Origin of the sequence: Streptococcus suis (assembly GCF_002964575.1) — a bacterium.
In the GTDB taxonomy this organism is placed as follows: Bacteria; Bacillota; Bacilli; order Lactobacillales; family Streptococcaceae; genus Streptococcus; species Streptococcus suis_R.
Window position 1 is genome coordinate 57,672 of the sequence record NZ_POQQ01000060.1, and the last position, 87,652, is coordinate 145,323.

94 protein-coding genes, 2 tRNA genes, 1 other RNA gene and 2 pseudogenes (1 of these 99 running past the window's edge) are annotated in these 87,652 nt (G+C 43.3%); 11 read left to right on the plus strand and 88 right to left on the minus strand.

Annotated elements, in window-relative coordinates; translation table 11 throughout:
* Positions 1–895 carry the 5' portion of a DUF4767 domain-containing protein gene (locus C1E58_RS08900; protein WP_105210097.1) on the minus strand. Its footprint begins 98 nt before the window's first position, so the window shows 895 of its 993 coding nt (coding positions 1–895); the start codon lies at positions 893–895; its stop codon lies beyond the left edge, outside the window.
* A gap of 19 nt (positions 896–914) precedes the next feature.
* On the minus strand, positions 915–2,036 hold the full coding sequence (locus tag C1E58_RS08905) for a DUF6287 domain-containing protein (protein ID WP_153055831.1): 1,122 nt from the start codon (positions 2,034–2,036) through the stop codon (positions 915–917).
* 179 nt (positions 2,037–2,215) lie between these two features.
* Between C1E58_RS08905 and C1E58_RS08910 the strand changes: the two genes are divergently transcribed.
* Positions 2,216–2,286 (plus strand) — tRNA-Cys (locus tag C1E58_RS08910).
* A 181-nt stretch (positions 2,287–2,467) separates the two neighbouring features.
* Here C1E58_RS08910 and nusG read toward each other — a convergent pair.
* From nusG to pbp2a, 4 genes are all read right to left on the minus strand, one after another.
* Positions 2,468–3,007, minus strand: coding sequence for a transcription termination/antitermination protein NusG (gene nusG, locus C1E58_RS08915; protein WP_002940254.1), 540 nt, complete (start codon positions 3,005–3,007; stop codon positions 2,468–2,470).
* Positions 3,008–3,117: 110 nt separating this feature from the next.
* Complete coding sequence (gene secE / locus C1E58_RS08920) at positions 3,118–3,294, minus strand: preprotein translocase subunit SecE (protein WP_105124308.1); 177 nt, start codon at positions 3,292–3,294, stop codon at positions 3,118–3,120.
* A gap of 9 nt (positions 3,295–3,303) precedes the next feature.
* Entirely contained in the window at positions 3,304–3,456 is a 153-nt protein-coding gene (gene rpmG / locus C1E58_RS08925) for a 50S ribosomal protein L33 (RefSeq protein WP_002940258.1), read from the minus strand.
* Between the two features lie 33 nt (positions 3,457–3,489).
* Entirely contained in the window at positions 3,490–5,703 is a 2,214-nt protein-coding gene (gene pbp2a, locus C1E58_RS08930) for a penicillin-binding protein PBP2A (protein ID WP_105210099.1), read from the minus strand.
* A 155-nt stretch (positions 5,704–5,858) separates the two neighbouring features.
* Here pbp2a and C1E58_RS08935 point away from each other — a divergent pair, with 155 nt between their 5' ends.
* Both C1E58_RS08935 and C1E58_RS08940 read left to right on the plus strand, forming a co-directional pair.
* Entirely contained in the window at positions 5,859–6,827 is a 969-nt protein-coding gene (locus tag C1E58_RS08935; protein ID WP_024403791.1) for an NAD(P)/FAD-dependent oxidoreductase, read from the plus strand.
* A gap of 1 nt (position 6,828) precedes the next feature.
* Positions 6,829–7,698, plus strand: a complete 870-nt coding sequence (locus C1E58_RS08940; RefSeq protein ID WP_105210100.1) for an RluA family pseudouridine synthase — start codon at positions 6,829–6,831, stop codon at positions 7,696–7,698.
* 213 nt (positions 7,699–7,911) lie between these two features.
* Here the strand turns inward: C1E58_RS08940 and C1E58_RS08945 are convergent, their stop codons facing one another.
* From C1E58_RS08945 to rsgA, 17 genes are all read right to left on the minus strand, one after another.
* Complete coding sequence (locus C1E58_RS08945) at positions 7,912–8,697, minus strand: hypothetical protein (protein WP_105210101.1); 786 nt, start codon at positions 8,695–8,697, stop codon at positions 7,912–7,914.
* 339 nt (positions 8,698–9,036) lie between these two features.
* Positions 9,037–9,828, minus strand: a complete 792-nt coding sequence (locus tag C1E58_RS12225; RefSeq protein ID WP_105210102.1) for a hypothetical protein — start codon at positions 9,826–9,828, stop codon at positions 9,037–9,039.
* Positions 9,829–9,830: 2 nt separating this feature from the next.
* On the minus strand, positions 9,831–10,139 hold the full coding sequence (locus C1E58_RS08955; protein WP_419579960.1) for a DUF4176 domain-containing protein: 309 nt from the start codon (positions 10,137–10,139) through the stop codon (positions 9,831–9,833).
* Positions 10,130–10,960 carry a hypothetical protein gene (locus C1E58_RS08960; protein ID WP_105210103.1) on the minus strand — a complete coding sequence of 277 codons (831 nt, stop codon included), beginning with the start codon at positions 10,958–10,960 and terminating at the stop codon, positions 10,130–10,132. Before C1E58_RS08960 ends, C1E58_RS08955 begins: the two co-directional genes overlap by 10 nt.
* Before the next feature lie 88 nt (positions 10,961–11,048).
* On the minus strand, positions 11,049–11,531 hold the full coding sequence (locus tag C1E58_RS12410) for a hypothetical protein (RefSeq protein WP_238142262.1): 483 nt from the start codon (positions 11,529–11,531) through the stop codon (positions 11,049–11,051).
* 553 nt (positions 11,532–12,084) lie between these two features.
* The gene (gene purR / locus C1E58_RS08970) at positions 12,085–12,897 is read right to left on the minus strand and encodes a pur operon repressor (protein ID WP_044674726.1); all 813 of its coding nucleotides are present in this window, start codon (positions 12,895–12,897) and stop codon (positions 12,085–12,087) included.
* 216 nt (positions 12,898–13,113) lie between these two features.
* Positions 13,114–13,650: a hypothetical protein gene (locus C1E58_RS08975; RefSeq protein ID WP_105117271.1), complete on the minus strand. Its 537-nt coding sequence runs from the start codon at positions 13,648–13,650 to the stop codon at positions 13,114–13,116.
* Positions 13,651–13,653: 3 nt separating this feature from the next.
* Positions 13,654–14,190, minus strand: coding sequence for a hypothetical protein (locus tag C1E58_RS08980; protein ID WP_105210104.1), 537 nt, complete (start codon positions 14,188–14,190; stop codon positions 13,654–13,656).
* Between the two features lie 3 nt (positions 14,191–14,193).
* Positions 14,194–14,745, minus strand: a complete 552-nt coding sequence (locus tag C1E58_RS08985) for a hypothetical protein (protein WP_105114324.1) — start codon at positions 14,743–14,745, stop codon at positions 14,194–14,196.
* A gap of 81 nt (positions 14,746–14,826) precedes the next feature.
* Entirely contained in the window at positions 14,827–15,351 is a 525-nt protein-coding gene (locus C1E58_RS08990) for a thiol-disulfide isomerase (RefSeq protein ID WP_105114323.1), read from the minus strand.
* The gene (locus C1E58_RS08995) at positions 15,338–15,607 is read right to left on the minus strand and encodes a hypothetical protein (protein WP_105114322.1); all 270 of its coding nucleotides are present in this window, start codon (positions 15,605–15,607) and stop codon (positions 15,338–15,340) included. Before C1E58_RS08995 ends, C1E58_RS08990 begins: the two co-directional genes overlap by 14 nt.
* Positions 15,608–15,729: 122 nt before the next feature.
* A complete protein-coding gene (locus C1E58_RS09000) occupies positions 15,730–16,596 on the minus strand; it encodes an aminoglycoside phosphotransferase family protein (protein WP_105114321.1) in 867 nt (288 codons plus the stop codon).
* Positions 16,596–17,537, minus strand: coding sequence for a 3'-5' exoribonuclease YhaM family protein (locus C1E58_RS09005; RefSeq protein WP_105114320.1), 942 nt, complete (start codon positions 17,535–17,537; stop codon positions 16,596–16,598). Before C1E58_RS09005 ends, C1E58_RS09000 begins: the two co-directional genes overlap by 1 nt.
* Positions 17,527–18,765: a DNA recombination protein RmuC gene (locus C1E58_RS09010; protein ID WP_105114319.1), complete on the minus strand. Its 1,239-nt coding sequence runs from the start codon at positions 18,763–18,765 to the stop codon at positions 17,527–17,529. The genes C1E58_RS09005 and C1E58_RS09010 overlap by 11 nt, the downstream gene beginning before the upstream one ends.
* Positions 18,766–19,398 (minus strand): thiamine diphosphokinase, encoded by a 633-nt coding sequence (locus C1E58_RS09015; RefSeq protein WP_105210105.1) that lies wholly within the window; start codon positions 19,396–19,398, stop codon positions 18,766–18,768.
* Positions 19,391–20,050, minus strand: coding sequence for a ribulose-phosphate 3-epimerase (gene rpe, locus C1E58_RS09020; RefSeq protein WP_105210106.1), 660 nt, complete (start codon positions 20,048–20,050; stop codon positions 19,391–19,393). The genes C1E58_RS09015 and rpe overlap by 8 nt, the downstream gene beginning before the upstream one ends.
* Positions 20,051–20,064: 14 nt before the next feature.
* On the minus strand, positions 20,065–20,940 hold the full coding sequence (gene rsgA, locus C1E58_RS09025) for a ribosome small subunit-dependent GTPase A (protein WP_044770919.1): 876 nt from the start codon (positions 20,938–20,940) through the stop codon (positions 20,065–20,067).
* Between the two features lie 123 nt (positions 20,941–21,063).
* Between rsgA and C1E58_RS09030 the strand changes: the two genes are divergently transcribed.
* Positions 21,064–21,145: transfer RNA gene (locus C1E58_RS09030), tRNA-Leu, on the plus strand.
* A 131-nt stretch (positions 21,146–21,276) separates the two neighbouring features.
* Here C1E58_RS09030 and C1E58_RS09040 read toward each other — a convergent pair.
* The 17 genes from C1E58_RS09040 to rnpA all read right to left on the minus strand — a co-directional run bounded on the left by C1E58_RS09040 (position 21,277) and on the right by rnpA (position 36,255).
* A complete protein-coding gene (locus C1E58_RS09040) occupies positions 21,277–22,893 on the minus strand; it encodes an ATP-binding cassette domain-containing protein (protein WP_105210107.1) in 1,617 nt (538 codons plus the stop codon).
* 140 nt (positions 22,894–23,033) lie between these two features.
* On the minus strand, positions 23,034–25,478 hold the full coding sequence (locus C1E58_RS09045; RefSeq protein ID WP_105210108.1) for an LTA synthase family protein: 2,445 nt from the start codon (positions 25,476–25,478) through the stop codon (positions 23,034–23,036).
* A gap of 12 nt (positions 25,479–25,490) precedes the next feature.
* Positions 25,491–27,221, minus strand: coding sequence for a hypothetical protein (locus C1E58_RS09050; protein WP_161951294.1), 1,731 nt, complete (start codon positions 27,219–27,221; stop codon positions 25,491–25,493).
* Positions 27,222–27,372: 151 nt separating this feature from the next.
* On the minus strand, positions 27,373–28,158 hold the full coding sequence (locus C1E58_RS09055; RefSeq protein ID WP_105210110.1) for an ElyC/SanA/YdcF family protein: 786 nt from the start codon (positions 28,156–28,158) through the stop codon (positions 27,373–27,375).
* Entirely contained in the window at positions 28,155–29,030 is an 876-nt protein-coding gene (gene rsmA / locus C1E58_RS09060) for a 16S rRNA (adenine(1518)-N(6)/adenine(1519)-N(6))-dimethyltransferase RsmA (RefSeq protein ID WP_105210111.1), read from the minus strand. The genes C1E58_RS09055 and rsmA overlap by 4 nt, the downstream gene beginning before the upstream one ends.
* On the minus strand, positions 29,027–29,362 hold the full coding sequence (locus C1E58_RS09065) for a hypothetical protein (RefSeq protein ID WP_105210112.1): 336 nt from the start codon (positions 29,360–29,362) through the stop codon (positions 29,027–29,029). The genes rsmA and C1E58_RS09065 overlap by 4 nt, the downstream gene beginning before the upstream one ends.
* A gap of 1 nt (position 29,363) precedes the next feature.
* On the minus strand, positions 29,364–30,758 hold the full coding sequence (locus C1E58_RS09070; protein ID WP_105210113.1) for a hypothetical protein: 1,395 nt from the start codon (positions 30,756–30,758) through the stop codon (positions 29,364–29,366).
* A gap of 88 nt (positions 30,759–30,846) precedes the next feature.
* Positions 30,847–31,302: an 8-oxo-dGTP diphosphatase gene (locus tag C1E58_RS09075; protein ID WP_105210114.1), complete on the minus strand. Its 456-nt coding sequence runs from the start codon at positions 31,300–31,302 to the stop codon at positions 30,847–30,849.
* Positions 31,303–31,308: 6 nt separating this feature from the next.
* Positions 31,309–31,638, minus strand: a complete 330-nt coding sequence (locus C1E58_RS09080; protein ID WP_105210115.1) for a type II toxin-antitoxin system RelE/ParE family toxin — start codon at positions 31,636–31,638, stop codon at positions 31,309–31,311.
* Entirely contained in the window at positions 31,628–31,915 is a 288-nt protein-coding gene (locus C1E58_RS09085) for a toxin-antitoxin system antitoxin subunit (protein WP_105210116.1), read from the minus strand. Before C1E58_RS09085 ends, C1E58_RS09080 begins: the two co-directional genes overlap by 11 nt.
* 97 nt (positions 31,916–32,012) lie before the next feature.
* Entirely contained in the window at positions 32,013–32,381 is a 369-nt protein-coding gene (locus C1E58_RS09090; protein WP_105210117.1) for a hypothetical protein, read from the minus strand.
* Entirely contained in the window at positions 32,374–32,943 is a 570-nt protein-coding gene (gene rnmV, locus C1E58_RS09095; RefSeq protein ID WP_105210158.1) for a ribonuclease M5, read from the minus strand. Before rnmV ends, C1E58_RS09090 begins: the two co-directional genes overlap by 8 nt.
* Positions 32,927–33,709, minus strand: a complete 783-nt coding sequence (locus C1E58_RS09100) for a TatD family hydrolase (RefSeq protein ID WP_105210118.1) — start codon at positions 33,707–33,709, stop codon at positions 32,927–32,929. Before C1E58_RS09100 ends, rnmV begins: the two co-directional genes overlap by 17 nt.
* Before the next feature lie 84 nt (positions 33,710–33,793).
* Positions 33,794–33,931 (minus strand): 50S ribosomal protein L34, encoded by a 138-nt coding sequence (gene rpmH / locus C1E58_RS09105; protein WP_002939016.1) that lies wholly within the window; start codon positions 33,929–33,931, stop codon positions 33,794–33,796.
* Between the two features lie 157 nt (positions 33,932–34,088).
* Positions 34,089–35,075, minus strand: a complete 987-nt coding sequence (gene jag / locus C1E58_RS09110; protein ID WP_105210119.1) for an RNA-binding cell elongation regulator Jag/EloR — start codon at positions 35,073–35,075, stop codon at positions 34,089–34,091.
* A gap of 24 nt (positions 35,076–35,099) precedes the next feature.
* A complete protein-coding gene (locus tag C1E58_RS09115; protein WP_105210120.1) occupies positions 35,100–35,912 on the minus strand; it encodes a membrane protein insertase YidC in 813 nt (270 codons plus the stop codon).
* The gene (gene rnpA, locus C1E58_RS09120; protein ID WP_105210121.1) at positions 35,896–36,255 is read right to left on the minus strand and encodes a ribonuclease P protein component; all 360 of its coding nucleotides are present in this window, start codon (positions 36,253–36,255) and stop codon (positions 35,896–35,898) included. Before rnpA ends, C1E58_RS09115 begins: the two co-directional genes overlap by 17 nt.
* A gap of 191 nt (positions 36,256–36,446) precedes the next feature.
* On the opposite strand from rnpA, the gene C1E58_RS09125 reads away from it, so the two are divergent.
* The gene (locus tag C1E58_RS09125; protein ID WP_105210122.1) at positions 36,447–36,950 is read left to right on the plus strand and encodes an NUDIX hydrolase; all 504 of its coding nucleotides are present in this window, start codon (positions 36,447–36,449) and stop codon (positions 36,948–36,950) included.
* On the opposite strand, the gene C1E58_RS09130 is transcribed toward C1E58_RS09125, so the two are convergent.
* Positions 36,936–37,226: a hypothetical protein gene (locus tag C1E58_RS09130; protein WP_105210123.1), complete on the minus strand. Its 291-nt coding sequence runs from the start codon at positions 37,224–37,226 to the stop codon at positions 36,936–36,938. The genes C1E58_RS09125 and C1E58_RS09130 overlap by 15 nt on opposite strands.
* A gap of 60 nt (positions 37,227–37,286) precedes the next feature.
* Between C1E58_RS09130 and C1E58_RS09135 the strand changes: the two genes are divergently transcribed.
* Positions 37,287–37,649, plus strand: a complete 363-nt coding sequence (locus tag C1E58_RS09135) for a MerR family transcriptional regulator (protein WP_105210124.1) — start codon at positions 37,287–37,289, stop codon at positions 37,647–37,649.
* A 36-nt stretch (positions 37,650–37,685) separates the two neighbouring features.
* Here the strand turns inward: C1E58_RS09135 and mmuM are convergent, their stop codons facing one another.
* The 17 genes and pseudogenes from mmuM to C1E58_RS09215 all read right to left on the minus strand — a co-directional run bounded on the left by mmuM (position 37,686) and on the right by C1E58_RS09215 (position 53,065).
* Positions 37,686–38,633: a homocysteine S-methyltransferase gene (gene mmuM / locus C1E58_RS09140; protein ID WP_105210125.1), complete on the minus strand. Its 948-nt coding sequence runs from the start codon at positions 38,631–38,633 to the stop codon at positions 37,686–37,688.
* An 11-nt stretch (positions 38,634–38,644) separates the two neighbouring features.
* Positions 38,645–39,976 carry an amino acid permease gene (locus tag C1E58_RS09145; protein ID WP_105210126.1) on the minus strand — a complete coding sequence of 444 codons (1,332 nt, stop codon included), beginning with the start codon at positions 39,974–39,976 and terminating at the stop codon, positions 38,645–38,647.
* Between the two features lie 183 nt (positions 39,977–40,159).
* The gene (gltX, locus tag C1E58_RS09150) at positions 40,160–41,614 is read right to left on the minus strand and encodes a glutamate--tRNA ligase (RefSeq protein ID WP_105210127.1); all 1,455 of its coding nucleotides are present in this window, start codon (positions 41,612–41,614) and stop codon (positions 40,160–40,162) included.
* Positions 41,615–41,685: 71 nt separating this feature from the next.
* Positions 41,686–42,966 (minus strand): MFS transporter, encoded by a 1,281-nt coding sequence (locus C1E58_RS09155; protein WP_105210128.1) that lies wholly within the window; start codon positions 42,964–42,966, stop codon positions 41,686–41,688.
* A gap of 85 nt (positions 42,967–43,051) precedes the next feature.
* A complete protein-coding gene (locus C1E58_RS09160) occupies positions 43,052–43,717 on the minus strand; it encodes a hypothetical protein (RefSeq protein ID WP_105210129.1) in 666 nt (221 codons plus the stop codon).
* Positions 43,718–43,721: 4 nt separating this feature from the next.
* Positions 43,722–44,168 (minus strand): LytTR family DNA-binding domain-containing protein, encoded by a 447-nt coding sequence (locus C1E58_RS09165; protein WP_105210130.1) that lies wholly within the window; start codon positions 44,166–44,168, stop codon positions 43,722–43,724.
* 135 nt (positions 44,169–44,303) lie between these two features.
* Positions 44,304–45,062, minus strand: a complete 759-nt coding sequence (locus C1E58_RS09170; RefSeq protein WP_105113414.1) for a TIGR00266 family protein — start codon at positions 45,060–45,062, stop codon at positions 44,304–44,306.
* Between the two features lie 201 nt (positions 45,063–45,263).
* Complete coding sequence (locus C1E58_RS09175) at positions 45,264–45,758, minus strand: beta-class carbonic anhydrase (RefSeq protein ID WP_105210131.1); 495 nt, start codon at positions 45,756–45,758, stop codon at positions 45,264–45,266.
* Between the two features lie 123 nt (positions 45,759–45,881).
* Positions 45,882–47,249, minus strand: coding sequence for a DNA repair protein RadA (gene radA / locus C1E58_RS09180; RefSeq protein ID WP_105210132.1), 1,368 nt, complete (start codon positions 47,247–47,249; stop codon positions 45,882–45,884).
* Positions 47,250–47,255: 6 nt separating this feature from the next.
* Positions 47,256–47,699 carry a dUTP diphosphatase gene (locus tag C1E58_RS09185; protein WP_105210133.1) on the minus strand — a complete coding sequence of 148 codons (444 nt, stop codon included), beginning with the start codon at positions 47,697–47,699 and terminating at the stop codon, positions 47,256–47,258.
* Positions 47,700–47,796: 97 nt separating this feature from the next.
* A pseudogene (locus tag C1E58_RS09190) lies at positions 47,797–48,932 on the minus strand (tyrosine-type recombinase/integrase).
* 320 nt (positions 48,933–49,252) lie between these two features.
* The gene (locus tag C1E58_RS09195; RefSeq protein WP_105210134.1) at positions 49,253–50,260 is read right to left on the minus strand and encodes a DUF3644 domain-containing protein; all 1,008 of its coding nucleotides are present in this window, start codon (positions 50,258–50,260) and stop codon (positions 49,253–49,255) included.
* A 25-nt stretch (positions 50,261–50,285) separates the two neighbouring features.
* On the minus strand, positions 50,286–50,561 hold the full coding sequence (locus C1E58_RS09200) for a helix-turn-helix transcriptional regulator (protein WP_024386188.1): 276 nt from the start codon (positions 50,559–50,561) through the stop codon (positions 50,286–50,288).
* A 64-nt stretch (positions 50,562–50,625) separates the two neighbouring features.
* Positions 50,626–51,150: a hypothetical protein gene (locus C1E58_RS12230; RefSeq protein WP_153055832.1), complete on the minus strand. Its 525-nt coding sequence runs from the start codon at positions 51,148–51,150 to the stop codon at positions 50,626–50,628.
* Positions 51,151–51,199: 49 nt separating this feature from the next.
* Positions 51,200–51,931 (minus strand): S41 family peptidase, encoded by a 732-nt coding sequence (locus C1E58_RS12415; RefSeq protein WP_238142264.1) that lies wholly within the window; start codon positions 51,929–51,931, stop codon positions 51,200–51,202.
* Positions 51,932–51,973: 42 nt separating this feature from the next.
* Entirely contained in the window at positions 51,974–52,462 is a 489-nt protein-coding gene (locus tag C1E58_RS12420; RefSeq protein WP_238142265.1) for a hypothetical protein, read from the minus strand.
* A gap of 243 nt (positions 52,463–52,705) precedes the next feature.
* Positions 52,706–53,065: a YbaN family protein gene (locus C1E58_RS09215; RefSeq protein ID WP_105096537.1), complete on the minus strand. Its 360-nt coding sequence runs from the start codon at positions 53,063–53,065 to the stop codon at positions 52,706–52,708.
* Between the two features lie 126 nt (positions 53,066–53,191).
* Between C1E58_RS09215 and C1E58_RS09220 the strand changes: the two genes are divergently transcribed.
* From C1E58_RS09220 to C1E58_RS09230, 3 genes are all read left to right on the plus strand, one after another.
* Complete coding sequence (locus C1E58_RS09220) at positions 53,192–53,794, plus strand: NADPH-dependent FMN reductase (protein ID WP_105113405.1); 603 nt, start codon at positions 53,192–53,194, stop codon at positions 53,792–53,794.
* Positions 53,795–53,823: 29 nt separating this feature from the next.
* Positions 53,824–55,044, plus strand: a complete 1,221-nt coding sequence (locus C1E58_RS09225; RefSeq protein WP_269088933.1) for an NAD(P)H-dependent oxidoreductase — start codon at positions 53,824–53,826, stop codon at positions 55,042–55,044.
* Between the two features lie 80 nt (positions 55,045–55,124).
* Positions 55,125–55,919, plus strand: a complete 795-nt coding sequence (locus C1E58_RS09230) for a formate/nitrite transporter family protein (RefSeq protein WP_105159328.1) — start codon at positions 55,125–55,127, stop codon at positions 55,917–55,919.
* An 88-nt stretch (positions 55,920–56,007) separates the two neighbouring features.
* Here the strand turns inward: C1E58_RS09230 and C1E58_RS09235 are convergent, their stop codons facing one another.
* Genes C1E58_RS09235 through C1E58_RS09245 form a run of 3 tightly spaced genes read right to left on the minus strand, consistent with a single transcriptional unit; the run spans position 56,008 to position 59,929 of the window.
* On the minus strand, positions 56,008–57,792 hold the full coding sequence (locus tag C1E58_RS09235; protein WP_105210136.1) for an ABC transporter ATP-binding protein: 1,785 nt from the start codon (positions 57,790–57,792) through the stop codon (positions 56,008–56,010).
* The gene (locus tag C1E58_RS09240; RefSeq protein WP_105210137.1) at positions 57,793–59,499 is read right to left on the minus strand and encodes an ABC transporter ATP-binding protein; all 1,707 of its coding nucleotides are present in this window, start codon (positions 59,497–59,499) and stop codon (positions 57,793–57,795) included.
* Positions 59,492–59,929, minus strand: coding sequence for a MarR family winged helix-turn-helix transcriptional regulator (locus C1E58_RS09245; RefSeq protein ID WP_105210138.1), 438 nt, complete (start codon positions 59,927–59,929; stop codon positions 59,492–59,494). Before C1E58_RS09245 ends, C1E58_RS09240 begins: the two co-directional genes overlap by 8 nt.
* Before the next feature lie 223 nt (positions 59,930–60,152).
* Here C1E58_RS09245 and C1E58_RS09250 point away from each other — a divergent pair, with 223 nt between their 5' ends.
* Complete coding sequence (locus tag C1E58_RS09250) at positions 60,153–61,169, plus strand: NAD(P)H-dependent glycerol-3-phosphate dehydrogenase (protein WP_105210139.1); 1,017 nt, start codon at positions 60,153–60,155, stop codon at positions 61,167–61,169.
* Between the two features lie 37 nt (positions 61,170–61,206).
* The gene (galU, locus tag C1E58_RS09255) at positions 61,207–62,112 is read left to right on the plus strand and encodes a UTP--glucose-1-phosphate uridylyltransferase GalU (RefSeq protein ID WP_105210140.1); all 906 of its coding nucleotides are present in this window, start codon (positions 61,207–61,209) and stop codon (positions 62,110–62,112) included.
* Between the two features lie 38 nt (positions 62,113–62,150).
* On the opposite strand, the gene C1E58_RS09260 is transcribed toward galU, so the two are convergent.
* The 27 genes and pseudogenes from C1E58_RS09260 to C1E58_RS09390 all read right to left on the minus strand — a co-directional run.
* Positions 62,151–63,395, minus strand: a complete 1,245-nt coding sequence (locus tag C1E58_RS09260; protein WP_105210141.1) for an ISL3 family transposase — start codon at positions 63,393–63,395, stop codon at positions 62,151–62,153.
* A 154-nt stretch (positions 63,396–63,549) separates the two neighbouring features.
* Positions 63,550–64,227: a rhomboid family intramembrane serine protease gene (locus tag C1E58_RS09265; RefSeq protein WP_105210142.1), complete on the minus strand. Its 678-nt coding sequence runs from the start codon at positions 64,225–64,227 to the stop codon at positions 63,550–63,552.
* Positions 64,211–64,753 (minus strand): 5-formyltetrahydrofolate cyclo-ligase, encoded by a 543-nt coding sequence (locus tag C1E58_RS09270; RefSeq protein ID WP_105210143.1) that lies wholly within the window; start codon positions 64,751–64,753, stop codon positions 64,211–64,213. Before C1E58_RS09270 ends, C1E58_RS09265 begins: the two co-directional genes overlap by 17 nt.
* A 41-nt stretch (positions 64,754–64,794) precedes the next feature.
* Positions 64,795–65,922, minus strand: coding sequence for an N-acetyldiaminopimelate deacetylase (locus tag C1E58_RS09275; protein WP_105210144.1), 1,128 nt, complete (start codon positions 65,920–65,922; stop codon positions 64,795–64,797).
* A gap of 9 nt (positions 65,923–65,931) precedes the next feature.
* Positions 65,932–66,630 (minus strand): 2,3,4,5-tetrahydropyridine-2,6-dicarboxylate N-acetyltransferase, encoded by a 699-nt coding sequence (gene dapD, locus C1E58_RS09280; protein ID WP_024376132.1) that lies wholly within the window; start codon positions 66,628–66,630, stop codon positions 65,932–65,934.
* A 113-nt stretch (positions 66,631–66,743) separates the two neighbouring features.
* Positions 66,744–67,484, minus strand: a complete 741-nt coding sequence (locus tag C1E58_RS09285; protein WP_105210145.1) for a metallophosphoesterase — start codon at positions 67,482–67,484, stop codon at positions 66,744–66,746.
* 74 nt (positions 67,485–67,558) lie between these two features.
* Positions 67,559–67,924, minus strand: coding sequence for a PTS glucitol/sorbitol transporter subunit IIA (locus C1E58_RS09290; protein ID WP_105210146.1), 366 nt, complete (start codon positions 67,922–67,924; stop codon positions 67,559–67,561).
* Between the two features lie 35 nt (positions 67,925–67,959).
* Entirely contained in the window at positions 67,960–68,949 is a 990-nt protein-coding gene (locus tag C1E58_RS09295) for a PTS glucitol/sorbitol transporter subunit IIB (RefSeq protein WP_105210147.1), read from the minus strand.
* A gap of 18 nt (positions 68,950–68,967) precedes the next feature.
* Positions 68,968–69,507, minus strand: a complete 540-nt coding sequence (locus C1E58_RS09300; protein ID WP_105210148.1) for a PTS glucitol/sorbitol transporter subunit IIC — start codon at positions 69,505–69,507, stop codon at positions 68,968–68,970.
* Between the two features lie 18 nt (positions 69,508–69,525).
* Entirely contained in the window at positions 69,526–70,002 is a 477-nt protein-coding gene (locus C1E58_RS09305; RefSeq protein ID WP_044775974.1) for a transcriptional regulator GutM, read from the minus strand.
* 21 nt (positions 70,003–70,023) lie between these two features.
* Positions 70,024–71,853, minus strand: coding sequence for a BglG family transcription antiterminator (locus tag C1E58_RS09310; protein ID WP_105210149.1), 1,830 nt, complete (start codon positions 71,851–71,853; stop codon positions 70,024–70,026).
* 9 nt (positions 71,854–71,862) lie between these two features.
* Positions 71,863–72,663 carry an SDR family oxidoreductase gene (locus tag C1E58_RS09315; protein WP_105210159.1) on the minus strand — a complete coding sequence of 267 codons (801 nt, stop codon included), beginning with the start codon at positions 72,661–72,663 and terminating at the stop codon, positions 71,863–71,865.
* 209 nt (positions 72,664–72,872) lie between these two features.
* Positions 72,873–74,222 carry a glucose-6-phosphate isomerase gene (locus C1E58_RS09320; protein ID WP_105210150.1) on the minus strand — a complete coding sequence of 450 codons (1,350 nt, stop codon included), beginning with the start codon at positions 74,220–74,222 and terminating at the stop codon, positions 72,873–72,875.
* Positions 74,223–74,303: 81 nt separating this feature from the next.
* Positions 74,304–74,846: a hypothetical protein gene (locus C1E58_RS09325; protein WP_105210151.1), complete on the minus strand. Its 543-nt coding sequence runs from the start codon at positions 74,844–74,846 to the stop codon at positions 74,304–74,306.
* A 213-nt stretch (positions 74,847–75,059) separates the two neighbouring features.
* Positions 75,060–75,155, minus strand: an RNA gene (ffs, locus tag C1E58_RS09330) — signal recognition particle sRNA small type.
* Positions 75,156–75,196: 41 nt separating this feature from the next.
* Positions 75,197–75,718, minus strand: coding sequence for a tRNA adenosine(34) deaminase TadA (gene tadA / locus C1E58_RS09335; RefSeq protein ID WP_105210152.1), 522 nt, complete (start codon positions 75,716–75,718; stop codon positions 75,197–75,199).
* Between the two features lie 350 nt (positions 75,719–76,068).
* Positions 76,069–78,039, minus strand: coding sequence for a transketolase (tkt, locus tag C1E58_RS09340; protein ID WP_105113487.1), 1,971 nt, complete (start codon positions 78,037–78,039; stop codon positions 76,069–76,071).
* 102 nt (positions 78,040–78,141) lie between these two features.
* Positions 78,142–79,233, minus strand: a complete 1,092-nt coding sequence (ulaG, locus tag C1E58_RS09345) for an L-ascorbate 6-phosphate lactonase (protein ID WP_024376139.1) — start codon at positions 79,231–79,233, stop codon at positions 78,142–78,144.
* Positions 79,234–79,363: 130 nt separating this feature from the next.
* Positions 79,364–81,052 carry a BglG family transcription antiterminator gene (locus C1E58_RS09350; RefSeq protein ID WP_105118619.1) on the minus strand — a complete coding sequence of 563 codons (1,689 nt, stop codon included), beginning with the start codon at positions 81,050–81,052 and terminating at the stop codon, positions 79,364–79,366.
* Positions 81,053–81,170: 118 nt separating this feature from the next.
* Positions 81,171–81,788 (minus strand): hypothetical protein, encoded by a 618-nt coding sequence (locus C1E58_RS09355; RefSeq protein ID WP_105210153.1) that lies wholly within the window; start codon positions 81,786–81,788, stop codon positions 81,171–81,173.
* A 336-nt stretch (positions 81,789–82,124) separates the two neighbouring features.
* Positions 82,125–82,841: an L-ribulose-5-phosphate 4-epimerase gene (locus C1E58_RS09360; protein ID WP_024386066.1), complete on the minus strand. Its 717-nt coding sequence runs from the start codon at positions 82,839–82,841 to the stop codon at positions 82,125–82,127.
* A complete protein-coding gene (locus tag C1E58_RS09365; RefSeq protein WP_105210154.1) occupies positions 82,841–83,704 on the minus strand; it encodes an L-ribulose-5-phosphate 3-epimerase in 864 nt (287 codons plus the stop codon). The genes C1E58_RS09360 and C1E58_RS09365 overlap by 1 nt, the downstream gene beginning before the upstream one ends.
* Positions 83,705–83,709: 5 nt before the next feature.
* Positions 83,710–84,375 (minus strand): 3-keto-L-gulonate-6-phosphate decarboxylase UlaD, encoded by a 666-nt coding sequence (locus tag C1E58_RS09370; protein ID WP_105153091.1) that lies wholly within the window; start codon positions 84,373–84,375, stop codon positions 83,710–83,712.
* A gap of 118 nt (positions 84,376–84,493) precedes the next feature.
* Positions 84,494–84,979: a PTS sugar transporter subunit IIA gene (locus C1E58_RS09375; RefSeq protein ID WP_044773537.1), complete on the minus strand. Its 486-nt coding sequence runs from the start codon at positions 84,977–84,979 to the stop codon at positions 84,494–84,496.
* Positions 84,980–85,035: 56 nt separating this feature from the next.
* On the minus strand, positions 85,036–85,314 hold the full coding sequence (locus C1E58_RS09380) for a PTS sugar transporter subunit IIB (protein ID WP_029179495.1): 279 nt from the start codon (positions 85,312–85,314) through the stop codon (positions 85,036–85,038).
* Between the two features lie 224 nt (positions 85,315–85,538).
* On the minus strand, positions 85,539–86,987 hold the full coding sequence (locus C1E58_RS09385; RefSeq protein ID WP_105210155.1) for a PTS ascorbate transporter subunit IIC: 1,449 nt from the start codon (positions 86,985–86,987) through the stop codon (positions 85,539–85,541).
* 295 nt (positions 86,988–87,282) lie between these two features.
* Positions 87,283–87,652, minus strand: a pseudogene (locus C1E58_RS09390) (transposase); the annotation flags it as partial.

Below are 87,652 nucleotides of genomic sequence, written 5' to 3' on the forward strand. Positions count from 1 at the left end.
ATGGAGCAACATTGGGATCTGTCCCTTTCATATTTGGACTGCTGTGGTCTTCTCTTACCTCAATATAGACCAAGCCATCAGATGACTGAACATTTGTAACCACCTGTGCTAGAAAATCATCTTTAGTAAATGGTGTGCCATATCTTGTCGCAGCATGTGCCTTGGCCCAATTAGCTGCCTGCTCGACGGTCAAATTCTTGGTGTCTACAGACGTATTAGGAACAGTTGCCGAGCTAGTTTCAGTTGCCACTGCTGAACTTTCACCGAGAACCAAGTTTTCAAAGAAGGCTTGTAATTCCTGGTTTTTAGTCGGTCGGAAATACAAACGCTTCTCTGGATTACCCTGATTTTGCTCGGTAATCCAAGCAATCACCTGACCATCCTTAATGGTAAAGAGATAGAGGTGGGCACTTGGGAATTTTGTATTTTCAATATCCGAATAAATCCCAACTACTGCTGTTTTTCCTGCTGCCACTTGTCCAGTTTCACTCCAAACTAGATCAGGAGTTTCTCCTAGAAAATCTGGCGTCATTTGTTGCTCCGGGCCACTGAGAATACCTGAGGGCAAGGTCACACCAAAAAAGTTACCTTGACGACTTGGCCCATAAGATACATAGTATTGGGGAGGCGAGAATGATGGCCCCCATTGGTCAATCACAAAACTTCTCAATGCCTCTGCCTTACCAGCATCCCAGGGACTGACCTGACTACTTGAACTACTTGATGTAGAGGTAGAGGTAGTTGTGGTTGATGTAGTGGAACTAGTGCTTGACGAGCTAGAGGATGACGTCGATACAGATGTCGAGGTTGTTTCTTGCTTCTGACTGCCACAGGCCGCCAGCAAGCAGACGCTGGCTCCCAAAAGTAAGCATGAAATAAGTCTATTCTTTTTCATTTTATCTCTCCCATTTTAACTAATCATCTACTCGATAAAAGACACCTTGGCTAAAACTTTCTGTCGTTGCGACACTCTGGGTAGTAAAAATCCTATCCTTGCTGGTGTCCGTCTGGTCACTATGCCCTTCTAAAAATCCATAAGTATTCTGTACCCCTTTTGGAATCAGCAAAGTTGGTATGGTAGGTGAAGCCATAGCATTTGGATTGGTAATTCCTGCTAAAAGAACTTCACCTTCAAACTTGGCATTTTGTACATCAACAAAGACGGTATTGCCCTCGCCATTTACAGCCACATTTCCTTGACTATCAATCTCAATCCGATTACCACGTGCATTGACCCATTCTCCTTCCAAACTAGAAAAGTTCCCAGCTAGGATTTGTTCCAAATTCATGGACTGGACACTATCTGTTTGATCTGAACTGCTGGTTTCCGTTTCAACCATGTCAAACTCAAAATCTTCCCAGTCAAACTGACGTGGGTCCAAAAGCGCCTCTTCTTTTTTCCCAAAAACCGTAGCGAGCTTGTCCTGGATATGAAACTCTTTTTCAGATACTTGCGTGACTTGCCCATTTGCATCCAAAACCTTCAGCATACCGATAGCATCGCCTGTTCCCGAGCTCCAGCTGTAGCTAATAAATTCCCCATCATTGAACAAAGCCACTGCGCTCCTTGCACCACCATGTCCAGCCACAAAACCTTCCGCCAACAAAGAAACCTGGCCATCAATGATACCATAAAATCCCGTCACAAATACTGACCCATCTGTATTTTCAGATCCGATAAATAGTTCATTTTGACCATCCTTGTTGAGATCATAAAAGGCATAAGCAAGACTAGTCGGAGAATAGATTGCACTCTCCATGACCCAAGAATTCATCGGAAGCTGTAAACCTTGTAGGACAGCCATCATTTTTTCTACATTTTCTTTGTCCGCACTATTCGCAAAGTCAATGATTGTCTGGTAATCCGAAAAGACGGACTGATACAGTTCCTTATCATCCTTCTTGACTTGGCTCGAACTAGTTGAACTTTGCTGAGTGGATGACGAGGTTGAGGATTGTTTCGTCTGGACATTTGACTTGCTACAAGCTGCTAATGTCGCTACACAAACCAGTGCTAGAGCTAGATATTTTTTCATAATTACCTCCAAATAAAAAATAGATTGGGAACGAAAGGTATGGCTATTCTTGAACATACCGACAGTTGCTCCGACCAGCATTTCCAATTTCCACTGCCCTTTACCAGACACATTATCTGTAAATGTTTATTTTTCCACTTGACCAATTTCACTATTTAAGGTACAATATTCTTTGTTATGGCGGTATAGCCAAGTGGTAAGGCACGGCTCTGCAAAAGCTTGATCGTCGGTTCAAATCCGTCTACCGCCTTTATTATAGGATTTTATCCGAATTTATACAAGTCAAAAGCCCGATTTTTCGGGCTTTTTTGATTTTTAATTCGGTTAAATTCGGTTAAGTTTGAAAATAATTTGGGGCGAATTTTGGGCAAGAACTTTTCAAACTATCAAAAAACTCCCCACAGCTTTTCGCTATGAGGAGCATGGATATATTACAACTCAGCAATCTGGCTCAAGTTAACTTCAGCAATGGTATCATTACCAAACATAGAGATGACCATTTTGACCTTGTTGTTGTCGATTTCTGTGATTTTACCAGTGTAGTCGGTGAAGGCACCGTCGATGATACGCACAGTGTCGCCAACTTTGACATCAATATCAAATTCTTGCACAGTTTGACCCATAGATACCAAGATTTGACGGATTTCTTCTTCCAAGAGCGGTGTTGGTTTTGAGCGGTTACCGTGTGAACCCACGAAACCTGTAACGTTTGGCGTGTTACGCACTACAAACCAAGCTTCATCGGTCATAACCATTTCCACCAATACATAACCAGGGAAACGGTTTTCTTCTACTTCCTTAACCTCACCATTTTTCTCAACTTGAACGGTCTGAGTAGGAATTTCTACACGAAGAATGTTTTCCAACATGTTATAGGTGTGGGCGCGTTGGAGCAAGTTCTCCTTAACCTTGTTCTCATATCCTGAATAGGTTTGCAAAACAAACCAGCCCTTATCAAAACTATCGTACATTTGTATCTTCCTTTCTATGGAACCACTGCATTTTTAGACGCTAAAAAAAGCCCGAAGGCTTTCGCTTTTCTTTATTATATCACTTCCATTTTACAAATGGCAAGTGTTTTCTAGAAAAGATTGATTAAACTCATAATACCACGTGACAAAATCAAGTCAAAGAGATAAACAATTGCCACGAAAAATGCTGTGTATTGTACAACAGAGGCAAAGTCCTTCCAGCTCTGCTTACGAGTTGGCCAGGCGGTCTTTTTTAAAATCTGGAAAATATCTTTCAAAAATTTCACGCGCTACTCCTATCTGGTTTCCTTGTGAACGGTGTATTGTCCACAATGTTTACAAAATTTATTTACTTCTAACCGTGTTGGCTTGGGATTACTCGACAGACTAATCGAATAGTTGCGAGAACCACAAACAGTACAGGCTAGGCTTGCTTTTTTTAGTGCCATAAAGCCCTCCATCTCTCTCATTTTATCATGTTTCTAAGGATTTGACAACTCCTCAAACCAAGTTGTAACCGTATCCCAAAGCGATTTAGCCTTCTCTGGCAACTGGGCATCAATCAGATTTTGCTTGGTTTGCTCAATCAGATTACGAGCTTGATCAGAAATCTCCTGTACCTGCTCCTGGCTAATGCCAACCTCAGGCTGTGCTGCTGGTTCTTCTGCCACCTCGACAATCCCATTTTGCACATAGGCATTCTCAACATCAAACTTTGTACCCGCAGTATTGGGAAGTATGGAATTGGCCACCGTTTGAAAAACTGCCGGGGCCATCCAATAACTGCCGCTGTCAATATAGTGGTTTTCATCCGTCTGCTCAAAACCAACCCACTGACTAATAACCAAATCTGGCGTGTAGGCAATGTGCCACTGGTCATTGACCAAATCCACATTAAAGCTGGTTTCCGTCGTTCCCGTCTTACCAGCCAAGTAGTAATTTGCCGCATCAGCTGTTACACCTGTACCGTTTGTAAATGTTCCCAGCATCATTGAAGTCATCTTATCAGCCACCGACCGATCAAGAACCTTGGTACTGGTTTCACGGTGCTCTGCCAGAACCTTACCACTGGCCGTTTCGATTCGAGTAATCAAGTGAGCGTCTTTCATGACACCCTTATTGGCAAAGACAGCATAGGCCTGGGCCATTTGTAAAGGATTAGTTTCCACACCCGAACCGATTGATACACCCAAGACCTTTTCAACTTCATCCATGTTCAGACCGAACTTCTTGCCATATTCAAAGGCCTTGTCAATGCCCAAGGTGTTGACTATGTAGGCTACTGGCAAATTGTAGGAAAGAGCCAAAGCTTGATACATTGGAATAGTGTCCGAGGTAGAACGATCGTAGTTATGTAAAGTGTAATCGCCATAGGTTTCCGTATGGTTATCCAAAGCCATATCTGTGGACCAGCCCGCAGCCACCGCAGGTGCATAGGCTACAAGAGGCTTAATGGTTGACCCAGGACTTCTCTGCCCCTGGGTCGCAAAGTTAAAGGTTCTAAAGTCTGCATCCTCTGCACTGTTAACACGACCAACCAAGGCGCGTACGCCACCCGTCTTAGGATCAAGAGCCACGCTGGCAGCCTGGGCATAGGTCCCATCGTAGCTGGAGGATGGGAACATGGATTCATCATCAAAAATGACCTGCATGCTAGCCTGAGAATTCTGGTCCATCTCCGTATAGATCCGATAGCCGTTGTTGATGATGTCCGACTCTTTCAAACCATATCTATCAATGGCCTCCGCAATGACCGCATCAAAATAAGATGGGTAGGAATAGTTACTCTGTTTTCCTGAATAAGTGTCAGCCAATTGACTGGCCAAATCAACCTGAAAGCCCGCATCCGCCATTGCCTGATCAATGACTCCAGCATCTACCATGGCTTGCAAAATAGTATCCCGACGATTGGTCGCATTCTCAATAGAGTAATAGGGATTGTAAAGCTCAGGACCTTTCAACATGCCTGCTAATAAAGCGGATTGCTCAATCGACAAATCACTAGCTGAAATCCCAAAATATTTTTGACTGGCGTCTTCCACACCCCAGACCCCATTGCCAAAATAAGCATTGTTGAGGTACATGGTTAGGATTTCCTGCTTGCTATATTTTTTATTGATTTCAAGGGCAAGGAAATATTCTCTGGCCTTACGGCTGATGGTCTGGTCCTGGGTCAAAAAGGCATTCTTGGCCAACTGCTGAGTAATGGTTGAACCACCACCTGAACGCCCCAAGGTCAAGACTGCTAGAATAGTCCGCTGATAGTTAATTCCTGAGTTTTTATAAAAACTCCTATCTTCCGTCGCGATGACGGCATTTTCCATATGATCCGAAATCGCATCCAGCTCCACATAGGTGCCTTTTTGGCCAGACAAGGTGCCTGCTTCCGCTCCATCCTTATCGTAGATAATGGTGGTAGCCTTGAGTGCTTCCTGCAAATCCCCAACATTCGCAGTCTTTGCAAGAAAGAATAGGTAACCACCTACCGTAAGAACCATTATCCCTATCAAGATCAAAACTATTTTTGTCAGTTGATAGCGCCGCCAAAATTTACGAACCGGCTCTGGAATGCGAGACTTTTTCTTTGGTTTGTCTGAATGACCACGATTTCCCCTGCGACTACGGCTAGGTCTGTCATCATTGTCAGATTGAAAATCATCTGGAACTTCAATCGGCTGATGTTGCAAATCGTCCATAGAACACCTCTTTCTAGTGTTTTTGTACCATTATACAATATTTTCTTTCAGCTAGCTGAGAAAAACACTACTGCAAACCTGTTACAGCCGAACAGCGGAATTTTTTGGCAAAATATGATAAAATAGGGAGATTCTGAATCAGAAAAGGATTTCCAATGACACAAGTATATGATATTACCATTATTGGTGGCGGACCCGTTGGTCTATTTGCCGCCTTCTATGCCCATCTCCGCCAAGCTAAAGTCAAAATCATTGACTCTTTACCACAGCTTGGGGGCCAACCGGCTATTCTCTATCCAGAAAAAACAATTTTGGATATTCCAGCCTTCCCTAGCTTAACAGGACAAGAATTAACCGATAACCTCCTTGCCCAACTCTCAACTTTTGAGACAACCATTTGCCTCAATGAAACTCTGACTGCCATTGAACCAGGAGAAGTTATTTCCCTGACAACCACCAAAGGCATCCACCAGACAAAAACTCTCCTTATCGCCATGGGAGGTGGCGCCTTTAAGCCACGTCCACTGGAAATTGAGGGAGCAGACAGCTTTGAAAATGTTCACTATCATGTGTCCAATATCCAACAATATGCTGACAAAGATGTTGTCATCTTAGGTGGAGGAGACTCTGCGGTTGATTGGTCATTAGCTTTTGAGAAAATCGCTAAGACTACTCACATTGTCCACCGCCGCGACAACTTCCGCGCCCTTGAACACAGCGTAGATGAACTCAAGCAGTCCAGCGTCACCATCCATACACCATTTGTCCCTAAAGGGCTTTCTGGGGAAAATGGCAGAGCTTCTGCCATTCATTTCGACAAGGTTAAGAGCGAGGACAAGCTCACCCTGCCTTTCGACCACCTCTTTGTCAACTACGGTTTTAAATCATCCGTCGGAACGCTGAAAGAATGGGGTTTGGAGCTCAATCGCCACCGCATCGTCGTCAACAGCAAACAAGAAACTTCTGTTCCAGGTATTTATGCCATCGGTGACTGTTGTTTCTATGAAGGCAAGATTGACCTGATTGCGACTGGTCTTGGCGAAGCCCCAACCGCAGTCAACAATGCTATGAACTACCTCAATCCAAATGAAAAAGTGCAACCTAAGCACTCAACCAGTCTGTAAGATGAAAATTGACATTCGCATTCCCCAAGCCTTTCCACAACTCACTGTTAAGGAAGTCTTGGAAGATTATTTTCTTATTCCTAGAAAAATCCGCCATTTCCTCCGCACCAAGAAACACATCCGTGTCAACGGTGAGTTGATAAACTGGCAGAGCCCGATTACCGCAGGCGACTTGTTAGAATTGACTTTTGACGAGGAAGATTACCCTGAAAAAAGTATTCCTCTGGGACAGGCGGACATGGTGGAGGAACTCTATCAAGATGAGCACTTGATTATCGTCAACAAGCCTGAGGGCATGAAAACCCACGGCAATGAACCGACGGAAATTGCCCTACTCAACCATGTCTCTGCCTATGTCGGCCTGACCTGCTATGTAGTCCACAGGCTGGATATGGAAACCAGCGGAGCCATTCTCTTCGCCAAAAATCCCTTTATCCTGCCCATTCTCAATCGGCTTTTGGAGGACAAGGTCATCTACCGTGACTATCTCGCCCTCTGCCAAGGACAGTTAAAAAAGACCGACTGGACCATTACCGATAAGATTGGACGGGACCGGCATGACCGCAGAAAGCGGGTGGTCGATAATCGCAAGGGACAGGTAGCACTGACCCAGGTCCGCCGCTTGAAGACTCTTGGCAAAAATAGTTTGGTCGCCTGTCGCCTCCAGACAGGTCGAACCCACCAGATTCGGGTTCATCTAGCCCACCATGGTCATGCCCTAATCGGCGACCCTCTTTACAGTAGGGTCACTGCCCCACGTCTCATGCTCCACGCCCAAAAACTCAGCCTGACCCACCCGCTGACACTCGAAGAAATTAGTGTAGAAGCAAGGTCGGAGAGTTTTGAGAAAGTCTTGAAGAACATGAAATAAATAGCTGTACCATTAGAGTTCTATATACCTATTTCACTGGACTAATCCAGTGAATTTTTTTATGCTTCCACTAACCAAAAAATCCAGACAAGGAAATCTTGTCTGGGTTTACAAGTTAATAACTTAAGCATCAAAAAAATTATGAAACTTGGGATTTTGAAATCCATTGTTTAGCCATAAACCAAAAGTAAATTAAGACGACCTAAACAAAACCTACTTTCCCAAACTTTCCTTATATTGCTTGGACTTTTTACCATACCAGTCTTCAATAGAGTAACCAAACTCCTTCCGATAATGTTCTTGGTTTTTATTGATATTATACAAGACTCTCATTGTTGAAGCCATCGCTCTATACATGGTGGTAAAGAGCATCAGGACTATTAGCGGAATAATAGGTAGAATAGCTAGCAGTACCTTAGCAAAGAAGGAAGAAAAACCATTGGTGAATAGTCGAATAAATATATTTAAAAGCCATAATAATAAAATGATGTTCTTAAAATGCTTGGTTGACTCACTAGAAATTGGGAAACATTTAGACTGATTTTTCAAAAATAAGCTCTTTACTAAATAACCAAGTGAACCAACAAACAAAGACCAATAAGTGATCCGTATAAATAGTGATGATACAAAGAATAGCGTTCCATAAAAAACAGAGTAATAAGAAGGAAGTATCATAGCCATTATTAAAATATTATTGTAGAAGCAAGCCTGTATCTTATTTCTTTTAGCACGATAATATACAAAAATGAAAAACAGCCATGATATCAGAAAAATCCAGCCCCAACTAGCTGTCGGAAAAGCTAGCAAAGACTCCAACTCTGTCAAATTTGTAGCAAAAGTTTCTCCTCCTTTACTTGCGAGCTGACCTAAAGAGACTACATAATAACCTACAAAAATAACCATTCCAATAAATAGGGGAAACATCAAAATAAGAGTCAAGATATTCCATTTTTCTCCCATTATCAATGCATCTTCAATAACTTGTTTTGTATTTTTCAAACTCAACCTCCAAACCATGACAATGAATTATCTAGCGCTCCTTGGAAAAATTCTGATACATTGTTTCCTACAGATTTGAACTCCTCCCAACCAGCTTGAATCGCTTTTCCTGTATTTTCAGCTAATTCTTCTCCTCTATCGACAAGCCAGTAAGCCCCATCTTTAATAGCTCCTTAAACAGCCTGTAAATCCAGCTAATCGCAAAAACAACCCAAAGCAGAGCTTTACAGCTAGAATAGACAGGCAGAAGAACCTTCCATGAAGAATCATTTCTACCACTCCATTATACCAAAAAGACCCAGCTAAAACTAGCTGGGCAATTCAATCATCTACAACCTATTAAACATTTTCTTTCAAGGATTCCTTATACTTCTTTGACTTCTTGCCATACCAAGCTTCGATGGAGTAGTCAAACTCTTGACGATAGTATTCTTGGTTTTTCTGGATTTCAGTAACAATTCTATACTGATGTAATGTCGTTCGAAACCAGTTCGTAAAAAATATAATAATGAAAATTGGAGCCAACATAATGGCTGACATGAAAAATTTGGCAACTAATCCATCGATATCTGCTCCAATAAATGTTAACCCCAAATTCACTAGATATACAAAAGGTATATACTTAATCAATTTATTAACTTGGATTGCATTTATCAAGTTGTTTGCGTCGTTTTTGCTTGAAACTATTAAAAATAGTATATAAACCAAAGAGCCAACGAATATTCCCCAATATACTATCCTTAGAAAAACTATTGTTACAAAATACTGCAATCCGAATATGAATGAATAATAAACGATACCGGACAAAATAGACAATACAAGCAAATTTTCCAAGTAAGCTTTTGGTCTATCATTTCTTGAAATAAAATAGATTCTAAAATAATTAATCCAACCCACCAGAAAAATCAAAACTAACACCTGAGTAGGAATTTGCAATAAAGTTTCAAACTTGCTAAGTGGAGCTGCAAAGGATGTGTTCGAATAAGCAAACATTTTACCAAATGTCGGCAAATAATACGAAGCAAAAATAAACATTGCTATCATAATTGGAAATAGGAAAATAATTGTGAAAATGTTCCACTTTTTTGTAGTATCTATTATATCTGATACTATTTGCTTTTTTTGCTCCATGCTTACCCTCCAAACCAGGACGCAAGCATTTTCGAATTTGAGTTGAAATAATCAGATACATTCTGACCAACCGATTTCAGATCATTCCAAGCCGACTCTATTGCTTTTCCTGTATTTTCTACTAATTGCTCACCTATATCGACTAATTTATAAAGACAGGCGGAATAATCAAAATAGCCAATTTCATTCTCTCTTCTAAAAAGTGGGAACCGATTAATAATCATAATTTTCCTATCCCCATTCTTGAGCTGAACCACTGAGCCAATTGGTAAATATTTCTTCATCAATAATTTCTCCATTTCTAATACCATTCTTCCTTTGTTTTCCCTTCCCACTCACGATATTCTTCAGGATATTTCCATTTATAATAGCCCTGAAGAAAGAACGGAAGAAAAAGATAGATTTGCAAGGTCAAAATTCCTATATTGGTAATAAACCATATAGACAGGGTTCCTAAAACACCTAATCCATCCATGCCCTTCCAACCTTCTAGTATCCATTTTAAAACGGTTAAAATAATCACTACAATCCAAAAATACCGTGCCAGAAAACTGAAAGCTCTGTCTAATCGTGATGGCAAAAATTGACCATATAGCAACTGACTAAGACTTTTAATTTTATGATTGAACAGATTGCCAATAATAACAGCTTGAGAAAAATAAATCGCGCCAACCCCTAATATACCGAGGGTTCCATAAAATACATTCAATAAAAGTAAATTAAATTCAATCAATAACCAAATAAAATAGGTTACAAAAATATGAAACTGAGTACGATAAGTTAGAATAAACTTGAATTTGAATCTTTTTCCAAAAATAACGATCAGTAACCATAGAAATGCCAAGAGATAAAAGATCCAATACGGAAAAAAATTGATTGGAGAACCGGTAATGGATGTTTTTTCACTTGGGAGATGATAGATCATATTAGATATGACAGCAAATAAATAATTGACACCAAAAATAAGAAGAAGACTCCACCAGAAAGTATTCCAATTTCCTTTAAAGGTTCCTCTATATTTCTCAGTCTCTTGCGCTGATTCAAAATTTGGTTTCCCAAATTTTTTATAAGATGGATCATCATATAGATTTAAGCTCTCTTCAAAGCTTGCATCTAAAAGTGTTTTTTTCATGTTTTCTCCTTAACCAATAGCAAATAGTCTTAGCTCTTAGTTAAATACACTTTTTGCTACTAATTTTAATATTTCCAGTTTATATTTATCACTTCCCCAAACTTTCCTTATATCGCTTGGACTTTTTACCATACCAGTCTTCAATGCTATATCCTGAGAGAATACGATAATCTTCCATATATTTACTGATATAATAGCCTTTTATCTGACTTGCACCAAGTGCAATAACAAAATATAAACCAACCAATCCAATAATAGGAAACGAAAGGATGCTAACCGTTCTTATTAAATCATTTCTATACAAATTTTCTCCGCCGGAAAAAAATATCCTATACAGAAAAACTGGAGTAAGAACGAGCCAACCAAATTTTCTAGAATGAGCAACAAAAAGCTCCACATATCTTTCTAGTGGGTTACTGAAATCTACATTACCATACAAACTATTGTACGAAGTCTTACTAAACCATTGATATCTCTCAAGAAGGGCAATCATGAAAACCACCGAATAGATGAATATTGACAAGAACTCACCAAGTATCATTGTAGAAAAAATAACTAGTAATATTTCCATTTAGCAATAGAATAGAAATGTAAGCAAAAACATATACTTATTAAAATAATAGTAAGACAAGACTCGTTTTTGATGGATTTTTTTCAAGGAAATGAAATACAAAAGTGTAACAAGTACCCCTAGAAAGAAGGGAATACTTACTAATACCTCCGTACTTTTAAATAGAGTTAATATGATTTGTGAATCAACATATCTACCTATAAATGTTATTAAATACATGAAGAGATTAACAGTCAAAAATCCCAAGATTTTCTTTCCATAACCGTTTTTCTCTATGTCCTCCATTGAAGTCTGAATGTACTGATCCGTTACCAACCCCATGCTCTCTTCTAAAGAGGCATTCCATACTGTTTTTTTTTCATTTTTTCTCATCCTTATCAAATCATCCTGCTCTACTATTATACCAAAATTCTAGATAAGATGGCATATTTAAAAAATGTTACCCAGATATGAGTTTGAAGCCACCAAAAAAAGCCGAACACTCAGCTTTTTTATGCACGCATAATCTAAATAGGGGGCAGCTTACATCTCTTGAAGTGCTGACCAGTAAAAGTTACTCAAAAATATTACCCAACTCAACGTCCACGCGATTTTCTTTGACATTGATGTCGGTCACGGCTAGAAGGGATTTGTAGTTGGCAACGTTGCGGTCACCTTTTTGGTTTTCCGCAAAGACGGCTACACCTACTAAAGTTGAGTCAAACTCAGACAAGAGGCTAATCATACCATTGATGGTACCACCATTTTTCAAGAAGTCATCGACGATCAAGACACGACTTCCTGCCTTCAAGCTACGCTTGGATAGGAACATCTTTTCAATGCGGTCGCTAGATCCAGAAACATAGTTGACAGAAACGGTTGAACCCTCTGTAATCTTAAGGTCCCGACGAACAATAACAAATGGAACATTGAGTACATTGGCAACGGCATTGGCCAAAGGAACACCTTTTGTTGCAACTGTCATGACAGCATCAATCTTTTCTTCCTTAAAAGCATTGGCAATAATACGACCAACGTTTTTCAAGACATGAGGTGTTGAAAGAAGGTCTGATGAGTAAATATAACCACCTGGCAAAATCCGGTTACTTTCAGCCATCTGGTCACGAAGAGTTTGGGCAATCTCGATGGACTCTTCCTTAGAAATAGAAGGCGTAAATACAACACCTCCACTGGCACCTGTAATGGTTTCAATCTGCCCAATCGAACTTTCTTCAAAGGCTTTTTTAATAATTGCAATATCTTCTGAAATCGAAGACTTGGCAGACTCATACTTTTCCGCAAAGGTATTCAAGCTTGTTAATTCGTAAGGGTGATTGATGAGGTAGTTAGAGATAACAACCATTCGTTCACTTCTTCTTAATTTCATATCGTTCTCCTTTTTGGCTTTTTCCTATTATAGCACAATCCATGCAAAAAGCGAACTTTTTTATTTTAAAAAGTCCGCTTTTTTCGTATTTTGTTCATTTTTCACAAATACCATGATGGTCGAAGCCTGCTATAGCCTTGATACCAAGTCCAAACAGCATCAGCCTGTTCTTTCATCAAGGGGATTTGAAGGGGAGCTACGCGCTCTGCCTATTGCTTACTTCCCCTCAGGATACATGGAGTCATAGATATCTTTTAACATGGCTTTGAGTTCATTCTCAGCGACTTCCCTTAGTTGCTCTTGTTCTTCCTCACTCAATTGGATGCTTTCTATATCATTTCCATTTTCATCAATCAGATCATAAACACCATCTCCTTTTCGTCTCATATTTTTATCAAGTTGTTGGAAGACACTAATCCGTCTGCCATTCAATTCATAGTTAAATCTAACACGGATATGTGACTTTTCTGGAACAAATTCTATCCCTAACTTTTTAGATGTTAATGCGGGAATTCGGTCCATCATCATCAGATTGTAATCATCTAGGTTATAGCCTGCTTTCTTTACATCGTCCACATATTGTTTGCCAAAAAGTCTTCCCAGCCCTGTCAGAGAATAGAATTGTTCATAGGTAGGAGCTCCATTCTCATAGGTTCGCTTAAAATCACCGTAACAATACAGTCGGTAACTAAAAAACGATAGCACCAACGTCAATACTATGAGGATAGTCACCCGGGTTTTCTTACTTAACATTGCTTACTTCTCCTCAGGGTACATGGAGTGGTAGACATCTGCCAGTAGTGCTTCTAGCTCAGCAATAGCGATTTCTGTCAACTCTTGCTCCTCAGCTTCTGTCAGCTCTATTCTCTCTATATCATTTCCATTTTCATCTATCAGATCATAACCACCAGCTCCATTTCGTCTCATATTTTTATCAAGTTGTTGGAAGACACTAATACGTTTCCCATTTAATTCATAGTCAAAGCTAACAGTAATATGTATCTCTTCTGGAATAAATTTTATCCCTAACTTTTTAGATATTAATGCAGGAATTCGGTCCATCATCTTCAAATTGTAATCATCTAGGTCGTAGCCCGCTTTCTTTACATCGTCCACATATTGTTTCCCAAAAAATCTGTCATATCTTGTCAGAGAATAAAATTGTTCATAGGTAGAAGCTCCGCTCTCATAGGTTCGCTTAAAATCACCGTAACAATACTGACGGTAACCGAAAAACGATAGCACCAAAGTCAATACTATGAGGACAGTCACTCGGCTTTTCTTACTCAACATTACTTACTTCTCCTCAGGATACATGGAGTGGTAGACATCTGCCAGTAGATCTTCCAGCTCCGCAATAGCGATTTCTGTCAACTCTTGCTCCTCAGCTTCTGTCAACTCTACACTCTCAATCAGATTACCGTTTTCATCCTGTAAATAGTAGCTGCCTTTACCATCCCGATTCATATCCTTGTTAAGTTGCTGGAATACATTAATCTGTCTGCCATTCAATTCATAGTTAAAACTGACAGTGATATGTATCTCTTCTGGAATAAATTTTATCCCTAACTTTTTAGAAGTTATTGCAGGAATTCGATCCATCATCTTCAAATTGTAATCATCTAGGTCGTAGCCCGCTTTCTTTACATCGTCCACATATTGTTTCCCAAAAAATCTGTCATATCTTGTCAGAGAATAAAATTGTTCATAGGTAGAAGCTCCGCTCTCATAGGTTCGCTTAAAATCACCGTAACAATACAGTCGGTAACCAAAAAAGGAAATGACTACGGTGAACATTACAAGAATAGGGACCATGATTTTTTTATGTTTTCGCAGATTATTTAACATTGATTTCTTCTCCTCATGAGATTACCATTTATTCGGAAATATCACACAGCATATCTTTATGGACATCTCAACAAGCATAACTCACTGATTATACAAAGTCTCCTCCATCGTGTCCAAAAAAACATTGATTTCTTTTTGGACAATACTCAAAAGACGCTTTTCTTCTGATTCGTGAAGTGTTAAGTTTTTCCTCTCATTTTGTTCCATTATCTGATAATAGCTACGGAGCAAATTCAGTTGCCTATCCATGACAAAAAACGCTTCAATAGTAGCATCGTTCTTTTCCACTAAAAATGAAATACTAAGTTCCTCATCGGCTTCACCTGGTGGATGAATTTTTAAATGCAAATCCCCCTCGATTTCCAAGGGGTCAATAGCTCCATCAAATCGAATAGCGCTATCCGGTGGAATCGTAAAACCAGCTTGGCGGATAACTTTCGCATATCTCTCCGAAGCCATTAGGTGATAGAAAACTTGAATCTTATCGTCATTTTTAAATGCCGTTTTTAGCTCTTGTGCACTTTGATAGCGACTATAGCTGATAAACCCCATCACTATGAGTATGATTGTAAAAAGACCGATCATTATTTTTTTAAGTACCGACATTTTGCTTCTCTCCTCTATTTAGGTAATCATAAAAATCTTTTAAAGCTTTATCATCAGCATCACTTTCTTTTCCGAAAATAATATCTAGACCAACCCCATATTTGATAAAATTACCTCCGATTGTAGGGTTCTCCATGAGATATTTTACGTTCTCTTTTCCATTTTCTCTATTTCCATTTCCCATCACTGTATAAAACTCTTCAACACGATTGATTTGATTGTCCCACTCATAGAGAATCTTCTTCCAAAACGTCATGCTCTCTAATTATACCACAATATATGACGACTCCCTTGTTCAGTATACATTCCATCTATAAACTATAAAAAGCGAACTTTTTTATTTTAAAAAGTCCGCTTTTTTCGTATTTTGTTCATTTTTCACAAATACCATGATGGTCGAAGCCTGCTATAGCCTTGATACCAAGTCCAAACAGCATCAGCCTGTTCTTTCATCAAGGGGATTTGGAGGGGATCCACCTGCTCCGCCCAAGAAAGAGCCCCCAGACTGTTCACGGTCAGATAAAGGGCTAAAAGCCTCCAAAATTCCTCTGGAATAGCTCCTGCAAAATAGGCATCCACCTGACCACGCGCAAAGGCTGGCGACAAGTCTGCCGTGAAAATCAGACGGTTGAACTCCTCCCAAGGATCTCCTATATCGTAGCGATCAAAGTCTAAAATTTTCAGTCTTCCATCCTGGCTCCGTAGAAAGTTTCCTGTATGAAAATCACCATGATGGTAGGCAATTGGTCTTCCTGCCAGCAAGTGACGATTGGCCTGGACAAAGTCTATCATGGCTTGACCATTTGGATAGGAATGACTAGCTGCTTGGTAGGCAACTAATTTATTGTCAATCTTAGCCTGATAGTAGTTGTTCCAGTCCCGTTGGCTTTGGTCAATAGGCAGGGCATGTAAGGTTCGCAAGAACTGACCTGACTGACAGCCCAGTTCATATAAGGTTTGTTCTGACATACTGGTAGCCAAATCATTCATATCCTGACCTTCTATCCATTCATAGAGGCTATGGACCGACTTCTCATCCGTCCAAAAGGCGATTGGCTCTGCCACAGGCAAACCTAGACCAAACAGGTTTTCAACTAACTGAAACTCTAATCGCTTAACCTCATAGACTGGTCGCTCTGCTATTCTCAAAAGACCAAGGCGACCATCTTCTAGCTGGACCTTATACTTTCGGTCTGTGGACCAGCCTTTGGTGAGGGGCTGACGAGATACAATCGCAACTGCCATCAGTCTAAATTAGGCTTGTAGAAGGCACGGTTGTCCATGGCAAAGATACGGTTAGTCATCTCACCTGGGCCGACCTTGTCCAAGGCCGATAGCATCATCATCATTTCCGCATCAATGTTGTCAATCATGTGGAGGATTTCCGCCTCCATAATCTGCGGACGGACAGGGCTTCCATACTCCAGCAAACCATGGTGACTGAGGATAACATGGCGCAGAACAGTCACTTCTTCCTTGCTATCGTCGATACCCAATTCCATCAAGACCTTGGTAATCTCTTCATCAATCAAGGAAATGTGCCCAATCAGATTGCCACGCACCGTATAGCCAGTGTTATCAGGTCCTGTCAGTTCGATAACCTTGGCTAGGTCATGAAGCATAATCCCTGCGAAAAGCAGGCTCTTGTTGAGCTGAGGATAAATATCACCAATTTTATCAGCCAAGCGGACCATGGTCGCTGTATGGAAGGACAAGCCTGAGTAGAAGGCATGGTGATTGGTCTTGGCCGCTGGATAGGAATAAAATTCCTTGTCGTACTTGCTGTAGAGAGCACGGACAATCCGCTGCCAAGTGGCATTTTCAATGCGGAAAATCATCTGGCTCAGATAGTCCTTGGTGTCCTTAACATCCACAGGTGGTTTTTCCTTGAAATCAGCAGGGTCATTGGGCTCGCCTGCCTTTGGCAAACGAAGAACAAGCTGGTTGACCTGAGGTGTGTTGTTGTAAACCTCACGACGACCCTGCATGTGAACAACTGTCCCCGCAGTAAAGTCCTTGATTTTCCCTGGTTGGGCATCCCAGACCTTGCCTTCAATCTCGCCCGTATCATCTTGGAAGGTCAGAGCTAGGTAGTCTTTGCCAGCTCGTGTTTGACGAACTTCAGCAGTCTTGATCAGATAGAATCCTTCGAAGAATTCATCTTTTTTCATTTGGTTAATTTTCATTATCTTCCTCATCTAATGGGGACAGGCCAAGCAGTCCCTTGGTTTGGTCATCTTCGTACAGGTCAATGGTGCGAAGACTACGCTCAATGGCGTTGGTGCGAGTGGTTAGGAGTTTGTCAATATTGCTGCTGGCTTGATTGAGCTGTTTCTGAGCCTTGACCAAGAGGTCAGAAAACTTGCCAAATTCCAGCTTGACATTGCCCAAGACCTTGGAAATATCATCAGCCGACCGTTGAATGTTGAGGGTCTTAAAGCCGACGGAGAGAGAGTTGAGCAAGGCAGAAAGTGTGGTCGGTCCTGCTACTACGATATTTTCCTGACGGCGAAGCTCATCAAAGAAAATGGGATTGCGGACCACTTCTGAATACAGCCCTTCGGTTGGCAAGAACAAGACACCAAAGTTGGTGGTTTCAGGCGGATTGAGGTACTTGCTCTGAATGTCCTTGGCAAAACGTTTGATAGCTGCCAGGAGATTTTTGCGATGGAGGTCAATCTGCTCCTTATCCCCACTTTCGTAGGCATCTTCCAAGCGATAGTAATCCGCCAGCGGAAACTTGGAATCGATTGGCAAGTAGATATAGTCGCCTTCCGTCCGTCCCGGTAGCTTGACCGCATACTCCACGCGCTCATTCGAGCCTGAAACCGTGGCAAACTCTCGCTCATATTGGCTAGGTGTCAAGATATCCTCGATAATCTGTCCCAGCTGCAATTCGCCCATGATGCCACGGGTTTTGGTGCCAGACAGAACCTTGTTAAGACTACCCACATCACGCGCCACCGTCTGCATTTCACCCAGACCACGATTGACCGATTCCAACTGCTTGGACACTGTTTCAAAGGAGGCTTGTAGGCGGGTTTGCAGGGTTTTCTCCAGCTTTTCCTCGACCGTCTGCCGCATTTCTTCCAGGCGTTTTTCATTGGACTCCTGAATGGCCTGCAAACGACGGTCGGTGGCATCTCGCGTTTCCAAGTGGCTCTTATTCAGCTCTTGACGGATGTCGGTTAGCTGTTGGTAAAGCTCCGTGCGAAGTCTTTCCACTTCCTGATGAATGGCCTGCTGCTGTTTGAGGGTTGCATTTTCTAGTTGATAGCTGAGCTGATCAGACAAGTTGTCTGCAGTGTCTTCGGCTTGATCTTGCAAAAGCAGGGCCAAGCTCTGCCATTTTCCATAAAGAAAAACCAAGGCGAGCAAGACCAGTATCAGCAAAATAAGTAAAACAATATCCATCTAATCCCTGTCCTTACTGTAGATCAGGACCACGTAGCCCTGATCCAGTTGAATGTCTATGTCCCTATCTATAAATTCGTTAGAAGCATAGCATTTTTTGAAAAAATAATTACTGGCATCCAGCGGGTACTTGGCATGACGAATGGTCAGGCGACTCTGGTCCGACGGCATAAAGGAAATGTACTTCATACCAGCAATCGGTGACAAACGGTGCTGACCTGCAGGTCGAAATCGGACGACGTTCTGACTGTCCACCAATTCAATATGCTCCATGTAGGGTGCCAAGTCGGGTTCTGCAACCAGAAAGAGATTGGCCATCATATGATCCATGCGACCACCCAAGGCTCCGTATATGCGAACCTGGGCCTGCGGATAGGCCTTGAAGATTTCCTTTAAAGCCAGCTCCAAGTCTGTATCATCTTTTTCAGCAGGAGCTTGCAAAAAACGCTCTGTTTGATCCTTTATCCGCCCTAATTCTTCAGGTGTCACCGAGTCAAAATCACCGATAGCCCAGTCAAGAGGCAGAAAATGGTCCAGAAGACGAAGAGAGCCTGCATCTACCCCCACATAGAGGTCGGCAGGCTCAGGAAGACAGTCAAAGGAACCGCCTGCAATGACAGCAACCTTAGTCATGGAGGGCAGCTCTCAATTTGGCAACGTTAGCATCCAAATCTCCTTTGAAGAGATAGGAACCTGCCACAAAGACATTGGCACCCGCATTTTTGGCTGAATGAATGGTCTTGTCGTCAATCCCGCCGTCCACTTCGATGTCAAAGGTCAAGCCTTTGGCTTCACGGAGTTTGACCAAGGCCTCAATCTTCTCAGCCACTTCTGGAATGTAGGCTTGTCCACCAAAACCTGGGTTGACCGTCATAAGTAGAACCTGATCTACCAAGTTGAGCACAGGCTCAATGGTCACAAGGGGCGTACCTGGATTGATGACCACCCCCACCTTCATACCAGCAGCACGAATTTTTTGCAGGGTCCCATGCAGGTGAACCGTTGCCTCTGCATGAATGGTTAAAATATCTGCACCTGCGCGGGCGAAACTTTCAATATGGTTTTCAGGATTGGACACCATGAGATGGCAATCGAAAACCAGCTTGCTATGAGGACGCATAGCCGCAACCACATCCGCCCCAAAGCTAATATTTGGCACAAAATGACCGTCCATGACATCAATGTGCACATACTCCACACCTGTCTTTTCTAGACGCTTGAGCTCTTTTTCAAAATTTACATAATCTGCCGCTAAAATAGACGGTGCAATCTTATAATGTGACATAGAGTACCAACTTTCTATTTGAATTTCTTACTAACCTTGGTATAGGTTTCACGCTGATTTTGGATTTCGCTGAGGAATTGGAGATAATTGTCAAAGCGACTTTGGGAAATGGCAGAGCTGGCAACAGCTTCCTTGACCGCACAATCCGGCTCATGGGTGTGGGTACAGGTCCTAAATTTGCAGTCCTGGCTGCTTTCCGCAATCTCTGGGAAACAATCTGTCAGAGCCTCCGCCTCCTTGACTTCATAGTCTAGGGATGAAAAACCCGGCGTATCCGCAATTTTCCCGCCGAAGACATTGTAGAAACTGACCGCACGAGTGGTATGACGACCACGCCCCAGACTATCTGAAATTGCCCCTGTTTCCAAGGCTAATTCTGGCGCAATGCGATTGAGAAGAGTCGATTTGCCAACCCCTGTCTGCCCCATAAAGACCGTCACCTTATCCTGCAATAATGGCGTCAATTCCTCCAAATGATAGACAAATGGATAGCCAATTTTTTCATAGATAGCCTTGAAGGCATCCATCTCCGTCCGATCCTCTACCAAGTCCATCTTAGAGATATAAATAATGGGATCCATGTCCTTCTGTTCAAGGAGAACTAGGAAACGATCGAGTAGATTGGCATTAAAATCAGGCTCTTTTGCAGACATAATAACCACCGCCTGATCGATATTGACGATAGGAGGTCGAACCAAACTATTCTTTCTCTCGTGGATTTTTAAAATATAGCCTTCTGAATTTTCCTCCGCAGAAAAATCCACAAAATCACCCACATAGGGCGTTTGTCCCTTCTTACGAAAATTTCCTCTGGCTCTGGTTTGATAAATCTGTCCATCTGCCTCAACATAGTAAAAACCAGCCAAGGCCTTGATAATTCTTCCTTGCAATGAAGACTCCTTTGTGTGTACTTGCTACCATTATACCAAATTTCCTACAAAAAAACCGCAAGCGGTTTCGATTTTACACTTTCCTCTAGTCATTTCAATGTAAAAATAGTATAATAAAAACAAGCGGAGGTGGTGGAACGGCAGACACGCATGCTTCAGGCGCATGTGCCCATCGGGTGTGAGGGTTCAAATCCCTTCCTCCGCATTATTTATAAAGGATAACCCCAAGTCAAAGTTGATGGCTTGGGGTTGTTTTTATATTTTCTCACTCATACTCAATGAAAATCAAAAACAGACTAGGCGACGCAGATGCAGATAGAACTGAAGTTCATCAAATCAAGTCAACAACGTCTGATTTTGATTTTCGAAGAGTATCAGTTTCCCATCCCGCATTTCCAAAACGTGGTCAAACACGTCTAGGATGGCTGGGTCTGATTCATGCAAGATGGTGATGATAAGTTTGTCCTCCAGCTGCAAGAGGTTGGTCAAAACCTGCTTAGTCAGGACAGGGTCTAAATGGGCGGTCGGTTCATCCAAGAGCATGACATCCTTGCCACTCATCAGGGCACGGAGCAGGCACAGGACATTTTTCTCACCTCCACTCAAGAGACTGGGGTCTGTTGTTGTACGCAAGGTGTCCTGTAAACTCATTGGCAAGCTCCTTAACAAGCCAAGCATGACATCTCTTCCCTTCTCATAGGTTCCAAAAACAGATACATTGTTTTCAAAATCGGTATGGTAAAGATGCTCAAACTGGCTGAGATAGAAGGCGGTAGCTGCTTCCATTTCATGCAAAACATCGTTTTCCAGATAGGAAACACTTCCCTTGTCCAGAGCCAGTTCCCCTGCCAACACTCGTAAAAAAGTGGATTTTCCGCTGGCTGACAGACCAATGATGGCATACTTTTTCCCCCTATCAAACCGATAGGAAAAATCTGCTACCGCTAATTCTCCCACATGATAGGCCACATCCCTGATTTCTAAAGCTGTCACATTGGGATAGCTTGGTACTTGCTCAGACAAGACCTGACCAGCAAGATAACCTTCTAGGTTGGCGACCGTTTCCTTGGTTGAATGGATAGAATTGACATCCAAGAGGATATATTTCATGGGATAGATGAAATTTTCAACATAGCTGAAGGTTGCAATGGCAGCACCGATGGTCAACTCTTTTTGCAGCAAGAGATAGCCGACCAAGCCAAAAGCCGTTAGTTGCACCAAAAACATAGAAAATCCATTGACAACATTGGCCAGGGTCTTGAATTGCCCAAAGCGAAAACGGGCCTGTTCACTTTCTTCTACTGACCTATGGTGGACACGGCTGATGTAACCGAAGGTTTCACTATTAACGCGGTTTTTAGCAGAAAAGAGGTCAGTCACCACCTGAAAATAGCGTTCCAAACTCTGTAAAAATGCCCGCTGACGCTGAGAAAGAGGACCAGAAATCCACTTGGGAATGAAGACTGCCAGAGCAGAAGATAGAATAATGCCTACCGCAACCAGCGGATGAACAAAGAGAAAGAGGGAAACCGCATAGATGAGCATACTCAAGCTAGAGCGGATAATGTCCATGAGGGGACTCAGGTAACTCTCCTCAATGGTTTCCAAATCGTTGTCAAAAATGGATAGATAGGCAGAAACATTCTTCTCTGAAAATTTGGCTAAAGGCTGTGATAACAAGTTGTTTGCCAGACCTTTTTTAGCATTGACATAGAAGCCCTGGGACACCTTCCACTCATAAACCTGGGAAATGTACTGAAAGACTGAATTGGCAATGATGGTCAAAGCGTAGGCCAACAAGAGCCAGACAAGTCCTGTCCAGCCCATCTGAAAAATATGATCAAAAAGATACTTATTTAACTCAGGCAAAACGACATTGGTCAAACTATATAAGATATGGAAAATCAACTGAATGGCAATAACTGGTTTCAATTGATAGATGATTTTTTTCATGTTCTTTTACCCCTACATTCAATTTAGGACAACAGGGTTCTGATTGTTTAAGATCTTGTTATTATTATATCATGTCTTTATCTTTTGTGTCCTTTTTCTCATAAAACAAACCAAGCCAGCATGCTGACTTGGTCGTGTTTTTATTCTGTTGTTTCTGTCGCCACATTGAAAAAGTCTTTGTATTTCAAAAGGTAACCTTTTCCTGTGGATAGGTCATATTGGACCAGTTTGAGTTCTTCTGCTACTGTTGCATCGCGCTCAGCCTGCCCTACACGGTCCTTGTGGAGCACTTCTGTCAAGAGAGCGTAGTAAGGACTGACCTTATTATTGGTCGTCTCCAGCATCAGTGCATTGAGATCGCTAGAATTGACCAAATCATAATGGTAGTCTTCCGTTTCAAAATTACTCCAAACGAAATAGTCGGTCTTATATTGCAGACTTGGGTCCGTCACAAAGGCAGACTCTGGATAGAGACCTGGCAGGTGGTCACCGTAAAAGACGACTGTCACTTTTTTATCCAAGGCCTTGAGCTGGTCCAGAAAATCCCTGGTCGCCTGGTCCGTAAAGGATAGGAGACGAACATAGCTATTAAGGTTTTCATTCTCCTCAGCTGTGAAGCCCTCACCCGAAGCCGTAATACTAGCTGGCTCTAAGGAATTCCACTGCACATGGTTCTGCATGGTAATGGCAGACACAAATTTATTGTCTGTAGAACGAACCTGCTCCAAAATCAAGTCATAGGTCTTTTTATCACTGATAAAATTCCCTTGATAATCTTCAGCTGTTACTGTCAGAGGATAAGCGGCACTATTGAGAGTGTAGAATTGCTCAATCCCTAATTGCTTATAGATCGAATTTCGATTATAACTGGTATCGTAGTAGGGGTGGATGGCGACACGATTATTTGCTGGATAGAGGTCACTGATACTTGGCAACTTCTTCATATTCGGCGCCACATCCAGATAGACGGACGAAATGGACGAGTTGTAATTGTAGAAGGGCAGACCACTGTAAACCTGAAACTCGATATTAGCCGTACCACCGCCATAGTGGTCACTCTTCATCAAGCCACTGGTAGTCTGGCTCATGATGTACTCGATATTTGGAAGGACATTTTGACTAAGGCTCACACCAGGAATCCGACGTGGATCAGCCAAACTCTCACTAAGAATGTAGATAACCGTCTGGTCAGTCACTTGACCTGTCCGTTCCGCATTGATCTCCTCGGCCAGGGCGGTGTATTTCTTCACAATGGCCTTCATAGTTTTTTCAGAGTAATTTTCAGGCTTTTCCATACTGGTCTTGCTGAGCTGTTGCAACCAGAGGAAGGATAGGGTGCGATAGCGCGCCACAAAGGCATAACCCTTCCAGTCTACGTTACGCCAGTTATTGACCTGAGAAAGAATAGGAATCCAACCAACAATCTTATGGTCTTTCTCATTGCGAATCGCCCAACCCATTCCCAAAATCAAGGAAACAATGACTGAAATTCCTGCCAACCGTTTCCAGATGGATTTGACAATCTGCCCTTGGAAGTACTTCTTATGAATCCGCCTGTAAACAAAGAATAGGATGACCAAGAAGACAAGCGATACCAAGACAACCCGCAGACTGATAAAGCTGAGAATCATCCCCATGTTTCCAATCCATTTGAAATCGTTGGGGGTCATTGGCTCCGAACGGTAGCGGAATTTAAGGAAATTGGCCGCAATCAAGGTCACATTTAAACCAGCAATAACGGCAACAGATAAGATTTGACGGTTGATAACCAAGCTAATGATGACATTGAGGAAAAATAGGCAGGCAATCTGGAAGACAATAGCTCCTGGAAAGAGGTGGCGTGTGAAATAAGAGCCCGTTCCCCCAGCCATAGAAGCCTGATAACCAATATGCGATAGCGTAGCCAGTGCCAAGCTGATAAAGAGCATACTGTGGACATTGGTCCGATTGGCCTTAAATTCCCCAAAAGCCTTGTAGAGATAGCGAAGAAAAATGTAGGTTCCTATAAAATGAATGAGGGCAAAAATTGGTGTTTGGATAAAGAAATCCACATAGGAGCCATTTTCAACCAAACTCTCATAATGGCTATCTTTCCAGTAAGAAATAGCCAACGGACTGAGAGAAAGTAAGCTGGTCAAGAGCAAGTAGCTATCTGGCACCAGATGACTGGCCGACCACTTACTTAATTTTTCTCTGATTCCTGCATTCTTCCGCCACAAAAATGCCAACAATACTGGAAGAAGCAACATCAATAGAAGTTCAAACTGAAAGAGATTATTACGGAAAATATTCCAGGGTTGATACTTCTTGGCATTGAGCCTATAGACCAGATTGACAAGATATAGAAAACCTAGAAAATAGCCGACATACTTGGCAAAGGTTTTGGTCTTTACAAACTTCTCATATGTATCAAGCAAGACCAATACATAAAAGGTAAAAATAAGATAGGCAAGCAAGGTAAGGGGGACAAACCAGAGCGGAAAAGATACCCCGCTTAGCAAGAGGGCCCGTCCCATCGCCAGCAAAACAGTCATGACCATGACCAGAATAAATTGCTTGCATGCCTGGGGATTGATTTGTTTCATAACATTTCTCTCTTAGGAAAGATTTGATTTTCGGTAGGCAAAAACATAGTAAATCAACCAGAGTAGCCATCCAGTCAAACTGATAATGATAACTGGCCATAACCACCACTGTTGCTTGTAGGATAGGACAAGGGTATTCTGTCCTTTTTGGCTAGTAACCGTTGGCACTCCGATAGTGGAAAGTTCCAATTCTTCTCTATCCAAGACCTGTTCATTCAAAACCAGCTGACTATCTTGGTAGACAATGATTGGCACAGCAGTTTCTTCTGCTTCCGACGCCGTCCAAGTCACCACCAGCTGATTGCCATCAACTGCTTTGGTAAAGTCTTGATTTGGCAAAATCACTTGGTCACGATAGGTAAAATAGGTATTGTCCGACTCTTCATTGGTAATGTGACCTGTGCTATCTGACAAGTCTGGTACATAGTCTGGCGTTGATTTCTGAGCAATGTGGATAAAGTCACCCAAGTCTTTGGAATGGAAGGAATCCCGTAACTCCTCCGTCGTGCCGTACAAGGTCGTATGAATGCGTTTTTGCAGGAAAGTATCGCTGTAGTAATGCCCATTGATTTCCTTAAAACTTTCATTCCAGAGGAAACCGACCGAAACAAGCAAGGAGGCAAGAGCCACACCTGAAAAGATTTTCTGCAGTTTGTCGGACAAGCCAGACACCTGAACTCCTACGACTGCCAGTAAAAGAGCATTGGCGTAGAGGAAAAAGCGGAAGGGAAATTGAATCAATTCGACGAGTGTCATTCCTTTCCCTGCAAACAACTGCCAAGGGAAAAGGTTGGTTGACAAGATTAAAAATACTGCGTAGGTCAAAGCAAGTCCACCCAGAACCAGCGATTGTTTCTTCCAATTTTTCACCAAGAAATAGAGATAGATTCCAAAGAAAATTGGCAAGGGATAGGGATAGTATAGAAAGGCTGTTTTGAGCCAGGTTACAGTATTGAGGACAAATTTCTTATTAACAAACGGTGGCACCAAGGTGTTGGTCGCGTTGATAGAAATAAGTGGCAACCAGATGTTGATGGTCAGAAGCAAGAAAATGCACACTGATAGAGCCACTTGTCCAATAATCTTCATTTTTTGGTCTGATTTCCACCAACCAATAAGAAAGAGAACACCATAGGCAATGACCAAGAACAAGGTTGATAGCATATGAACCTGCAACATGAGCCCTACCGCTCCTGCCATAAGGAATATCGGTACTTTTTTAGTCTGTAGGAAACGAACCGCAGGAATCAAACAAAGCGGAAAGAGGGCCACTCCCCAGCTGGTAAATCCTTGAGTTGCCCACCAATACTGAATGGAGTAAGTCGTTACAAAGAAGAGGGACAGGAGGATGGAATGAGCATATTTGACCTTGACCTCACGCATGAGGAGATAGAGGGAGGTCGCACTCAGAGTGCCCAAAAGAAGGTTGGACAAAACCTGATAGCGGAACCAGGTCCCACTTAAAAGAACTAGCGCTCCTTGTAGATAGGCAAAATAAGGTCCGTAGAGAGCATTGACAATCCGTCCTGACTGCTGATAGCCATACAAACTGATAATATAGGAGAAATTCCCCTCCTTCATCTGCATAGCCGCATCATAGAAACGATTGTAGTGGAAAATCAAGTCCGCACCTGTCACCATGCCTTTAGTTAGCAAGTGGGGAACCAATAACAATAAAGAAAAGCCCACAAATAGACCAATGGCAACTAAATGGGGATGCTTTTTTAACATGTTTTTGAACATAAGGATACCTTCATAAAAAAAGAGGGAAACCCTCTCTTGTTTTTGTAAATATTCTGCCAATTTGCAGACAATATTTTTCAAAAGTTAGTCATATTTCAGTATAGCAAGCTTTCTCCCCACTGTCAACGAACAAGGCAAGGTCTTTCCGATTTCACTCTGGACTGGCAAATTTAGGATTGGCTCTGCGACTGGCTAGACCTGTCTTTTCCTGGACCAGCTGGTAGCTGGCTTGGACTTCTTCTGGAATGTCGATATGGGCCAAATAGTTGGCTCCTCTTGGTCCGTAGCCCTCTTCGTCATCTCGCAGGCGGGGAATTTCGCCTAAAAGCAGGCTGAGGTAGCGGTCTATGTCCCACATACCCAAGGGAGCATCTTCATACTGGAGCTGGCCCTCTTCCTCCCTGACAGTCACTTGGTAGCTAGCGTAGTTGAGCAAGAGTTTACCCGCTGCGTACTTCTTCATCGTTGCCCACATCCGACGCTGCATGGTGGCATCTTGCATGAGCAGAATGGACTGAAAATCAATGCCCTTATCAGCTAGCAAGTCCAGTAGGTAGGTGACATTATTACCGCAGTTGGTGGACTGGGTTTCTAGAAAATCAGCTGACAAACCATACTTCTGCTCCAGGTAGGCTTGAAAAATCTCTGCCTCGGTCAAACCTGTCGGATCCAGCTGGGGAAAATGGTCCCGCACCTGTTGGCGAAGTCCGTTGGTCGTGTGACCTGCTCCACCTACGATGATGTAGGTCTTGGCGAGCTTATTTTGAATAGCCTCTGCCAGTTGGTCACCGCCTGCTAGAATGGAGCCGCCAAAAAAGGCTAGAACATCTACTTGTCCTAGTCCTTGCTCTGCTGGAAGAGCTTGTCTTGTCAAGGAGGATAGATCCCGCGGTCCACAAAACTGGGCTAATTGATTAACTGCCTGTGCTAGTATCATGATAAGCCAACTTCCTGGAGGCTGTCAGACAAACGCGCGAAGTCAGCCATGGAAAGTGCTTCTCCACGGACACTGGCTTCCAGCTCTGCCATGTCAAGTGCCTGTGTCAGCTTGTCCTTGACTTCTTCGGACTTGCCAAAATGGTTGGTCAGATTGTTCCACAGGGTCTTGCGGCGATGCACAAAGCTGGCCTTGGACACCCGGAAGAAGAAATCTTCGTCTTTGACGCTGACCATGGGTTGCTCGCGGCGAACCATTTTGAGAATGGCGGAGTCCACGTTTGGTGCGGGCACAAAGACGGTGCGAGGCACGATGAAGGCCACCTTGGCAGTCATGTAGTACTGGACTGCAATGGACAGGCTGCCGTAGGCCTTGGTGTTTGGCTCGGCAGAAATGCGGTCGGCCACCTCCCGCTGCATCATGACCACGAACTCGCTGAAGGGAATCTTGCTCTCAATCAGGTGCATGAGGATAGGGGTGGTGATGTAGTAGGGCAGGTTGGCCACGACCTTGATAGGCAGGTCAGGATTTTTGAAATTCTGAATCTGGGTCTGCAGGTCGGTTTTCAAGATGTCTTGGTTGACCACTGTCACATTGTCAAAGCGACCCAAGGTGTCCGCCAAAATCGGAATCAGGCGGTCGTCAATCTCAAAGGCCATGACCTCGGCAGCATTTTCCGCCAAAAACTCGGTCAAGGCCCCAATTCCAGGACCAATCTCGATGACATTGACATTCTGGTCAATCTCTGCCGTGTCCACAATCTTCTGTAAAATATTGGTATCGGTCAAAAAGTTCTGACCGAAGGATTTCTTAAAGGTAAACCCGTGGCGTTCAAGGACGGCCCGAGTAACGTTTTTGTCTGCGATTCTCATGTGTGTTTCTCTTTTCTTGCCAAATAACTCTCTGGACTTGTATGGTATTTAAAAAATAAAAAATTATTACCGGATTTGTCAATCATACTTTTTATAGAAAGGTTAGCATTTGTAATCAGGTGATTTTTTGTAAAGTAAGTAGCTACTTCGCTACCATTGTTTAGAATTTGCCATACAACATTATTTCCTCTGATGCTCGGTAAATAGGTCCTAGCTTCTAAAAATTTGATTAAACCAGTTACAGTCATATCACCTGGAATGTCAATTTCGCCAGAATGTGGCAAAACATCGTCACCCATACAGACGGAAGTCCTATCTACTTGTATTTTCATTTTATTTTCCAGCTTCTACACGGTAATCATTATACTTCTCACTCACTTTTTTCATGGTCTCAAAAGATTCTTGACTAACATAACAACCCGCTTCATGATACTGAGTTCCATTGATAATGTAGTCGTATAGTGAGATCATACCTCCAGCAGGTTCAATCATGCCACTCCACTTCTCATCAAAGACCATTCTCAAACGCTTCCAATCTGTAAAGATTGAGATAGCATCTCGTTCCTCTTTTCCCTTCCTTGTTGGAAGATTAAAGCTAGCTCCCCCTTGCAAGACCGTTTCTGCTGCCCCATCATTTTTTACAGGGAAATTCTTATCAGGCTGCATGGGAATAAGGAAGGTAGCCTTTGGTATTTCTCTGGACAAAAATCCATAATAAAGTCCGTAGACCAATTCTTCATCTTTCGTCTCAGGTTTCCCCATCTGCCCCATTAGGAGCAACCAACGGACTACGTCTGGGTTTGTGATAGGGATTTGTATCTCAGGCACATCAGAAAAATCCGGTGCCTCTACCAAGTTTTGAGCCTTGATACAGGTGTGTTCTGAATTCAGAATAACCCCCATGGCTCCATTTAGATAAAAGCTAGAACCTAAGAAGTTTTTAATACCTTCTCTATTTTCGCCATTTTCAATCAATCTCACCTCTGTATTTGGTTGCTGATCAATGGCTTCTTTATAATGCGTATACCAACGACGAGTCAATACTTGGATTTGAGGATCTGTACAAAGATATCCTGCCTCTCCTCGATCTACTGTTGTTGAGAACATATAGGGTTCCCCCGTCCGCTGTGAAAATACCACAAAGATTGATTCCACATCCAAAAGCTTATCTTTTATTACTCCTTCAAGATGAGCAATCTTACGAAGGTTACTCTGGTAGTCTTCTTCGCTTTCCTCTTCCTGATGGTGACGACACTCCCACAAAAACAAGCGTAATATTTCAATGCTATCATCCAGACTTGCACACAGATAATCCTCATTGCTCATATCGCCAGCTTGTCCCTTGACAAAAACCCTATACAAAGCATCAGTATAACTGGATAGGCGCTGCCTTTCATCTATATCCTTGGTATGTAGGACACTACCTTTTTTAAGATGTGCTAACGCATCAGAAGCATTGATAAAAAGATGAACGATAGGCTCATCAATCAAAAATTGAGCCTCTTGATAACCATTACTCAACTTTTCAACAATTACTTCTCCTAGGGAATCAAGGCCTTCATCTACATTGCACAGTTGCAAGACTGCACCGACCTCCATCCTGCCCTTCAAGTGACCAATAATCAGGAATTGGTTGGATTTTTTGAGAGGAAAAAAATCCATTACTCCGAAACAAGCACTGGTCACTTCTTTCTTCTCTTCTTTCCTCCAAAAATCAAATAACCCCATCTTCTATCCTCCAGATTTAACTTCTCACTCAATTCTGAAATAATTCTCAGCTCCATCGCGGTAGCTGCCATTTCCAGCTATTCTTTCGTTACCGATTCTCCCCCTTCCACTCGCCGTCTTCAAACCAATAATAATTCTCTGTCAATTGTGGTTGTTCAAAGATTTCCAGCATGGATTCAAAACCGTCTGCCAACGGAACATTCTTCAAATCCTCACGGTCAAGCCAGAAGACCTTGCCCTCATCTGAAGATTGAATAGAACCTGAAAAATGGCTGGTTTTGTAGCAAAATACCAGATAGCGATAGTGGTCAGTTGGATCCGTCCAGTTTTGAATGCCACAAAGCTCGAGATTGGACACCGTCAAACCTGTTTCTTCCTTGATTTCACGAACGACGGAGGAAACAATACTCTCGCCACGTTCAACATGGCCACCAGGAAATGTAATTCCAGGCCACTTTTCAGACTTCCTATCCTGGACTAATACCTGCTGACCGTCTGTAATCATGCACATATTGGTTAGGATGACTTGTTCTATCCTATTCATACTCCCTCACTTCAACAACTTGACATAATCACTCTTGGTTGCAAAAAGATGACCCACTCGAACTTCATTTTCTACCACGCGATAGAGGGCGATGTAGTCTTTTCCAATGACATAACCTCTAGTCAGATGAGGCGGGTCTATCTGCTTACCAAAACGATTATCGGCGTTAAAACCACGTTCAGGAAAAATTTGCAAACTCTCCAATGCTTCGACAATCATACCAATTCGTCTTTTAGCAATTTCTTCTGAGAACTGTTCCGAAAAATAGGCGTAAATATCTGCCAATTCCTTATCCACTGCTGGAGCAAGTATCACTGAATAAGACTCAAATTCCATACTTCTCTTTGACACTTTCTAGGCTGATCCCTTGACCTGCCTCAATCGCCTGTTGGTTTTCCTGAATTTCCTTTTGAAGTTGTAAAAACAACTCTTCTCTTTCCAACTCTTCTTCTGTCAGAATGGGCAACTCATTTTTTACAGCAATGTTTTGCAAGAAGAGATTGAAACCAGAGGTCAAATCCAGCTGGTTCATAGCAAATACTTCCTTGGCTTTCTCTAAAAGTCTAGAGTCGGTTTTAAAATTTACTTGGGCATCTTTGTTTATAGTTATCAATCTAGTCCACCTCCTAGTTTTCTATATTGTAACACGAATAGATCTCAGTAGCAATCTTCAAAAAAGCAGAAATAGTAACATTTCCGCTCTAGATTGTTTATCTCCCCAAATCATCAAAATAATAGAGATTCAAAAATTCCTCCTCAGTAACTGGACGTTCAAAATTATAAAACCAGCGATAGACTTCCACGGCTGGCACATCAAACTCCACCCTATCGTCCATTTCTTGCACACCGACAATATGAAACAAACGGCTCTGCTTCCAAATACCATCCGCATTGACATAGCCATCTTCAACTAGACCACGCAAATAGGCTGCTAGTTTATTCTTATCAACCTGCTCATCCTCCCAAACAAGAACATTAGCAGGCAGCAAGTAGGTCACTTCTTCATAAGATGAGTAATTCTCATAAGTAGGCTCAAACTCGTTTTTTACCAAGCACTTAACAGCGTAGACCCTATCCATGATAGCTCTCCATTGCCTCCTCAACTTCCGCCAGACCAATCCCAAACAGCTCCAAGCGTTTGAGCAGTTGCTTGCCGTTGCAGTAGCCGATGCGGAGCTTTTCTCCCAGATACTCCCTCCGCTTGCGACTGTCTCCGCCCATAAGCAAGCCTAGGCGCATCAGATCTGACTTGGTGATGTCAAAGTTATTTTCATCATCGTAGTAACCACGCACGCCTGCGAGGGCTTTTTCCAAGTCCTCAAAGCTGGCGTGCTCAATGCCCAAGGACCGCCCTTTTGTTTTGGACTGGGGCCTGGCCTCGTCCCGCTGTAAAAAGGCGTGTTTGACCGTGGGAATAGCCTGCATAATCATTTTCCGAATCCGCTCTCCATTGTAGTCTGGGTCAGTAAAGACAATAATGCCCCGCAGGTCATGGAGTTTCTCGATGCGTTCCAAGTCATCGTCTGATATGGCAGAACCTCTGGTTTCGTAGGTATCCACCTCATAAAATCGTTTTAGGTTTGCTGTATCGTCTTTTCCCTCAACAACGAGGACTTCCTGTATCTTAATTTTCTGAGTCAATTCTGAACAAGCTCCTTGCATTCTCGTAGGTCGCCCTCGCCACTTCTTCGACCGACTGGTTGCGAAGCTGGGCCAGCATTTCCACCACATATCGAGTGTAGCCGGTGCGATTTTCCCGACCACGCTTGGGAACAGGCGCCAGGTAGGGTGCATCCGTTTCGACTAGGATTTTTTCTAGGGGTAATGCTTGCGCCGCTTCCTGAAGTTCGACAGCTTTCTTAAAGGTCACCACTCCCGAGAAGGAGATGTGCATGCCCAGGTCCATGAAGGCCTGAGCCTCCTCCAGAGTGCCAGAGAAGGAGTGCATGATGCCTCCACGCGGACCGACGCCGACTTCCTTGATGATCTGGTAGGTATCTTCCAGAGCGTCGCGGGTATGAACCACAAAGGGTAAGTCCAACTGCTTGGCCAGCTCCATCTGTCGCTTGAAAACACGAGCCTGGGTTTCCTTATCTGCCGTCATCCAGTAGTAGTCCAGCCCAATCTCCCCCAGGGCAATGACCTTGGGATGCTTAAGAGCCTTGAGTAGATAACGTTCAACTTCTTCATCATAAGTGCCAGCCTCTGTCGGATGCCAGCCCAATGTCAGATAAATTTCAGGATGCTGGTCAGCCAGTTCCATAGCCTTGTCAATGGTTGCTCGGTCAAAACCGACCACATTGTGGAGGGTGACCCCCATTTCCTTGGCAAAGTCTAATTCCTCTTGGACCCGACCGTCAAACTGCTCAACGTTGAGGTGGGTGTGGGTATCAAATATCTGTATCATGATTCTATTGTACCATATTTCAAGCCATTCTTTTCCTACGAAAAAACCAGCAGACTCGAGTTTCTGCTGGTTTTAGTTGTATTCTTATGCTACTGTAAGAACTTTACGTCCCTTACGGCGACGAGCTGCTAACACGCGACGGCCGTTTTTAGTTGCCATACGGCTACGGAAACCGTGTTTGCGTGCGCGACGGATTTTACTTGGTTGAAAAGTACGTTTCACGATGAATACCTCCTCTTAGATTCTTGTATTCGTTTAGCCGGCTAGTTTTGATCAGTTACTAAACATACCAAACTATTTTATATAAATTCTGGGGGTTTGTCAAGCTATTCTTTCCTATTTTCAAGCAGATTGAGAAAAAAAGAGGCTCAGCCTCTTTTTAATCATGATTTCCTTCAATATCCACTACAACATAGCGGTTTGGTTCACTACCTTCTGAATAGCTTGTCAAACCGTCCATTTTTGAAATGATGCGGTGGATGATTTTACGCTCACTGCTAGACATTGGATCCGTATGGTAGGCTTCTTGCTCAGCCAAGACACGCTCCGCCAACTTTTGCGCATAGCCTTGAAGCACTTCTGCACGGTGTTCTACATAGTCATTCACGTTAATCGTAATGTAGAAATTGCGCTCATAACGGTTGTAAAGGAAGTTCTGAGCCAAGAGTTGCAAGGCTTTCAAGACCTTGCCATGGTAGCCGATGACACGTCCAGGTTCATTGGTATCCACTTGGATGTTGATGGTGCGACGGCTGTGACTGGTTTCAATACTTGCTTCCACATCCATATCATCCAAAATTTCTTGGATGTAGGTAGAAACTTCTGCAACAACCTGTTCAATGTCATACTGCGGCTCAATTTTAATATTTAAATCAGCAAATTCATCCTTGGCAACTGGCTCTGGACTAGCAACTTCTTCTTGAGTGGTTGTCTGGCTAACGCCTGCTAATAATTCGTCAGAAAGAATTTCAATACGACCAGTTTCTTCAAGAATGGTTGTCGCTTCTTTTTCATTTTTCAAAATTTGGGCCTTGATCTCATCATCGAGCGTTTGGCCTGATTTTTCAAACTCTTTCACAGCCGCAACAACTTTCCCAAGGTCAATCGTAGCTTCTGAAACACTCTTGACTGGCTCATTGAGTTCATTGATTTCACTTGGAACGCCACGAACTGCTTTTTGATTGGCTTTGACAACCGTTGTTTCGTTGATAACATCAATATCTACGACAGCTGGTTTTTTACCAAAACCAAAGAAACCTTTTTTCTCACGCGCTACAACGGTGATGTGGGCTTTCTTACGGGGAATATTTAGCTCTTCTAAACCATTTTGAATGGCTTCTTCAACATTTGCACCTGTAAATTTCATTTTCTCTCTCCTATTCGTTTCATCCTACTTCTGCTTGCGGGCTTTTTTCTGAGCCCGTCTGATTTTAGCTTGACGCTCTTTTTCAGCATCAATCTTAGCTTGACGCTCTGCTATGATTTTAAAAGGATTATTAAACACCAAGGTTTGAACCACTTGATAGGCGTTGGAAACAGTCCAGTACAAGGCCACACCACTAGCTGCTGTAACTGCAAAGAAGAAAATCAAGACTGGCATGGCATACATCATGGCAGTAACCGCTCCGTTTTTCTCGATAGCTGCTTTATTGGCCAACCATGTACTAAAGAAAGTGAAGGCTGCCGCTAATATGGGCAAAATAAAATAAGGGTCAGGTTCACCAAGATTTACCCAGAGGAACTGTCCAACCTTGAGAGCTTCCTCAGTTGTCAGAGCTTGATAGAGGGCTATCAAAATCGGCATCTGAATCAAGAGCGGCCACATGGACGAGGTCATATTTACACCGTTCTCTCTATAGAGTTTGCGTGTCTCCTCATACAGTTTCTGGCGGGTATCCATATCGTTTCCAGCATACTCTTCTTGCAATTTCTTCAACTGAGGTTGAAGTTCCTGCATTTTACGCGAAGAATTCATTTGAATCTGGAACAAGGGCAATAAGAGCGTCCGAATGATAATCGTGAAGAGAATAATCCCGATACCAATCTGACCGTTGATGGACAAGAATTGAATAATGCTGGCAAACCATTTAATCAATCCGTTCCAAGCGTCCGAAGACTGACTAGAGGCCGTTCCTGTTCCACAAGCGGTTAGCACGAGTAGAGTTGTGGCAAGCAGGCCAGCCCACTTAAGATTCTTTTTCAATCGCAACACCTTCCTGGTATAATTTGGCTAGTTTCAAAACATGGATGAGGTTTTTCTTGATTTCCTGATAGGACAGCTCTTCAACACCCTTCCGAGCGATGATAACAAAGTCATCCGTCACCAACTCTTGCTGGCATTCTATCAAGACATGGCGCAGTCTACGCTTAATACGATTTCTCATGACAGCGTTTCCCAATTTCTTGCTGACAGATAGTCCTACTCGGAAATGAGCCTGTTCCTTTGGCAAGCAGTAGACTACAAACTTCCGATTGGCTACATTCTTTCCTTTTGTAAAAATGTCATTAAAATCTCGTTCACGCTTGACACGATAGCTTTTCTTCAAACCGTCACTCCATCTTTCAAAATTATCTCTATTATACCATAAAATTCAAAAAAGCCAATAAACTGCCTGTATAATAGGCTTTTTGGCATTTTTTGTACGTTTTTTTATCCGCTTTCATCAACACCGAAACCAGTTGTCCACCAAGTCCTTTTGTGCTATACTAAATAACCAATCTAAAAAAGGAGCAAAACATGGAAATCTGGAACGCCTACACAGCCGACGGTCACTTGACCGACCACACCCTCACACGTGGAGAAGCCATTCCCGACGGCCTCTACCATCTAGTCGTCGAGTGCATCATCCGTCACCTCGACGGCAGCACCCTCTTCATGAAACGCGACAGCACCAAGCCCTCCTACCCTGACTATTACGAAGCGACAGCAGGAGGATCAGCCTTGTTTGGGGAAATAGCAGAGCAGGCCATTTTACGCGAAGTCCGCGAAGAAACTGGCATTGAACTGACAGCTAACCAACTCCGCCACCATACACACTTTGTCGCCCATGACGACCAGTGCCTCTTCCACTGCTACTGGGCTGAAACCGACTGGGACAAATCTGCCATCCAACTCCAATCTAAAGAAACCAGCCACTACATCTGGATCCCACAAGAAAAGTTGAAAGACTTCCTAGAAACAGAACTGATTATCCCAAGGCAGAAGGACTATGTGGAGAGCTTGTTTTTAGAACAAGAATAGGGCAAGAGCGAGACTGAAACTCAGTACAACATGAGATAAAAAGTGACTGAGATGGTTTCTCCCAAAAAGAATGCGACCACCTAAGACACGCACACCGCAAGCCAAAAATAAACCGAGAATAAATCCCCAAACTGTCTGCCAGCCCAACAAACTGAGCAAGACTGGGCAAGCATATAAAACCAGTAACCAGCTGGGAAGTTGCTTGCGATATACCCAAGCAGATAGCGGCAACGGCCCCAAATAAAGCACAATCAAGCATTTAACAACAATGACCATATATAACTCCTTTCCCCATCAATGTATCATGAGGGGGTAAGGCACTGTCAAGAGGAGATTATGAAAACAGGACAAGTTATGAAACAATTTGGTATCAAACGCGACACGCTTCGCTTCTACACCGAACAAGGATTGCTACAGCCTCAACTGATTAACGGTAATTACTACTGGAACGAGGACGAAATCAACAACCTAGAAAATATACTAGGACTTCGCCAGCTAGGACTATCTGTGAAAGCTATTATCCGTATCAAAGAACTTCACGACACCAAATGCGGCAGTCTCGAACAGCTAAAAGAAAACAAACAGGTCATACTGGATGAAATTGTCGACCGTGAAAAACAAATCCTCCTGCTCCAAGAACAGAAGGAAAATCTAGAAAATCTACTCCAGCAGATTGAGGAAAAATTACAGAATTTATAGCAAAATCCCCGCCGTCACGCGACAGCGGGGATTCATTTATTTCAATCCAGCAACTAGACTTGCAATATCAGCTGGTCGGGTTCGGCAACAACCTCCAACCACTTTAGCTCCTAGCTTATGCCAAGCCAGAGTATTGTCCAAAAGGCTGTGGCTATGGTCAGCTTCTTCTTTCCAAGTTTGAGTGGCTCCATCATAGACCTCACCCGAATTTGGATAGGTGACAAATGGTTTATCCGTTTTCTCTCTCAACTGACTGAGAAAGGCTGGGTAGAGAGAAGGAGCTGTACAGTTGAGACCAACCGCCAAAATCTGCTCGCTGCTGTTGACCAGCTCTGCTATTTTCTCAATAGCTGTCCCGTCAGAAATCGACTGTCCGTCCTGTGAAGTGAAGCTAATATAGGCCTCTACCTCTGGAAAATCCTCTGCCAGCAACTCTACCAAGGCTTGTGTTTCAAGAAAATTAGGAATGGTCTCCAAGGCCAAAAGTTCAGCCCCCTGTTCTAAGAGGAGCTCCATCCGACGACGATGAAAATCCTTCAACTCCTCCAAATTGATATTGCCATAATCACCCGTGTATTCAGACCCATTAGCTAAATAAGCCGCATAGGGACCAACATCTCCTGAAATAAGTGGATAAGTACGATTTGTTTTTTCAGTTTCAGACAAGTCAACCCAAACCTCGTCTCGAGCCTCCTTAGCCAAATCAACTGTCAGGCGAATCAACTTTTCAGCCTCCGCCTGTGACAAACCAGCTTCCGCCAAACCTTCAAAAGTCGCCTGATAGGTTGATGTCGTGACCAAATCTGCTCTAGCACGAATATAGTCCTTGTGAATGTCCTTAATTAGCTGGGGATTCTCCAAAAGATATTTGGCAGACCAGAGCTTACCTGATACATCATGACCTCGAAATTCCAATTCCGTCCCAAGAGCACCATGTAAAATGACAAACTCTTGATTTTCTAATAGTTCCTTAAAACGACCCATCAAAGAACCTCCTACCACTTTTTAAAGCGAATATAATGATAAATATAGCAACCAATCATAAATGGTACACCAAAGTAAAGACCTGCACGCTGAGAAGGATCCCAACCGATGCCGATGATGGAAATAACCAGCAAAACAACTGTAATCCATGGCAAAGTCGGTGAAAATGGCGTCTTGTATTCCAATTCATCTTCGCTATGATTCTTCAAAAATTCACGTCGGAAACCGATTTGTGCAAGCGGAATAGCCAACCAAGCAATGACAACCGCAAAACCAGCGATGGAAACCAAGGCCAAGAAAATAGTATCTTCTGCATAAATTGAGGCAATCAAGGCTATAACAACACCAACCATGGACAAAATCATACCACGCATTGGAACACCGTGTTTGTTGATTTTTACTAATTCCTTGCTAATCATGCCTTCGTTTGCCAAAGACCAAAGCATACGGCTTGAAGCGTAGAGCCCTGAAGTAGAAGCTGATAAAATAGCAGTCAAGATGATGAAGTTCATAATGTCTGCAGCGTAAGGGAAGCCAATCTTGTCCAATACAAGTACGAAAGGAGCCTCAGTAACACCTGCTTCTGACATAGGAAGTAGTGCTGCCAAAACAACAATCGTCAAAACAAAGAAGATGACCAACAAACCTATTGTTGATTTAATGGCTTGCGGCACTGCCTTCTTGGGATTGTCTGTTTCCCCAGCGGCAATTCCAATCATTTCAACACCGGAAAAGGCATAGTTAACTGACAACATGACCGAGATAAATCCAACTAGTCCGTTAGGGAGCAAACCGTCACTTGTGATATTGTTAAATAACGGCGCTGCATTGGTTCCTTCAAAAGGCAAAATACCAAAAATGGCTAAAATTCCGAGAACAATAAAAGCTGCAATAGCATAAACCTTGATTGACGACAACGCATCCTCCGCCTTGGCAAACCAGCCAACCGAAAGCGTATTTAAAGCAAAGACAACGATGGCGAAAATCGTTGCAAAAATCCAAATTGGCACACTAGGAAACCAACGTTGCATAAGTTGAGCTGCTCCGACGAACTGAGAAGCCAGTGCGACTACCCAGCAAAGCCAATACATCCAGGCCACCATAAAACCAGTACCAGGACTGATAAACTTAGTAGCATAGGTATGGAAGGAGCCTGTTACTGGCATGGCTACGGAAAGCTCCCCCAGCGAAAACATAACCAAATAAACCATAACAGCTCCAAAAAGATAAGCTGCAATAGCTCCAAATGGTCCAGCCTGTGCAATGGTATAGCCCGAACTCAAGAACAAACCTGTTCCAATAACCCCACCGATGGACAACATCTGCAAATGACGGCTGTTCATCTCTCAATTGAAGGTACCTTCATTTTCAAAATTATGATTTTCCATAAACTCTCCTAAATAGTAATGATTTATTTATGATAACACAGTTTTTCAGAAAATCGTTATACCGTTTTCAACGCGAGTGTTATAGTTATCAGTTATAACAAAATCCCCGCCGTCACGTGACAGCGGGGATTATTTATCTTACAAACTCTTCAACATATTATCAATATGCTGGATGGATTTTTCACGGCCGAGCAGGTAAATGGTATTTGGCAACTCTGGTCCGTGCATTTCGCCTGAAACGGCGATACGGATAGGCATGAAGAGGTTTTTGCCCTTGATGCCTGTTTCTTTTTGAACAGCCTTGATTTGTGGGAAGATGTTATCTGGTTGGAAATCTTCGTCTGTCATGGCTTCCAATTTTTCCTTGAGGGCATTGAGAACCGTCGGAACAGTCTCACCTGCCATGACTTCTTTTTCTTCATCAGTCAATTCTGGAAAATCAGAGAAGAAAAGGTCTGTCAAACCAACGATTTCATCCGCAGATGACATTTGTGGCTTGTACAATTCCACCAATTTTTCTGCCTTGTCTGTCAAACGCCCTGCTTCTTCCAAGAATGGTTTGGCAAGGTCGAAAATGGTCTCCAAATCAGCTTTTTTGATGTACTCATTGCCCATCCACGCCAACTTTTTCGGATCGAAGGAAGCTGGTGACTTGCTGAGGCGTTTTTCGTCAAAGAGTTGGATAATCTCATCTTTGGAGAAGATTTCTTCTTCACCACCAGGAGTCCAACCCAAAAGTGTGATAAAGTTGAAAACAGCTTCTGGCAGGTAGCCTTTTTTGCGGTAATCTTCGATAAAGGCAAGAGTATTGGTGTCACGTTTGGACAGCTTTTTACCGGTTGCAGAGTTGATAATCAAGGTCATGTGGGCAAACTCTGGTGCTTCCCAACCAAGTGCTTCATAGACCATGAGCTGCTTGGGTGTATTGGCAATGTGGTCATCCCCACGGATAACGTGCGAAATCTCCATCAAATGATCATCAATGACCACGGCAAAGTTATAAGTTGGGTAACCGTCGCGTTTCTGGATAACCCAGTCGCCACCGATGTTGCCACCTTCAAACTCAATCTCGCCCTTAACCATGTCATTCCACTTGTAGATACCAGCTTCGTTGACAGCCAAGCGGACAGTTGGGACAATGCCAGCCGCCTCACGCTCTGCGATGTAGGCTGCTTTTTCATCTTCAGACATACCCAGGTATTCGTTGATGTAGCGAGGTGTTTCGCCCGCAGCTTCCTGACGCTCACGCTCCGCCGCCAACTCTTCTTCGGTCACGTAAGACTTGTAGGCCTTTCCTGAAGCCAAGAGCTCATCGACATACTTCTGGTAAATATCCAAACGCTCAGACTGGCGGTATTGGTCATGGGTTTCTGGGCTTTCATCCCAGTCAATACCCAACCAACGCAGGTTTTCCAGCTGAGAACGCTCACCGTCTTCCACATGACGTTTACGGTCTGTGTCTTCGATACGAATAAGGAAAGTACCGCCGTGATGACGGGCAAAAAGATAGTTGAACAATGCTGTACGGGCATTTCCGATATGCAACAGTCCCGTTGGACTTGGTGCGTAACGCACACGAATTGGTTTAGTCATGTTTCTCTCCTGTAAAATTTCAATCAAGAACATTATAGCATAGAACACCCTCAGATAACAGAAAAATCAGCCTAATCAGACTGATTTTGAGGTGTTTTTTGGTTGCGTGCCAGCCAGTAGAGGACATAAAGGACCAAGAAGCCAGCAGCCGCTAGGAAAAGTCCGCTAATCTGATCGACGGCCAGGACCAAGACTAGACCTGAAACAAGTAGTCGGACAAAGGCCTGACCCAGCATGAAGTAGGTAGATACCGCTCCACCGATAGTTGCCAGCTGCTCCTCTGGCATAGAATTGACAAACTTGGCATTAAACTTGGGACCGCTAGCCCCAAAACCAATCCCCATAGTTGCTAGGAAGAAGAGAATGACTGGCAGTTGGTGAAGCAACATTCCGACAAACACTCCAAATAGAGAGAAAGTGGCTGCCACTTCCAGCGTAACCATGCTGGTCTTTTTGAAAAGGGTAAAGACCAAGGTCGAACCCAAGATGTTGCCGACAAAGAAGATCAGAATTGTCAGGGCAAGGGTGGTCTCAACATTGAGAAAAACAAGGCTTGAGTCTTCGCTAATCAGCAGGACCAGAATAGGATAGAGAATCGCTCCGCAGGCGTTGATTATGGGGCTGGTAATCAAGACCAGACGAAACTCGGGGATCTTGCGCAGCTCCACGATGGCTTGCTTGAAAGAAGCTAGAATGCCTGGTCCCTTGGTTGCCTGCTCAGGCTGGCTCGGCTGCTCTGCTATTTTCAAAGGCTGCTCCGTCAGGAGTTTGCGAAAGGCTGGCGTCAGCAGCTGCATGATGAGGAGTGCGGCCAAAAAGGTGCCGGCGTTGAGAAAGGCCAGGTTTTGGTAGGAGAGGAGGCCGACCAAGAGGGCAGAGAGGGCCTGAGAGGCGATGTTGAGGAGGCTGGTCACGGTCTGGCGAAAGGCCGAGTACTGCTCCCGCTCTTCCTTGGGTGCTACGCGCAATCCCAGAGGTGCATAGAGGCCGTTTTCATAGAAGCCAGCGAAGTCTGCAAAGACATTGAAACTTGCAGCCACCACGACAATCCAGAGGGCTGGCTCAAAGCCCATGCAGAATCCGAGGATGAGGTAGAGTACAACGCGAAAGAGGAGGGTCAGCTTAATAGTGCTGATTTTGTTGACTGTCTTGTCTGCCAGATAGCCTGTAAAGAGCCCCATAAAGCTAGGAAAGATTTCTGAGAAGGTCACAATTGCCAGCGCCAGACGGCTGTTGGGCACCAGTAAAACATAGTTCATTAAGGCCAGATAATAGACAACATCACCAAAATTGGACAGCATATCCGCAGTCAGTACCCATAGGTAGGTAGCATTTTTCAAAATCTTTTTCATGGTAATCCCTTTCTTTATTTAATTTACAGAATATTCTGACTTTTAATTCTACAGAGGAGCCTGGATAGACTGCTCTCTGTTCACTCTAGGTGTAATAGATATTCAGAGTAGAGAAGGCCATATCTCCTGTGATACGCAGTATCTTTTCCCCCATGCCAGTTGCATAGTTATTGACAGCAGATATAGAACTATCCAGTTCCACGACCGCCAGCCAATTTGCCGGCAGATAAAGATCAACTGACGCGAAGGCCGTATCGATATGAAATTCAGCCTTATCTCCCTGAATAACCGCTTGATCAAAGTAAACCATACTGGAGCCAAAGGCCACCTCCACACTATCGTAGGTAAAATTTTCCTCATGAATATAGCGAGTAGAGGAGCCAAAAGCTATTTCCCTACCCTTGTCGCCAATCACCCCTGTACCAAAACCTTTTGTGTCAATGGCATTCCTGCTCATCTTAGGTTTGATCAGTATCTTCAACCCTGCACATGCCAGTATTGCACCTAAAATCAAGGTCCAGGTATCAATTTCCAGCCAATCAAAGTGATTGTTTAGCATAATAAAGACCAATGTTCCCCAGATAAAGCTTGTGACCAACTGTTTTTTTATCATTGCTTTGAAAAAGAGATAACTCCATCCAACTACCAGCGCTAATTTCCAAAGAGGAAACTTCATGACTGGCAAGTAGTCTTGAAACAAGACCAGACCCGCCAAGACCAGCAGAGCTATCCCTAAACCGTTTTTTTTCATCTTCCTACCTCATTTCCTGTAACTTTTCTTTTAATAAATGGTAATAATGTCGCGACACGTGAACTTCCTTGTGAGTCTTATAGAAGGAAATCCGACTGGTGCCCGAGAAGGACTTGTCCAGCGAATAGATGGCTTTGGCATTGGCAATGGTGGACTTGGAAACCCGGCAAAAATGAGCAGGGAGACAATCTTCCAGTTCATAGAGCTTCATCTTGACTTCATAGGCGTCATCTCTAGTATGCCCCATCAGCTTGGTCCCATCCGTTTCAAAAAAGAGCAGGTCTTCTAGTTTCAAGAAATACTCACTGGTGCCCTTGTAAAAGACCAGACTAGGACGGCTCAGGCGACTTAGGACTTGCTGGATTTGTTCCAACTCTGGCCCTAACTGATTGCTTCTGATAATCACTTCGACTTGTTCTAAGCTATCATCTAATTCAATCCGAACTTTCATAAGACCTCCTTTGCTTTTCTGGTTTTATTATATCAACTTACTCGAATTTTGCAAGGGCATTTCAGCAAGTGGTCAAAAAATGCCAGTAAGTGGTATCATCAGGCATACAAAAAACCAGCCGTAGCTGGTTGAGTATTAAAAAATCGCGTCAAGCAGAGAGGAACTGCCACCGCCACCATCGCCACCAGCACCAACAATATGATTACCGATGACTTGGGCAAAGGTTTCAATATTCAAGCTTTGTACATAGATTTCACCATAGCCAGAGAAGGTATTAACAATTCCTTCCCCTGTACCGATCGATTGCAAGAAACCATTTTCCATGTGAATATCGTAGTTGAGGTCACGGCTCCAGGCTACCACATGGGCATTATCAATGGTAATGCTCCCACCATCCAGTTCAATCTTCTTAATCGAACCGAAGGCATTTGCCAATAGAGTTCCTCTTCCTTCCGTAGTCATGACAAAGAGACCACCCTGACCACCGAAAAAGGCCCGACCGACACTCTGGCGCTCCATCTTATATTGAGCAGAACCATCTAGGGCAAGAAAAGCACCATCATTGAGGCGGTATTGCTCTGCACCCAGTTCCAAGGCAATGACCTGACCTGGCGTTGAAGGCGCAAGCGCAATTTTGCCATCGTCACTATTGGAAATGGCTTGCGTGATAAACATAGACTCACCTGATACCATGGAACGACCAATGGCCCCCATGAGCTTGCCAAAACCAGAACCACCACGGGCATTGAGCTTGGTATTTAAGGTCACGCTTGGTGTATGGTAAACCATGCTTCCCTGTTGAATATAGGCTGACTCACCAGCTTCTAAGGCGATTTCCACCAAAGGAAATTGCATATTGCTGTCGATAGTGTATTTCATCCGATTGTCTGACATAGTTGCCTCCTAATTTTTACGAAAACTACCTGTTAACCACAGGATAGCCATAATCAACCAAAAACAAGCTAAAATAAACCAAATCATTTTCAACTCCTTTTTGTATTATTTTTATAACACAATTCTACACCTAAAAAACAACAGTGTCAAGTATTTTTGTAAAAAAAATATGGGAAACTGCACTATCAGTTCCCCTATCCATTATATCACTTCTGTCATACGACCCGTATCCACATCATAAACTGCACCGAAAATTTCAACATCTTCAGGTATGAGCGGAGATTGTTTCAAGAGAGCAATATCCTCCCGCACGCTTTCTTCAATGTCTGTAAAAGGAAGAAAGTCTTGACCGCTGACATCGACTTGCAAATCCCGCTTGAGTTGGACCGCAAAGTCCTCATTGGTAAAGGTCTGGGCACCGCAGTCTGTATGGTGAAGGACCACGATTTCTCTTGTGCCGAGCTGCTGCTGGGAAATGACTAGCGAGCGAATCATGTCCTCCGTCACGCGCCCGCCTGCATTCCGCAAAATGTGGGCATCACCCAGAGCCAAGCCCAAGGCCTGCGCCACGTGAAGCCGTGAGCCCATACAGGTCACGATAGCCACCTTTGTCTTTGGACGAAGTGGTAGGTGGTAATCACCATGCAGGTCAACATAGGCCTTGTTGGCCTTCATAAAGTTTTGAAAATAAGACATAGGACCTCCTTGTCTGTTGAGAATTTCTGAAATTTTCAGAAATAGGTTAGACCTAGCTTACCATATTCCCGACTATTTGTCGTAAAAAGAGGAGCGACTAGCTGTCACTCCCGAATGATTTCATCAGTTGAATACTTTCTGCAAGACTTCGCCAATGGTAGTCACGCCGATAACGGTGATTTCCTTGGGCACCTTGATACCTGTCAGAGAATTTTTGGGGGCATAGACCTTGGTAAAGCCTAATTTGGCGGCTTCGTTAATCCGTTGTTCAATCCGATTGACGCGGCGGATTTCACCTGTTAGACCGATTTCGCCTATAAAGCACTCTTGAGGGTTAGTAGGCTTATCCTTGTAACTGGAGGCAAGGGCAACTGCGACCGCTAGGTCAATAGCTGGCTCATCCAGTTTGACACCGCCTGCTGACTTAAGGTAGGCATCTTGGTTTTGGAGGAGCAGGCCTGCCCGTTTTTCCAAAACCGCCATAATCAAGCTGGCACGGTTGAAATCCAAGCCTGTCGTGGTCCGCTTGGCATTGCCAAACATGGTCGGCGTCACCAGGGCCTGCACTTCTGCAAGGATAGGGCGGGTGCCCTCCATGGTCACGACAATGGCAGAGCCAGTCGCCCCGTCCAAACGCTCTTCCAGAAAGACTTCACTAGGATTGAGGACTTCGACCAAGCCCTGCGACTGCATTTCAAAAATGCCGATTTCGTTGGTGGAGCCAAAGCGGTTTTTGACCGCTCGCAAGATACGAAAGGTATGTTGACGCTCGCCCTCAAAATAGAGAACGGTGTCCACCATGTGCTCCAAGGTCCGCGGTCCAGCCAGAGTGCCTTCCTTGGTCATGTGACCGACGATGAATGTTGCGATGTTGTTGGTCTTGGCAATCTGCATGAGTACATTGGTCACTTCACGGACCTGACTGACAGAGCCTTGCACGCTGGAGATGTCAGGGCTCATAATGGTCTGGATAGAGTCGATAATCAGGAAATCTGGTTTTATCTTCTCAATCTCGGTCCGAATGCTCTGCATATTGGTCTCCGCATAGAGATAGAACTCGCTGTCGATATCGCCCAAACGTTCCGCCCGCAACTTAATCTGCTGGGCAGACTCTTCCCCCGACACATAGAGGACGGTACCAATGGTCGAAAGCTGGGTCGATACCTGTAAGAGCAGGGTGGATTTGCCGATCCCTGGATCGCCTCCGATCAGGACCAGACTTCCTGGCACCACACCGCCACCGAGGACACGGTTGAACTCCTCCATGTTGGTCTTAGTGCGGGCCACTTGAATAGAGGAAACTTCATTTAGTTTCATGGGACGGGTCTTCTCACCTGTCAGGCTGACCCGCTCGTTCTTGACTTCAGCGACTTCCACTTCCTCGACAAAGCTAGACCAGGAGCCACAGTTGGGGCAGCGGCCCAGATACTTGGGCGAGTGGTACTCGCAGGATTGACAGATAAAGGTTGTTTTTTTCTTAGCGATGGTGATTTCCTCCTATTTCCCCGTCGATCCAAATCCACCTGTCCGAACGCCGTCGGCCTGGTCGCCGTCAGCCAAAAGGAAGGGGGCAAAAACAGCCTGCACAATTCGCTCCCCAGCTTCCACCACCACGATTTCTTCTGTGATGTTTCGCATCTGGGCAAAGATGTGGCCTTCGTTGGCTGGATTGCCGTAGTAGTCGCCGTCGATAACTCCAACTGAGTTAATCAAAACCAGCCCCTTCTTGCGAGGATTGGACGAGCGGTCGTAGAGATAGAGGACCTCGTTGGCCTGCATATAGGCCTTGACACCCGTTGGCACCAGCTTAATCTCACCTGGCTCCAAGCTGACGGTTTCTGCAGCCTTCAGGTCGTAACCTGCTGCATGAGCGGTCTCACGTTTTGGCAATAAATTTTCATCAGTAAACTGGCTGACCAGTTCGAATCCGCGGATTTTCATATTATTTTTTCATTTATCCTTTCAAAACGTTGATTTAATAAGGTTTCTAGCACCTTGTGAAAAGTTGTTTTTGTAATTTGTGGACCTTTTTGTACACCTATAGACTATTTATAGCTTTTTCGTAATATGAAACAGCCTCTTTTTCTTTATCTTTTGATAGGTGCCCATAAGTGTCTAAGGTCATAGAAATGTTAGAGGATACTGGAGTTCTTTGTAACTAATACCAGCGTTCAGCAGTAAACTAGCGTGGGTATGGCGGAAAGCGTGACAAGTAAAGCGCGGAATATTCAGGACCTTACAACGATTATCTATAATTTCCTGAAATGAATTTCTTGGTAGATATTCCCTTGTAGTTGTCGCAAAGACTACAGAGGGAGCACACGCGCCAACATCTAAAAACATCAATCGTTGACGGTTTCGGTATTGTTTCAGCATGAGGGCAGTTTTTTTGTCTATGCTGATCACACGAGTTCCCGCCTTTGTCTTTGTGCTTCCAATAATACGCAGCTCCATGCTATAAGTTTTGCCAATTGATATTGTACCAGCTTCTAAGTCAATATCAGACCACTCCAGAGCGGACAATTCACCTATACGGCATCCTGTAGCGAGTAATAACTTAAAGATAACAAAGTAATAATAATCTTTAAATTTTTTACTTGCCAATTCCTCAGCATGTTCAAGAAACAGTTTTAAATGTTCAGACTTTATAAATTTGATCGCCTCACGGCCTTTTCTTTGCTTTTGAGGTAATATTACATCCCGAGCCGGATTTGTGGCCAGAACTTGCAACAGTACCCCATGTTGTAAAACTCTGTTATTGATTGAATGAATAGCTTTAAAATTTACTAACTTAGGAGCCAGACCATTAACAAACTGCTGAATAGTGGCTGGTACTATCTTATCTAGTTTCATTCCTCCAAATATTGGGATAAGGTGGTTATATAGTTGCCTTTTGGTTACTACAAAAGTCTGAGGCTTTACAGTCAGCTTATAACTTTCAAGCCAAAGGTAAGCCAATTCTTGATAGGTTTTTACTTCTACTTCCTTTTTGACCGTTGACCCATTTCTTACAAACTCAATCGGTGCTTGTTTGGCTTTCTGCTTGACTTCTTTTTTTGTCCTACCCGTCACGCTGGTTTTTACTTTCTTGCCAGTAATGACATCTGTACCCAGATAGATATTGGCACGGTAAACAATGCTACCGTCTTTTTTTGTTACTTCAGTAATTTTCATGATCATAAACCTTTCCATCAGCAGGCAGGCTGTTATTAAAAAGATTTTAGATTAAGTTTGTTTATATCATGCAAGGGCTTACGAGAATAGCACTATTTTCGTTTATTTTGGGTGGGTAGGGTAAATTATACCAGTCAAGAATAAAATCCGATACGGACGATTTAAAGCTGTCTTTCAGAGTTCTTTGACAAATTTAACTTACTAGGTCGCTAACAAAATACTTTACTTTTCTCGCGCGCGTGGTATAATATAGTCAACGAGATAACTTGCGAAGGATTAACGTTGTGTTCCCGAATGGGAGTAAGTCAATGGACGAGAATTCACATATGCCTGGGGTTATCTTTTTTTGTCTTCTTTTTCAAGTTTTCTACGAATGTTTCAGGGCTTCGCTCAATCTCTTCAACGATAAACTCACAGAATGCTTGAGCATAGCCATATCGATTACCAATTTTATAATGGTAGCAATAACGTTCGTTTTTCTTTATATCGTAAAATGCATTAAATAGTTGCAGGTCGTTTGTTGTAAACGGCCTTTTTTGCTTTTCACCATTGACTATTTTTGTTAACAAAATCCCTTTCGCTCTTAAACGCTTATTAACAATTTTTATAACTTCCTTAGTAGTCAGTGGATATATTGCATTTGGATCTTTAATTTCTCGGAGTATGCCGACACTTGTTTCAGCACCATTGTCTAACTTAACTACTAAATCAGCATCTTGTTTTCGCTTAGTGATATAGAATCGTGTTTCTACTGGGACAGCATAGTCAGAATTACTAGCAGAAATTTCCCTTTCAATCTTTGCTTGTTCAGATAGTAAACGTTCTGCCATTTTTGGAGAATACTTAGCTCTAATTTCTTCTTGATTAAGTTGGTCAATACGAACAGATAGAGTCAGGAAATTTTGTGCGATTTGTTTAGTAATATCTTCCTGGTGGAACTCTTGCATTTTAGAAATGTAATTAGACACACAAGCTTGAAACAAGGGGGCATAGATATGTTCGTAATCTTCTGTTATAAAGTGAGTACTGGTGTTCCTAAGTTCAATAATTTGGACAAGGTTTTTTCTCAACGATCCATGTTTATCTGGAAATACTGTTTCTACTGCATTTTCCAATGAGATAGTTCGGTCTTTGCTGTCCTTAAAGTAGATAGCTTCCTCACTGTCATTATTAATGATATGAGCCTTTAACATCAACTCCCAGGCATTACAAATAAAGAAACTAAAGCCCTCAATTCGATACTTAATCGTTGGTTTATTATAAATTTCAAGACCCATAATGAAAGCTTCAACACTTTTATCAACCAACCTTTTACTTAAATGCTCCATGTATTTCCTTTCTATTTGGTTTATATTACAGTTTATGCCAATTGTTGTTATACCATTCCCGTACGGCATCTCTTGGGAAGGCTAATCTTCTTCCTCGGCCTCTATCAATCTTGGGGAAATCTTTCCGATAAATAAATTCATGCAAGCGACTTGTAGAACAACCGAGCAAAGTTGCCAATTGTTTTTGGTTAAGTTCCAGGGGCAATGTCTGATCAATATCAATGACTTTTGTTTTTTCAATGATTACAGCCTGGACCATGTCACCGAATTTATCAGCCATTTGTTGCATTAATTCATCCATATTTTCACACTTTCTTTATTATGTACTTCTTATTAGCAATGTATCATATATCATTTTCTTCTTTTTACTCATATTGTTCATTCGCATTTTTCGTCACAAATGCAAAAAGTGTTGTTAAGGGGAAGGCATACTCGTCATCAAAGCGGGCTGCACGTAGCCACAAGTCTTGGTCAACCTTGCGAAGATAGACACTACGAGGGAAGGTAAACTCTTTCTCCAACTGAGGCGACAGCAAACAAATAGCTCCGTCTGGTGATTTTCCTTGAGAGAGTATGGTATATTGACTGACTTTCTGTTCCAACAAGGTAAGGCGAAGATAAACTCCCAGATGAGCTGGTGGTAGTTGATAACCCATCTCCACGGCTCTCTCCTCTATCTGAGGAGCAGTTGCTTCCCTATCAAACCCCATATCAACCAGGCTGACAATCTCAACCAAACACTCTTGCTGCTCCTCCACTACTTGATATGCAGACTGGGCTAGGTAGGTCTTGAAATAATCATTTACCAAAATCCCCTTGTCATCTAAGTAGGCAAGGATTTCTTCTTTTTTCAGGGGAAACAATTCAACTCGAAGGCTCTGTCTTTTCATAGGTCTATTATACAGGAAATACAGGGTAAAGCAAAGACCTACTAGTAAACTAGAAGATCTCGCTGGTTTGAATTAGTTTCAAAACATAGTCCAAGTCTACATCTCTTTCCAAATGCTCAGGTGTCCAGGGAATGTAAATATCTGGCTCAACGCCTCTATCTGTCATCCCATTTCCCTTGTCAATTTCCAAACTGCGTGAGGTCGGATACATCAGGTAATCGTCGCCAAATTCTGCAAAACAGCAGTTGGAATAATCTAAGATACCCAAGGTCGCCCGCCCAACCACTGTGACTTTTGGAAGTGGTTTAAAGGTTTGGACAAAATTATCTCCTGAAGAGGCACAACGAACATCTGACAGGATATAAATCTTATTCGGTCCACCTTCAAGTCCTTTATATTCTGCCAAGTAATCTTCCTCGTCATCTGCACAGACAAAGCCAGCACCCTGATGTACTTCCAAGTCTGCCAACAAACTTTCTGTAAAGGCTCGACTTTCTGCTGAAAGATGAGGATCCCGCAAATCCTGCTCGAACAACTTACGTCGGTGAGCAACATTTGTCGGTGTATAGAGAATCTCCATGCCTGCCTCATCCGTCACCATATCTTTGTAGGATTTCCCTGCTGGCAAGGCATATTTGAGCAAGGGCCAATAGAGTGAATCACTGCCACCACTGTTGACACGGACATCAATAATCAAGTTTTTTACCATGGGCAACAGAGGCTCTATCTGGGTATAGAGCTGTCCAATTTTCTCTTCGTCATAAAAGTTCTCCATTTTCATATAGAGAGTATGGTCGTCTAGCCAGTTCCAAGCAAATGCTCCCTACTCTGCTGAATCTTGACAATCTCCAATCTCTACTTGCAAGAACTGACCATTACGAAAAAGACTGACCTGCTCTGCTTTTTTGACCAAATAAGCCCACTCCATGTACTGTCGCTCAGGCGTCGGACTGACAAAAAAGGCTTGGTGCTCCTGATAAACTTGGTCAAGAGGTTGACCACCTATGGCGATAATGCGGTCGCCCACCTCAAGACCGTTGCCACTATCACTGTCTAGCACATAGAGGGAATCTTCATGCCGACGCAGGAAGGCACCCAATCTTGGTGCGGCAGGGGAATGGTACCAGATATGACCCAGCACACCAAAGCTAGCTAAGTAATTCCGAACCAGATAGATAAAGTCTTCTTTGGGCAAGTCTTTCAGTAACTGGTCACGATAAGGAGTCGGATCTGCCCCCTTTTTGTCCTTTTTAGTAGACGAATCTTCCTGCATGATGCCTACAATCGTATCAAATATTTCTAATTGAGTCATAAGTAGTTCCTTCAAAAAATAAGTTTATTTCAGTATAATCTGTCGCCAGGCTGATGTCAAGACTGGAAAAGTCAGAAACAAAAAAAGGCCTGTTGAGACCTTTTTCTATCTTCCCTATTCAAACACAAACTGGTTGTGGTAGAGTTCGGCGTAGAATCCGTTGAGCTTAAGGAGCTGGCTGTGGTTGCCTTGCTCAATCACTTTTCCATCCTTGAGGACGATGTTCAACCCTCAAATCTGACTTTATTTCTCCGGTATGACCCAAAACAAATAGTAAGTGATGAAGATTGTTAATAGTCCCAGTCCTATTTTGACCAATAAAATAGGAGCCAGCCAGATAGAAATTGCCATGAGTAAGTAAATTTGCCAGATGATTTGCTTTTTTCGTTTACGGGAAATGGATTTGGTCTCAACATAATCAGCTACGTAAAATTGATAAATTTTTGTATTGCGTAGCCATTTTTCAAACCTTTTTGAACTTCTCGCAAAGCAAAAACCAGCTAAAAGTAAAAAAGGGGTTGTCGGAACTATCGGCAAAACAATCCCAATGACACCAACCATCAAACTAACAAAACCAACTACTAAATAGAATATTCTCTGCATACTAACATTATACCAAAAAACTCGTGAATTTTTGAACAATTTTATCACATTTTCAGGAAACGCTTGCATTCTATTGGATAAAAGGGTATGATAAAGGTACCAAATTTAGGAAAGAGAGAAGACGCTATGAAACTTCTAGGACTGGTCGGAACAAACTCCGCTCGCTCAACCAACCGCAAACTCTTGCAGTACATTGAACAACACTTCGCTGATAAGGCAGATATCGAACTGGTTGAAATCAAGGAACTTCCAATCTTCAATAAACCAGCCAATCGAGAATTACCAGAAATTGTCAAAGAATTGGTCGCAAAAATTGAGGCTGCTGACGGAGTCATCATCGGAACTCCCGAATATGACCACTCTATTCCAGCTGTCCTTATGAATGCCCTTGCTTGGGTATCATACGGTGTCTATCCACTATTAAACAAACCAGTTATGATTACTGGTGCTTCTTATGGAACACTTGGTTCCTCGCGTGCCCAACTACAGCTACGTCAAATTCTCAACGCTCCTGAACTCAAGGCCACTGTCTTGCCAGATGAATTTTTATTGTCACATTCCTTGCAAGCCTTTGATGCCAATGGGGAGCTCGTTGATTTAGAAACTAGTCAAAAACTGGATGCCATCTTTGATGACTTCCGCCTCTTTGTCACCATGACTAGCAAGCTGTCTAACGCAAAAAAATTACTCCAAAAAGAAGCTGAAAACTTCGATTGGGAAAATCTGTAAGAGAGGAATATACTATGAAATTTGTCTGAATCGTTGGATCAAATGCAGATCAATCTTATAACCGCATGCTATTGCAATTCATTCAACGCCACTTTAAAGTGAAGTTTGAACTAGAACTTTTGGAAATCAAAGATGTTCCAATGTTCAATCAGGACGAAGACCAGTCTGATTGTTTTGCAATTCAATACCTTTACAACAAAATCACCCGTGCTGACGGGGTCATTATTGCTACCCCTGAGCACAATCATACCATTACCCCTGCCCTTAAGAGTACTCTGGAATGGCTCAGCTTTAATTTGCACCCATTCGAAAATAAACCAGTTATGATTATCGGGGCATCTTACTACGATCAAGGAACTTCTCGTGCCCAAGTTCACCTACGGAAAATTTTAGATGCACCAGGTGTCAATGCTTACACACTACCAGGTAATGAATTCCTCCTTGGTAAGGCCAAAGAAGCTTTTGACGATAAGGGTAATATCATCAATGAAGGCACCGTGAAATTCTTAGAAAGCTGTCTAGACAACTTTATCAAGTATGTCGGTGTTGTATCCAAATTGAAAAAACCAAAACCAATCGCACCAGAAGATTTGGACTGTGGAAAGCCGATTGCGACGACCATCCACGGCATCGATCCAGATGATCCAGACTGGTTGGAAAAAGCTGCCAAACAGGTCAATGCCGTTGAGGGAAATACCTATGTGAAATTGGACAACGGTCTCCTCACCGTAGACCAACTCAATATGTTCCTCAATGCGATGCCATTTGAATTGACCTATGCAGATGATAATAACCAATTCCTCTACTACAACAACAAGCACCAGGAGCCAAATACCATGTTGGGTAAACGGGTACTTGCTCAAGTAGGAAATCGCCTGTCAACTGTCCACGGTACGCTACCCCCTGCCCGCATGAAGAATGTTGAATGGGTTGTCGGTAGCTTGCGTAATGGTAACCAGGAATATGTTCGTACCATTGTACCCGGTACCCCTGCTGAAATTATCAATACCCACAACTACCAAGCTATGTACTATCCTGACGGATCCTACGCTGGTATCAATGAAATTATCTTTAATTTCAAACCATGGCTAGATTGGTATCTTGAAGCTACTGGTCAACGCTTAGTTGGTGGTTCGGGAACTGCCGCAGCTCCTGCACATGTTGACGCAACCTCTGGTGCATCAGATGCTGGTAGCGCCCCTGCTACTTCCACACCGACAGATGCAGATTCTGGTGCATCCGCTCACTAATCGTTTACATATAGTGGGAAGAACTCTTCCCACTATATTTTTCAAACAAAACATTGATCATGATTTCACAAGGAGTTCCTATGTCCCCATTTCAAGAAAAAATTTCAGCTGCAGTTTCAAAAAAAGAAGCCCTTTTTGACGAAAGTCTAGGCCGCTATGCCTTGCGTTCTATGTATGCAGGAGCCTACCTGACTATGTCAACAGCTGTCGGTATTATCGGAGCAGACGTTATTGCCAGTCAATTTCCAAGTTTGTCGCGCTTTGTCTTTACCTTCATCTTTGCTATTGGGCTGGTTTTTGTTCTTCTTTTTGGTGGTGAATTAGCCACATCTAACATGATGTATCTCACAACTGGTGCCTACTATAAGCAAATTAGCTGGAAAAAAGTGACACTGATGCTGCTATACTGTACTTTCTTTAACTTTGTAGGCGCTACTATTCTAGCCTGGCTCTTCAATCAGTCCTTCTCCTACCTCAATCTCTCTGATAAGAGCTTTGTCGTCAATGCCGTTACCATCAAACTTGGAAAATCTGACTGGAGTAATTTTATTGAAGGGATCACGGCTAATATGTTTGTAAATATGGCAATCCTTGGCTTCATGCTCATCAAGGAACAGTCTGCTAAGTTCTTTGTCATCATTTCCTCCATTTTTATGTTCGTTTTCCTCATCAATGAGCATCTGGTCGCCAATTTCGCATCTTTCATGCTCCTAGCTTTTAACGCTACTCGAAGCAATGTCGAAGCCTTCAATATGATCAATATCCTTCGTCAATGGATTGTGGTCTTTTTTGGAAATTGGCTCGGAGCCGGTCTCTTTATCGGTATCGCCTACGCTTGGCTCAATCAAACCAAAACCAACCACATTGAACAATAAGCCTACCACAAAAACAGCCAAGATAAACCACATCCTAAACGTTTAAGGATTGTGGTCTGCTTATCTTGGCTGTTTATTTTTTTATACATTATTCAAACACAAACTGGTTGTGGTAGAGTTCGGCGTAGAAGCCGTTGAGTTTGAGGAGCTGGCTGTGATTGCCCTGCTCGATAACTTTTCCGTCTTTAAGGACGATGATTTCATCCGCATTGAGAATGGTTTTGAGGCGGTGGGCAATGACGAAGCTGGTCCGTCCTGCGATAATAGCCTCCATGGCCTTTTGGATTTTGGCTTCCGTTACGGTATCAACGTTTGACGTTGCTTCGTCCAAAATCAAGACCTGCGGATCTGTCAAGAGCGTACGGGCAATGGAAATCAGCTGTTTCTGACCTGTGGAGAAGACATTCTCATCATCGGTCACATAGGTTTCATAACCCTCTGGCAAGCTCATGATAAAGTCATGGATATGGGTGGCACGAGCTGCGGTTTCCACCATTTCCTGCGAAATGCTCTCATCGCCAAAGCGGATATTGTCCGCAATGGTACCAGAGAAGAGGACTGACTCCTGCAAGACAATACCGACCTTATCCCGCAAACTATCCAAATCATATTCCCGAATATCGCGACCGTCAAAGGCCACGCTACCACCATTGACATCGTAGAAGCGGTTGATCAAGTTCATAATGGTAGTCTTACCAGACCCCGTCGGACCAACGACCGCCACCATTTTGCCCTTAGGAGCTGAAATGGATACCTTGTCCAAGACCTTCTGACCTGGCAGGTAGCCAAAGTCGATGTCCTTGATTTCAACACCTTCTTTTAATTCGGTAAATAGCGGAGCGTTTTGAGGGCGGACTTCCTCAGGCTCATCAAACATTTCCTGAATACGATGAGCACCTGTGAAAGCCAACTGCAATTCTGCCCAGCTAGATGCAATCTGCATGATAGGCTGGTAATACTGTTGCGAATACTGAACAAAAGTCACGACCAGACCAAGTGCGGCAGCTGTTTCCAGCGAGCTATCATTTAGGACAATGCTGGAGCCTGCAAAGATAACAATGGCAGTATTTACCAAGCTCATTCCGTTCATAAATGGAAAGAGAATCCCACTAAACAAACGTCCCTTGAAAGTTGTGCGACGAACTTCTTCATTGAGCTCCAAGAAACCATCAATCGTCTCTTCCTGCACACCCTGTACAATAATCGCTTTTTGTCCTGAAATCTTCTCATCCATGTAGGCATTGAGTTTAGACACCGCTGCCTGCTGCTTGTCGGTATATTTCCGTGACAGGCGAATGATAATCACTAGGACAATCAAGGCAACTGGCGTAGATGCGATAGTTACCAGAGCCAAGCGAGTATCCTGGCGGAACATCATGATAACCATACCGATGTAAAGAGCGATATTGGTCACTACCTGAGTCAAGGACTGGTTAAAAGCATTTTGGATATTGTCCAAATCACTGGTAAAACGAGAAAGAATATCCCCATCCTTGTGGCTGTCAAAGAAGGCAACTGTCAAGCGTTCCAACTTGCCAAACAAGCCCTTGCGCATCCGGTTGGTCGAATGAGCCACGATACGCGTAAAAAGGAGGGTATAAATCAAGGTTGATACCACAGTCGCCACATAGGCCAACAAGAGATTGAGCATAACCCCATTAAAATCAGCTAGGTCAGGCTTGAAATCTGACTGCCCCATTTGCACCGAAGCAAAATAAGCCTGACCAATTTTCCCCATCTCTGCAATCGCATTACCCAGGAAAACAGGTGTCTTAACCTGCAAATAAGTCGCCGTCACAATGGCTAGAAAAATCACAGCAAAGGACAGCTTATAGCGTTTAAAATAAAACCAGAAAAAACGTAAAGTCTTCATTTATTCTTCCTTTCCTTTCTGTGTTTCGTAAATTTCACGGTAAACGTCGTTTGTCGCTACCAGCTCGGCGTGGGTACCTTGGCCGATCAGACGACCTTCGTCAAGAACCAAAATCTTATCAGCTTTGACAACAGAAGAAATCTTCTGGGCAACAATGACAGTGGTTGTCCCCTTCAAATCATGATTGAGAGCCTCTTGGACTAGTTTCTCAGACTTGGCATCCAGGGCAGAAGTCGAGTCATCCAAGACCAAAACCTTAGGCTCGCCAATCACCCCACGAGCAATGGACATCCGCTGCTTCTGACCACCAGAGAAGTTATTTCCACGCTCCTCCACCTGACTTTCGTAAGTGTCATCCAAACGGTCGATAAATTCTTTGGCTTGTGCAATACCTGCGGCCCGCTCCAAACGTTGCAAATCAGCACCAGGTGCCCCTTGACGCAGGTTGTCTGCAATGGTTCCCGAGAAGAGAATAGCCTTTTGCAAGACAATCGATACCGTATCACGCAGGGTGTTCTTGCTGACTTCTCTCAAGTCCCGACCACCGATAGACACCGTTCCTTCTTGCGGGTCAAACAAACGCGGAATCAGTTGAGCAAGAGTGGATTTACCCGCACCTGTTGCACCAACCACACCGACCATTTGCCCTGGCTCAATCTCAAAGGAGATATTTTTCAAAGTCGGCTCTGTATCATGTGGATAGGTGAAGCTAACATTGTCAAAGACAATCTTACCAGTCAATTCTTCATCCGCCACATCCTTAAAGGTCATAGCAGGCTCCGTATCCAAGACCTCGCTGATCCGCTTAATAGAAATGGCAGCACGAGAAGCCTGCATGCCCATGAAGCTAGTCATGATGATGGCAAACATGATTTGCATGAGGTAGCTCATAAAGGAAGTAAAGCCACCAACTGCTTCCATGTTGGTTTTCAACATCCCAGACACCAAGTAAAGCGATGCAAAAATCGCCATGTAAGAGATAAACATCATCAAGGGTTGCAAGATAGCAAAACCATAGCCGATAAAGAGATTGAGGTCCAAGAGTTCGTTGGATACCTCCTTGAATTTAGCGTATTGATTTTTCTCCTGAACAAAAGACTTGACCACACGGATTCCACGCAAATTTTCCTTGGCAATGCTGTTCATCTTGTCCATGAGGGACTGGAATATCCCAAAACGTGGTCCCATCTGTCCCATGACAACTGCCATAATGGCCATAATCAAGACCACCATGAGAATAATCATCCACCAGAGTGCTGGCATGGTCCGCACCGCCATGATAAAGGCTCCGACAAACAGCAATGGAACCCGCATCAATACTGTGAAGAGCATCATGACAAGGTTCTGGATTTGATTGACATCGTTAGTCATCCGAACAACCAAGTTCCCGGCGTTAAACTCTTCGATATTGGCATAAGAGAAGCTTTGGATCTTCCGAAAGGTCTTCTCACGAATATCCGCAGATACTCCCTGAGAAATCTTAGCTGCTGAAATGGTATTGACAAGCCCTGCCAAAAGACCAATTCCAGCAATAATCAGCAGTAATTTACCCACACGAACAATTTCATCCTTATCATTGGCCAAGACTGCTGTCAAGACATCCTGCAGATAACTAGGTTGCATTAAGGTCGTTGCTACGACAATCGACGTCAGCAAGACCGATGCTAAGGCGTACCATTTATAGCGTAAAATGGCTTCTTTAAACATGTTTCTTCTCCTTATAGTGTTGAATATTTTCTTTTAATTGATTGGCTACTTGTCTAACCAAATCAAATTCTTCTTTTTGAATACCCCAAAATAGAGAATGGTGCATTTCTTTTAGGTGACAGATCTTACTCTGTCCTTTCTCCGTCAAAACCAACTGCTTATAGCGTTTGTCTAGTTGAGAAGGCAAGACCTGAATAAAGTCATTTTTCTCCATTCTCTTGACCAAATTACTGGCAACCGATTTGGAAATCTTTAACTCCGCTTCAATGTCTTTGACAAAGGTTTCAAGGTCTGACCGTTCCGCGATGAAACGCAAGGCCCAGCCCTGTGGACCAGCCAGGTGCTCCACATCGTATTCTTTAGCAATGGTTTCACTGATTTGTTCAATCTGATTGAGCAAGTTCCGAAAATCTGCAATAGTATGTCCCACGATAACTCCTTTCCTAGAATAATTATCATGAGAACTATTATAGTTCTCTTAGGAACTATTGTCAATGATTTCATCTCCAATTTTCTGAAAATGACACAGATTTTCAAACCGGTACCTACTGATATTTTTTTCCTTACAGTAATATTGGGCATGACTTGCAAGCTTTTATTTTTTGCTTATGGTATAATAGTAAATAAATTAACTCAACTAGAAAGGATTTTCTATGACCAAACAAACTATTGCTATCTTGGGACCTGGTTCATGGGGGACTGCCCTGGCTCAGGTTCTCAACGATAACGGTCATACTGTCCGCATTTGGGGAAATATTCCCGAACAGATTGACGAAATCAATGAACAGCATACCAATACCCGCTACTTCAAGGACATTGTCTTAGACGAAAATATCAAAGGTTACAAGGATTTGGCGGAAACTCTAGATGGAGTTGACGCTGTTCTCTTTGTTGTTCCAACCAAGGTGACCCGCCTGGTTGCCAAACAAGTTGCTCAAGCCCTTAAACACAAGGTTGTTGTCATGCATGCTTCCAAAGGGTTGGAACCAGATAGCCACAAACGCTTATCTGAAGTCTTGGAAGAAGAAATTCCTGCAGATCTCCGTTCAGAAATCGTTGTGGTTTCTGGACCAAGCCATGCAGAAGAAACCATTGTCCGTGACTTGACCTTGATTTCAGCGGCCTCCAAAGACTTGGAAACAGCCAGCTATGTCCAAAACCTCTTCAGCAACCACTACTTCCGCCTCTATACCAACAATGATGTGATTGGGGTAGAAACGGCCGGTGCTCTAAAAAACATCATCGCTGTTGGTGCAGGTGCCCTTCACGGTCTTGGATTTGGCGATAATGCCAAGGCAGCTATTATCGCCCGTGGCTTGACTGAAATTACACGCCTTGGAGTTGCCATGGGGGCCAATCCCTTGACTTACAGTGGTCTGTCCGGTGTCGGTGACTTGATTGTTACAGGTACATCCGTTCACTCACGGAACTGGCGGGCTGGTGATTTGCTTGGCAAGGGTGAAAAACTGGAAGATATCGAAGCCAACATGGGCATGGTCATCGAAGGGATTTCTACCACCAAGGCAGCCTACGAATTAGCACAAGAATTGGGCGTTTATATGCCAATCACTCAAGCCATCTACAGCGTCATTTACCAAGGAACTAGCATCCAGGACGCTATCAAAGATATCATGTCCGGCGAATTCCGCCATGAGAATGAATGGTCTTAATAAAATAGTTATTATACAAATATAAGGAGATTGCACCATGACAAAAAAAGTTAGAAAAGCTGTCATCCCAGCAGCTGGATTAGGGACTCGTTTCCTACCTGCTACTAAGGCGCTTGCCAAAGAGATGTTGCCGATTGTGGATAAGCCAACCCTTCAATTTATCTTTGAAGAAGCCCTTAAATCAGGTATTGAGGATATCTTGGTTGTAACCAATAAATCCAAACGTTCCATCGAAGACCACTTCGACTCAAACTTTGAATTGGAGTACAACCTCAAAGAAAAAGGAAAAAATGATCTCTTGAAATTGGTTGATGATGCGACAGCCATTCGCCTACACTTCATTCGCCAAAGCTATCCCAAAGGGTTGGGGGACGCAGTCTTGCAGGCCAAGGCCTTTGTTGGAAACGAGCCGTTCGTTGTTATGTTGGGCGATGACCTCATGGATATCACAGACGATACCGTTAAACCAATCACTAAACAACTGATTGAGGACTACGAAGCGACCCATGCGTCAACACTTGCAGTTATGCCAGTCCCTCATGAGGAAGTTTCTTCATACGGTGTCATTGCCCCGCATGGAGAAGGTATCAACGGCCTATACAGTGTGGAAACCTTTGTGGAAAAACCAAAACCAGAAGATGCACCGTCTGATTTGGCCATTATCGGGCGCTACTTGCTAACTCCTGAAATCTTCAAAATATTAGAAAATCAAGAACCAGGTGCAGGCAACGAAATTCAGTTGACAGATGCCATTGACACCCTCAACAAAACCCAGCGTGTATTTGCTCGTGAATTCACGGGAAAACGCTACGATGTCGGAGATAAATTTGGCTTTATGAAAACATCGATTGACTACGCCTTGACCCACCCACAAGTCAAAGATGATGTGAAAGACTACATCATCGACCTTGCTAAACAATTCCAAACTGAAGAAGAAAAGTAAAAAAGGCTCTTTGTCAACTGTAGTGGGTAGACGAAAAGCTAACACCTAGAGAGGACGAAATTCGTTCTCTCATTTTTGATGTTTAAAGCAATATATATCTTGGTTTTAAAGTCCGTAAAGTTCCTAAAGCCGAACGCTTGCCTCTTGATGTCTTTGATGAGTTTATTGGTCGCTTCCAGCTTAGCGTTGGAATATGGAAGCTCCATGGCGTTCGTGATGTACGTTTTATACTTTAGAAAAGTTTTAAAAACAGGATTGACAAGATCCAAATTGTCTTCCAGAAGCTCGAAGAAATATTTCGAGTTCATCTCTTGGAAATGGAAGAGAAGGATCTGATAGAGTTCGTAATAGAATTTCAGTTCCTTAGAGAACTTCAATGTCTTCTGGACAACCTCTCTCGGTGTTACTGTTTGCCCAAAAGTGCGAGAAAAGAAGCGATTCAGAGACAGTTTTCGACTATCTTTTTGGAGAATACGCCAGTGATTTTTCATGGATCGATAAGGTAGGGAACGCGTATCGAAAGTCTTCATAATATCAATTCTAGTCGTCATCATAGCACAGCTGAGGTGTTGGATAATGCGAAATCTATCAAGAACAATTTTCGCATTTGGAAATAACTGTTTGATGATAGGAATATAGCTCCCCGACATGTCTACCGTCACGACTTTGACAGTCTCTCTAACCGCCCTAGGATACTTGTAGAAATAGTTCTTTATGGTTGCTTGGCGGTTATTCTCTAGAATGGTCACAATGTGTCTCGTCTCAAAATCCTGAGCAATAAAGGCGAGTTTTCCCTTGTTCCGACTAAATTCATCCCAGCTCAAGACTTTTGGTAATGTCGTAAAATCATGCTCAAATTGAAACTGAGCCAGTTTCCTCTGGACGACCGATACGGAGATATGTAATCTCCTAGCGATGGCTATATTGGTCATGTTTTCTGTATGGAGTTGTGTCACTTTGTCCCAAATAGGTTGGGAAATCTGACAGTTTTTCTTGACTAGAGCTGTCTCAGCTACAGTCACTTTTTGGCAAGATTTGCATTGAAACCGTCGTTTCTTAAGCAAGAGGAGGGTCGGAAAGCCCTGGCAATCCAAAATCGGAATCTTTGACGACTTTTGAAAATCGTACTTGATACACTTCCCTTGGCAATGAGGACAGCTAGGGCTGTCATAATCCAGCCTTGCCCGAATTTCCAGATGGGTCTGATGTTTTAAAACGAAGAGAATTTTGATGTTTTTGTCTTTGATTCCGATTAGTTCTGTGGTATGATAAAGCTGTTCCATATGAACCCTTTCTAATGAGTTGTTTAGTCGCTTTTCATTATAGGTCATATGGGACTTTTTTTCTACACTTAAAATGGCTCCATAAACTCTACAGTGGATTTACCCACTACAGAAATTATAGAGCCGTAAAAAACTAGCAACCGCTAGTTTTTTCTTATATCACATAAAATATACCTAATAATAGGGCGATCAGACCCAGATAACCAATGAAACTGTAGAAGATCTGTTTTCCTGTAAAAAGATCTTTTTCTACAAGAGGCGGAAGGAACATCACAACCAAGCAACCTCCAACAGCTCCTCCAATATGCCCAGCCATGCTAATGGTTGGATTGAAAAGACCTAGAACTAGGTTGAGCCCCAAAAGAACCATGTAGCGTTGACCAAGAACTTGCAGATAGGGGCTGCGGCTAAATTTCCTCAAGAGTGCCATAGCTGCAAAAAGACCAAAGAGAGAGGTCGATGCACCTGCCCCAACTACGTCTGGTGTAAAGAAGAGGACGAAGAGATTTCCCATTATCCCAGACAAGAGATAGAGGAGAAAGAAGCGCCGTGCTCCAAATAGTCCTTCTAATTGATAACCCAAACCAAGCAAGGTAATGCTGTTAAAGATAAAATGTTCCCAACCAATGTGGACAAAGATGGGGGAAATCAAGCGCCACAACTGAGTTGGATCATAACGTACCACTTGGCCATACATGCCACCAAACTCAAAAATCGTATAGGCTGCCGTCGTCTGCCCAAAGCGAAATATCTGTATCAAAAGAAAAACAAGAGCCGTAACCGCCAACAAGGCATTGGTCACAGGGTAGCGCTTATCAAAAAAGTTCTTCAAAAATCAACAACTCCTTTACTGGAATATCAAATACATCTGGTTCGAAATCATAGACTTGAAAGTCTGCCAAGGTCGATACCGTTTTCCCCTGATAATCTGCTAGGTAGCGATCATAAAAACCACCTCCATAGCCCACTCGAAAACCCGCATGGTTCCAAGCTAAACCGGGCACATGGATCAACTTAACCACAGACTTATCCACAGGCTGTGAATAAGTCCCAGGTTCCCAAACTCCAAACCTAGATTTCACCAAATCATCAGGATTATATTCTACAAAATCCATGCGCCCTTGTGAATAGGTCTTAGGGATGAAAATCTGCTTTCCATCCTTTTGAGCCTGTTCAATCAAGTAAGAGGTATCAAACTCATGGGGCATGGAAAGGTAGGTACCAAGCGACTTTGCGCTCTGATAGGCCGCAGAAGCAAGGAGGCGTTCCGTTAGCTGCTGGCTCCACTTGGCTCTCTGACTGCTTGTCAATCCTTTCAAGCTCTGCAAGGCTTCTCGTCGAATACTGGATTTATCCACAGAAACTCCTTTTCTTTCAGAAAAAGACTGGAAAACCCAGTCTAGTTTGCTTTCATTTTCAAAAAATCGCTCAACTTATCCACAGCAAAGGGAAGCACTTCCTCTTTGGGGCTGAGACGAGGATTGTGAAGGGGATAAGGCGTATCCACACCCAACCAAAACATAACACCCGGCACCTTATTGAGCAGGTAGCCAAAGTCCTCACCCGTCATGGCAGGTGGACAGTCAATCATCTCTACACCATCAAGACCACCAAAGTAGGTCATGAGTTCATCCGCCAATTGAGGATTATTTTCCACAGGCAGATAGCCGCTTGGATTAAGCTCGATGTCCAGGTCCACTCCAAAGGACAGGGCAATTCCCTCTGCCACTTCCCGCACCCGTTTTTGCACCAATAGGCTCATACTCTGGGTCAAAGCCCGAATGGTGCCATGCAAGAAGGCAGTTTCCGCAATGACATTATTGGTCGTGCCCGCGTGCATGGAGCCGAAGGTTACCACAGCCCCCTCAATCGGATCAACGTTACGGCTGACCACCGACTGCACCTGAGTCACAAAGTAGCTGGCTGCCACCAAGGCGTCATTAGCGGTATGGGGAAATGCTGCGTGGCCACCTTTTCCTGTAAACCGTATCTTGACTTCACAGGTCCCAGCAAAAAGGGTCGCACGGTTGGTGGCCATTTGACCGACTTTTAGGTCCGGTCGGACATGGAGCCCATAAAATTCATCTGGCAACCAATCTCCAAAAGCTCCCGCTTCATACATGAGCATGCCACCTGCTAGATTTTCCTCCGCAGGCTGAAAGAGGAAGAGAAGGTTGTTTCTTGGTTGCTGCTCTGCCATTTTCTCCAAAAGCCCCAAGGCAATGGTCATGTGGAAATCATGTCCGCAGGCGTGCATCCTGTCTGGGTGGAGGGACTTGAAGTCCAGGTCCGTTTCTTCCACGATCGGAAGACCGTCAATATCCGCCCGCCAGCCAATCGTTTTTTCAGGAGCAGAACCTGTCAGATAGACTAGGATACCTGTCTTCCAAGTGCGGACTTGGGCAAAGGTACAATCTTGCAGTAAACCTTCAATAGTTTCCATAAGAAAGGCGTGGGTCTTGAACTCCTCCATGCCCAGCTCTGGAATCTGGTGGAGGGCCCGGCGTGTCGCAATCAAATCTAGCATAGCTACCTCTTAGAGTGTCCGCAAAGCCTCTTCCAAGGCTGTTTTTTGTTGGGTTTGAGCGTCGATTTCCTTGATGATGCGGGCTGGTACACCTGCCACCACGACGTTTTCAGGGACGTCTTGAGTTACAATAGCACCGGCTGCCACAACAGAGCCGCTACCGATTTGCACACCCTCGATGACAACAGCATTGGCACCGACCAAGACATTGTCACCAACGCGAACTGGCTCGGCAGACGCTGGCTCGATGACACCCGCAAGGACCGCACCAGCACCGATGTGGCTGTTTTTACCAACCGTCGCACGTCCGCCCAAAATCGCACCCATGTCGATCATGGTACCTGGACCGATTTCCGCACCGATGTTGATCACCGCTCCCATCATGATAACAGCATTGTCGCCGATGGTCACTTGGTCACGAATAATGGCACCTGGCTCGATACGAGCGTTAATGTTACGTTTGTCAAGCAAAGGCACAGCTGAATTGCGGCCGTCTTGTTCTACAACGTAGTCCACATTTTCAGTCAAGTTTGCCAAGAGTGGCTCAACGTCCTTCCAGTCACCGAAGAGGACATTGCCAAGCTTTGTCACTTCAGCAGGAACAGGACCTGCCAATTCTCCTTCAAAGGTCACTTTAACAGTTGTCTTTTTCACAGCATTACCGATAAAAGCAATGATTTCTTGTGCAGTCATTTTTTGTGCAGTCATAATGATTCCAATCTAAAAATAATATTTTTACTATTATATCAAAATTTTCTGAAAATTTGATGATGAAAAACAAAAAAATTAGAAGTTCTACCTCCTAATTTTCATGTATTATTTTAATCTTCAATTTCTTTTCTGGGATTAACAGCCCCAACGATATAATCTTGAACTAAACCTGTGTCATCTAGTACAATTCCGTGGAGAACTCCGCCGTAAACAGCTCCACCATCAATCCCCATTTTCCCATCTGAACTGGTCCAGATTTGGCTAATGCGGAGCTTTGTTTGATAGAGGTTATAAACAGGAGTATGCCCAAAGACAATCATCTTCCCTGTGGTATTTTCAGCCTCATGGAAAGGAGTTCTAAGCCAGACTTTATCATGATTGCTGGTTTCGCGCCAGTCCGGTAAGGTCAAGTCCACACCAGCATGTACAAAGATATATCCTTCTGTTTCCAGATGATAGGGACAAGATGTGACAAAATCAATCAGGTCCCCATATTGTTCCATCACTGCATTAGCATCTACCAATCCATCTACAGGAGCATCCAAGGGACGACCAAGAAGAGAGTTAATCGTCGTATCGCCACCATTTCTCCGATAGTGGTCATAGCGGTCAACCGGATCACGTAACCAAGCCAGAAACATCCGTTCATGATTGCCCGTTAAGCAAATCGCGCCCTTTTCCCGCACCAAGCTCCAGACCAATTCCAAACAAGCTTTGGAATTTTCCCCGCGATCAATCAAGTCACCCAGAAAAATCAGCTGTTGTCGCTCTTCATTCCATTTCTTTAAAATATCAAGCAGGAGTTCAAACTTACCATGAACATCTCCTACTACAAAAAATTCTTTTTTCATAGAAAATATTCTACCATATTTCTAATGGAAAGAAAAACTGACCGTTTTCCGATCAGTTTTTCTTTTTAAGTCATTCAAGCAAATATTTGAACCAAGCTATTCAACTGTACAACTGGGGAAATGGCTGTAGAAACATGAAGAGTTCCAGGTAAGGTCCCTTCTGTCGAGCCATCAAATGCAATGGTGATATGACCTAGAGCTGAAAGGTTTTGCTCTACGACAGAACCAACTGCTGTAATGGGATACTCCACACCGTCAATGACCAAGCGCCCACCAACTTGGATAGAACCTGACAAATCCTTGTTGCTAATCTTGTAGCAGTAATCTGCCAAATCGATTGGTGCTTCCATGCCAAACAAAATCAGCATGTTCGCCTCTGCAATCATTTCTGGAGCTTGGGCTCCGATACTTACAATAGTTGCTTCAAAAATTTTTGTCATTCTTCTATCCTATCCTATTCAATAAAAATTTTTGCTTAGCTGTACAAACCAAAACTTGCCAACCAAGCGACGATGACACGTGGGACACCGTTCAAAAAACGTGAGTAGAGTACCGCTGGTACACCAACTTCAACTGTTTCAGATTCTGCTTCTGATAAACCAAGGGCTACCGGAATAAAGTCACAACCATTTTGCGTATTGATAGCAAAGAGGGCTGGGAGAGCCATTTGTGGCGGAATGTTACCCTTGCCAATTTCCACACCAATTAAGGTACCAATGATTTGACTGATAACAGCACCTGGGCCCAAGAGTGGAGAAAGGAATGGCAGAGAGCAAATGAAACCAATCAGAATCAAGCCCCATACATTACCAGCCAGTGGCACCATGAGTTTTGCCAACCAGTTTCCGACACCAGAGCCTTGGATAATCCCTATCAAGAGAGATACAAAGGCCATGAATGGAATAATGGTGTTCAACATGGTTTGAATAGCTTCGCGAGCCGCTTGGTTAAAGGTCGCAACCACCTTACCAGCTCCCATACCAATCCGAGCAATCAAGCTAGATTCTGCACGTTGTTCGGTGATTTTTTTGCTGGTATCATAAGTCGGTTTCTTCTCGGTTGCCACGCTTGTTGCTACAGCGGCTTCTGAGCCGTCTGCCAAGCTAATCTGCTCCACACCAACGTTTGAAACATAGATGTCCTCTGTGATGTACTGGGCCAAGGGACCGCTCTTACCGGTTGGAATCACATTAATCGTTGGAATGCCTTTTTTAGGATAAATACCACAACGCAGGGTTCCACCACAATCGACAATAGCAAGAGCAATTTCTTCATCTGGAATAGAAGTCTTGAAACCATTGACCGCTTCCATACCTGTTAATTCTGCGATTTTATCGACAATGGCTGGCTTTTCGCCGCCACCTGTAATATAGATAAACTTGTGTTTTTCTTCTGTCGGAGTGATGACCAGAGGGCCACCGAAACCACCGCTACCTTTTACAACTTTTATGCTTTTGTATGCCATAGGAATATCCTCTTTCTATCAAAGTGTCTTGCTGAGTGTGATACCTTGTTGTTTGGAAACGTAAGCTGTTGTAAAGTCTGTGACCCAACCACCTACAAAGTTCATCACCAAACCAACCAAGAGGTAACGAATCGCCAAGTCCATGGTATTCAAACCAAGTGCTTGGACACCTGAGGCAATCCCCATCCAGACAAACAATTCACCTGGGTTGATGTGCGGGAAAACACCATTTGACGTATGACAGAATTGCATCTGTGCTGCAACAAATCCTGGTTTATAGTATTCTGGTAAGAAACGTCCCATACTGATAGCCATCGGATTTCCTAAGATAAAGGCTGACACGAATGGCAAAATCATATAGCGACTAATAGGGTTTTTAGCAGAAGCCTGTGCCAGCTTGTTGACCCGTTCTTCACCCAAAAGGGCAATCAAGGTATTCATGGCTACCAAGAGCATGAGGACAACAGGTACGATACCAGTCATCCAGCTGATAAAGGTTTCTCCGCCCAGCTTGAAGAGATTCATAAAGCCTTCGGCAAATTTTACAATATAGTCCATAATAAACTCCTTTGTTTTTTATTTTTTGAACTGTAACTTAAGACGAGTGGACAAGAGTTTTAATTGATTGCCCACATTCAACACGGGTGCGAACTTCGGAACATCCTCGTAATTCCCAGCTTCTGTCCTGAGAAAAACTTCTCTGGCATCCTCAATCGCAATCTGCAAGAGCTTGTTCTCCTTTCTAATCAGTGGATTGTAGGTGTCGAAGTAGTGAATATCCTGACCGATATAGTCTGGCATAGTCTTAAAACGTGCCGCAACGGTTACTCCTTGCATCCGTCTAGCATCTAGGACCTTCCCCGACTGATCTACTGCAAACATGACAATCGTCCCAGCCTTGATTTTCCCCGCTCGACGTCCGATGGCCACACGGCCCTTTTTACGCAATTCAGAATAGGTCGTATTAAAATGTTTCAGCTGTTTGAGCCCGAAAATGATTTGCAAGATATAGGCAAGAATCACCACCGCTCCCAAGATATAAATAGAATCCATTTTTCCTCCTATTCTTCCACCTTACAAGGTCAATTCATCTGACCGCTGATCAATTCCTAGTCGTTCTTTGATGTGCAACCGCTTACCCATACGGAAGGTATTGTCAAAAATATTAAATAGTAAATCTTGATTAAACTCATCCAATTCTGACGGAACAAAAATCAGAACGAAATCTTGAACTGTTAGTCCAGTTTGACTGGATAAGTGCAAACTGTCTTGAACAGGCACCACCAGTATAATCTGCTCTAAACTTGCATCTGTCAAATGTGGATAAGCATAGCCATCTTCAGAAATCGCTGGACGTTCCTTTTCCTTCTTCTGCAACTTATCTGCTGCTTCTTGTCCAATTACTTGCTTAGCTACCAGTTGAGCCAGTAAGGCCTTCTGATTGTCTTCATAACTTTTATTTTCATCAAACCGAGCTAGCTCCACTTGACAGTGCATCTGGATTTTACGCCCCAGTACCGTCCGTTCTAGGGCTTCCCTCTCTGCTTGATTTTCCTTGGTTACCAAAGACAAGGACAAGAAGGGCTGAAAGAGTTCCTGGCTGTACAAGAGATTGTCTGTGAAGATAAGGTCATAGGTCCGATTCAGTTCCTCATACGGCGGATGATTGGCAAAGTCCAAGAAATCCAACTGCACTTCGTTATTGAAAACCTGGCGAATCTGATTGTCCACCAAGTAACTGAAGGACTGACCCGACTGTGTGATGACAGCTACCTTGGCAATCAAAGGCTTGCTCTTACGAGCCAGTAACAACTCCATCCAGGCAGCTAATAGGACAACTTCCTTGTCCGAGATTGTTAGACCTGTCCGTTCCATGACACGCTCGACGAAAAATTGAGAAACCACCTTGGAGAAGGAACTTTGAATCAGTTGTTCACGTAGGCTAATCTCTGTGAACTGCCATTTCATCACACTTCGATTGAGCATATAGACCAAGTGACGTTGCAGAATAAGAGCACTTTCTTCGATGTCCAAGCTAATTCCAAATTCTTGGACTGTTAACCCCAAGACTTCTTCGGCCATTGCCAGAATATCTGGTCGTCCAATCTCTGAAGCCAATAAGCCAATCTGCATAGGAAAGGTTAGAAAGGCTTTTTCTGCTCTGCTGATTTCTCGTCCTAAGAAGTAAGCCAGAATATCATAGAAGATAGACGGCAAGTCCAGCTTATCTTGGCTAGTAAACCATAACAAGCCCTCTTCTCCGACAGCCTTCTCTTTTCGAAGAATGGTCAATTTCAGAGTAGATAGGAAGGTCCGCTCCACATCTAGCGGAAAGCGGTGGTTATCCATAAAATCCGCATAGGTTGCCAACAATTCTTGAGGTAACTCTACTTCATGCTCCACATAGTCCATGACTTCATAGAGATAGAGCAAGCGTTTGTTCAACTCTGTCCCAACGATTTTGATACCGACACCGGACTTGGACTCCAATTCCAACTGATAACTCAGCAAAACTTCCTTCATCCGATTGATATCACGGCTGAGGCTTCGCCTGCTGATGCCTAACTCCTCTGCAATGATATCGGCTGAAATAAAATCATCTATTTCTAATAAGGTTTGGAAGAAAATTGCCTGCCGCTTATGAAAGGAATTCAAATCTGTTGACAGTAGTAAATCCTCTGTCACCAAAATCTTGAAAGCTTCCTCATCAACGATATGCAGACTTAATTTTCCACCTTTTTCTTGAATGGAAAAGATATGGTCGTAGCTATACAAAAGCCCCTCTATCAACAATTTTAAAGAATGCCTAGATAGATTCAATCTCTCTTCCAAGCTATCGTAACTGACGCTGGCGTGAGATGATAAGTAATACAATAAGGCTTTTTTGTTTAGCTCTAAACTCATTTCTCTTTCCTAACCTCTGGTTTTTCCGCCTGCCACGTTGGTCGTCACACCGGTAATGTAGCTGGCCCTATCTGACAAGTAGTAGCAAACCAAGTCCGCTACCTCACTCAAACGACCACTACGTCCTAGTGGAATAGTGCTGGTATTTCCGTACCCTGCACGCAATTCGTCAACTGTTTTTCCACGTGTGTAGGCTAGTGCTTCTTCGTAGGCTAGCGTGCGCAGACCAGTTGCTTCCATGATACCCGGTGCAATTCCTACCACACGGATACCATGCTTGGCCAATTCCTTGGACCAAGACCGAGTCAGCGAATAAACTGCTCCTTTGGTCGCTGCATAGACACTCTGTCCCTCACTACCTTCTAGACCTGCTTCAGAAGCCATATTAATGATAACGCCTGAACCCTTAGCTGCCAAAATACGAGCAACTTCTTGGGATACGAAGAACAAACCTTTGAAATTGATATTTATCATCTTATCAAACTTAGCCTCATCTAGTTCATGCTGGCCGGCTTCTTCCTTTGTATCGACCAACAAGCTTGGAATGTTGATTCCCGCATTATTGACCAGACCATCAATGGTTCCAAAATGTTCTACGACTGCTGCAACTGCCTCTTTTACAGCCTGATGACTAGCTACATTTGTTTCCACAAAAAGTAGTCGCTCGTGGGATACCTCCGAATCTCGAATATCCAAGTTAGCAACCTTGGCTCCCTGCTTTAGCAATCCTTCTACGATAGCTAGACCAATACCTGAACTTCCCCCCGTAACAACATAAACCTTATCACGAATATTCAACCAATCTGACATCATCATGTCCTCCCATTGTTTTCTAACAAATTCAGTATAAACTGAAAACGCTTCAAAGTTAAGGACAGGATTTTTCAGACTGTTAAAAAAATAGTGTCTAGAAGTATCATATCTCTTAGTATAACAGATTTACTATCAGCATCCTGTATGGACATGTAAAAAACGACACTCTTAACGACTGTCGTTTTTGAAGCTATACTTTTGTTCTGTTACAAACGTGCGTTCAATTCTGCACCCAGTTCTTCAAATCCTGGTTTGCCAAGAAGGGCGAACATATTTTTCTTGTAAGCTTCTACACCTGGTTGGTCAAATGGATTGACACCATTGAGGTAGCCAGACAAGGCGATAGCCAATTCAAAGAAGTAGATAGTGTAACCAAGTGTGAACTCATCTTGTTGTGGCAGAGTGACAAACATGTTTGGTACGCCACCATCTGTGTGAGCAAGAAGCACACCATCCGTTGCTTTTTTGTTTACAAAGTCAACGTCTTTTCCTTGCAAGTAGCCAAGACCGTCAAGATCTTCTGCCATTTCTGGAATCAGGATATTTTTTCTTGGCTTATCGACGCGAATAACTGTTTCAAAGAGGTTGCGGTAGCCTTCTTGGATAAACTGACCAAGCGAGTGCAGGTCCGTTGAGAAGTTAGCCGATGTTGGGTAAATACCTTTTTGGTCCTTGCCCTCAGACTCACCTGCCAACTGTTTCCACCACTCGCTGAAGTATTGAAGAGACGGCTCGTAGTTGGCCAAGATTTCTGTCACATAGCCTTTTCTATACAGAATGTTACGGACTACAGCATATTGGTAGGCTGCGTTTTCTGCAATTTTATCAGATGAATAATCCTTACGAGCTGCGTTAGCACCTTCCATAAGGGCAGTGATATCTGCACCTGCAGCAGCGATTGGCAAGAGACCAACGGCTGTCAAGACAGAGAAACGGCCACCAACATCATCTGGAACAACAAAGGTTTCCCAACCATTTGCGTCAGCCTCAACTTTAACTGCACCACGTGCCTTATCAGTTGTCGCATAGATACGTTTGTTGGCTTCTTCTTGACCGTATTTCTTAACAAGCAATTCCTTAAAGACGCGGAAGGCAATAGCTGGCTCAGTTGTTGTTCCTGATTTTGAAATTACGTTTACTGAGAAGTCCTTATCCGCCACATAGTCAACCAAGTCTGCCAAGTAGCTAGATGAGATAGAGTTTCCAGCGTACAAGATTTGTGGTGCCTTACGCTCTTCCTTTGGTAAAAGATTGACAAAGGAATTGTTCAAGAAATCAATAGCAGCCTTGGCACCGAGGTAAGAACCACCGATACCGATAACTACCAAAACTTCACTTTCATTTTGGATTTTAGCAGCCGCTTCCTTGATACGAGCAAATTCTGCTTTGTCATAGTTTTCTGGCAGATCCAACCAACCAAGCATTTCTGCTCCTGCACCTGTTCCCTTACGCAAATCCGCATCGAGAGCTGTTACCTGACTTTGTAAAAAATCAATTTCTTGTGGGGCAACAAATTGGCCCAAGACTTTTGAATAATCAAATGTAATATGTGTCATGTCATTCCTCCATTTATGTACCATAATATGATAACGCTTTATCATGTTTTTTTCAAGGAATTTATCAATTTTCATTTATTTTCATAAAACCGTGCTTGTTTGCATGTTATTTTCTGAAAATTGTTTGTAATTTACCCTTGCATAATAGTCTTCCAAGTACTCCCCGCTTTGTGTCACAGTTATCAATTCTGGACATAGCTTAGACAGTAAATAAAGTGGCAACAAACTGAGATACCAAATAGTCATCACTTCAAAAATGAATGTATTATTATTTCCTCGTTGAATATAGCGCTGTTTGTACTCCGCTTTTAGACGAGGATGGGGAATATAGATATGAAAAGGAATGCCCTGAGAAACAATGACCGTCAGTACCATCCTCACCAAAAAATTGAGGGCTACAAGGACCGTCTTTCCCTCTTCGTGTAAGGCATAGGCCTTGTTCACATATACATTTTTATAGTTTTTATCTTTAATGGGACGGGGAGTGGATTTCCGTTCTTCCTTGGTCAAATGTCTGACGCTGCTATTATCATACTTAATATCAGACATCTCCAAATCGACTACATGAGCATATTTCTTGGCCAGGGTCGTTTTCCCCATACCTGGAAAAGCAAATATAAACATAGGCTTTCCTCCTTTTCCCCTGTAGAATAGCAGAGCTAACAAAAAGTTTTCTTAAGTGGAAGTCTATTTTACTCCTTTTTCCCTATAAATCAATAGAAAAATCCAAAAATCAGTCCCCAGACGGAGATAAAAGTACTTGCTAAGGCAGTTGCCCTTATTTCTAAAAATTAGACAAAGAAAACCCTCTGAAAAGCTTGACTTCAACGGGTTTTTAGACTATACGCAAAAAGAGCACACACCCGACTTCGCTTAGGGCTGCTGGATTCCTCCCCTGACCCGCTTCACGCACGAATGTTGCTCCACTTATTATTATAACACAAATCAATGAAAGTGCAAGTTTAGACTACAAACTAGCTATCCGAAACTGTCCCTTGCTGAGCTTTCAAGGCCTCTTTTTCTACTTTTTGTTTTTCTCTTCTCTGCCTAAAAAAGTCCTGCATGATCTGGGCACAAGAATCTTCCAAGAGCCCTGTTTCCACTTCCACACGGTGATTAAGCCGCTCATCCGTTAAAATGTCGTATAGGCTACCTGCCGCCCCAAACTTTTGATTAGCAGCTCCATAGACCGCCCGTGGAATGCGGGCAAGACCAATGGCACCGCTACACATGACACAGGGTTCAATGGTCACAAAGAGGGTCGTATCCAGCAAACGCCAATTGCCCTCCACTTGATTGGCCTCTTGAATAGCCATCACCTCCGCATGCATAATGGCCTGATTAAGCTCCTCACGGGCATTATGCCCACGACCAATAATCTGTCCATCCTTGACAATGACACAACCGATGGGAATTTCATCCTTCTCCAGCGATTTTTCAGCCTCAATCAAGGCCTGGTTCATAAAATATTCTTTTTCTTCTTGTGTATAGTTCATAGGATTATTATAACAGAAATAGCGTCTAAACCTGAAACTTTTTCCCAATATCAAAAATACCTTCTCGCTTGGAGAAGGTAGGGGGGAGAGCAATGATCGATCGTTCGGAACGTATTATAATATATTATTATTTTGTTGTCAAGAGCTAATTAACAATTTACAAGCTATTTGAACCGTTCTAGAAATCAATCTAGATAGGAGTGCTGGATAAAGTAATAGCGAAACCTGGAACACTTTATTCCGTATTCCTTCTACTGTCCTTATATGTTATACAAAAATGCACAGATTGTTAAGAGAGAGAAATTTCGAAAATAGAAAACAGCCCCGAAGGGCTGTCTGTACATTTTCTATTACAATTCGCCAACCAATTTCACTACGTTTTCTACAGTGAAGCCGTAGTTGTCAATAACTGTTTGTGCTGGAGCTGATGCACCGAATGTGTCGATACCAAGGACTTTACCGTCAAGGCCGACATACTTGTACCAGCTTTGAGTAGCACCCATTTCAATAGCCAAACGACGACGGATAGCATTTGGAAGAATTTCTTCCTTGTAAGCTGCGTCTTGAGCATCGAAGAGCTCAGTTGATGGCACAGAAACCACACGAACTTTTGTACCAGCTGCTTCTAGTTCTTTGGCAGCTTTGACAGCCAAGTTGACTTCTGAACCAGATGCAAGAAGGATTGTATCAAAGCCTGCTGCTTCATAAACCACATAAGCACCTTTGGCAACCTTGTCAAAGTCTGTTCCTTCTTCAACTGTCAAGTTTTGACGAGTGAGGACAAGTGCTGATGGTGTAGATTTGCTAGTCAATGACAAATACCAAGCTGCCTGTGTTTCACGCGCATCTGCTGGACGGAAGACGTTGAGGTTTGGCATAGCACGAAGTCCTGCCAGGTGCTCAATCGGCTCGTGAGTTGGTCCATCTTCACCAACTGCGATAGAGTCATGAGTGAAGACATAAGTCACAGGAAGTCCTTGAAGGGCTGACAAACGAACAGCTGCCTTCACATAATCTGAGAAGACGAAGAAGGTACCACCATAGACACGAAGTCCACCGTGGGCTGCCATACCGTTCAAGATAGTACCCATAGCAAATTCACGCACACCGAACTGGATATTACGGTTGAGTGGATTCGCAGAATCTTGCAAACCATCTTCCTTGATATAGGTCATGTTTGAGTGAGCCAAGTCAGCTGAACCACCGAGGAAGGTTGGCAAGACCTTAGCTGCTGCGTTGAGGGCATCTTGTGATGAGTTACGAGTTGCTTGTGAGAAGCCATTTTCGTAGACTGGGAAGTCTTCTGGTTTCACTTCCACTACATCGCGACCTTCCAAGATAGCTGTTACTTCAGCTGCTAATTCTGGATGAGCTTGCTTGTAGTCTTCTACTAATTTCACCCAAGCATCGTAAGCTGCTGCACCACGATCTGCTACATTTGCCTTGAAGTCAGCATAGACTTCTGCTGGAATTTCAAATGGAGCGTAGTTCCAGTCAAGTGCCTTACGAGTTGCTTCTGCTTCCTCTGGTCCAAGCGGCGCACCATGGACTGCGTTTGTACCTTGTTTGTTTGGTGAACCGTGACCGATGACAGTCTTGATTTCGATAAGAGATGGCTTACCAGCTGCCTTAGCTTTTTCAATAGCAGCAAAGATTGCATCCACATCTGTTCCGTCTGTTACGATATCTGTGTGCCAGCCATAAGCATTGTAGCGAGCACGCACATCTTCTGTGAAGGAATCTTTTGTTTCTCCATCCAAGTTGATATCGTTTGAATCATAAAGAACAATGAGTTTTTCTAATTTTTGAAGACCAGCGTAAGAAGCCGCTTCTGCAGAAACACCCTCCATCAAGTCGCCATCGCCACAGATTACATATGTATAGTGGTCGAAGATTGGGAAACCATCACGGTTGTACTTAGCCGCTAGGAAACGCTCAGCTTGAGCAAAACCTGTCGCAGTTGAGATACCTTGACCAAGAGGACCTGTTGTCGCATCAACACCAGCTGTGTGACCAAATTCTGGGTGACCTGGTGTTTTTGAACCCCACTGACGGAAGTTTTTGATTTCGTCCATGCTGACATCTTCAAAACCTGAAAGGTGAAGAAGTCCGTAAAGCAGCATAGAGCCGTGACCTGCTGACAAGATAAAGCGGTCGCGGTTGATCCAGTTTGGTTGAGCTGGGTTGATGCGGAGTTCTTTAGTGAACAAGCTATAAGCCATTGGTGCCGCACCCATAACAACACCTGGGTGACCTGATTTTGATTTTTCAATGGCATCGATACCAAGGAAACGAATTGCGTTTACTGAAAGTTGTGACATCTTATTCTCCTTTAATAAAGTCATAGTTCTATTATACCATAAAGCGTTTTCGCTTGTCATTTTCAAAAGGCAGGACTTGCGTCCCGCCCTCGGAGTGATCTATTATAGCAAGGCCTTGAATTGAATGTTTGAATCTTCCAAGAAGCAATCGTCAAAGCCACGTGGGTGATGGTATTCAATGCGGTCTTTGTCAAGTGGATAGGTGTACTTGCCACCAACTTCCCAGATGAATGGATGGAAGTCGTATTGCAAGCGTTCTTTACGCATTTTCCATAGTTGCAAGATTTCATCTGTTGATGCCATAAAGTTAGACCAGATGTCATAGTGAACAGGGATGATTACCTTAGCACGCAAGTTTTCTGCCATACGAAGAAGGTCGATTGATGTCATCTTGTCTTGGATACCGATTGGGTTATCACCATAGTTGTTGATAGCAACGTCAATGTTGAAGTCACGACCGTGTTTTGCAAAGTAGTTAGAGAAGTGTGAGTCTGCACCATGGTAAATCGTTCCGCCAGGTGTTTCAAAGACATAGTTGACTGCCTTGCGAGCCATGAGCTCATCTGTCACAGGAAGACCTGCTAGCTTGCCACCGTTTTCTTCGTAGCCTTCGATTGGAAGAGTTACCAAACATGTACGGTCGAAGGATTCTACAGCGTGTACCTTGATGTCTTTGAATTCAAAGCTGTCGCCTGGTGCGATACGGATGATACGGTCAGCTGGAACGCCCCATTTTTCCCAGATATCGCCACTTTCAACTGGTCCTACAAATTTGACATGGTCTAATTTTGGATTGTTGATGATAGCAGCTGCAGTGCTGATGTCCATGTGGTCGCTGTGTACGTGTGATACAAGGTAGTAGTCCAATTCATTGATAGCGAATGGATCGATAACCATTGGTTGTACACGCAAGTTTGGTTGCAATTTGCGCACACCTGCCATGTTAGCCATTTGGTGACCCCAAACCATATCTTTTACTTTTTTAGTTGACTTACCGCGAGATGACCAAAGGTCCATCACCACGTTCGCACCACCTGGTGTCTTAATCCAAACACCACAGTTACCAAGCCACCACATAGCAAAGTTGCCTTCTGGCACTACTTCTTCTTCAATTTCTTCATTAAGCCAAGTTCCCCACTCTGGGAAAGTTGAAAGAATCCATGATTCTCTTGTAATATCTTGAACTTTAGCCATTTTTCATTCCTCCTATAAGGCTGATTGTATTTCTATGTTTCTAGTATATGCGCAAAAGGTCACAAAAAAAAGACCAAATAAAACACAGGCTTGTGTTCACATTTGGACTTTAAGGCTTAGGCAAGCAAAATCAGTACAAATCTGTTTCAATGTCGCGACTAGATACATTTGACAGCAGTTCATTACTGATGAGCTTTTGCAGTCTGCCTTTGAGTTCTTGGACTGTCTTTCCATCTGATAAATAGCCAGCCAAGAGCTTATCTAACTCTACTGCAAATCCCTGTTTCTCATCAGACAGGCTACGGTATTTGGCAAAGTGGGTGAGATTGAGTACGTCATCGAAATCCAAGATTGGATGGACCCGTACCAGTGGGAAATCCGTTTCCAAACCCTCACTAGTTGTAATTAAGAAATCTACTTCCAACAAATCTTCAACACTTTTAAATTGCTCCGTAGTAAAAACTGCTCCAATTTTCTTGTCAGGCAAATGATGCTGGCACTGTCTATAGAGCAGGCGTTGAACAGAAACTCCCTCATCACAGATTAGATAGATGTTTTGGCTCTGTACCTTGCGGGTTCCACTTCGGCGAATAGCCCCTCCTAGATGAATGGTCAGATAGGCAATGTCCTCATCTGTCAGCTCAATCTCCCATTCCTCCTCTAATATCTTGCCGGAAATTTGGGTAACAGCAAACAGGGTGCTATATTTTTCCTGGATTTGCTTGACCATTGGATTTTTTGATAAAATCCCATAGGTCTTTCTGAAGAGTAGGGCCTTACAGTGAGCCAAGAGATGTCTAGCTAGTTCCTCTGGATTTTCCAATTCAAAGGAAGAATGCACTTCAAAATGATGAATAAACCGGTCAACCACTCGTTTTAATTCAGCAAAATCTTGGCTGGTCACATGAATATCGCTATCTTTTCGATAGGATAGAAGCAAGATAGCAATCAAGGAAACCTCGATATCGTCTAGCTCCAATTCAAAACTAGACCACAGTGCCTCCTTAAAATCTTGCGCCACCAGATACTCAATCCGTTCTCGAACCTGTTCAAATTCCTTGAGAATAGCGCGTTCTTCCAACTCATCCAACTCCATATTGCGATAGCTGAGTAAGAGAAAGGGGAGAACCTTAAGCATAAACTCAATCTCATAACGGTTGATTTTCTTCCCTAATTTCTTCTCTAAACCAGGTACCTGTTTCTGCCAAAAACGAGCCATTTCTTCTGAGAAGAGAATTTGATAACCAACTAAATCCGATAATTTCTCTTCAAGGACTTGAAGAAAGCCCTTGTTGGCATCTGAAAAAATGCTATAAAGTAGAGAATGAACATACTGGATTTTGTTCAGGGGATGGCAAACTAAGCTATAGCCTTGGCTCTTGGACACATAGAGGGTCATCTTATATTGCTCCTGTGTCAGTTGCGATCGAATTTCATTGAGGTCATTCAAGACTGTGTTACGAGAAACCTCTGTCAGTTCCATAAGCTTTTCAATGGTTACCCGTTCGGGTGTGATACAAATGTAGACCATCATCAATTGAATACGTTCATCCATATTCATAATGTAGCTATAGGAATCAATGGAATCTAAGAGTTGGCGACAGGCTTGCTTTTGCTCTTCGGACAAGCGAATGCCTATCCGAGGCAGACTTTCCAGAGCTTCAATACCTTTTGGCAAAGAAGCATTGATTTTTTCCAAGTGGTAGTAGATTTTTCTACGCGATTGTTGCAATTCCTTGGAAATAGCCATAATGGTTTCTGGCTCTTGGATACCAATCAAATGACGCAATAAGGCACAACTGCTTTTATCTAGTAACACCGTTTTTCCCTCCTCTCTTTCTCTATCTTAACACATTTATGCACCAATTTCTAATAATTATAAAAACTGAACGTATTCGTGCATCTTCATTCAAAATTGCCGACCCCACCTAAATAGCTTAGTAGATACTCTTGATAATCTCCACCCGTGTAATCAAATCCCCATGCATATTGTCAATCCGTAGAGCTACATTTTTCAGATAGACACAGGCACCGATAGCAATGGTCTTTTCTTCTTCTTTCAACTTACGAGTAACAAAATCTCGCAAGGTTTCAGTTCCCTCGCTAGGGATTTTTACCCGGGCAATGATATTGGCAACCCTGACCTTCTGGCTGGCCCGCATGATGATGTTGTTGGAATCATCAAACTGGATAAAGAGGTATTTTCTCACTGCAAATAAGATGGCAACCGACACAATACCAATCAGGTAATCCATACTAGACCCATGTTCCACAATCAGTTGACGAGCAATGGCAACCAAGAGCACCTCGATGACAGTACTAGGGGATTGTTTACAGAGCATCTTGATGAACTCGACCCCGACTGCCAAAGTCATAGCCTTGCTTAAAAAACTCTGGATAAAGTTATCCGCTTGAATACCACCCGTCAGTGAACCAACTAAATCCGCCAACAACAAACCTGACAGCGCTAGGAGGGCTAATCCTAAAATAGCTGATAAAATCAATTCTAGATAGTAGGCAACCTCTGTCAGACTATCTTGTAAAAACTTTCTCATGTCCTCTCCTTTCAAAAAAAGAGGCTGGACCCAAGCCCAGCAACACTTCTCAAAGTTTGCGCCAAAATATCAGCGCAGTGGTTGATTGGGTTTAACAGTCCAGTGGACTGTTAAAGGTTGGAGATAAGATTTGCAAAGTAAATATCCTTAATTCGCGTTTTACACTCCAAATCTGACCTAATCAACTGTGCGGGGGTGGGACTAAAACGGTCTGGGAATAGACCGTTTTAGCTCAACAACTTAAAATTAGAGCTTGTTGACGAACTCTTCTATGATCGGTCAAGTTCTTTCCCACTCCCTCTCATTCTTCTAATCGTTTTTGGCTAGAAACAAAGCTTAGTGTTCATCACCTTTTTGTCCGTAGTAGGCATTTGGACCGTGCTTACGGAGATAGTGCTTGTCCATGATATAGCTTGGTGCTGGTTCCACCCGCGGATTGATTTGTTCTGTGTAGCGGTTCATCCGAGCCACTTCTTCTAGGACAACACTGTGGTAAACTGCCTGGGCAGGGTCCTTGCCCCAAGTGAATGGACCGTGATTGCGGACAACAATCCCTGGTACTGCAACTGGGTCAATACCACGACGCTCAAATTCCTCAATGATGACTGAGCCTGTTTCTTTTTCATAGGCAGTATTCACTTCTTCGGCCGTCAAAGAACGGGCACATGGTACTGGACCGTAGAAATAGTCTGCGTGCGTTGTTCCATAAAATGGAATGTCGCGACCAGCCTGAGCCCAACCAACTGCTTCTGTCGAATGTGTATGGACAACGGCGTGTACATTTGGCCAAGCCTTGTAGAGAGCAACGTGGGTCGCCAAGTCAGAAGAAGGATTGAGATCTCCTTCCACTACATTTCCATCCAAGTCAGTCACCACCATGTTTTCTGGTGACAATTTTTCATAATCCACACCAGAAGGCTTGATAACAATGCGACCAAGTTCACGGCAGACTTCTGATACGTTACCCCAGGTGAATTTGACAAGACCGTGGGCAGGTAGAGCGATGTTGGCTTCATAGACCCGTTGGCGCATTTCCTGTAAATCTTTTGGCATTAGTTCAACCCCGCTTTCTCAATCAATGGATAGAGGAAAGCCTGTGCTTCTTTAATGGCTGCACGTGTTTCCTCAACCGTTTCACAATTCTCTGACCACATTTCAATCAAGAATGGACCTTGGTAGTTGGTCTTTTTCAAGACTGCAAACATATTTTCCCAGTCCACACAGCCCTGACCGAATGGTACATCGCGGAATTGACCTTTGGAGTTCTCGGTTACCGCATAGGTATCTTTGAGGTGAAGGGCTGCAATAGAGCGGTGTCCCAGATAAAATTCGCTATAAATGTCATTGTGCCAAGCAGACACGTTTCCAGTATCTGGATAAACAAAGAGATATGGTGAGTCAATTTCCTTCTCAACTGCTAGATATTTTTCAATGGAGTTGATAAATGGATCATCCATAATCTCGATGGCCAACATAACCTGAGCCTGTTCTGCCCAGTCGCAAGCCTTGCGGAGATTCTTGATGAAACGTTCTCTAGTTTCAGGCGACTTTTCCTCATAGTAAACATCGTAACCAGCCAACTGGATGACACGGACACCCAAGTCCTGAGCTAGTTCGATACACTGTTTCATGGTTTCTAGCGACTTAGCTTCAAGAGCAGGGTCATTAGAACCAAGCGGATAACGACGATGACCTGAGAAACAGATGGTCGGAATGCGGACACCTGTTTCATAAATTGCTTTGACCAAGTCTAAACGCTCTTCCTTGGTCCATTCCAAACGAGCCAAGCGAGCATCGCTCTCATCCACCGACATTTCCACAAAGTCGAAACCTAATTCTTTGGCAAACTCCAAACGCTCTTTCCATGTGAAATGCTTAGGCGTTGCCTTTTCATATATTCCGATTGGTCGTGCCATAGGCCTTACCCCCAGATACGACGGATTTCGTCTTTGAATTCACGCGCTGCAGCTGCTGGATCTGCTGCTTCTGTAATACCGCGACCTGCGATAAAGGTAAAGACATCTACTCCCTCAAAGAGTTTAAGGGTATCCACATCCAAACCACCTGTCACAGAAACGCGGAAGCCCATGTCAACCAATTTTTTCACTTTATTGAGGTCTTTTTCACCCCAGGTTTCGCCAGCAAGGAGGGCGTCACGCGATTGGTGATAAATCGCTTGGGAAATGCCTGCGTCCAACCAAAGTTGAGCCTGTTCATAAGTCCAGTCACCGTAAAGCTCGATTTGGATTTCACCCTTGTCGCCACGCACTTCCTTGATAGCCTTCAAAGCCGCTTCCATGGTTGGAATGGTCGCAGAACAGATACAAGTCATCCAGTCTGCACCGCGAACGGCATTATTTTTAGCTACAGTACCACCCGCATCCGCACACTTGGTATCTGCAACGATGATTTTGTCTGGGAAGAGGTTACGAAGAACTTCCACCAATTCGCTACCAACTTGGAGCAAGCAAACCGTACCTGCTTCAATCACGTCAACTTCATGACCAACAGACACAGCAGCCTTAATCGCTCCTTGCAAATCTGAGTGATCCAATGCAACCTGTAGATTTGGGATATGTTTTGTCATAATACTATTACCAAGAAGGAATAGCAGACTGAACAGTCTAGTTTATCCAGACTGTCAGACCTTGCTACTCTACTTCAATTCCTTTCATTTATATCTATGTCAATTTCTTGTCGTCAGATTAGCTTTCCAAGTCTAAACCTTCTAAGTATGGGCTATTTTTAGACTCTTCAACCATTGCCAATACTTCTTCTGGAGTTTTGCAAGCAATCAAACGCTCGATGGAATTTTCCAATTCGAAGAGGGCGATGATTTGAGGGATAGCTACTGAAGTATGGATTTTTGGATCTGTCGCTGCAAGTGTCAAGAGGACAGAAACTTCCTTACCATCTGAGAAGGCTACTGGTTTTGTCAAGGTAATCAAGGCAAAAGAGTCTTTCAAGACACCGACACCAGCCTGGGCATGAGGCATAGCCATACCTGGCATAAGCACATAGTAGGGACCGTATTCTTCAGTTGATGCGATAATAGCATCGTAGTATTCCTCAGTCGCTGCACCGCTTTCAATCAAAGGCTCAACTGCCAAGTGAACAGCTTCCTGCCAAGTCTCTGCTGTCAATCCCAAGCGGATAGAATTGTTTTCAATAAATGCTTTCTGTAAATTCATGTTGTTCTCCTCTCTATGTGAAAGGGGATGGGAAGAAATCCCGCCCCCTTTTTCAATTACAATACTTGACTAAGTTTTGTCTTGATTTCGTTGTCGTCCATGAGGTTGTCAAGACCAACCAAATGACCATTTGTACGACCTTCCAATTCTGCGATTAAGTGATTAGAAGCAACCACAATGTCATAACCTGCTGCCAAGCCTTTTGCTTCACCTACTGAGCAAGAAGCAGATTGGAAATCTGTTACACCGAGTTGACGAAGAGCATTTTCAACCTTCATCTTGATAACCATGGATGAACCCATGCCATTACCACAAGCTGTTAATACCTTAACCATATTGTTTTCTCCTTGTTTTTTTATAAAATATATTTTGTTGTTTTCTTAATGAACTAAGTAATAAATGAAGTTTTGTTCTGTTGATTTTCGAAGCGCTTCCGTCTTTCAATTTACTGAAGTAGCACTCAATGAAAATCAGAAGCAGACTAGGAAACGCAGCCGACGGTAGAACTAGAGTTCACCAAGGCAAGTTGACGACGTATCCTTTTGATTTTCGAAGAGTGTTAGTCTGCTTGCGCCTCACCGCGATAGTAAGCTTCCTTATCTTTTGCTTTTGCAAATTGAAGTTGTGGGATAGCCAACAAGAAGAGGCAGACAAGAACATAACCAGCAACACCGAGGTATTTGAAGGCATAACCGAATGGCAACCATGGGATTTCGAAGTCGATGTTTCCGTGGTAACCACCGCTCAATTCAAGCAAGCCGACGCAGACTGCACCAAGGGCTACTTGAAGGACACCTGAGAGGAAGGAAAGGATTGCTGCTGCTTTCCAACCACCACGTTTGTCAGCGTAAACTGCGATAGCTGCGTTATCGAAGAATACAGGTACGAAACCAGTGATGATAAGGATTGGGCTCTTGAAGACGATCAAGAGAACGATGGTAATCAATTGACCAACCAAACCGAAGGCAAAGCCTGAAAGAACTGCGTTAGATGAACCGAAGCCATAAGAAGCCGCAACGTCCACCGCTGGGAATGAACCTGGAAGTAGTTTGCTTGAGATACCTTGGAAGGCATTTGTCAATTCTGCTACGAACATGCGTACACCCTGCATCAAGATGAAGAGATATACTGAGAAAGTGAAGGCTGTTTGTACAACGTACATGAAGAATGCTTGTTTAGCTGGGTTGTATGGAGTGCCTGAAGTGATAACTTCTGGGTTTGCCATGATTTCTGGACCCAAGATGAACAAGATGACACCGAAGAAGACCAACATCAAGGTTGCAGATGCAACTACTGTATCGTGGAAGATGTTGAGGAAGCTAGGCAACTTCAAGTTGTCCAAGTTTTCTTCTTTTTTACCAAGTTTTGGAGCAATCTTATCTACAAACCAGATTGCAAATTGTTGTTGGTGACAGATGGCAAATCCACCACCACCTGTCAAGCGTTGAGTGGCTTCAACAGTCATATTTGAGCTGACTGCCCAGTAGATACCACAGATGATACCGATAGCTGCTGTACCGAATTGGTTACGAAGTCCTGGGATAAGGAAGAGCACCATCAATGAGATTGTTGCAGCTTGTTGTACCATGATGTGTCCAGTGATGAACAGAGTACGTACTTTTGTAACCTTACGAAGTGCAACCAAGAGGATGTTGACACCGAAACCAATCAAGAGAGCTGTCGTTGCTGCTGATACGAAATCAGGAAACTCTTCAGCGATTTTTCCGTTTGCTGCTGCAAGACCGAAGTAAGGGTCAATAACCGCCGCATCGATTTGGAACTTGTGGTTCAAGGCTGCCAAGATTGGACGGAAGGTTGTTACCAAGCCACCAGCTGCTACGTTTAAAATCATGTAGCCGACAGTTGCTTTGATAAACCCTGCAAAGACATCATGAGGCTTTTTCTTTAAGAGGGCATAACCCACCAATACCAAAAGACCTACGAAGAAGGCTGGATTCTGCAAGATGTTTTGCGAGAACCAGTTTAATGGGGTTTGAAGAAAATCCATTTTTCATTCTCCTTTTGAAATGATTTTTATGGTTTTATTATAAATCTTGAAAGCGTAAACAAAAAGACCAAATAAAACACAGGCTTGTGTTCACTCTTGGACTATTTGTCAATTTTTCTAATGTTCTATTCCAATTATCAAAGCCAAAAAGCAATTTCTTCTATCATTCTGCAGTAAAAAAGAAGAGGCTGGGCAAAAACTAGCCAGTAAATAAAAAACACAGACAGATTGAGCTGCTTCTGATGAAATCCAGCCGTACTGTCTGTGTTTTTCTTTTTATCTCTATTATCTTGGACTAATTTCTTAGCCAATTTCGTGAGATTCATACTCATTAGGAGGAATCCTATCTCAGTTTCAACCACTTTTTGACCTCTGACATGGACTCTGCGCACGCCAAAAACACCCTTCATCCTACCAAATACAGGTTCGACATCCACCTTGCGTTTGGCATAAATGCGGGCTCCCTCTTTACTTGTCAATTCCTCTTTGACTAAGTTCTTGAAATAGTTCCACGTAGGATTATACTGAATTTGTTTGAGGTTTCCTTTTTCCGTCCGTGCTAACTGGTCTAACTCTTCACTAGCTTGTACAGGATCAGCTTCGTAAATCTTAATATCTCTCTCAAATCCATACTTGTCCGTTCTTCGTGAATAATTCTTGAATGA

Bases quoted from the DNA above. Each gene is read 5' to 3' on its own strand.
- C1E58_RS08905 (WP_153055831.1), bottom strand. From the start codon at position 2,036: ATGAAAAAATATCTAGCTCTAGCACTGGTTTGTGTAGCGACATTAGCA.
- nusG (WP_002940254.1), bottom strand. From the start codon at position 3,007: ATGTACGATAGTTTTGATAAGGGCTGGTTTGTTTTGCAAACCTATTCA.
- rpmG (WP_002940258.1), bottom strand. From the start codon at position 3,456: ATGGCACTAAAAAAAGCAAGCCTAGCCTGTACTGTTTGTGGTTCTCGC.
- pbp2a (WP_105210099.1), bottom strand. From the start codon at position 5,703: ATGGACGATTTGCAACATCAGCCGATTGAAGTTCCAGATGATTTTCAA.
- C1E58_RS08935 (WP_024403791.1), top strand. From the start codon at position 5,859: ATGACACAAGTATATGATATTACCATTATTGGTGGCGGACCCGTTGGT.
- C1E58_RS08940 (WP_105210100.1), top strand. From the start codon at position 6,829: ATGAAAATTGACATTCGCATTCCCCAAGCCTTTCCACAACTCACTGTT.
- C1E58_RS12225 (WP_105210102.1), bottom strand. From the start codon at position 9,828: ATGGAGCAAAAAAAGCAAATAGTATCAGATATAATAGATACTACAAAA.
- C1E58_RS08955 (WP_419579960.1), bottom strand. From the start codon at position 10,139: ATGGTATTAGAAATGGAGAAATTATTGATGAAGAAATATTTACCAATT.
- C1E58_RS08960 (WP_105210103.1), bottom strand. From the start codon at position 10,960: ATGAAAAAAACACTTTTAGATGCAAGCTTTGAAGAGAGCTTAAATCTA.
- C1E58_RS12410 (WP_238142262.1), bottom strand. From the start codon at position 11,531: ATGGAAATATTACTAGTTATTTTTTCTACAATGATACTTGGTGAGTTC.
- purR (WP_044674726.1), bottom strand. From the start codon at position 12,897: ATGAAATTAAGAAGAAGTGAACGAATGGTTGTTATCTCTAACTACCTC.
- C1E58_RS08975 (WP_105117271.1), bottom strand. From the start codon at position 13,650: ATGTTAAGTAAGAAAACCCGGGTGACTATCCTCATAGTATTGACGTTG.
- C1E58_RS08980 (WP_105210104.1), bottom strand. From the start codon at position 14,190: ATGTTGAGTAAGAAAAGCCGAGTGACTGTCCTCATAGTATTGACTTTG.
- C1E58_RS08985 (WP_105114324.1), bottom strand. From the start codon at position 14,745: ATGTTAAATAATCTGCGAAAACATAAAAAAATCATGGTCCCTATTCTT.
- C1E58_RS08990 (WP_105114323.1), bottom strand. From the start codon at position 15,351: ATGTCGGTACTTAAAAAAATAATGATCGGTCTTTTTACAATCATACTC.
- C1E58_RS08995 (WP_105114322.1), bottom strand. From the start codon at position 15,607: ATGACGTTTTGGAAGAAGATTCTCTATGAGTGGGACAATCAAATCAAT.
- C1E58_RS09000 (WP_105114321.1), bottom strand. From the start codon at position 16,596: ATGGCAGTTGCGATTGTATCTCGTCAGCCCCTCACCAAAGGCTGGTCC.
- C1E58_RS09005 (WP_105114320.1), bottom strand. From the start codon at position 17,537: ATGAAAATTAACCAAATGAAAAAAGATGAATTCTTCGAAGGATTCTAT.
- C1E58_RS09010 (WP_105114319.1), bottom strand. From the start codon at position 18,765: ATGGATATTGTTTTACTTATTTTGCTGATACTGGTCTTGCTCGCCTTG.
- C1E58_RS09015 (WP_105210105.1), bottom strand. From the start codon at position 19,398: ATGACTAAGGTTGCTGTCATTGCAGGCGGTTCCTTTGACTGTCTTCCT.
- rpe (WP_105210106.1), bottom strand. From the start codon at position 20,050: ATGTCACATTATAAGATTGCACCGTCTATTTTAGCGGCAGATTATGTA.
- C1E58_RS09040 (WP_105210107.1), bottom strand. From the start codon at position 22,893: ATGAAAAAAATCATCTATCAATTGAAACCAGTTATTGCCATTCAGTTG.
- C1E58_RS09045 (WP_105210108.1), bottom strand. From the start codon at position 25,478: ATGAAACAAATCAATCCCCAGGCATGCAAGCAATTTATTCTGGTCATG.
- C1E58_RS09050 (WP_161951294.1), bottom strand. From the start codon at position 27,221: ATGTTCAAAAACATGTTAAAAAAGCATCCCCATTTAGTTGCCATTGGT.
- C1E58_RS09055 (WP_105210110.1), bottom strand. From the start codon at position 28,158: ATGATACTAGCACAGGCAGTTAATCAATTAGCCCAGTTTTGTGGACCG.
- rsmA (WP_105210111.1), bottom strand. From the start codon at position 29,030: ATGAGAATCGCAGACAAAAACGTTACTCGGGCCGTCCTTGAACGCCAC.
- C1E58_RS09065 (WP_105210112.1), bottom strand. From the start codon at position 29,362: ATGAAAATACAAGTAGATAGGACTTCCGTCTGTATGGGTGACGATGTT.
- C1E58_RS09070 (WP_105210113.1), bottom strand. From the start codon at position 30,758: ATGGGGTTATTTGATTTTTGGAGGAAAGAAGAGAAGAAAGAAGTGACC.
- C1E58_RS09075 (WP_105210114.1), bottom strand. From the start codon at position 31,302: ATGAATAGGATAGAACAAGTCATCCTAACCAATATGTGCATGATTACA.
- C1E58_RS09080 (WP_105210115.1), bottom strand. From the start codon at position 31,638: ATGGAATTTGAGTCTTATTCAGTGATACTTGCTCCAGCAGTGGATAAG.
- C1E58_RS09090 (WP_105210117.1), bottom strand. From the start codon at position 32,381: ATGGATAGGGTCTACGCTGTTAAGTGCTTGGTAAAAAACGAGTTTGAG.
- C1E58_RS09100 (WP_105210118.1), bottom strand. From the start codon at position 33,709: ATGATACAGATATTTGATACCCACACCCACCTCAACGTTGAGCAGTTT.
- jag (WP_105210119.1), bottom strand. From the start codon at position 35,075: ATGAAATTTACAGGTGCAAATGTTGAAGAAGCCATTCAAAATGGTTTA.
- C1E58_RS09125 (WP_105210122.1), top strand. From the start codon at position 36,447: ATGGAAATCTGGAACGCCTACACAGCCGACGGTCACTTGACCGACCAC.
- C1E58_RS09130 (WP_105210123.1), bottom strand. From the start codon at position 37,226: ATGGTCATTGTTGTTAAATGCTTGATTGTGCTTTATTTGGGGCCGTTG.
- C1E58_RS09135 (WP_105210124.1), top strand. From the start codon at position 37,287: ATGAAAACAGGACAAGTTATGAAACAATTTGGTATCAAACGCGACACG.
- mmuM (WP_105210125.1), bottom strand. From the start codon at position 38,633: ATGGGTCGTTTTAAGGAACTATTAGAAAATCAAGAGTTTGTCATTTTA.
- C1E58_RS09145 (WP_105210126.1), bottom strand. From the start codon at position 39,976: ATGAACAGCCGTCATTTGCAGATGTTGTCCATCGGTGGGGTTATTGGA.
- gltX (WP_105210127.1), bottom strand. From the start codon at position 41,614: ATGACTAAACCAATTCGTGTGCGTTACGCACCAAGTCCAACGGGACTG.
- C1E58_RS09155 (WP_105210128.1), bottom strand. From the start codon at position 42,966: ATGAAAAAGATTTTGAAAAATGCTACCTACCTATGGGTACTGACTGCG.
- C1E58_RS09160 (WP_105210129.1), bottom strand. From the start codon at position 43,717: ATGAAAAAAAACGGTTTAGGGATAGCTCTGCTGGTCTTGGCGGGTCTG.
- C1E58_RS09165 (WP_105210130.1), bottom strand. From the start codon at position 44,168: ATGAAAGTTCGGATTGAATTAGATGATAGCTTAGAACAAGTCGAAGTG.
- C1E58_RS09170 (WP_105113414.1), bottom strand. From the start codon at position 45,062: ATGTCAGACAATCGGATGAAATACACTATCGACAGCAATATGCAATTT.
- C1E58_RS09175 (WP_105210131.1), bottom strand. From the start codon at position 45,758: ATGTCTTATTTTCAAAACTTTATGAAGGCCAACAAGGCCTATGTTGAC.
- C1E58_RS09185 (WP_105210133.1), bottom strand. From the start codon at position 47,699: ATGAAAATCCGCGGATTCGAACTGGTCAGCCAGTTTACTGATGAAAAT.
- C1E58_RS09195 (WP_105210134.1), bottom strand. From the start codon at position 50,260: ATGGAGCATTTAAGTAAAAGGTTGGTTGATAAAAGTGTTGAAGCTTTC.
- C1E58_RS09200 (WP_024386188.1), bottom strand. From the start codon at position 50,561: ATGGATGAATTAATGCAACAAATGGCTGATAAATTCGGTGACATGGTC.
- C1E58_RS12230 (WP_153055832.1), bottom strand. From the start codon at position 51,150: ATGAAAAGACAGAGCCTTCGAGTTGAATTGTTTCCCCTGAAAAAAGAA.
- C1E58_RS12415 (WP_238142264.1), bottom strand. From the start codon at position 51,931: ATGAAAATGGAGAACTTTTATGACGAAGAGAAAATTGGACAGCTCTAT.
- C1E58_RS12420 (WP_238142265.1), bottom strand. From the start codon at position 52,462: ATGACTCAATTAGAAATATTTGATACGATTGTAGGCATCATGCAGGAA.
- C1E58_RS09215 (WP_105096537.1), bottom strand. From the start codon at position 53,065: ATGCAGAGAATATTCTATTTAGTAGTTGGTTTTGTTAGTTTGATGGTT.
- C1E58_RS09220 (WP_105113405.1), top strand. From the start codon at position 53,192: ATGAAACTTCTAGGACTGGTCGGAACAAACTCCGCTCGCTCAACCAAC.
- C1E58_RS09230 (WP_105159328.1), top strand. From the start codon at position 55,125: ATGTCCCCATTTCAAGAAAAAATTTCAGCTGCAGTTTCAAAAAAAGAA.
- C1E58_RS09235 (WP_105210136.1), bottom strand. From the start codon at position 57,792: ATGAAGACTTTACGTTTTTTCTGGTTTTATTTTAAACGCTATAAGCTG.
- C1E58_RS09240 (WP_105210137.1), bottom strand. From the start codon at position 59,499: ATGTTTAAAGAAGCCATTTTACGCTATAAATGGTACGCCTTAGCATCG.
- C1E58_RS09250 (WP_105210139.1), top strand. From the start codon at position 60,153: ATGACCAAACAAACTATTGCTATCTTGGGACCTGGTTCATGGGGGACT.
- galU (WP_105210140.1), top strand. From the start codon at position 61,207: ATGACAAAAAAAGTTAGAAAAGCTGTCATCCCAGCAGCTGGATTAGGG.
- C1E58_RS09260 (WP_105210141.1), bottom strand. From the start codon at position 63,395: ATGGAACAGCTTTATCATACCACAGAACTAATCGGAATCAAAGACAAA.
- C1E58_RS09275 (WP_105210144.1), bottom strand. From the start codon at position 65,922: ATGCTAGATTTGATTGCGACACGCCGGGCCCTCCACCAGATTCCAGAG.
- dapD (WP_024376132.1), bottom strand. From the start codon at position 66,630: ATGACTGCACAAAAAATGACTGCACAAGAAATCATTGCTTTTATCGGT.
- C1E58_RS09285 (WP_105210145.1), bottom strand. From the start codon at position 67,484: ATGAAAAAAGAATTTTTTGTAGTAGGAGATGTTCATGGTAAGTTTGAA.
- C1E58_RS09290 (WP_105210146.1), bottom strand. From the start codon at position 67,924: ATGACAAAAATTTTTGAAGCAACTATTGTAAGTATCGGAGCCCAAGCT.
- C1E58_RS09295 (WP_105210147.1), bottom strand. From the start codon at position 68,949: ATGGCATACAAAAGCATAAAAGTTGTAAAAGGTAGCGGTGGTTTCGGT.
- C1E58_RS09300 (WP_105210148.1), bottom strand. From the start codon at position 69,507: ATGGACTATATTGTAAAATTTGCCGAAGGCTTTATGAATCTCTTCAAG.
- C1E58_RS09305 (WP_044775974.1), bottom strand. From the start codon at position 70,002: ATGGATTCTATTTATATCTTGGGAGCGGTGGTGATTCTTGCCTATATC.
- C1E58_RS09310 (WP_105210149.1), bottom strand. From the start codon at position 71,853: ATGAGTTTAGAGCTAAACAAAAAAGCCTTATTGTATTACTTATCATCT.
- C1E58_RS09315 (WP_105210159.1), bottom strand. From the start codon at position 72,663: ATGTCAGATTGGTTGAATATTCGTGATAAGGTTTATGTTGTTACGGGG.
- C1E58_RS09320 (WP_105210150.1), bottom strand. From the start codon at position 74,222: ATGACACATATTACATTTGATTATTCAAAAGTCTTGGGCCAATTTGTT.
- C1E58_RS09325 (WP_105210151.1), bottom strand. From the start codon at position 74,846: ATGTTTATATTTGCTTTTCCAGGTATGGGGAAAACGACCCTGGCCAAG.
- tadA (WP_105210152.1), bottom strand. From the start codon at position 75,718: ATGAACTATACACAAGAAGAAAAAGAATATTTTATGAACCAGGCCTTG.
- tkt (WP_105113487.1), bottom strand. From the start codon at position 78,039: ATGTCACAACTTTCAGTAAACGCAATTCGTTTCCTTGGTATCGATGCC.
- ulaG (WP_024376139.1), bottom strand. From the start codon at position 79,233: ATGGCTAAAGTTCAAGATATTACAAGAGAATCATGGATTCTTTCAACT.
- C1E58_RS09355 (WP_105210153.1), bottom strand. From the start codon at position 81,788: ATGAGAAAGTTTTTACAAGATAGTCTGACAGAGGTTGCCTACTATCTA.
- C1E58_RS09360 (WP_024386066.1), bottom strand. From the start codon at position 82,841: ATGCCAAAAGATTTACAGGAAATGCGCCAACGGGTCTATGAAGCCAAC.
- C1E58_RS09365 (WP_105210154.1), bottom strand. From the start codon at position 83,704: ATGGCACGACCAATCGGAATATATGAAAAGGCAACGCCTAAGCATTTC.
- C1E58_RS09370 (WP_105153091.1), bottom strand. From the start codon at position 84,375: ATGACAAAACATATCCCAAATCTACAGGTTGCATTGGATCACTCAGAT.
- C1E58_RS09375 (WP_044773537.1), bottom strand. From the start codon at position 84,979: ATGAATTTACAGAAAGCATTTATTGAAAACAATTCTATCCGCTTGGGA.
- C1E58_RS09380 (WP_029179495.1), bottom strand. From the start codon at position 85,314: ATGGTTAAGGTATTAACAGCTTGTGGTAATGGCATGGGTTCATCCATG.
- C1E58_RS09385 (WP_105210155.1), bottom strand. From the start codon at position 86,987: ATGGATTTTCTTCAAACCCCATTAAACTGGTTCTCGCAAAACATCTTG.